This is a genomic window from Aliivibrio sp. S2TY2 (assembly GCF_028765525.1).
In the GTDB taxonomy this organism is placed as follows: domain Bacteria; phylum Pseudomonadota; class Gammaproteobacteria; order Enterobacterales; family Vibrionaceae; genus Aliivibrio; species Aliivibrio finisterrensis_A.
This window is the reverse complement of sequence record NZ_JARACS010000007.1, coordinates 1-115,343: the sequence shown is the minus strand read 5'-3', so window position 1 is coordinate 115,343 and position 115,343 is coordinate 1. Positions and strand designations below refer to the sequence as shown.

At 40.2% G+C, this 115,343-nt stretch carries 98 protein-coding genes and 1 tRNA gene (1 of these 99 running past the window's edge); 37 read left to right on the top strand and 62 right to left on the bottom strand.

Annotated elements, in window-relative coordinates; all coding sequences use genetic code 11:
• From hldE to PVK63_RS12510, 3 genes are all read right to left on the bottom strand, one after another.
• Positions 1 to 312, bottom strand: the start of a protein-coding gene (hldE, locus tag PVK63_RS12520; protein WP_130043941.1) for a bifunctional D-glycero-beta-D-manno-heptose-7-phosphate kinase/D-glycero-beta-D-manno-heptose 1-phosphate adenylyltransferase HldE. Its footprint begins 1,119 nt before the window's first position; 312 of the gene's 1,431 nt are visible here — the first part of the coding sequence; it begins with the start codon at positions 310 to 312; its stop codon lies off the left edge, out of view.
• 139 nt (positions 313 to 451) lie between these two features.
• Entirely contained in the window at positions 452 to 3,316 is a 2,865-nt protein-coding gene (glnE, locus tag PVK63_RS12515) for a bifunctional [glutamate--ammonia ligase]-adenylyl-L-tyrosine phosphorylase/[glutamate--ammonia-ligase] adenylyltransferase (RefSeq protein WP_274440522.1), read from the bottom strand.
• 136 nt (positions 3,317 to 3,452) lie between these two features.
• On the bottom strand, positions 3,453 to 5,054 hold the full coding sequence (locus tag PVK63_RS12510) for a methyl-accepting chemotaxis protein (protein ID WP_274440523.1): 1,602 nt from the start codon (positions 5,052 to 5,054) through the stop codon (positions 3,453 to 3,455).
• 113 nt (positions 5,055 to 5,167) lie between these two features.
• Here PVK63_RS12510 and PVK63_RS12505 point away from each other — a divergent pair, with 113 nt between their 5' ends.
• A complete protein-coding gene (locus PVK63_RS12505; protein ID WP_130087783.1) occupies positions 5,168 to 5,929 on the top strand; it encodes an ion transporter in 762 nt (253 codons plus the stop codon).
• 72 nt (positions 5,930 to 6,001) lie between these two features.
• Here the strand turns inward: PVK63_RS12505 and PVK63_RS12500 are convergent, their stop codons facing one another.
• Positions 6,002 to 7,519 carry a CYTH and CHAD domain-containing protein gene (locus PVK63_RS12500; RefSeq protein WP_130043937.1) on the bottom strand — a complete coding sequence of 506 codons (1,518 nt, stop codon included), beginning with the start codon at positions 7,517 to 7,519 and terminating at the stop codon, positions 6,002 to 6,004.
• 188 nt (positions 7,520 to 7,707) lie between these two features.
• On the opposite strand from PVK63_RS12500, the gene PVK63_RS12495 reads away from it, so the two are divergent.
• The 3 genes from PVK63_RS12495 to PVK63_RS12485 all read left to right on the top strand — a co-directional run bounded on the left by PVK63_RS12495 (position 7,708) and on the right by PVK63_RS12485 (position 10,482).
• Positions 7,708 to 8,388, top strand: a complete 681-nt coding sequence (locus tag PVK63_RS12495) for a TIGR00153 family protein (protein WP_130043936.1) — start codon at positions 7,708 to 7,710, stop codon at positions 8,386 to 8,388.
• Positions 8,389 to 8,415: 27 nt separating this feature from the next.
• The gene (locus tag PVK63_RS12490) at positions 8,416 to 9,696 is read left to right on the top strand and encodes an inorganic phosphate transporter (RefSeq protein ID WP_130043935.1); all 1,281 of its coding nucleotides are present in this window, start codon (positions 8,416 to 8,418) and stop codon (positions 9,694 to 9,696) included.
• Positions 9,697 to 9,870: 174 nt separating this feature from the next.
• Positions 9,871 to 10,482, top strand: coding sequence for a TIGR04211 family SH3 domain-containing protein (locus PVK63_RS12485; protein ID WP_130047152.1), 612 nt, complete (start codon positions 9,871 to 9,873; stop codon positions 10,480 to 10,482).
• Between the two features lie 92 nt (positions 10,483 to 10,574).
• Here PVK63_RS12485 and PVK63_RS12480 read toward each other — a convergent pair whose 3' ends face one another.
• Complete coding sequence (locus tag PVK63_RS12480) at positions 10,575 to 11,279, bottom strand: general secretion pathway protein GspB (RefSeq protein ID WP_130047153.1); 705 nt, start codon at positions 11,277 to 11,279, stop codon at positions 10,575 to 10,577.
• Between the two features lies 1 nt (position 11,280).
• Positions 11,281 to 12,831 (bottom strand): ExeA family protein, encoded by a 1,551-nt coding sequence (locus tag PVK63_RS12475; RefSeq protein ID WP_274440524.1) that lies wholly within the window; start codon positions 12,829 to 12,831, stop codon positions 11,281 to 11,283.
• 138 nt (positions 12,832 to 12,969) lie between these two features.
• Here PVK63_RS12475 and PVK63_RS12470 point away from each other — a divergent pair, with 138 nt between their 5' ends.
• Positions 12,970 to 14,193: a multifunctional CCA addition/repair protein gene (locus tag PVK63_RS12470; RefSeq protein WP_130087785.1), complete on the top strand. Its 1,224-nt coding sequence runs from the start codon at positions 12,970 to 12,972 to the stop codon at positions 14,191 to 14,193.
• A 123-nt stretch (positions 14,194 to 14,316) separates the two neighbouring features.
• Here the strand turns inward: PVK63_RS12470 and PVK63_RS12465 are convergent, their stop codons facing one another.
• Genes PVK63_RS12465 through folB form a run of 3 tightly spaced genes read right to left on the bottom strand, consistent with a single transcriptional unit; the run spans position 14,317 to position 15,968 of the window.
• Positions 14,317 to 15,120, bottom strand: coding sequence for an undecaprenyl-diphosphate phosphatase (locus PVK63_RS12465; protein ID WP_274440525.1), 804 nt, complete (start codon positions 15,118 to 15,120; stop codon positions 14,317 to 14,319).
• Between the two features lie 9 nt (positions 15,121 to 15,129).
• Positions 15,130 to 15,618 (bottom strand): 2-amino-4-hydroxy-6-hydroxymethyldihydropteridine diphosphokinase, encoded by a 489-nt coding sequence (gene folK / locus PVK63_RS12460; RefSeq protein ID WP_274440526.1) that lies wholly within the window; start codon positions 15,616 to 15,618, stop codon positions 15,130 to 15,132.
• Complete coding sequence (gene folB, locus PVK63_RS12455) at positions 15,615 to 15,968, bottom strand: bifunctional dihydroneopterin aldolase/7,8-dihydroneopterin epimerase (RefSeq protein ID WP_122033710.1); 354 nt, start codon at positions 15,966 to 15,968, stop codon at positions 15,615 to 15,617. The genes folK and folB overlap by 4 nt, the downstream gene beginning before the upstream one ends.
• A 145-nt stretch (positions 15,969 to 16,113) precedes the next feature.
• On the opposite strand from folB, the gene plsY reads away from it, so the two are divergent.
• On the top strand, positions 16,114 to 16,710 hold the full coding sequence (gene plsY / locus PVK63_RS12450) for a glycerol-3-phosphate 1-O-acyltransferase PlsY (RefSeq protein WP_130043927.1): 597 nt from the start codon (positions 16,114 to 16,116) through the stop codon (positions 16,708 to 16,710).
• A gap of 49 nt (positions 16,711 to 16,759) precedes the next feature.
• On the opposite strand, the gene tsaD is transcribed toward plsY, so the two are convergent.
• A complete protein-coding gene (tsaD, locus tag PVK63_RS12445; RefSeq protein ID WP_130047157.1) occupies positions 16,760 to 17,779 on the bottom strand; it encodes a tRNA (adenosine(37)-N6)-threonylcarbamoyltransferase complex transferase subunit TsaD in 1,020 nt (339 codons plus the stop codon).
• A 227-nt stretch (positions 17,780 to 18,006) separates the two neighbouring features.
• Between tsaD and rpsU the strand changes: the two genes are divergently transcribed.
• From rpsU to PVK63_RS12420, 5 genes are all read left to right on the top strand, one after another.
• Entirely contained in the window at positions 18,007 to 18,222 is a 216-nt protein-coding gene (gene rpsU / locus PVK63_RS12440; protein WP_274449260.1) for a 30S ribosomal protein S21, read from the top strand.
• Between the two features lie 31 nt (positions 18,223 to 18,253).
• The gene (locus PVK63_RS12435) at positions 18,254 to 18,697 is read left to right on the top strand and encodes a GatB/YqeY domain-containing protein (protein ID WP_130047158.1); all 444 of its coding nucleotides are present in this window, start codon (positions 18,254 to 18,256) and stop codon (positions 18,695 to 18,697) included.
• Between the two features lie 75 nt (positions 18,698 to 18,772).
• Positions 18,773 to 20,533 carry a DNA primase gene (gene dnaG / locus PVK63_RS12430; protein ID WP_151655363.1) on the top strand — a complete coding sequence of 587 codons (1,761 nt, stop codon included), beginning with the start codon at positions 18,773 to 18,775 and terminating at the stop codon, positions 20,531 to 20,533.
• A 148-nt stretch (positions 20,534 to 20,681) separates the two neighbouring features.
• Positions 20,682 to 22,523, top strand: a complete 1,842-nt coding sequence (gene rpoD / locus PVK63_RS12425; RefSeq protein WP_242504742.1) for an RNA polymerase sigma factor RpoD — start codon at positions 20,682 to 20,684, stop codon at positions 22,521 to 22,523.
• Between the two features lie 152 nt (positions 22,524 to 22,675).
• A tRNA-Ile gene (locus tag PVK63_RS12420) sits at positions 22,676 to 22,751 on the top strand.
• Between the two features lie 49 nt (positions 22,752 to 22,800).
• Here the strand turns inward: PVK63_RS12420 and PVK63_RS12415 are convergent.
• Positions 22,801 to 22,950 carry a hypothetical protein gene (locus PVK63_RS12415; RefSeq protein WP_130047160.1) on the bottom strand — a complete coding sequence of 50 codons (150 nt, stop codon included), beginning with the start codon at positions 22,948 to 22,950 and terminating at the stop codon, positions 22,801 to 22,803.
• Between the two features lie 184 nt (positions 22,951 to 23,134).
• On the opposite strand from PVK63_RS12415, the gene PVK63_RS12410 reads away from it, so the two are divergent.
• The 5 genes from PVK63_RS12410 to PVK63_RS12390 all read left to right on the top strand — a co-directional run bounded on the left by PVK63_RS12410 (position 23,135) and on the right by PVK63_RS12390 (position 28,550).
• Positions 23,135 to 23,734: an outer membrane beta-barrel protein gene (locus PVK63_RS12410; RefSeq protein ID WP_274440527.1), complete on the top strand. Its 600-nt coding sequence runs from the start codon at positions 23,135 to 23,137 to the stop codon at positions 23,732 to 23,734.
• Positions 23,735 to 23,877: 143 nt separating this feature from the next.
• On the top strand, positions 23,878 to 25,422 hold the full coding sequence (locus PVK63_RS12405) for a long-chain-fatty-acid--CoA ligase (RefSeq protein ID WP_130087803.1): 1,545 nt from the start codon (positions 23,878 to 23,880) through the stop codon (positions 25,420 to 25,422).
• Positions 25,423 to 25,505: 83 nt separating this feature from the next.
• Entirely contained in the window at positions 25,506 to 25,907 is a 402-nt protein-coding gene (locus PVK63_RS12400; protein ID WP_130047163.1) for a hypothetical protein, read from the top strand.
• A 385-nt stretch (positions 25,908 to 26,292) separates the two neighbouring features.
• A complete protein-coding gene (gene pykF / locus PVK63_RS12395) occupies positions 26,293 to 27,705 on the top strand; it encodes a pyruvate kinase PykF (protein ID WP_130043919.1) in 1,413 nt (470 codons plus the stop codon).
• Between the two features lie 182 nt (positions 27,706 to 27,887).
• Positions 27,888 to 28,550, top strand: a complete 663-nt coding sequence (locus tag PVK63_RS12390) for a GntR family transcriptional regulator (protein ID WP_130087804.1) — start codon at positions 27,888 to 27,890, stop codon at positions 28,548 to 28,550.
• A 328-nt stretch (positions 28,551 to 28,878) separates the two neighbouring features.
• Here the strand turns inward: PVK63_RS12390 and PVK63_RS12385 are convergent, their stop codons facing one another.
• From PVK63_RS12385 to PVK63_RS12355, 7 genes are all read right to left on the bottom strand, one after another.
• Positions 28,879 to 30,774, bottom strand: a complete 1,896-nt coding sequence (locus PVK63_RS12385) for a sensor domain-containing diguanylate cyclase (RefSeq protein WP_130043916.1) — start codon at positions 30,772 to 30,774, stop codon at positions 28,879 to 28,881.
• A 133-nt stretch (positions 30,775 to 30,907) separates the two neighbouring features.
• Entirely contained in the window at positions 30,908 to 31,402 is a 495-nt protein-coding gene (gene ilvN, locus PVK63_RS12380; protein WP_130087805.1) for an acetolactate synthase small subunit, read from the bottom strand.
• On the bottom strand, positions 31,402 to 33,123 hold the full coding sequence (locus tag PVK63_RS12375) for an acetolactate synthase 3 large subunit (RefSeq protein WP_130047166.1): 1,722 nt from the start codon (positions 33,121 to 33,123) through the stop codon (positions 31,402 to 31,404). Before PVK63_RS12375 ends, ilvN begins: the two co-directional genes overlap by 1 nt.
• Positions 33,124 to 33,471: 348 nt before the next feature.
• A complete protein-coding gene (locus tag PVK63_RS12370) occupies positions 33,472 to 35,322 on the bottom strand; it encodes an AMP-dependent synthetase/ligase (protein ID WP_130087806.1) in 1,851 nt (616 codons plus the stop codon).
• Positions 35,323 to 35,569: 247 nt separating this feature from the next.
• Positions 35,570 to 36,559, bottom strand: a complete 990-nt coding sequence (gene leuO / locus PVK63_RS12365) for a transcriptional regulator LeuO (protein WP_130043912.1) — start codon at positions 36,557 to 36,559, stop codon at positions 35,570 to 35,572.
• A 348-nt stretch (positions 36,560 to 36,907) separates the two neighbouring features.
• The gene (locus PVK63_RS12360) at positions 36,908 to 39,325 is read right to left on the bottom strand and encodes a bifunctional aspartate kinase/homoserine dehydrogenase II (RefSeq protein WP_274440529.1); all 2,418 of its coding nucleotides are present in this window, start codon (positions 39,323 to 39,325) and stop codon (positions 36,908 to 36,910) included.
• Complete coding sequence (locus PVK63_RS12355) at positions 39,325 to 40,491, bottom strand: O-succinylhomoserine (thiol)-lyase (RefSeq protein WP_130088146.1); 1,167 nt, start codon at positions 40,489 to 40,491, stop codon at positions 39,325 to 39,327. The genes PVK63_RS12360 and PVK63_RS12355 overlap by 1 nt, the downstream gene beginning before the upstream one ends.
• A 184-nt stretch (positions 40,492 to 40,675) precedes the next feature.
• Here PVK63_RS12355 and metJ point away from each other — a divergent pair, with 184 nt between their 5' ends.
• From metJ to pulA, 5 genes are all read left to right on the top strand, one after another.
• Positions 40,676 to 40,996, top strand: coding sequence for a met regulon transcriptional regulator MetJ (gene metJ, locus PVK63_RS12350; RefSeq protein WP_045101132.1), 321 nt, complete (start codon positions 40,676 to 40,678; stop codon positions 40,994 to 40,996).
• 116 nt (positions 40,997 to 41,112) lie between these two features.
• Positions 41,113 to 43,134: an alpha-amylase family glycosyl hydrolase gene (locus PVK63_RS12345; protein WP_274440530.1), complete on the top strand. Its 2,022-nt coding sequence runs from the start codon at positions 41,113 to 41,115 to the stop codon at positions 43,132 to 43,134.
• Positions 43,135 to 43,540: 406 nt separating this feature from the next.
• Positions 43,541 to 44,917 (top strand): carbohydrate porin, encoded by a 1,377-nt coding sequence (locus PVK63_RS12340; protein ID WP_443111691.1) that lies wholly within the window; start codon positions 43,541 to 43,543, stop codon positions 44,915 to 44,917.
• Positions 44,918 to 44,988: 71 nt separating this feature from the next.
• Entirely contained in the window at positions 44,989 to 45,813 is an 825-nt protein-coding gene (locus PVK63_RS12335) for a MalM family protein (RefSeq protein ID WP_274440531.1), read from the top strand.
• Positions 45,814 to 46,013: 200 nt separating this feature from the next.
• Positions 46,014 to 49,610, top strand: coding sequence for a pullulanase-type alpha-1,6-glucosidase (gene pulA, locus PVK63_RS12330; protein ID WP_274440532.1), 3,597 nt, complete (start codon positions 46,014 to 46,016; stop codon positions 49,608 to 49,610).
• 85 nt (positions 49,611 to 49,695) lie between these two features.
• Here the strand turns inward: pulA and PVK63_RS12325 are convergent, their stop codons facing one another.
• A complete protein-coding gene (locus PVK63_RS12325) occupies positions 49,696 to 50,943 on the bottom strand; it encodes a malic enzyme-like NAD(P)-binding protein (protein ID WP_130047172.1) in 1,248 nt (415 codons plus the stop codon).
• 194 nt (positions 50,944 to 51,137) lie between these two features.
• Positions 51,138 to 51,356, bottom strand: a complete 219-nt coding sequence (gene rpmE / locus PVK63_RS12320; protein ID WP_130047173.1) for a 50S ribosomal protein L31 — start codon at positions 51,354 to 51,356, stop codon at positions 51,138 to 51,140.
• 239 nt (positions 51,357 to 51,595) lie between these two features.
• On the opposite strand from rpmE, the gene priA reads away from it, so the two are divergent.
• The 5 genes from priA to hslU all read left to right on the top strand — a co-directional run bounded on the left by priA (position 51,596) and on the right by hslU (position 57,820).
• A complete protein-coding gene (gene priA, locus PVK63_RS12315) occupies positions 51,596 to 53,797 on the top strand; it encodes a primosomal protein N' (protein WP_274440535.1) in 2,202 nt (733 codons plus the stop codon).
• Positions 53,798 to 53,991: 194 nt separating this feature from the next.
• A complete protein-coding gene (gene cytR, locus PVK63_RS12310) occupies positions 53,992 to 54,999 on the top strand; it encodes a DNA-binding transcriptional regulator CytR (protein ID WP_130043905.1) in 1,008 nt (335 codons plus the stop codon).
• A gap of 176 nt (positions 55,000 to 55,175) precedes the next feature.
• The gene (locus tag PVK63_RS12305; protein ID WP_130043904.1) at positions 55,176 to 55,751 is read left to right on the top strand and encodes an SPOR domain-containing protein; all 576 of its coding nucleotides are present in this window, start codon (positions 55,176 to 55,178) and stop codon (positions 55,749 to 55,751) included.
• A 191-nt stretch (positions 55,752 to 55,942) separates the two neighbouring features.
• Positions 55,943 to 56,467: an ATP-dependent protease subunit HslV gene (gene hslV / locus PVK63_RS12300; protein WP_005421069.1), complete on the top strand. Its 525-nt coding sequence runs from the start codon at positions 55,943 to 55,945 to the stop codon at positions 56,465 to 56,467.
• An 18-nt stretch (positions 56,468 to 56,485) separates the two neighbouring features.
• Complete coding sequence (gene hslU, locus PVK63_RS12295) at positions 56,486 to 57,820, top strand: HslU--HslV peptidase ATPase subunit (RefSeq protein ID WP_130047175.1); 1,335 nt, start codon at positions 56,486 to 56,488, stop codon at positions 57,818 to 57,820.
• A gap of 74 nt (positions 57,821 to 57,894) precedes the next feature.
• On the opposite strand, the gene PVK63_RS12290 is transcribed toward hslU, so the two are convergent.
• Positions 57,895 to 58,296: an OsmC family protein gene (locus PVK63_RS12290; RefSeq protein ID WP_130047176.1), complete on the bottom strand. Its 402-nt coding sequence runs from the start codon at positions 58,294 to 58,296 to the stop codon at positions 57,895 to 57,897.
• Between the two features lie 245 nt (positions 58,297 to 58,541).
• Between PVK63_RS12290 and crp the strand changes: the two genes are divergently transcribed.
• Positions 58,542 to 59,174 carry a cAMP-activated global transcriptional regulator CRP gene (crp, locus tag PVK63_RS12285; RefSeq protein WP_005421074.1) on the top strand — a complete coding sequence of 211 codons (633 nt, stop codon included), beginning with the start codon at positions 58,542 to 58,544 and terminating at the stop codon, positions 59,172 to 59,174.
• Positions 59,175 to 59,244: 70 nt separating this feature from the next.
• Here the strand turns inward: crp and PVK63_RS12280 are convergent, their stop codons facing one another.
• The 17 genes from PVK63_RS12280 to pilM form a co-directional block, all read right to left on the bottom strand.
• Positions 59,245 to 60,039, bottom strand: coding sequence for a DUF1338 domain-containing protein (locus PVK63_RS12280; RefSeq protein WP_130088142.1), 795 nt, complete (start codon positions 60,037 to 60,039; stop codon positions 59,245 to 59,247).
• A 12-nt stretch (positions 60,040 to 60,051) separates the two neighbouring features.
• A complete protein-coding gene (gene astD, locus PVK63_RS12275; RefSeq protein ID WP_130088141.1) occupies positions 60,052 to 61,509 on the bottom strand; it encodes a succinylglutamate-semialdehyde dehydrogenase in 1,458 nt (485 codons plus the stop codon).
• A gap of 12 nt (positions 61,510 to 61,521) precedes the next feature.
• Entirely contained in the window at positions 61,522 to 62,538 is a 1,017-nt protein-coding gene (astA, locus tag PVK63_RS12270) for an arginine N-succinyltransferase (RefSeq protein WP_130047179.1), read from the bottom strand.
• A gap of 152 nt (positions 62,539 to 62,690) precedes the next feature.
• Positions 62,691 to 63,905, bottom strand: coding sequence for an aspartate aminotransferase family protein (locus PVK63_RS12265; protein ID WP_274440536.1), 1,215 nt, complete (start codon positions 63,903 to 63,905; stop codon positions 62,691 to 62,693).
• A 308-nt stretch (positions 63,906 to 64,213) separates the two neighbouring features.
• Complete coding sequence (locus PVK63_RS12260) at positions 64,214 to 64,792, bottom strand: aminodeoxychorismate/anthranilate synthase component II (protein ID WP_130047181.1); 579 nt, start codon at positions 64,790 to 64,792, stop codon at positions 64,214 to 64,216.
• A gap of 85 nt (positions 64,793 to 64,877) precedes the next feature.
• Positions 64,878 to 65,894, bottom strand: coding sequence for a tryptophan--tRNA ligase (gene trpS, locus PVK63_RS12255; RefSeq protein ID WP_274440538.1), 1,017 nt, complete (start codon positions 65,892 to 65,894; stop codon positions 64,878 to 64,880).
• A gap of 106 nt (positions 65,895 to 66,000) precedes the next feature.
• Complete coding sequence (locus PVK63_RS12250) at positions 66,001 to 66,684, bottom strand: phosphoglycolate phosphatase (RefSeq protein WP_274440539.1); 684 nt, start codon at positions 66,682 to 66,684, stop codon at positions 66,001 to 66,003.
• A 5-nt stretch (positions 66,685 to 66,689) separates the two neighbouring features.
• Positions 66,690 to 67,367, bottom strand: a complete 678-nt coding sequence (gene rpe, locus PVK63_RS12245) for a ribulose-phosphate 3-epimerase (protein WP_130043895.1) — start codon at positions 67,365 to 67,367, stop codon at positions 66,690 to 66,692.
• A gap of 149 nt (positions 67,368 to 67,516) precedes the next feature.
• The gene (gene dam, locus PVK63_RS12240; protein WP_130088139.1) at positions 67,517 to 68,347 is read right to left on the bottom strand and encodes an adenine-specific DNA-methyltransferase; all 831 of its coding nucleotides are present in this window, start codon (positions 68,345 to 68,347) and stop codon (positions 67,517 to 67,519) included.
• An 83-nt stretch (positions 68,348 to 68,430) separates the two neighbouring features.
• Complete coding sequence (locus tag PVK63_RS12235) at positions 68,431 to 69,930, bottom strand: SPOR domain-containing protein (protein ID WP_274440540.1); 1,500 nt, start codon at positions 69,928 to 69,930, stop codon at positions 68,431 to 68,433.
• A 3-nt stretch (positions 69,931 to 69,933) separates the two neighbouring features.
• Complete coding sequence (gene aroB, locus PVK63_RS12230; protein WP_130043892.1) at positions 69,934 to 71,022, bottom strand: 3-dehydroquinate synthase; 1,089 nt, start codon at positions 71,020 to 71,022, stop codon at positions 69,934 to 69,936.
• A gap of 38 nt (positions 71,023 to 71,060) precedes the next feature.
• The gene (gene aroK, locus PVK63_RS12225) at positions 71,061 to 71,579 is read right to left on the bottom strand and encodes a shikimate kinase AroK (RefSeq protein WP_012551169.1); all 519 of its coding nucleotides are present in this window, start codon (positions 71,577 to 71,579) and stop codon (positions 71,061 to 71,063) included.
• A gap of 224 nt (positions 71,580 to 71,803) precedes the next feature.
• Positions 71,804 to 73,525: a type IV pilus secretin PilQ gene (locus PVK63_RS12220; RefSeq protein WP_130047185.1), complete on the bottom strand. Its 1,722-nt coding sequence runs from the start codon at positions 73,523 to 73,525 to the stop codon at positions 71,804 to 71,806.
• 20 nt (positions 73,526 to 73,545) lie between these two features.
• Positions 73,546 to 74,061 (bottom strand): pilus assembly protein PilP, encoded by a 516-nt coding sequence (locus PVK63_RS12215; protein ID WP_130088137.1) that lies wholly within the window; start codon positions 74,059 to 74,061, stop codon positions 73,546 to 73,548.
• Positions 74,058 to 74,636, bottom strand: coding sequence for a type 4a pilus biogenesis protein PilO (locus PVK63_RS12210; protein WP_130043889.1), 579 nt, complete (start codon positions 74,634 to 74,636; stop codon positions 74,058 to 74,060). The genes PVK63_RS12215 and PVK63_RS12210 overlap by 4 nt, the downstream gene beginning before the upstream one ends.
• The gene (locus tag PVK63_RS12205) at positions 74,629 to 75,198 is read right to left on the bottom strand and encodes a PilN domain-containing protein (protein ID WP_130047187.1); all 570 of its coding nucleotides are present in this window, start codon (positions 75,196 to 75,198) and stop codon (positions 74,629 to 74,631) included. Before PVK63_RS12205 ends, PVK63_RS12210 begins: the two co-directional genes overlap by 8 nt.
• On the bottom strand, positions 75,183 to 76,181 hold the full coding sequence (gene pilM / locus PVK63_RS12200) for a type IV pilus biogenesis protein PilM (RefSeq protein ID WP_130047188.1): 999 nt from the start codon (positions 76,179 to 76,181) through the stop codon (positions 75,183 to 75,185). Before pilM ends, PVK63_RS12205 begins: the two co-directional genes overlap by 16 nt.
• Before the next feature lie 138 nt (positions 76,182 to 76,319).
• Here pilM and PVK63_RS12195 point away from each other — a divergent pair, with 138 nt between their 5' ends.
• Complete coding sequence (locus PVK63_RS12195) at positions 76,320 to 78,818, top strand: penicillin-binding protein 1A (RefSeq protein ID WP_274440541.1); 2,499 nt, start codon at positions 76,320 to 76,322, stop codon at positions 78,816 to 78,818.
• 109 nt (positions 78,819 to 78,927) lie between these two features.
• Here the strand turns inward: PVK63_RS12195 and oxyR are convergent, their stop codons facing one another.
• Entirely contained in the window at positions 78,928 to 79,824 is an 897-nt protein-coding gene (gene oxyR, locus PVK63_RS12190; RefSeq protein ID WP_130043885.1) for a DNA-binding transcriptional regulator OxyR, read from the bottom strand.
• 180 nt (positions 79,825 to 80,004) lie between these two features.
• Between oxyR and PVK63_RS12185 the strand changes: the two genes are divergently transcribed.
• The 3 genes from PVK63_RS12185 to PVK63_RS12175 all read left to right on the top strand — a co-directional run bounded on the left by PVK63_RS12185 (position 80,005) and on the right by PVK63_RS12175 (position 82,720).
• Positions 80,005 to 80,733 carry a glutathione peroxidase gene (locus PVK63_RS12185; RefSeq protein WP_130043884.1) on the top strand — a complete coding sequence of 243 codons (729 nt, stop codon included), beginning with the start codon at positions 80,005 to 80,007 and terminating at the stop codon, positions 80,731 to 80,733.
• Between the two features lie 177 nt (positions 80,734 to 80,910).
• Positions 80,911 to 82,377: a dihydrolipoyl dehydrogenase gene (locus tag PVK63_RS12180; protein ID WP_130088135.1), complete on the top strand. Its 1,467-nt coding sequence runs from the start codon at positions 80,911 to 80,913 to the stop codon at positions 82,375 to 82,377.
• Positions 82,378 to 82,480: 103 nt separating this feature from the next.
• Positions 82,481 to 82,720, top strand: coding sequence for a DUF3624 domain-containing protein (locus PVK63_RS12175; protein WP_130043882.1), 240 nt, complete (start codon positions 82,481 to 82,483; stop codon positions 82,718 to 82,720).
• 173 nt (positions 82,721 to 82,893) lie between these two features.
• Here the strand turns inward: PVK63_RS12175 and argH are convergent, their stop codons facing one another.
• The 4 genes from argH to argC all read right to left on the bottom strand — a co-directional run bounded on the left by argH (position 82,894) and on the right by argC (position 88,117).
• Entirely contained in the window at positions 82,894 to 84,768 is a 1,875-nt protein-coding gene (argH, locus tag PVK63_RS12170; RefSeq protein WP_130088134.1) for an argininosuccinate lyase, read from the bottom strand.
• Between the two features lie 267 nt (positions 84,769 to 85,035).
• On the bottom strand, positions 85,036 to 86,247 hold the full coding sequence (locus tag PVK63_RS12165; protein WP_130047191.1) for an argininosuccinate synthase: 1,212 nt from the start codon (positions 86,245 to 86,247) through the stop codon (positions 85,036 to 85,038).
• 67 nt (positions 86,248 to 86,314) lie between these two features.
• On the bottom strand, positions 86,315 to 87,097 hold the full coding sequence (argB, locus tag PVK63_RS12160; protein WP_130088133.1) for an acetylglutamate kinase: 783 nt from the start codon (positions 87,095 to 87,097) through the stop codon (positions 86,315 to 86,317).
• 15 nt (positions 87,098 to 87,112) lie between these two features.
• A complete protein-coding gene (argC, locus tag PVK63_RS12155; protein WP_130088132.1) occupies positions 87,113 to 88,117 on the bottom strand; it encodes an N-acetyl-gamma-glutamyl-phosphate reductase in 1,005 nt (334 codons plus the stop codon).
• Between the two features lie 206 nt (positions 88,118 to 88,323).
• Between argC and argE the strand changes: the two genes are divergently transcribed.
• The 4 genes from argE (at position 88,324) to PVK63_RS12135 (ending at position 93,473) form a co-directional block, all read left to right on the top strand.
• A complete protein-coding gene (gene argE, locus PVK63_RS12150) occupies positions 88,324 to 89,460 on the top strand; it encodes an acetylornithine deacetylase (RefSeq protein WP_130088131.1) in 1,137 nt (378 codons plus the stop codon).
• A 179-nt stretch (positions 89,461 to 89,639) separates the two neighbouring features.
• Positions 89,640 to 92,270, top strand: coding sequence for a phosphoenolpyruvate carboxylase (gene ppc, locus PVK63_RS12145; RefSeq protein WP_130043876.1), 2,631 nt, complete (start codon positions 89,640 to 89,642; stop codon positions 92,268 to 92,270).
• Positions 92,271 to 92,475: 205 nt separating this feature from the next.
• Positions 92,476 to 92,724 (top strand): hypothetical protein, encoded by a 249-nt coding sequence (locus tag PVK63_RS12140; RefSeq protein WP_274440544.1) that lies wholly within the window; start codon positions 92,476 to 92,478, stop codon positions 92,722 to 92,724.
• Between the two features lie 8 nt (positions 92,725 to 92,732).
• The gene (locus tag PVK63_RS12135) at positions 92,733 to 93,473 is read left to right on the top strand and encodes a hypothetical protein (RefSeq protein WP_274440545.1); all 741 of its coding nucleotides are present in this window, start codon (positions 92,733 to 92,735) and stop codon (positions 93,471 to 93,473) included.
• A 169-nt stretch (positions 93,474 to 93,642) separates the two neighbouring features.
• On the opposite strand, the gene metF is transcribed toward PVK63_RS12135, so the two are convergent.
• From metF to nsrR, 8 genes are all read right to left on the bottom strand, one after another.
• Positions 93,643 to 94,533, bottom strand: a complete 891-nt coding sequence (gene metF, locus PVK63_RS12130) for a methylenetetrahydrofolate reductase (protein WP_130088130.1) — start codon at positions 94,531 to 94,533, stop codon at positions 93,643 to 93,645.
• Positions 94,534 to 94,804: 271 nt separating this feature from the next.
• Positions 94,805 to 95,254 (bottom strand): 50S ribosomal protein L9, encoded by a 450-nt coding sequence (rplI, locus tag PVK63_RS12125; RefSeq protein ID WP_130043874.1) that lies wholly within the window; start codon positions 95,252 to 95,254, stop codon positions 94,805 to 94,807.
• A gap of 40 nt (positions 95,255 to 95,294) precedes the next feature.
• Positions 95,295 to 95,522: a 30S ribosomal protein S18 gene (gene rpsR / locus PVK63_RS12120; protein WP_005421136.1), complete on the bottom strand. Its 228-nt coding sequence runs from the start codon at positions 95,520 to 95,522 to the stop codon at positions 95,295 to 95,297.
• A gap of 15 nt (positions 95,523 to 95,537) precedes the next feature.
• On the bottom strand, positions 95,538 to 95,840 hold the full coding sequence (gene priB / locus PVK63_RS12115) for a primosomal replication protein N (protein ID WP_130049239.1): 303 nt from the start codon (positions 95,838 to 95,840) through the stop codon (positions 95,538 to 95,540).
• A gap of 8 nt (positions 95,841 to 95,848) precedes the next feature.
• Positions 95,849 to 96,229 carry a 30S ribosomal protein S6 gene (gene rpsF, locus PVK63_RS12110; RefSeq protein ID WP_005421140.1) on the bottom strand — a complete coding sequence of 127 codons (381 nt, stop codon included), beginning with the start codon at positions 96,227 to 96,229 and terminating at the stop codon, positions 95,849 to 95,851.
• 238 nt (positions 96,230 to 96,467) lie between these two features.
• On the bottom strand, positions 96,468 to 97,205 hold the full coding sequence (gene rlmB / locus PVK63_RS12105) for a 23S rRNA (guanosine(2251)-2'-O)-methyltransferase RlmB (protein WP_130049238.1): 738 nt from the start codon (positions 97,203 to 97,205) through the stop codon (positions 96,468 to 96,470).
• Between the two features lie 70 nt (positions 97,206 to 97,275).
• Positions 97,276 to 99,792, bottom strand: coding sequence for a ribonuclease R (gene rnr / locus PVK63_RS12100; RefSeq protein WP_130088129.1), 2,517 nt, complete (start codon positions 99,790 to 99,792; stop codon positions 97,276 to 97,278).
• An 87-nt stretch (positions 99,793 to 99,879) separates the two neighbouring features.
• On the bottom strand, positions 99,880 to 100,305 hold the full coding sequence (gene nsrR / locus PVK63_RS12095) for a nitric oxide-sensing transcriptional repressor NsrR (RefSeq protein WP_130043869.1): 426 nt from the start codon (positions 100,303 to 100,305) through the stop codon (positions 99,880 to 99,882).
• Positions 100,306 to 100,411: 106 nt separating this feature from the next.
• Here nsrR and hmpA point away from each other — a divergent pair, with 106 nt between their 5' ends.
• Complete coding sequence (gene hmpA / locus PVK63_RS12090; protein WP_130088128.1) at positions 100,412 to 101,596, top strand: NO-inducible flavohemoprotein; 1,185 nt, start codon at positions 100,412 to 100,414, stop codon at positions 101,594 to 101,596.
• 79 nt (positions 101,597 to 101,675) lie between these two features.
• Here the strand turns inward: hmpA and motX are convergent, their stop codons facing one another.
• The 11 genes from motX to tsaE form a co-directional block, all read right to left on the bottom strand.
• Positions 101,676 to 102,308, bottom strand: a complete 633-nt coding sequence (gene motX / locus PVK63_RS12085) for a flagellar protein MotX (RefSeq protein WP_130043867.1) — start codon at positions 102,306 to 102,308, stop codon at positions 101,676 to 101,678.
• 393 nt (positions 102,309 to 102,701) lie between these two features.
• On the bottom strand, positions 102,702 to 104,018 hold the full coding sequence (locus tag PVK63_RS12080) for an adenylosuccinate synthase (RefSeq protein WP_130043866.1): 1,317 nt from the start codon (positions 104,016 to 104,018) through the stop codon (positions 102,702 to 102,704).
• Between the two features lie 177 nt (positions 104,019 to 104,195).
• Positions 104,196 to 104,381 (bottom strand): DUF2065 domain-containing protein, encoded by a 186-nt coding sequence (locus PVK63_RS12075; protein WP_060992657.1) that lies wholly within the window; start codon positions 104,379 to 104,381, stop codon positions 104,196 to 104,198.
• A gap of 93 nt (positions 104,382 to 104,474) precedes the next feature.
• Positions 104,475 to 105,359, bottom strand: coding sequence for a protease modulator HflC (gene hflC / locus PVK63_RS12070; RefSeq protein ID WP_130043865.1), 885 nt, complete (start codon positions 105,357 to 105,359; stop codon positions 104,475 to 104,477).
• A gap of 2 nt (positions 105,360 to 105,361) precedes the next feature.
• Positions 105,362 to 106,570, bottom strand: a complete 1,209-nt coding sequence (gene hflK / locus PVK63_RS12065) for an FtsH protease activity modulator HflK (RefSeq protein ID WP_130049235.1) — start codon at positions 106,568 to 106,570, stop codon at positions 105,362 to 105,364.
• 18 nt (positions 106,571 to 106,588) lie between these two features.
• Positions 106,589 to 107,908 carry a ribosome rescue GTPase HflX gene (hflX, locus tag PVK63_RS12060; RefSeq protein ID WP_130043863.1) on the bottom strand — a complete coding sequence of 440 codons (1,320 nt, stop codon included), beginning with the start codon at positions 107,906 to 107,908 and terminating at the stop codon, positions 106,589 to 106,591.
• Between the two features lie 43 nt (positions 107,909 to 107,951).
• The gene (hfq, locus tag PVK63_RS12055; protein WP_130049234.1) at positions 107,952 to 108,218 is read right to left on the bottom strand and encodes an RNA chaperone Hfq; all 267 of its coding nucleotides are present in this window, start codon (positions 108,216 to 108,218) and stop codon (positions 107,952 to 107,954) included.
• A 103-nt stretch (positions 108,219 to 108,321) separates the two neighbouring features.
• Entirely contained in the window at positions 108,322 to 109,254 is a 933-nt protein-coding gene (miaA, locus tag PVK63_RS12050; protein ID WP_130088127.1) for a tRNA (adenosine(37)-N6)-dimethylallyltransferase MiaA, read from the bottom strand.
• A complete protein-coding gene (gene mutL, locus PVK63_RS12045; protein ID WP_130049232.1) occupies positions 109,247 to 111,232 on the bottom strand; it encodes a DNA mismatch repair endonuclease MutL in 1,986 nt (661 codons plus the stop codon). Before mutL ends, miaA begins: the two co-directional genes overlap by 8 nt.
• A 13-nt stretch (positions 111,233 to 111,245) precedes the next feature.
• Complete coding sequence (locus PVK63_RS12040; RefSeq protein ID WP_130088126.1) at positions 111,246 to 112,988, bottom strand: LysM peptidoglycan-binding domain-containing protein; 1,743 nt, start codon at positions 112,986 to 112,988, stop codon at positions 111,246 to 111,248.
• A complete protein-coding gene (gene tsaE, locus PVK63_RS12035; RefSeq protein WP_130043858.1) occupies positions 112,982 to 113,446 on the bottom strand; it encodes a tRNA (adenosine(37)-N6)-threonylcarbamoyltransferase complex ATPase subunit type 1 TsaE in 465 nt (154 codons plus the stop codon). Before tsaE ends, PVK63_RS12040 begins: the two co-directional genes overlap by 7 nt.
• A 206-nt stretch (positions 113,447 to 113,652) precedes the next feature.
• Between tsaE and queG the strand changes: the two genes are divergently transcribed.
• A complete protein-coding gene (gene queG, locus PVK63_RS12030; protein ID WP_165366826.1) occupies positions 113,653 to 114,765 on the top strand; it encodes a tRNA epoxyqueuosine(34) reductase QueG in 1,113 nt (370 codons plus the stop codon).
• Positions 114,766 to 115,343 lie beyond the last annotated feature (578 nt).

The window sequence follows — 115,343 nt, the reverse complement described above, 5'->3', positions numbered from 1 at the left end:
AATCGTTGGAAACTCAGGAAGAGAAACAAAATCACAATGCACTTTTAATGACGCTAATGTCGCTGTTAATGCTTTTGCTGGTTCATCATCCCCAACAAGACCAACAAGATGAGCATTACCGCCTAACGCAGCAATATTCATGGCAACGTTTGCTGCACCACCAGGACGCTCTTCAATATTATTTACTTTAACCACAGGCACTGGTGCTTCTGGTGAAATACGATTCGTTGGACCACCCCAATAGCGGTCAAGCATTACATCACCAACAATCAATACACCGGATTGTTCGTAATTAGGAAGTGTCGGTTTCATTCTTTTCTCCGGGTAATAAACAGCAAATCATCTACCATTATTGGTTTGTGCTATCTATCAAAATTATCTGCTATAAATGGTAGCATTTACGCAAGTTCTGCGCCAACTTAGAAAGAGTAAACTCTAGGTTTAGTAAAACTTACTCACCAAACCATTGATTCCAAGCAGTTACTACTGTTTTTCTCTCTTCATTAAAACCTGTATCGGCAACATCGGCATCAAAACCTAATAAATTGCGATGATGGATTTCATTTCTCATTACGCAATAAGCATGAATTAAGGATTGAGATAGCTCCTCACTCATGACGTCCTGCTCCGCAAAGCTTTCAAATATACGAACATTGTCAGACCATCGGGTGAGTTTTGGCGCTTGGTTAGCGTGATTTAACACTAAGTATTGGGCTAAAAACTCAATATCAGTAATACCACCTGCATCTTGCTTCAACATAAAGCGTCCTGCTTTCTTTCCGCCTAAATGATCTCGCATTTTCTCGCGCATCTCGACAACGTCTTGTTGTAATTTTTGTTCATCTCTCTCTAAGCAGAGAATATCATGACGCGTTGCATTAAATGCAGACTGCAACGTCATATCTCCATAAATCATACGAGCACGAACCAGAGCTTGGTGTTCCCATGTCCATGCCTCTTCTCTTTGGTATTCATCAAATGCTTCACTGGTGCTCACCAATAAACCCGATGCGCCTGATGGGCGTAAACGTGTATCGACTTCATATAAAATTCCAGAAGGGGTTCGCACAGAGAAAATATGAATAATTCGTTGTGCTAATCGCAAATAAAACTGACGACCATCAATCTCTTTTTTGCCATTAGTATAGGTATTCACATCACAATCATGCATGAAGACGATATCAAGATCAGAATTATAACCAAGCTCCCAGCCGCCAACTTTACCGTAACCAATGACCGCAAAGCCTTTACTGTCTCGCCCTTCAAGGTGCGTTGGCTCACCAAATTTTTCAGTGACTTGTAACCAGGCTTGATTAACCACCGCTTCAACTATCGCTTCTGATAAGTAGGTTAAGTGATCACTTACTTTCATTAATGACAAACCACCCGCGATATCGGAGGCTGCAATTCTAAGTAAACACACCTGCTTAAACTGACGTAGCGCCTCCATCTGCTGTTCCATGTCATCTTCAGGAATGCGGGCAAGAAATTCATTCAATTCAATTTTATATTGGCTCAACTCAATTGGGTTATAGAGTTGATTAATATCCAATAGTTCATCCAACAATATCGGATAACGAGTCAGTTGCTCAGCAACCATTGGACTTGCTGCACACAAACGAACTAAATGTTGTAATGCGCCATTGTGCTCATCAAGCAATTCTAGGTACGTGGTTCTCGTGGCAATTGCTTGGATCAATTTCGTTAATCGAGGCAAAGTGTCACTTGCGTCTTCTCGGCTAATCACAATGCTGAACAATTTGGGCATTAAATGTATGATCGCTTCACGCCCTCTTGGGCCTAGCGTTTTCTTTTTAAGTTCACCTTTAAACTCAATAATATGACGAGTGAGCGACTCTGCTTGTTCAGCATTCAACTCTTGTAAGATACTCTCAAGTACTTCAGGGTTATGTGCCATATCCCATAATTCGACATACGACTTATCAATGCTATTTTCTTGCTCTTCTTCATCATGACCAATCAAATTTTCAAACACAGAATGTATACTACTCATGTGCTTTTCTATCGCGCTATATAGCTCATCCCAATTAGCCATTCCCATCGCAAAAGCCAAGCGGGATTGATCTCTTTCATCCATGGGCAATGTCTGAGTTTGCTTGTCTCCAATTGCTTGTAATAAGTTTTCTAAACGACGTAAGAAACAATAACCCACGGTTAAATTATCGACTTCTTGGATTGATAATTGGCCTAGTTCTTTAATTGCTTCTAACGTTTCTAATAACCCGCGACCACGTAAAGAAGGCTCTCTACCACCACGGATTAATTGAAATACTTGAGCTATAAATTCAACTTCTCGAATACCACCAGGACCAAGTTTAATATTATCATTCAAGCCACGGCGACGAACTTCGGTGGTAATCATTGATTTCATTCGACGTAAGGCTTGGATTGCACCAAAATCAATGTAACGACGAAAAACAAATGGGCGTAACATTTGGCGAAGTTCTTGATAATGGCTGTAAGTTTCTTTGCCCATCACTCGCGCTTTTATCATCGCGTAGCGTTCCCAATCGCGACCTTGTTCTTGATAGTAATCTTCTAACGCCGCATAGCTCATGACTAATGGGCCACTTTCCCCAAATGGGCGCAAACGCAAATCAACACGATAACAGAAGCCATCAAATGTGGTTTGGTCTAATGCTTTAATGATCTTCTGACCTAAGCGAGTAAAGAATTGTGCATTCGCTATACTTCGACGAGCGCCTTCGGTTTCTCCATTTTCAGGATAGGTGAAAATCAAATCAATATCTGATGAGAAGTTTAATTCTCCACCACCTAGCTTCCCCATCCCTATGATCAACATAGGTTGCGCCTCACCTTGTGCGTTTCTTGGTGTTCCCCAATCAATGCACGCCTGCTTGTAAAGCCATTGATATGACTCGACAATCAAAGCTTCAGCTAATAAAGAAAGATGAGATAAACTGATTTCTAAAGACCAATGATGGCCCTCCTTCTCATGGGCTAACGTGAAGTCACGCCACGCGATATAGGCCATTTCACGTCGTCTAAAATAGCGAAGCTCCCGCATCAACGCATTTTCGTCATTACATTGAGATAAACACTCTTGTAATCGAGAACGATAATCTTCACTACGATCAATCACTTCAAACATTGATGGGAAGCGTTGGCATAATACTTCGTCTTGCTGAAATGCCTCATGCAGGAAATCACTGCACCCTAAAGCTATCGAGAGCTGCCCCTGTAATGTATTAGGCCACTGCTGTATATGGGAAAGGTGAGTTAACTCTTGTTGACGACGTTCTGCTAATGACGCTAATGAGGATGGCAAAGACATGATATTCCTTATCGAAAATTCCTTATGACCGCCAAGTACGATCAGACTTTTGATACTGTGCCAAATTTTGTTTTTCGCCGCAAATAAAAACGCCTACAACTGAGTGTAGGCGTTAATTAAATTAAGTTAGTTTGTCTTAAAGTTTAAAGACTTTCATTTTTGCTTCTAACTCTTCTGCGTTTTTCTGCATTTCTTCGGATGTTTCGGTTAGCTCTGTCATCACAACAACAGACGCATCTACCAATTCACGAACATTGGTTAAGTTTTGATCCATCTCTTCTGCTACTGAACTTTGCTGATCTGCTGCACTTGCGATTTGGAAGTTCATTTCATTAATATGGTTTACTTGATTAACAATGCTGTCTAACTCTGTGCCTGCATTGGTTACAAGCTCTACACCTTCCGCAGCTTCAACCACACTTTTTTCCATCAACTCAACCGCTTGGTTTGCACTGTTTTGTAATTGAGTGATCATCTCTTGAATTTCAACCGTAGCACCTTGCGTGCTTTGTGCTAGGTTTCTTACTTCATCGGCAACGACAGCAAAACCACGTCCTGCATCACCTGCTCGAGCCGCTTCAATCGCTGCATTTAATGCAAGTAAATTGGTTTGCTCAGAGATACCACGAATCGTTTCTACCACCGAGCTGATTGACATCACTCTTTCTTCTACTTGATTAACCACCTCAGCAGAAGCAGCAATATCACCTGATAATGCTTGGATCTTAACTATCGTACCTTCAACAAATTCTTGACCTACTTTTGCTTGAGTTTGTGCCTGCTCGGTACCAATAGAAGCATTACGCGCATTCTCAGCCACATTCTGAACCGTTGAATTCATTTCACTCATGGCTGTTGCTAGCTGATCAATTTCAGCAAACTCTTCTTGAGCCGCTTCTTTTGTTCCTTCCATACTGATGGTCATGATTTCCGTCAACCCAGCGAGCTCTTGAGATGCTGATAACTGAGTTTCAACCACAGATTTAAGTTGTAATCGTGTTTTATTTAGTTCTCTTGCCAAATCACCAAACTCATCTTTGCAGTTCATCTCAACAGGCTCTGAAAGATTTTGAGCGGCAATCTGTTTCATTGAAGCATTTAAATACTTCATTTGACGCAGCATAATGCTTGAAGCGCTCAATAAAATAACCATGAAAGAAACGATCATCGCTAATGTTTGCCAGATCACTTGCGTTAAATACTCTTGATAATATTGTTCAGCAACATTTGAAGATTGTGAAGCCACAACGACCCAATCATGGTTTGGAACTTTTACTGCCGATTCAAAACGAGAATGATCATTTAATGAATATGCTTTTTGAGAAGATAACCCACGGAATAACTGCTGCAAAGAGGCCCCATCATCCAGTGTATTATTAAAAGAAGAAAGTGAACGGATAGATTGATGCCCAAAAACCTCACCACTTTTACGATCAATCACATAAATATAATTACCGTCTTTCCAGCCTTTTGATTGACTGGTGATTGCTTCAGCGACTAAATCGTTTCCTTCTGAGTTATAATTTAAAAGACGATTTACTAATTCAGCATTAGCAATGGCTGACTCTTGTGCTCGTTCTTTCTGAATAGTAATAACAGATTGGTAAAAGTTATTCGCATCCCACAATTGTTTTGTTACTAACAGAACCGTACTAAACACCATTAACATGACCAACTTTGGCACCAATTTAATATCAGTGACCAATCTTTCCCATGGCTTAAAGGTTATTGTTGACATCCTCACTCCCTGCTCGCTTTCAGAATCAATTTTTTTAGTGCATGATAAATAGATATCTGCACAAAAACTACGCGTATCAATATTGTATCGACGGATAGGTATAAATAATTAACATGAATCATAACAAAATTGACCTAAGACCCTTGAGCTTAATGTCACTGATACTTTCCTTTTTATCACTAATTGTGATCTCAAGCCTGCTGTTCGTACCACTAGATCACGCGAGCCGCACCATGCTAATCGCACTCGACACTATTATATGTGGTCTCTTTCTCTTTCAGCTTAGTCTTGATTTATTTCGCAGTAAGCACCGTCGCCAGTATTTAAAAGATCACTGGATAGATTTTATTGCGAGCATCCCCATTATCGAACCTATTCGTTACGCTAGGATTTTCCATATTTTACGTATATGCCGTTTACTTCGCTCTAGCCAATCTTTGTTAAAACAAATTCAGTCAAATCGAAAAGAAGCCACTATTGCTTCAATTTTAGTATTAATGGTGACACTTATTTCTTTGGGTTCTGTCTTTATGTTGATGTTTGAAGGATCAAACCCTGACGCAAACATACATACTGCAGGAGATGCGATATGGTGGGCCTTTGTTACAATATCAACCGTCGGTTATGGTGACCATTATCCAGTGACTGTTGCAGGAAAAGTGCTAGCGGTGTTGATTATTTTATCTGGGGTTGGCATCTTCGGTATGATCTCGGGGTTGATAACCTCAATTATTACAGAGCCTGCAAAAGTAGAACAAAGACGACACGAGCAGAAAGAAAAACACGATCGAGATGAAAAGCTTCACTTATTATTACAACAACAAAGTGAAATACTAAAAAAACTAGAACAAATAGAAAATAAAAAAGAGAAGTAATCAAACAGGGTTGTTTGCTAACTTCTCTTCTTGTTACCGCTTAATCTAAATCAATTAAGAGTAATATAAATACTATTGCCAGTATGGAGGGTATTCAAGCCCAGCTCTGCGAGTTTGTTCCATTGCATGTAAGATCGATCGTTCTTGGCGAAGTAACCAGCGCTGTAGTTGCTCTCGCTCTTCTTCATCTTCAAGCGACTGCACTCGTGAACGAAGTGGCTCCAAACTCATTAGATCACCAATACCTTGTAATAGATCTAACCAAGGTAAGCGAAAGCCTTTTCTTCGCTCATCATCATAAATTAATGCAAAACAGGTTCCTGTCATTAGATTTCGACGTAAACGCATTTTTTGCTTAAAATAATCAGTAGGTAATAACTGATTTGATGTTGAAAACGCTGAATCTAATGCTTCCCATGTTCTATCTAATAACGTACCTGAATGGCCATCAATAGATTCTTGTAATATTTGACGCTTCTTATCATCTAAAAATGGCTGCCAATCTCGCGTTAAGATCCAACGACTCAAATCAAGCAACAAACCACAGTAGCGAGCTGACATTAATAAAGAAAGCATTTCATCTTGGCTTGGTAGACTCGCTGCACTCTCTTTTAAACTTGCAACAAGAAATTTACGAGCATCCAGTTTTCTCAGCACATTCCCTTTTTCTTCAATTAAGTAAGCAAGGTGCTCTGATTCATCTAACCAATGTAACTCATCTTCTAGCCATTTCAGTTCTTGGCGTAATAATTCACTCGCACGTTTTGGTACCATTTCACCAAAGACTAAAAAGATTTGTCGTAAAAAGGCAATCGCAATACGAATTTCTTGTAATGCTAATTTATCTTGAGTGTCGATATAAATCTGCTCATGATAATGCCAGTGCGATAATGCGTGTTCTAATGAATTAACAAAACACGTTTCAACGCTGTCTGTTGATTCTGTTCTTACTAATGTTAGCGGTTTTACATTATCCGCTGGTGTATCCATGGCTAAACGGTAGCCTTTTGCCGCTTTACTTTGGTTACCTAAACGCATTCCACCAGAGCTGCATAAATCTCTAGCAAGTGTAAATAATGCATCGGTTTGACCCGATTTAAGTTCAAGCTCCACTTCACAAATTGGCGTAGTTTTATCGCCAGCAATAACCTCTCCTTGATCAAAAGCCAATTCAATTTCACTGCCATCAGGCATGGCAACCAGCCACTGTTGACGAACAAAATTGGTGGAGAATAAAGGATACAGTTGTGCTTGGAGATCATCTAAAGCGATGTCATTTGGCCATGCGTCTTCAGGGTGTAAATGCACATTTGGAGTGTCTGAATCATGCTCAGCATTGTATTCTGGTCGCTGATGTAATCCTGCTACAACACGCCCTGCTGTCTTTAATGTTTGCACTCGCTCATCATTAAAGCGTCGGATTCTAAGCCCGGTATCATGCTTACGAAGATGCTGCTCAGGAGTATCAAAATAGATGTTTCCTAAGTGAAGACAACTCTGCTCTATGACTCTTGCACCTGAAATTTTGTCTATAATGGTGTCTACAAACTCAGGAAAAACAAAAAATTTTAGTTCTATTTCAGTTTCCATAATGACCTCATAACCGTTGTCTTTCCAAGGATATGGCTTAAACTGTCCGGTATCAAGCTAGAAATAATGCCAAAACCATGATCTAAAGTAGTTTTATTGATAGTGGGATTGGGTTAACATTCGCGCCTTTATGGCCATCGTCTAACAATTCACCATTAGGTGCTACTTGTTTTATAGGTTAAGAAACCATGCCAGTAAATACTATTATGGGGTTATTCGCAAAGTCCCCAATGAAACCTTTGCAGCGACACGTTGTTTGTGTCAATGAATGCTGCTCACTGCTTGTTCCGTTTTTCGAAACGTGTGCAAAAGGTGATTGGGAAAAAGCGAACGAACTTCGTGCACAAATTTCTCATTTAGAGAAAGAAGCGGACGTACTAAAACGAGAAATTCGTTTAAAACTTCCTCGTGGTTTATTCATGCCTGTTGATCGTACCGATATGCTCGGTCTATTAACTCAGCAAGATAAACTTGCAAACCTGGCTAAAGACATCGCAGGTCGCGTTGTTGGTCGCCAACTTGAAATTCCAAGCTCTATGCAGGATGCATTTTTAGCTTATGTTCAACGTTGTTTAGATGCGGCTAATCAAGCGCAAGAAGTGATCAGCGAATTGGACGAGCTATTAGAAACCGGCTTTAAGGGACGTGAAGTCACTTTGGTTGCTGAGATGATCAATAAATTAGATATCATTGAAGATGATACTGATGAATTGCAAATTCAACTGCGCCAGCAACTCATGAGCATCGAACACAAGTACAATCCGATCGATGTTATGTTCCTTTATAAAATTCTTGAGTGGGTTGGCGGCATTGCCGACCAAGCACAGCGTGTTGGTTCTCGTTTAGAACTAATGCTATCTCGCTCATAAGTTTGTGATTCAGTAACAGGTAATACAATGGATATTCTTGCTAACTACGGCACGACCCTAATTTTAGTTGCGGCCTTCTTCGGCTTCCTTATGGCGATTGGTATTGGTGCAAATGATGTTGCCAATGCAATGGGCACCTCTGTAGGGTCTAAAGCTCTAACAGTAAAACAAGCAATCATCATTGCTATGATCTTCGAATTTGCAGGGGCATACCTTGCAGGTGGCGAGGTTACAGATACAATTCGTAAAGGGGTAATTGATACCTCTCTTTTCGCTCATCAGCCTGAAGTATTAGTTTACGGCATGATGTCAGCCCTTCTTGCTGCTGGTACTTGGCTATTACTTGCCTCTTACATGGGGTGGCCTGTATCAACAACTCACTCTATCATCGGTGCAATCATCGGTTTTGCGTGTGTTGCTGTGGGTACCGAAGCGGTTGATTGGAGCTCAGTACAAGGTATTGTTGGTAGCTGGCTAGTTACCCCACTGATCTCTGGTATCTTTGCTTATATGATCTTTATCAGTGCTCAACGACTGATATTTGATACTGACAAACCACTCATGAATGCAAAGCGTTTTGTTCCTGTTTACATGTTCATTACGACAATGGTTATCGCTCTAGTTACTATCAAAAAAGGCCTAAAACACGTTGGTCTTCATTTAAGTAACGGTGAAGCATGGGTTGCCTCTGCTGGTGTGTCTGCTTTAGTTATGGTTGGTGGTTACATCTATATCTCTCGTAAATTTGCAAACACAGTAAATGATGAAAAAGACAGCCGTGGTTTTACTGGCGTTGAAAGCATCTTCAGTACATTAATGGTTATCACTGCGTGTGCAATGGCATTTGCTCATGGCTCTAACGATGTTGCTAACGCGATTGGTCCACTGTCTGCTGTTGTTTCAACCGTTGAACATATGGGTGAAATCACAACGAAAAGTACAATTGCTTGGTGGATCCTTCCTCTAGGTGGTATTGGTATCGTTGTTGGTCTTGCAACATTAGGCCATAAAGTAATGGCAACCGTAGGTACAGGTATCACTGAACTAACACCAAGTCGTGGTTTTGCTGCTCAACTAGCAACAGCATCAACGGTAGTATTAGCTTCAGGCACTGGTCTTCCTATCTCAACAACGCAAACTCTTGTAGGTGCGGTATTGGGTGTGGGCTTTGCTCGTGGTATTGGCGCATTAAACTTAGGTGTGGTACGTAACATCGTAGCATCTTGGGTTGTTACTCTGCCTGCTGGTGCTCTATTAGCTGTTGTTTTCTATTACCTAATGCAAGCTGTCTTTGGTATAGGCGCTTAAGTAAGCCTAATCAATTTTGAAACAAATGCACAAAGAGGAGAGTAAAATCTCCTCTTTTCTTGCATCTGGGCCCAAATATTTTTAGTATCTATACCTTCGTTTGAATCGCGATTAATACATAGATAAATTTTTTACGTAAGCGATTCAGGATCCACTTTTCAAAGGAATATTATTGTGAAGCATTTTATTAGCCTGATTCTACTTGCTTGGGCTATTGCTGCGCCAGCGCAAGCTCAAACTCGTTATATTTCTGATAACCTGTTTACCTACATGCACTCAGGTCCAAGTAATCAATTTAAAATCATTGGTAGTGTGAATGCAGGTGATCGTATCACTCAACTAGCAGCAAATAAGAACACTGGCTTTACTCAAATTGTCGATACTAAAGGCCGTAAGGGTTGGATTGAGTCTAAATTTGTTTCTCGCCAAGCAGGTCTAGGCGAACGCTTACCAAAAGTTGAAGCTGAACTTGCCTCAGTTAAAGCACAATTAGCTAACGCTCGTAAAGCGGCAAATGATGAAAAAGCAGGACTTGCTGATAGTTTGACTCAACGTAATCAACAAATTCAAAATCTAGAAAAAACCTATAATGATGTGAACAATCAGCTAGTGAGTTCTCAAACTGAAGTTCGTGAACTACGCGCTAAGCTAGATACTCAAAAAGAAGACTTATTACTTAAGTACTTCATGTATGGCGGTGGCGTTGCTGGTATTGGTCTGTTATTTGGCCTTCTACTTCCTCACATGATCCCAAGCCGTAAGAAAAAACAAAACGGCTGGGCTTAATCGACGATAAGTCCATTAAGAAATAATCAATTCAAAAAAGCTCAGGATTTCCTGAGCTTTTTTATATCTGTTCGAATAACCACTGAGTTTGATTACCCTTTCCATTCATACAGAGCAGGAACTTCGATTTTCTGTCCTTTAAACTCAATCACAACATCCCTCGGGTTAATCTCTAGTAACGTGATTGAAGGAGTAATACTGCCACCAATATTAACCTCTTGACCATTAACCTTTACCCACCGACGACTCGGCTTAGAGGTGTAATTATGAGTTTGGAAATTAAGAGGAGGCAAACGCCCTGAGAGTTGTGAACCATTTTTATCTAACTCAAGATAACCGTTACTTTCTAATGGCTCATCCTCAATAGCCTCATGATCGTCATACTCAGAGGGATCATTCAAAACTGATTCAAACCGTGCAGCCAACTCTGGTGATAACCCTGATAAATCGAGCTTATTGATATCTAGTGATGAAGCAGTGTCTTCAATTTGTTTTTTCACTTCAGCCCTATTGCTTTGGGGTTGAGTAACCGAAGTATTGCTTGGTATTACTGTGATAGCATCAGCGTCAGTTTTATCACTCTGTGATGATCGCTGTAACGCTAACTCTTGAGCACGTATGGGTAACTTATTGGTCGTAATGCTTGGGAAATCCAATTGCGTATATGACAACTCAGGTAAAGGGGTTTCCTGCTGGCTGGCTTGATAATAAGGAAAGGCAATATATGCTGATACCGCTAATGGAGGTAATACCACAATCGCCGACAATGATTTCCATGATAAACGAGATAGTGTCATATTATTCACCTCCTTGTAATAAAGGAGCATCAACATTCACAATGGTATCAAGCCACATTTGTGTACTCGAACCAACGATGCCATCCATCTTAAGATCAAAAATTTCTTGGAATTCTTTCACTTGTTGTTCAGTCTCTTTGCTAAATAAATCAGAGCTATTGATTGGCTGCTCTAGCGCAAAAGAAAGTAAGCGATTTAATGCTAAAATAGCGTCTCCTTGATCACCTAGTTTCATTGCTCTCTCAGTAATAATCGGTTTTTTCCAAAGCTGTGTATACGCGCCATTCCAATGTTGCTCAAACCATTGATGTGATACTTTTATCCTCTTAGAAGGTAATAATAATTCAGCTCCCTTTGAGTTTACGCGGTAAAGGATAGCCAACAACCCCTCTCCAGAAGTTTGTTGTAACCAAACCAGTGCAGGGCGATTTAGTGCCAATAAATCAGTCAACGTACCATTGCTCTCCACACAATATAATTGCGCTCTTTTGGCATTAGTGCAATTCGCTTGAAACTCAGTTACCGAATATCCCCAAACCGATAGTAAGGTTTGAAAAGCACTGGATTGCGAAGAAAAACCGTCTAATGGTTTCTCAATAATCGGTTTAACTATTGGATAATTAGCTTCTAAATATTGAGGTAGGAAGCGATAGCTGCCAATACTCAATAATAAAGATACACCTATGGCAATGAGCGAAGGGAACCATAACTGTGGTGTCGTAGGCGCTACACTTTGCGTCTCTACTTGCCAATCAAGTACCAGTTTACACGCTTCCTCAACGGCTTGATGATCAACCCTCTGTGTTCCTTTTTGGTAGCTAATCCATAGCGCTTTATCACACAATAAGTTAACGATACGAGGTATGCCATTTGAACGACGAACAATCGTCTTTATCGCCGAGGCAGAGAATAAGGATAACTCCCCTTCAGCAATGCTCAGACGATGCTTTATATAAGACTCAATCTCTTTCTGTGTTAAAGGCAATAAATGGTATCGTGCCGTAATACGTTGAGCGAGTTGACGTAAGTTTGCTTGCTGCAATTTTTGTTGTAACTCTGGCTGGCCAATCAATAATACTTTTAATAACTTATCACTGTCGGTTTCAAAGTTGGTTAATAAGCGCAGCTGTTCTAAAACATCAGGACCCAAATGCTGCGCTTCATCAATAGCAACAATAGTTTGAAAACCATTCTCACGCTCTGTTTTAAGAAAGTGAACAATACGGTCTGTTAATTGCTTTAACGGTGCATTTTCAGAATAGCTAATCTTAAATTCATCACAAATTGCCTCTAATAACTCTTGGGCACTGAACATCGGATTTAAAATTAAGGCAAGATGTACATTGCTATCTAATTGAGAAAATAATGCACGCGATACGGTTGTTTTACCCGTACCTACCTCTCCTGTTAATAATGCAAACCCACCACCTTGCCCTAACCCAGACAATAAATAATTCAGCGCTTCTTTATGGCGTTCACTCAAATAGAGAAAACGCGCATTAGGCGTCATTGAAAATGGAAGCTCATTAAAGCCAAAAAAATCTTGGTACATAAAAATGCAATGTGTCCTATCAGGATAATTCTAAGAATAAATAGAGAATAAAAGTCGAAAAGCTATGATTGCACGGTATCATTGGAACTAAGAAAGTAAAGAAAGTTCTCTTTATCTTGGTAGCGAGTAGGGCAAAACGTGGAAATTTATTTAGTTGGTGGCGCAGTTCGAGATTCACTTCTCAATATTGAGGTAAAAGATAAAGACTGGGTTGTTGTTGGCTCTACACCAAACGAAATGGGTTCACTTGGCTATCAAGCGGTTGGCCAAGACTTTCCTGTCTTTCTTCATCCCAAAACCAAAGAAGAATATGCCCTAGCAAGAACAGAACGTAAAAGTGGTCAAGGGTATAAAGGATTTACTTGTTACGCGGAACCCGATGTTACGTTAGAAGAAGATTTACTGCGCCGCGACCTTACTATTAATGCGATTGCTAAAGCCGATAATGGTGAGCTCATCGATCCTTACAATGGACAAGATGATTTAAATAATCGTTTATTACGCCACGTATCTGACGCGTTTGTCGAAGACCCACTGCGGGTATTACGTGTCGCTCGATTTGCTGCTCGCTTTCATTCTCTCGGTTTTACTGTCGCACCAGAAACTATGACCTTAATGAAAACCTTGGTAGAGAGTGGAGAGTTATCTCACCTGACTCCAGAACGTGTATGGCAAGAGTGGGAGAAGTCACTATCGAGCCAACACCCTGAGGTCTTTCTTTCCGTACTAAAAGAATGTGGTGCTCTAGCGGTTGTATTACCTGAGTTGAATGCATTGTTCGGTGTGCCTCAACCTGAAAAATGGCATCCAGAAATTGATACGGGTGTTCATACATTAATGGTGGCTCAACAAGCCACATTACTAAGCCAAGACTTACCGACTCGTTTTGCAGCTCAAGTCCACGACTTAGGTAAAGGCATTACGCCAGAGTCAGAATGGCCAAGCCATAAAATGCATTGCCATACTGGTATTAAAATCATTAAGCAACTATGCAATCGTGTTCGGGTTCCCAATGAATATCGAGATTTAGCGTTACTGGTTTGTGAGCATCACACCAATATCCATCGAGCTTCTGAGCTTCGTGCTCAAACCTTTATTAAAATACTCGATAAAATGGATGTATGGCGTAAGCCTGAGCGCTTAGAACCTATTTTACTTTGTTGCCAAGCTGATCATGCGGGACGGTTAGGACTAGAGTCAGAACCTTACCCACAAAAAGCGCGTTTTGAAATGGCGTTTGAAGCAGCAAAAAATGTGGAAGTAAAAGAAGTGGTTGCGGCAGGATTTAAAGGACCAGAGATTAGGGATGAGTTGAGTAAAAGACGAATTGAAGCGGTGAAGTCAGCATTAAGAATTAATTAAAGACCAAGTAGAGTTCAGATCGCTTCGCTAGCAGAATTCAGAGTCAATCGCGGTAATTTATTCTATCACCGCGATCACCTCTGAACCCTTTAAGGGAGCTTGCGACCGATCTGAATCCTGCTTTTAAGCGAAACTTAACCAAGCAAACAAGCCGACACCTAACAACAAACGGTAGATAACAAACGGCGTCATTCCCATGCTTGAAATCAGCTTCAAGAAAAAGTGAATACAAATGTAAGCACTGATAAAAGAAACCACCACACCGGTACTTAATAGACCAAAATTAATAGAGATATCACTCATCGCCAATTTAAGACCAAGATAAGATCCGGCAAGAGTAATGATTGGGATCGACATTAAGAATGAAAAACGCGCAGCCGCTTCACGAGTAAAGCCTAAATAAAGAGCAGCAGTAATAGTAATGCCTGAACGAGAGGTTCCTGGGATCATCGCCATCGCTTGAGCAATACCTAAAAATAACGCTTTTTTCCACGTCATTTCATACTCGTCTTTAACTAACTCTGAGTTTTTATCAACCCACCAAAGTAAAAGGCCAAATACAATCGTTGTAGTTGCAATCACCCACGCACTACGTAAATACACTTCGATAAAATCTTTGAACAACAGGCCACAAAGTGCAGCAGGAATAGTCGATAAAATGATTAACCAAGCTAATTTAGATTCTTTGTTGTGCTCTTTTTTAACCATAGAACCAACCCAAGCACTTAATAAGCTCACTACCTCTTTTCTAAAATAAATAATCACCGCCGCTAAAGTACCCACATGAACAGCAACATCAAAGGCTAACCCTTGATCTGGCCACCCAAGAACAGCGGAAGGAAGAATAAGATGAGCGGAGCTCGAGATAGGTAAAAACTCAGTAAATCCTTGCAGCAACGCAAGAAAAAATGCTTCAAGATATGTCATGATAGTCCATTAGAATGTTAAGTTTAATAAAGCTGGTTTTAGTGATTGAGAATAAGGGAATTCAGCCCAAATTTCACTGATGGTACGTTGTGTACTTGGGATAATCAGATCTGGATTCAGTTCTACCATTGGTAAAATAGTAAAGGCAAACTTAAACAGATCCTCTCGAGGTAATTTGGGATCCGACTCTGAAACCAAATCACCGTACAAAAGAATATCTAGATCTAATGTTCGATCTTGGTTCTTCTTCGCATTGACTTCTCTGCCCCATTTAATTTCAATCGCACGCAATAGAGTACCAAGTTCACCCAGTGAGTGATTCACCTTTAGCTCAACGACTAAATTGAAAAAATTATGACCAGAAAAACCCACAGGCTCAGCTTCATATACCGTTGACACTTTTGTTACTTCACCAAGTTGATGTAATTCATCAATGGCTATTTTTACATTTTTTTCAGGAGAAATATTGGAGCCAATACCAATATAAGTTGTGATCATTTGCTTCCTCGCTCAATCACAACCCCAACACTGTGTGCATTTACCACTGCACCTGGTTTAGATAAATGAATGCGGATCCAAGGCACTGAAAAACGCGTCATAATAAGATCTGCGATCTCCTCTGCAACACGCTCAACTAATAAGAAGCGACCGTTTTGAATATGAGCCGTCACCGCCTCACTCACTTCTGCGTAGTTTAAACAATGTTGAACATCATCAGATGCTGCTGCAGGTTTATTGTCATGAGCCATATCAATATCTAATACAAGCTTTTGTTTAATGCCTTGTTCCCATTCATAAACACCAATGGTTGTAATAACTTCAAGCTGTTTTATAAATACTAAATCCATCTTTGATCACACTTTTTATTAAGAGGTCGGATACCCATCAAAAGAAAAACAACGTAATATTGATATTACCTTGCTCGATATGTTCAGCAATATACTATAAAAATGATTTTTGTTCGCTCCTGATCACTTAAATAAAGGCTCATTCATGACCCCTCTTGCACTAATTATGATCATCATCGCCTATCTGCTAGGATCGATCTCTAGTGCGGTTTTAATTTGTCGATTGAAAGGGTTACCTGACCCTAGAAAATACGGTTCTCATAACCCTGGCGCGACCAATGTCTATCGTCTCGGTGGTAAAGGTGCCGCTGGTTTGGTTCTTCTCTGTGATATATTAAAAGGTATGCTACCGGTTTGGGGAGGCTACTTTCTTGAGATTAACCCTCTTCTATTAGGCATCATTGCTATTTCGGCCTGCTTAGGTCACATGTATCCGTTATTTTTTCATTTTAAAGGGGGAAAGGGAGTCGCAACGGCCCTTGGCGCACTTGCTCCAATTGGGTTGGATTTAACAGGAATGTTATTTGGTAGTTGGGTTATTACGATATTAGTCACTGGCTACTCTTCTTTAGCCTCGATGCTTACCGCGTTACTTGCCCCTTTATTCACTTGGTTTGTAAAACCTCAATACACGCTACCTGTTGCTATGCTTTCTTGCTTAATCGTTCTCAAGCATCATGAAAATATACGCCGCTTCTTTGCCGGTGAAGAAAAGAAAATTTGGCAAAGAAAAAGGGACTAACTAGCCCCTTTATATAGATAACGATCTTTTATGATCTAAATGGATCATCTTATTTTTTAATTGGCTCTAACTGATCTATTGGCCAACGAGGTTTAGCTTGAACCGCCAAATCCGTTGTTTCACCATTCTTCAGACGTTGCATACCCGCATAAGCGATCATCGCACCATTATCGGTACAAAATTCAGTTCTAGGGTAGAACACCTCTCCACCAATTTTTTTCATCATCACTTCAAGCTCTTGACGTAAGTATTTATTCGCACTGACACCACCAGCCATTACTAAACGTTTCATGCCCGTTTGTTTTAATGCACGACGACATTTAATTGCTAATGTATCAACAACCGCTTCTTGGAAAGCAAACGCAATATCAGCACGAGTTTGTAAATCATCATCATTCGCACGAATCGTATTCGCAGCAAATGTTTTCAAACCAGAGAAGCTAAAATCCAAACCTGGACGATCTGTCATAGGACGAGGAAACTTAAAGCGTCCTTTTGTACCGCTCTCAGCCAGTTTTGATAATAACGGTCCGCCTGGGTAATCTAGCCCCATTAATTTAGCTGTTTTATCAAACGCTTCACCAGCAGCATCATCCACAGATTCACCTAAAATTTGATATTCACCAATGCCCTTTACTTCAACCATCATGGTGTGACCACCAGACACAAGCAAAGCAACAAATGGGAATTCCGGTGGTACATCTTCAAGCATTGGTGCAAGTAAATGACCTTCCATGTGGTGAACTGGAATCGCTGGAACATCCCACGCATATGCAATGCTTCGACCAATCGTAGAGCCAACTAATAATGCACCAACAAGCCCAGGACCTGCAGTATATGCAATACCATCGATGTCATCTTTAGTCAGACCTGCATCATTTAATGCCGCTTGAATCAAAGGGATCGTCTTTTTAACATGGTCACGAGAGGCCAATTCAGGTACGACACCACCATAATCTGCGTGCAGTTTTACTTGGCTATACAGTTGATGAGCTAATAGCCCTTTTTCATCATCATAAATCGCAATACCCGTTTCATCACACGAGGTTTCAATGCCTAAAATTCGCATATTTTTCTCAGTTACCTGTTAATTTATCGCCATACTACCTTCATCATTACACGACCTCAAGCGACCTGATCGCTAGAGAAGACAAAATAAACAAAGAAATTACTCAATTCTTAATCAAGAGTACTTTACAAAACGTCTTGATCGGATTAAAATTCGGCACCAATTTGAATAATAGCTGGTTAATTATAACTACCAGCGAATTGACTAACACCTGAGGTGAAAGGCATATGCCAGTAGTTAAAGTACGTGAAAACGAACCGTTCGACGTTGCACTACGTCGTTTCAAACGCTCTTGCGAAAAAGCAAGGGTTCTTTCTGAAGTTCGCCGTCGTGAGCATTACGAAAAACCTACTACAGTACGTAAACGCGCTAAAGCAGCAGCTCAAAAGCGTCACGCTAAGAAGCTGTCTCGCGAAAACGCACGTCGCGTTCGCCTGTACTAATAACTTACCTAAATTTAATTAGGATTAAGTTATGGCTCTAATTGAACAACTCAAAGACGAGCAAAAGTTAGCGATGAAAGCCAAGGATAAATTACGCCTTGGCACTATTCGTTTAGCTTTATCTGAAATAAAACAACGTGAAATCGATGGTCATACAACTTTGTCTGACGATGATATTATCGCTGTTTTAACTAAGATGGTTAAACAACGTCGTGATTCAGTATCGCAGTTCTCTGCCGCTGGTCGTGATGATCTTGCTGAAAAAGAAAGTGCTGAAATTACAGTGCTTGAAGATTTCATGCCACAAGCACTTACCGATGAAGAAGTTGCCGAGTTATTAGACAAAGCAATTGCAGAATCAGGTGCTGAAGGAATGCAAGATATGGGCAAGGTGATGGGCGTGTTAAAACCTCAAATCCAAGGCCGCGCTGACATGGGTAAAGTAAGCCAATTAGTTCGTTCTAAACTGGCTTAATAATACTCTATTTATAAAGCAAGCCGTGCTATCTTTAGATATGCACGGCTTGTTTGTATCTACAGGAAAAGAAAAATGGCTGGACATATCCCTCGCAGTTTTATTGATGAGCTTTTAAATCGACACGACATTGTCGATATTATTGACGCAAGAGTAAAACTGAAAAAACAAGGGAAAAACTACGGTGCATGCTGTCCATTCCATAATGAAAAATCCCCTTCTTTCTCTGTTAGCCAAGAAAAACAATTCTATCACTGCTTCGGTTGTGGTGTTCATGGCAACGCAATTGACTTCCTTATGGAGTTTGACCGCTTAGAGTTTGTTGAAGCCATCGAAGAACTTGCTTCTATGCTGGGTCTTGATGTTCCTCGCGAACAACGCAGTGGATTTAATGCCCCTTCAGGCCCAACAGCCAGTACTGAACAAAAACGTAGCCTCTACGATTTAATGGGCGGTATCAGTCAGTTTTATTGCTCCCAATTAAAATCCGCCGCTAATATTCATGCCATTAATTATCTAAAAGATCGTGGACTTTCTGGTGAAATAGTACAGAAGTTTGGTATCGGCTATATTGCTGATGAATGGGAATTAGTGAAGAAAAACTTCGGCCGAGATAAAGCGTCACAAGATGCTTTAGTCAGTGGTGGGATGTTAATTGAAAGCGATAATGGCCGCCGTTATGACCGCTTCCGTGGTCGAGTTATGTTTCCAATTCGAGATCGTCGAGGTCGCGTAATTGGCTTTGGTGGACGAGTAATTGGTGAAGGCACTCCCAAATATTTAAATTCACCTGAAACACCTATTTTCCATAAAGGCAAAGAGCTTTATGGTTTATACGAAGCACTGCAAGCTTATAAAGATTTACCACAAGCCCTTGTTGTCGAAGGCTATATGGATGTGGTTGCATTGGCCCAATTTGGGGTGGATTATGCGGTCGCCTCTCTAGGTACTGCAACTACTGGCGATCACATGCAACTTCTTTTCCGTCAAACAAGCACCGTTGTTTGTTGTTATGATGGAGATAGAGCGGGCCGAGAAGCAGCATGGCGAGCGATGGAACAAGCACTGCCATACTTAAATGATGGTCGTCAGCTTAAATTTATGTTCCTACCGGATGGTGAAGATCCTGATACTTATATTCGCCAACACGGTAAAGCTGCTTTTGAACAAGAAATAGCCAGCGCTGAATCCTTAATTGAATTCATGTTTAGAACCTTAGTCGACCAAGTTGATACTGGCAGCCGAGAAGGGAAAGCCAAGCTGACGACACTTGCGGTTCCTCTTATTGATAAAGTACCAGGCGGCACCTTACGCCTCTATTTACGTGAGCAACTTGGCAAAACGCTTGGAATTATGGATGAAAGTCAATTACAGCAACTAATATCTAAACAAGGTGCTCCAGAAACAAAACGACTCGCACAACCTGAGATAAAACGCACACCAATGCGTGAAGTAATAACTCTCTTGCTACAAAATCCAAATTTGACTCAGTTGGTGCCAGATTTAGACAGTGTAAAAGAAATACCACTTCCAGGATTAAGTTTATTTCTTCAATTACTTGAAAACTGTCGACATAATCCCCATATAACTACAGGCCAATTATTAGAATATTGGCGTGGTGATAATAATGAGAAATTATTATCACGCTTGGCTGCTTGGGAACTCCCAATAGACCAAGATAACATACAAGATTTATTTATAGATTCATTGGACAAAGTATTGGCCCAGTGCATCGAAAAGCAAGTGGAAGCTTTACAGACTAAAGAAAGAAGCGTCGGCTTATCAGTCGAAGAAAAACGAGAGTTAGCTGAGTTAGTTATTAACCGTCTCGTCTAAATACCTCTAGTCCTGTTTAAGCCATACACCAAGATTATGGTGTGATAAATGATTACTCAGTAGTCATAAATAGATACATTTGCTATTATTAATGGTTTGCATTTCGCATACTAATTCCTTCACACAGACCAGAAGTAGGATACCGTCTATGGATCAAAATCCGCAGTCACAGCTAAAATTACTTGTAATCAAAGGCAAGGAACAAGGCTATCTGACCTACGCAGAAGTTAACGATCACCTACCAGAAGAAATTGTAGATTCTGAGCAGGTTGAAGATATTATTCAAATGATCAATGACATGGGTATCAAAGTGGTAGAAACCGCACCTGATGCTGATGATATGTCATTAAATGATGATGATGCCGTAACTGATGAAGATGCAGCAGAAGCCGCTGCAGCCGCACTATCAAGTGTAGAAAGTGAAATTGGCCGTACAACGGATCCGGTTCGTATGTACATGCGTGAAATGGGTACCGTTGAACTTCTTACTCGTGAAGGCGAAATCGACATCGCCAAGCGTATTGAAGAAGGCATCAATGAAGTTCAGTGCTCTGTTGCTGAATTCCCAGGCGCTATTTCATACCTATTAGAACAATTTGATAAAGTTCAAGCTGAAGAGATTCGTCTTACTGATATCATTTCTGGTTTTGTTGATCCAAATGATGATGGTTCTGCAGCACCAACAGCAACACACATCGGCTCAGAACTGAGTGAATCTGATCTAGACGATGAAGATGATGATGGTGAAGAAACTGAAGACGAAGAAGAAGAAGATGTAGGTATTGACCCAGAGCTTGCTTTGGAGAAATTTACAGAGCTTCGTACTTCTTATCACAATATGCAGCTTGCTTTTGAAGAGCATGGCCGTGATAACGCAAAAGCACGCGAAGCGATTGGCGAGCTTACTGACGTATTCCGTGAATTCAAGCTGATCCCTAAACAGTTTGATTACCTAGTAAAAGAAATGCGTGGCAGCATGGATCGTGTTCGTACACAAGAGCGCTTAGTTATGCGTATGTGTGTGGAATACGGCAAAATGCCTAAAAAATCATTCATTTCACTTTTCTCTGGTAACGAATCATCGATTGAATGGTTTGATGAGATCATGGCTTCAGACAAGCCATACGTTGAGCGTTTAAAGCGTTACGAAGAAGACATTCGTCGTTCAATCTCTAAACTAGACAGCATCGAAAAAGAAACAGGTTTACCTGTAGAGAACATCAAAGACATCAGCCGTCGTATGTCTATCGGTGAAGCTAAAGCTCGCCGTGCGAAAAAAGAAATGGTTGAAGCAAACTTACGTCTTGTTATCTCTATTGCTAAGAAATACACGAACCGTGGTCTTCAGTTCCTAGATCTTATCCAAGAGGGTAATATTGGTCTAATGAAGGCAGTAGATAAATTTGAATACCGTCGTGGTTACAAGTTCTCTACTTATGCAACATGGTGGATCCGTCAAGCGATCACTCGTTCAATCGCTGACCAAGCACGTACGATCCGTATTCCAGTTCATATGATCGAAACGATCAATAAACTGAACCGTATCTCGCGTCAAATGCTACAAGAAATGGGCCGTGAACCATTACCAGAAGAACTTGCAGAGCGCATGCAAATGCCTGAAGACAAGATCCGTAAGGTTCTGAAGATCGCTAAAGAACCAATTTCAATGGAAACACCAATCGGTGACGATGAAGATTCACACCTAGGTGATTTCATCGAGGATAACACCCTTGAACTTCCAGTTGATTCTGCAACTTCAACAAGCTTGAAATTTGCAACTAACGACGTTCTTGCAGGCCTAACTCCTCGTGAAGCAAAAGTACTTCGTATGCGTTTTGGTATCGATATGAATACCGATCATACTCTTGAAGAAGTAGGTAAGCAGTTTGATGTAACGCGTGAGCGTATTCGTCAAATCGAAGCGAAAGCACTTCGTAAATTGCGTCACCCAAGTCGTTCAGAAGTATTACGTAGCTTCTTAGACGAATAATTAAACATAATTATTTGTTAATAGAATCAAAAAGGTGGGCTTAGGCTCACCTTTTTTCGATCTGGATGCATATTTTCAATCAAGTGATTAAAAAGCAGACGCCTTATGTCTAGACACTGTTTTCATCTTCCCCTATAATCACCACCTACAACGGCCCCTTAGCTCAGTGGTTAGAGCGCACGACTCATAATCGTTCGGTCCCCAGTTCAAATCTGGGAGGGGCCACCAAATTAGAAAAGGCTGATAAGTATTTTTACTTATCAGCCTTTTTGCTTTTTTAATTTATCTTCTTTTTCTTGATGATTAATAAATAGCCCACCAAGAGTAAAAATATAGATAATTCTATTGCTGCTCTCATCAACCCTGAAGTACATACGGCTGCAATAATCAATGCAATAACAATCGCTAATAATCCTTTTTTATTCATATACTCCATCCTAGAAATTATTCGAATACTATTATTCAAGATCTCTCGTTCAATGAAAAATAGCAAATAGCACTATCAAAGAACCAATTGCACTATCAATGGCTCACAAAAAAGCATTAATAATTTGGATATTCAATAAAGCTACCTATACTGATTGATAATTACTTTGATCATGGAGCTATCAATGAAACGACTACTTTTATCCCTTCTTATCTCCAGTACCTCTTTTTATGCTCTTGCTAACGATCAACCTAAAGTTAATGGCTTTTATGTTGGAGCAGGTTTCGGCTCATTTGGTTATTCAGAGGAAGACGCTTGGAATGACAATAATAATAACCTTCTCTCTGCAGAAGCTGATGGCAACTCAACAAAAATTTATCTAGGCTATCAATTCAATAAAATAGTAGGTATTGAAGGAACGTATACTGACTATGGTACAGCCAAAGCGAAAATTGGTAGTTATTCAATGAAGCCAACGTCTATTTCCTTAGCAGCAAACTTAGGATACACCTTTGATAATGGTCTTAGGCCTTTTGGTTTAGTTGGTATGTCGAGTTTAGATTTAAATCAAACTGAAGATCAATTAACCGACGATAACGGAGCGGCCTTTAAGTTTGGATTTGGTGTTGAATACACACCAAAAGCATTAGGCGGCGTTCAAATTCGAGCAGCTTATGAAATGGATATGTATGCGGTTGAATATGAGTCAACGAATGGGTATGACTCAGAGACCAATCTCTATGCATTAGACTCTTTATATCTTGGTGCTTCTTATAAGTTCTAGTCACAAAATGGAGCATTGGTCTCTCAACCTTTGCTCTTATTCTTAATAAACGAATAAAATGTTTTTTTCCTCTCTGCTTTTATTTCTTTCTTGATATACACTTCCAGATATTCAATATTTACTAATAACAATAAAGGTTAACTATGTACAATTTAGCCAATAATCTTGAGCGCAACGCCACTTTTCGTCCAAACAATATCGCTTTAATCCTTCAAGATCAGAAAATTACTTATCAAGAATTAAATCAAAAAGTGAACGCCATTGCGGATCATCTAAGTCAGTTAAATATTAAACCAAATGAAAAAATCGCCCTCTCTTGCCCTAATACGCCAGAATTCGTTATTGCCTATTATGCGATTCAAAAAATAGGCGCTGTTGTCGTTCCTTTAAATGTCATGCTAAAAGGTGATGAAGTTGCTTACCATTTAAAAGACTCCGATGCCGTAGCTCTGATTTCATATCAAGGTTCTGACGCAATGCCTATCGGCCAATTTGGTTATGAAGGCTACACAAAAGCCGATTTTTGTGAACACTTTATCCTTATCGAAACCACACCAGACTCTCAAAAACCGACAGCTGCGCACTCTTTTAATCAATGGTTAGAAACAGGCAGAAAGACCTTTGAAACGGTGTATCGTTCTGCAGAAGACAGTTGTGTAATTCTATACACATCAGGAACAACCGGGGCTGCAAAAGGGGCGGAATTAAGCCAAAGTAATATGTTATGTAATGCACAGGCTTGCCAAGCATTAACCAACCAAAAGGGCACTGATGTTAGTATTGCTATACTTCCTCTTTTTCATACTTTTGGTCAATCACTGATAATGAACACCTCCATCCTTGCTGGTAGCGCTTTAGTTCTTATTCCTCGCTTTGTACCAAAGACAGTTATTCAACAGATACATGAACATAAGGTGACACACTTAGCAGGTGTTCCAACCATGTTTATCGGTCTATTAGCTTATGCAGAAAAACACCCAGGTGCTTATCTTAAAGAAATAGCACAAACTCTGAAGGTGGCAATCTCAGGTGGCGCCTCTATGCCTGTAGAAATATTGAAACAATTTGAAGAGAAGCTACAAGTGCCTGTTATTGAAGGTTACGGTTTATCAGAATCCTCACCTGTTGCTGCATTTAATCATCTAGAGTTTGAACGTAAGCCGGGAAGTATTGGGCAACCATTACCTGGTGTAACCATGAAAGTAGTCGATAAAAATGGCCATGAAGTTCCAACAGGCCAAGAAGGTGAATTAGTTATCCGTGGCCATAATGTAATGAAAGGTTATTACAAAAAACCACAAGAAACAGCGAAAACAATAGTAGATGGCTGGCTTCATACCGGTGATATTGTTCGCTTCGATGATGAAGGCTATATCTATGTCGTTGACCGTTTAAAAGAATTAATTATTAGCGGTGGCTACAATATTTACCCAAGAGAAGTAGAAGAAGTGTATATGAAGCACCCTTCAGTTCACCTTGTTGCTGTGATTGGTGTTGAGCATCCTCGTTTTGGCGAAGAGGTTAAAGCATTTGTGATTTTAAAAGAGGGTCACTCTATTTCAGAAAAAGAGTTAATCAAGTGGAGTAAAGAACAGCTAGCTGATTATAAATGTCCTAAACATCTTGATATTGTTGAAGCTCTGCCAATGACAGCGACAGGAAAAATCTTAAAAAGAATGCTGAAATAAACATCACAACTTCGCAAGTATATTCCCATAATAAAAATAAGGTATATACTTGCAAGTATTCATTTCATTACTGGACAAATATTATGTCAAAGAAAACAGATAATGGTATTTGGTTTGCTTATATCGCAAGCCTACTAACTCCAATTACTCTTATGGCTTCAGGTATTGTTGCGATTATTTATGCAGGCTACCAAATGAATAAGGGCACAAATGATGAAGTCATTGATAGCCATTACTACGCGATCATTAAAAGTTTTTTTCTTTTCCTAACATTTTTCGTTGTTCTAGCAGTAACAGCTGCAACAATGAGTGGTATGGCTGCGGGTCTTGATTATTGGGTAGACAGCTCTGTCCTTGATAAAGTTTATGCTGCAATTCCAATTGTTGGTGCAGTAATCTCTGTCCTTGCTATTGGTACTTGGTTCGTTAAGTTAGCTAAAGGTATGCAAAAACTTAAAGCATATCAACCAATTGAAAATCAATAATATAAAGGCGCTTAATGCGCCTTTTTTATTTCGAGTAATAAAATAAATATTTGCCAAAGATCATACTAACTAGAAAGTGATCTTCACGACTTTTGCTGTTAGAATTTGCGTCAAAATAGATAGAAACTTACGAAAAAGACATGTTCGAAATTATGTCGAGTAATGTAAATTTGTTTTTAATATTGTGATTAAAGTACAAATTGTTTACCTGAATCAATAATCCATTACTCTTTTCGAGCTAAAATACAGGTAATTATTGAATTTCAATGCTTAGCTATCGTGTTTTATGAAGAACAAACTGTTGTAATTTTTCAACACTTCAAACATTGGCTGAGCATTACTGCGTTTATCATTTTAAATATACTCATCTGGAGAGATTTCTCACATGAAAAAGACCAAAATCGTTTGTACGATCGGCCCAAAAACTGAATCTGTTGAAAAACTAACTGAACTAGCAAATGCTGGCATGAACGTTATGCGCCTAAACTTCTCACACGGCGACTTCGCAGAACACGGCCAACGTATTGATAACGTACGTCAAGTAATGAAAAACACTGGCAAGCAACTTGCTATTCTTCTTGATACTAAAGGTCCTGAGATCCGTACAATCAAACTAGAAAACGGCGACGATGTTGCTCTAGTTGCAGGTCAAGACTTCACATTCACAACAGATACTTCTGTTGTTGGTAACAAAGACGTTGTTGCTGTTACTTACCCAGGCTTTGCTAAAGATCTTGAAGTTGGTAACACTATCCTTGTTGATGACGGTCTAATCGAAATGGAAGTTGTTGCGACAACTGAAACTGAAGTTAAATGTAAAGTTCTTAACAACGGTGACCTAGGCGAAAACAAAGGTGTTAACCTTCCTGGTGTTTCTGTTCAACTTCCTGCTCTTTCTGAAAAAGATAAAGCTGACCTTAAATTTGGTTGTGAGCAAGGTGTTGATTTCGTTGCTGCTTCTTTCATCCGTAAAGAAGAAGACGTTAAAGAAATCCGTGAACTTCTTGTTGCTAATGGCGGCGAGAACATTCAAATCATCTCTAAGATCGAAAACCAAGAAGGTGTTGATAACTTCGATTCAATCCTAGAAGCTTCTGACGGTATCATGGTTGCTCGTGGCGATCTTGGTGTTGAAATCCCAGTTGAAGAAGTAATCTTCGCTCAGAAGATGATGATCGAAAAATGTAACCGTGCACGTAAAGTTGTAATCACTGCAACTCAAATGCTTGATTCTATGATCAAAAACCCACGTCCAACACGCGCAGAAGCGGGTGATGTTGCTAACGCAATCATGGATGGTACAGATGCAGTAATGCTTTCTGGTGAATCAGCTAAAGGTAAATACCCTGTTGAAGCGGTAACTATCATGGCTCAAATCTGTGCTCGTACAGATTCAGCACTAAAAGCAGAGCTAGGCTCTCGTCTAGACAGCCCACGTCTACGTATTACTGAAGCTGTGTGTAAAGGTGCAGTAGATACAGCAGAGAAACTAAACGCTCCTGTTATCGTTGTTGCTACTGAAGCTGGTAAATCAGCTCGCTCAATCCGTAAATACTTCCCAACAGCTAAAATCATCGCTGTAACAACTAATACTAAGACTGCTGCACAGCTTTGTCTTTCTAAAGGTATTACACCAATGGTTGTTGATTCTATCGACAGTACTGATGCATTCTACCTACGCGGTAAAGAACTAGCTCTTGAGTCTGGTATCGGCGCGAAAGGCGACATCGTTGTTATGGTTTCTGGTGCTCTAGTTCCATCAGGCACAACAAACACAGCATCTGTACACGTACTATAATTCGACTATTTAGATCGCTTTAACAATACGTTCAATAAAAGAGGGCCTTGGCCCTCTTTTTTTATGAAATTTATTGCGCCATAGATACAACACGATATACTACAAATAAATAACAGTATTTGTGACGGTATGTTGTTTTACATGTCTTTCATAAATAATACGAATTTATAAGAGAGCCTATTGTGTCTAGTCCAACCCTTACAGATAAAGTATCAAAAATGATCTATCAAGATATCCTTAATGGCGATCTTATACCTGGTCAAAAATTAGTTGTTGCCGAATTAAAAGAACGTTACCACGTTGGAGCATCCCCTATTCGTGAAGCTCTTGTGCAGTTATCTTGGAATAAATACGTAACATTAGAACCTCAAAAAGGCTGTTGGGTAGCCTCTATATCCGAAGAAGAGTTAAAAGATCTATTTGAAGGTTTACGAGTTGTTGGCAAGGTTTTACTTGAAAAATCTATTTTAAATGGTGATGAAGCTTGGGAATTAAACATTCTTACTAGCTTTCATAAATTAAGCAAAGTAAGTCTAGAAGAGTCATCAGTTAATGTATTGAAAGAATGGGAAGATCGCCATTCAGCATTCCACAGTGCGCTCATTGAAGGTGCTAATGCGCCTATTATGTATAAATTTCATCAAGAATTAACAAATCAAATTAAGCGCTATCATCACCTACAATCTGATAACCAAAGCATTTATCAATCACAAATCAACTACCTAGAAGATCATGAAGCTCTAATGAAGCTCGCTTTATCTCGTAATTCAAATAGATCCATAGAACTTCTAGATAATTACTATTTAAAAACAATGGATATGTTATCAGCTTCTTTTTCGGCTTAAATACAAAAATAGAAAGAAAAAACCAGACAATGTCTGGTTTTTATTACCATCCGAAAAATTCTTTATTATGAGTGCTAATTAATAGCACCATTAATAGGAAGTAAATCGCACTCAACTTAAAACCTAAAACAGCCAAACTTCCTACAGTAAGCCTTACTAAAAAGTCAGTAAACATAGAAACCTCACATCATACTTAGCCTGTTGAGCTCTCCTTTTTATGCTTTCATACCAATGATGAGTTGATATTAGTATCCTACTACAGACTTATTTATTGATGAAAGTAAGTATAGACAAACTTAGACTTTAGTCTAATGAGTAAATCGTAAACTTAGGCTAAATCAGCCACGCTTGTACACACTGAAACCTTATTTCTTCCATTCGCTTTTGACTCGTACAAAGCAAGATCTGCGCACTTGTAAGCGTTTTCTCTAGAGAGATTAATGTCCGTTAAACCTCCGCTAATGGTTACTTGGTACTCATCTAAACGAGAAACGGCAATACGAAGTCGGTTAATGACCATGTCTGCATCTTTTAATTCCGTATGCGGCATGATAATCGCAAATTCTTCACCACCTATTCGAGCCACAAAGTCAGTTTCTCGGCTGCCATCTTTCAATACTCTGGCAACCAACCTAATGACTTCATCACCAATTTCATGTCCAAGAGTATCATTAATACGTTTAAACCAATCAATATCTAAAATGGCTAAACAGCATTGGTGTACAGGGTTATAACGATTGGTTAATAGCATCTGATTTTCTAATTCAAATTCAAATTTACGTCGATTCCAGCAATCAGAAAGTGAATCTTTTTCACTTAGATAACGTAGCTCTTTTTCTAATATTTTTCGCTGTGTAATATCAATATAAGAAATAATATAATACTGAACTTCGTTTCTTTTGTTCATAACTGATTGTATTCTAACTAATAAACTTAGTTCTTCTTGGTTCTTTCCTAATACATCAATTTCACCTTGCCACGCTCCAAGTTCTTCCACTTGTTTCCAATTATTCAGTCTTTTCTGAGATTGTTCACAGTGTGACACCAATACATCAAAAGTACTTTTCCCTATAGAATCATCTGATGTAAAACCAGAAATTGAAGTGAATGCCGTATTTACTTTAATAATACGCTGATGTTTATCGGTGATAACAACTGCTGACATCCCCTCCAATGCCGATTTTGCTAACTGGCTATCTAGGTTTGACCTATCCCATGACGTTAATAAGATCCCTAAAGGAATAACAATTAAACCGAGCAATAGAAAAACAATGGCAGCCTCTTCTACCACCTCTACTTTTAGGTAATAAAAAGACTTTTCAAGCGCCTTCTCAGGATAACTAAGTAAAAAATAAGCGCCTTTATTAGGGTACCTTTTATCAATAGAAAAACGATAAAAAGAATAAATGCTACCGTTTAAATAAGTGCTGCCAACTTGCACCTCTGACATGATATTCCACAGTTCTGGTTTTTCTTCTTTTAGTGTTTTGTCTTCTCTACCATTAACTAAATGGCCAAATATCTCTTCAGGTTTATCACTTAAAAGATAATAACCATCTTGATTAACAATAGAAGGTGAGATACTAAGTGTTGGTGAAAACCTTACTACATTAACGATACTAGAATCACTTAACTCTGCTAATACATACCCCTTTCTTACACCGGAGATATCAATAGGGATAGATATCTGCATCATTGGTTTATATATTCCTGAGCTTGCTAATTTATGATTAAGAATAACCCCTTCAGAAAAAATACGCCCTTCAGGTAGCTGGGTAAGTGTCTTTAAGTGTAAATCGTTAACTGCTTGCTCACCGGTTATCTGTTTTATGGTTTTTCCAGTATCCACATCATAAGTAAATGAAAATAAACTGTCTCCATTCTCATTGACTAACTCCAACGTTGAAAAGAACTTTTCAACTTGCATAAGACGAAGCCAAGAGGATTCAACCGCTTGCTGAACACGTGAGGAAGGGTATAAAAAATAATCATATAAAGGACGACTTTTAGAAACGAGATCTAATGTGTTAGCTATACGATTAGTAAGTTCATTGAATTCATGATGGCTATAAGCCAATTGTCGAGTCGATTCTTTTTTGATTTGCTCAATAGCAACTGTTTTTTTCTTCAGGAAATCATTATAAAAAAACAGTGCTGTTATTATAGAGAAACACAAATATACACATGCGGAATACACTGTTATTTTTACTTTCTTGTTAGGCATATATTATTCCATACAATCACTTTACAACTTTCCATTTTATGTAGCTTTATAGCATTAACAATAAAGCCTTCTTGTATGATAAAAGAAGGCTCTATTAAACAATGGTAACTAAATAAGGGAAACGACTACAGGGTTACACTCTTAGTGATTTTTCTCCACGAGCAATGCCAACGACGCCACTTCTTGCTACCTCAACGACTTCAGTTACCTCTGCGACGGCTGTAATAAATGCATCAAGCTTCTCTGACGTTCCAGCAAGCTGAATGGTATATAGAGAACTGGTTACATCAACAATCTGTCCACGAAAAATATCTGCTGTACGTTTCACTTCTGCTCTTGCAAAACCACTGGCTTTCACTTTAACCAATAATAACTCTCGCTCAACATGTTCAGTTTCCGTCACTTCTTGAACTTTAATTACATCAATTAATTTATGTAATTGTTTCTGGATCTGCTCAAGTTCCATCGCATCACTTGCTGTCGTAATATTTAAGCGAGAAAGCGTTGGATCTTCTGTTGGTGATACGGTTAACGATTCAATGTTATAACCACGCTGAGAAAATAAGCCTACTACGCGTGATAAAGAACCTGATTCATTCTCTAATAATAGTGAAATAATATGTCTCATTAGGTTCTCTCCGTTTTGCTTAACCACATTTTATCCATTGCCTCACCTTTGATCTGCATAGGATAAACGTGCTCTGTTTCATCTACATTTATATCAACAAACACCAGGCGTTCTGTTAATGACAGCGCCTTCTCTAATCCAGATTCAAGCTCATCAGGATGGTTGATTCGAATACCAACATGACCATAAGCTTCTGCAATCGCAGCAAAATCAGGTACTGATGTCATGTAAGAATTAGAGTGACGACCTTGATAGATAATATCTTGCCATTGCTTAACCATACCTAAGAAACGGTTATTTAAGTTGATAATTTTAACTGGAATATCGTATTGCAATGCTGTTGATAGCTCTTGAATGTTCATCTGAATACTGCCATCACCAGTGACACACACAACCACTTCATCAGGATGAGTAAACTTCACACCTAATGCGGCTGGTAAGCCAAATCCCATGGTGCCAAGGCCACCAGAGTTAATCCAACGACGTGGTTTATTAAATGGGTAATATAACGCAGCAAACATTTGGTGCTGACCAACATCAGACGCGACATAAGCATCACCATTCGTTAGTCGATGTAAGGTTTCAATCACTTGTTGAGGCTTAATACGGTCAGGTGAGGTTTCGTAAGATAAGCATTTTTTATCTTGCCATACTGAAATTTCTTTCCACCATTGTTCTAAAGCTGCCTCATCATTACTTCCACCTTGCTCAACAAGTAATTTAAGCATCGACTCTAAAACGACCTCTGCCGAGCCAACAATAGGTACATCAACTCGAACATTTTTAGAAATAGATGAAGGATCGATATCAATATGCATGATAGTGGCATCAGGACAATATTTTTCTAAATTATTGGTTGTTCTATCATCAAAGCGCACCCCGACACCAAAGATTAAATCAGCGTTATGCATCGCCATATTCGCTTCATAGGTACCGTGCATACCTAGCATACCTAATGCATTTTTATGTGTGCCAGGAAAAGCACCCAAGCCCATAAGCGTACTGACTACAGGTAAATTAAGTGATTCTGCTAATTTAATAACGTGTTGTTCTGCTGATGAGATAACAGCACCACCACCAATATACAGCACTGGTTTTTTTGCAGCTAAAAGGGTTTTAAGGCCTTTTTTAACCTGACCTTTATGCCCTGTTGTCGTTGGATTATAAGATCGCAATGACATCGACGTCGGATATTGATAAGGGAATTTAAACGCAGGGCTCATGACATCTTTTGGGATATCAATAACAACAGGTCCAGGACGGCCTGTTGAAGCAATATAAAATGCTTTTTTTATAATTTCAGGAATGTCTTCGGCTTTTCTAACTAAAAAGCTATGTTTAACTATCGGACGAGAAACACCTACCATGTCACACTCTTGAAAAGCATCAGTTCCAATCATGCTGTTTGGTACGTTTCCAGAAAGCACAATCATCGGAATAGAATCCATATAGGCGGTTGCGATTCCTGTAATCGTATTGGTTGCTCCAGGGCCTGAACAAACAAGAACCACACCCGGTTTACCAGTTGCTCGAGCAAATCCATCAGCCATGTGCGTAGCGGCTTGCTCATGTCTTACCAACACATGCTGAATATCCTCAGATTTCATGTGTAGTGCATCATAAATGTCTAGCACTGAACCACCAGGGTACCCAAAAATGTGCTCAACACCTTCATCAATCAGAGACTGTACGATCATCTCTGCGCCAGATAACATTTCCATATTTATCTCCAGACATTTAAACCCTAAACTTATACGAAATGAATTATCGATAAGTTCATGGTTTACATAGTTAGGGCTTATTTTTAGCCTAAACCGATATTAATTAAATTAAAATCCTATGTAGATAACAGTTATTGATAACAAAAACCACCATCACGAAACAACTTTAACCTTTTATTAGCACGTTGGTCTAGAGGTGTTTTATTAAAATCATCGATATATTTAAGGTTGAAAACTAAGGCTCTGATTTTATATAAAATAAAATTGATGAAATGGTATTTTTTTTATATAAAAAAACCAGCCTATATAAGACTGGTTTCTTTTATTATTCAGAAGGATAACGATTAGTTATGATTTATCTTTCTTTCCTTTTTGATCTTTTTTCTCATCGTACATTTCTTCAATCTCGTCTTGATAACGCTCATTGATCACTTTACGACGTAGTTTTTGAGTTGGCGTCAGTTCGCCTTTATCCATCGAAAATTCTTTAGACAACAAAGTAAACTTTTTCACTTGTTCAAAACGAGCTAATTCTTTTTGTAAATTTGCTACGCGTTTTTCAAGCATCTCTACGATTTCACTGTGTTTTATTAGTTCCATGCGGTCATGGTAAGCAATATTTAGTTCTTTCGCGTACTCTTCTAGAGCGTCATAGCAAGGAACAATAAGTGCAGATACAAATTTACGAGTGTCGGCAATAACGGCAATTTGTTCAATGAAGTGATCTTTGCCTATCGCACCTTCAATCACTTGTGGTGCAATATATTTACCACCAGACGTTTTCATTAACTCTTTAATTCTGTCAGTGATATATAAGTTACCTTCTGCGTCAAACTCACCTGCATCACCGGTTTTTAAGAAGCCATCTTCAGTAAAGTTACTTTCTGTCTCTTCAGGTTTATTGTAATACCCCTTCATGACCATTGGGCCACGAACAAGAATTTCACTGCTCTCACCAATTTTAACTTCGGCACCAGGCATTAATGTTCCGATAGAATCCGGATGAAATTTACCATCTTCCCAGCATGAGATCGTTGCTGTGGTTTCTGTCATGCCGTAACCTAATTTTACATTTACGCCAAGTGCATGGAAGAAACGCCCAATTGTCGCATCTAATTTTGCACCACCACATGGCATAAAGTTGATCTTACCGCCTAAAATCATGCGTAGCTTTGACAATACTAGTTTATCTGCAATCTTATGTGATTGTTTAAGTAGCCATGATGGTTCACGCTGTTCTTGCTGGCACGCTGACATTTTCGCGCCCATGTTTACAGCCCAAGTGAACATCACTTTGCGATGAGCGGGGGCACGAGATACTTTTTCATGAACCGTTGAGAAAATCTTTTCATAAAAACGAGGAACAGCACACATGACTGTTGGTTTGACTTCTATCAACGCTTCTTTGATTAAGTTTGTATTTGGTAGGTAGCAATTTGTTGCGCCTTTATAAAGCACATAGAACGTCCATGCACGCTCAAACACATGAGATAAAGGTAAAAAACACAGTGACACATCTTTTTCTGTTAATGCTAAATTTGTGTTATGCGCCTCTAGCTGTGAACCGACATTAATATAATCTAACATCACGCCTTTTGGCTCACCGGTTGTACCTGAGGTATAAATCAATGTCAGTAAGTCATCCATTTCAGCGCTATCTAGACGAGCTTGAAGCTCCTCTTTATGTATATCATCAGCTTTAGAAACAAAATCATTCCACGAGATACCCGCTTGATGATCATTTAAATCAATATCATCACTCAATGCTACAATATGAGTCAATTGAGGGCATTGCTCAAAAATAACCACGGCGGCATTATATTGAGCTTGTTCACCAACAAATAAAATACGAATATCAGCGTCATTTATAATGTAAGCCGCTTGAGTTGGTGTATTTGTTGGGTAAATAGGTACAGGTACAGAACGCAATTGCATCGTTGCAAAGTCGGCAACCGTCCAACGAGGCATATTATTTGAAAATATCCCTACCTTTTCTTGTACTTTCAATCCATGAGCTAATAGGGCTAATGATAATGTATCCATTTGCTCACCAAATTGCCCCCAAGTAATATCACTCCACGCTTCGCACTCAGTATCAATTAAAATACTGCACTTACGTTCACGCAATGCGGTAGTATTTGGCTTATTAGCAATATGTTGGCGGATCTCTTTTACAATATGTGGGTTTTGGATAGTCATCTCGAATTCACCTTTAGGCTTACACTTGTAAGCTATAATCTGCACAAAGTGTACAATTGGTGGCAAAAAAGGCAACTGTTTCTCTGTATAAAATGTAAGTATTGTTGTGTGAAACCCATTTCACGAGTGTGCTATTAACAATTTAATTATTTAAAAGCTACATTTTATTTATATCGTATGAGCACCGACAAAAAAGGCAGTGTAAATACACTGCCTAAAACACTTATACTATTTCTAATACCGTAAACTAAAACATCATTCCTTTACTTGATGCTACGACTTCTTCACCACAAATAAGCATTAGTTGGTCACGCATCCAAATATGCCCTTTGTCCTTTTGGTATGAATCGTGCCAGCTTAAGTAACCACTGATACTTTTTGATTCTAATGGTAAGTCAAGAATCGATAACTGAGCACGATTTGGCATTGAGTTTACTAGCCATCGTGGTGCTACGGTAATCAACTCTGATTGAGAAACTACATAAAGAATATTGCTGATACTGGCCCCTTTATAAGCTTGCTCATAAATTGGGTCCATGTAAATATGATCGGCAAAACCTTTGGTATTCTCAAGACGAGCTGGCACGGCATGTTTCTCACTCGCCAACTGATCTTTTGTTATGCTTCCTTGAATTCGAGGATGATTTACAGAGGTTACAACCACAAGTTCATCAGTAAATAACTCGGTACTCATGTATCCCGGCTGATCAAAGCGCACATAATCAATAACGAAATCGACTTCTTGGTAACGTAATTTTTGAGCGATATCAGATTCATGCTCACCAGATAGCTTAAGGTTTATATAGGGCGCTTTTTGTTGAATATCTCGCATAAGGCGCGGAGCAAAACGAATGTCCGATGGACTGCAAATAGAGAGTTTAAATTGTCTTGCTGATGTTTCAGGAGAGAATGTAGAGCTTGGCAATTCATTTTTGACTAATTGTAATGCCTGGCGCATTGGAGCAAATAGTTGGCGAGCTCGTTGTGTCGGTTGTATGCCTCTTCCATGACGAATAAATAATTCATCATTAAACATAACTTTTAATCGAGAAACCGCATTGCTTACTGCTGGTTGTGACATTCCTAAATTGTGAGCCGCACGTGTAATATTTTGCTCTTGCATCACAGCATCAAATACAGTTAATAGATTTAAATCGACACTTCTCAGCACCTGTTCTGAACTGACACTATTTCCTGCTATATCTCCAAGCATTGGGGTAATTTTGGGCGTATTCATTATGGTTCTCTCAATCGGCAGTGAATCAATTAATTCAAAAAAATTAATAGCTAAAGAATGAGTGGCTACGCTTATTATTGTTATGTTTCGAACTATTTATCGTATATATGTTAGCCAACTCAGGGCCATCATCACTGAATAGATTTACAAAATCCATAGCATGCAAAATATTTTAATTTTAATTTATGCTTAATTTAACTTAATTGCAGCTAAGCCCCTATAAAACAAGGACCTGATAAAAAATATAAAATAACCTAAAAACGTGTTAAATCCGTTTGTTCTTACAATGAGTACAAAAAAGCCATGTTATATAACATGGCTCAAATAATAAGACGGTTATTTAAGGTATTAAAAAAGCGCAGAGATACGATTTAAATCTGACTGAATAGCTCCGGCTGTTACCTCTCTTCCTGCCCCAGGACCTCGGATAACTAATGGGTTATCTTTATACCATTTACTTTCAATAGCAAAAATATTATCGCAAGGTAATAAATTTGCTAAAGCATGATATTCAGACAAGGCTTCAATGCCTACTGTCGCACTGCCATCTTTATTTAAACGAGCAACATAACGTAATACTTTCTGTTCTTTTTTGGCTTTCTCTAAGCGTTCGAGCAACTCTATATTAATGAGTTCTCCTTTTGATAAGAAATCGTCTAAGCTGACATCTTTTAATTCAGTAGGCACTAAAGATTCGACTTTAACTTGAGTCGGTTCAATTTTTAACCCTGCCTCTCGAGCTAAGATAACTAGCTTTCTCATGACATCAGAACCATCTAAATCGTTTCTTGGATCTGGTTCAGTCAATCCTTGTTGCCATGCGAGATCAACTAACTCTGTAAACGGTACATCACCATTATACTGCTGAAATAACCAAGATAAGGTGCCTGAAAAAATACCGGATAACGCAAGGATCTCATCACCACTTTCTCGTAAATCTCTTACTGTGTGATTAATCGGAAGGCCTGCACCAACGGTTGCATTATATAGCCAATGACGACCTGTTTTAGCAAATGCATCAATCACAGCTTGATATTCATCGCTTGGTGCTGAGCCTGCAACTTTATTAGCAGAAATAAGATGAATACCTTGCTCTGCAATTTTTGTATATTGCTGTGATAGCTCGGCACTTGCTGTGACATCTAATACCAGCACATCATCGTAACCCTGTATTGCACCAAGCTGTTCTATCCAAGAAAATTCTTGATAAGCAATTGCTTCATCATCAAAGCATTTCGTTATCGCAGCGCTCTCTAATCCATCAAAATCCAGCCAATGGCGGTGACGGTCAATTACGCCAACAAGAGAAAACTGCATCCCATGACGCTTTTCAAGATTACGTTTTTGTTGAGTAAACAGAGATAACCATTGAGATCCAATGTTGCCATGCCCACATAAAACCAGTGCAACCCGCTTCTGAGCCTGAAATAAATGCGTATGAATGCCATTGATCACAGGCGTAGTATCTAGCGTGCGTAATATCGCCACCAAACTTAACCCAGATTCAGATTCGCACACAAACTCAAGTGGACAGTTTTTTAGCTGATGATAGAAACCATGGCTATGAATAGCATTGCTTGTCACGCCAGCCCCAACGGCAGCGATCATCGAATAGCCTTCTTTGAGTTTAATCTCAGCATGAACAGCAGAGCTCTGTAATACGTCTAATGCTTCATTGACGACTTCAGAGGTATAAGCAAGTAATAATGTAAATTGATCCGCTTGTGCTTCTAAAGCCAAAGGCTGAAGCTGAGAGCGAGTAAGAAGGGAAAGGACCTCTTGTTTTGCACGTTCAAAATCTTGCCCTCGACCAAAGCCTAATTGAATTAAGTACACTTCTTCAAGTGACGTAACAATTTTCGCTCCACGCCCAGAAGCTAATACTCGTTCAATTCGAGTGGAACCTGATTCTGGTTGATAACTGCAGCGTAAACTTAAATCAAGCGCACTCTGGGCAACAGGTTGCAATGTTCGACTGTGCAATACAGGAGCAGCTAACCGAGCTAACTCACTCGCTTCATCTAAACGAAGTAATGGCAATAAACACGCATCGTCGACTTTACGAGGATCGGCACTAAATACCCCAGCGACATCGCTCCAAATGGTAACGCGAGAAACTTCAGCTAATGCGCCTATGACTGTTGCTGAATAGTCTGAACCATTACGCCCAAGCAGAACGGTTTCTCCTTTTTGATCGCAAGCCATAAACCCGGTTATCACAATACGCCCATGAGGATGCTGAGCAATTTGCTCTTTGAATAATGGCCAAGAATGTGTGCGATCAACCTCTGGCTGAGCAGCTCGCTCTGCGCGTAAAAAAGTACGAGAATCGAGCGGAGTAGCTTGTAGATCAATTTGATTTAAATAAGCAGCAAGTAATCTTGAAGACCATACTTCACCATGACCAAGTACATCCGCTTGCTGAACTTCTGTCAAAGGTGCATGTAATTGACCAATAGCGACCAACTCCTTATGCAGATCCTCAAGCAATGGCTCTGCATTTTCAACGGTCAATAATTCAGAGACTAAACCTTGTTGGTATTGTCGTAAGGATCCCAATACTTCATGCGCAAGGCGACCATCTTTTGATAGTGCCTCAAACCATTCTAAAATTCGGTTCGTTGTATTACCCGCAGCAGAGACAACCACTAAATCATGATCATGAGAATATTCTTTTAATATGGTAGCTACACGACGGTAACACTCCGGATCAGCAAGGCTACTACCACCAAATTTATGTAACTGGCGCGTGACGACTCCTATCATTATTTCACTCCTGCTGCTACAAGGAAGGCTTGTTTAAGATCGGCAATCAGATCTCGGCTGTCTTCTAATCCAACGGAAATACGTAATAGTGTTGGAGCCAATCCGGCTTCTGCTTGCGCTTCATCAGACATCGCTCTATGGGTCATGGTACCCGGATGGGCTATGAGACTTTCTACTCCACCAAGTGATTCAGCTAAAGAGAAATATTTAAGCTCTTTTACAAACACTTTTAATTGCTCTAATGACCCATTTAGCTCAAAGCTTAACATTGCACCAAATCCTGATTGTTGGCGTTTAGCAATATCATGGCCCGGATGTTCAGGTAAACTTGGGTGATAAATTGTGCCTACTAATGCTTCCTCTTGAAGGCACTTCAGCACCTCCATTGCATTCTCTTCATGCACTCGCATACGCGCACCTAAGGTACGAATACCACGTAAGGTTAAGTAGCTATCAAATGCAGTGCCTGTTGCACCAATGCAATTCCCCCACCATGCGAGATCATCTGCGTGCGCTTGTGTTTTTGCGATTAATACGCCACCAACAACATCAGAATGACCATTAATGTATTTAGTTGTCGAGTGAAGGACAAAGTCAGCACCAAGCGTTAAAGGTTGCTGTAAGACAGGAGAAAGGAAAGTGTTATCAACAGCAACTAAAGCACCTACTTTTGCGGCTTTTTGACAAATTTCAGCAATATCTACCACTCGAACTAATGGGTTAGAAGGGGTCTCTAATAAAATAAGTTTAGGCTTTTTAGCAATGGCGGCATCTAAAGCCTTAGTATCCGATTGATCAACAAATAAGGTTTGGAAGTCACCTTTATTAGCGCGAGTGTTAAATAAGCGATACGTTCCGCCATAACAGTCATGAGGGGCAACAATAAGATCATCAGGACCAAGCAGAGCTGAAACCATTAGATTAAGAGCTGAAGTACCGCAGTTTGTCACAACCGCACCAGCACCGCACTCTAAATCAGATAAGGTGGTCTCTAGTTGTGTTCGAGTTGGGTTTCCTGAGCGAGCATAATCGTACTTTGGTACATCACCAAATTCAGGGAAGCTATAGTTAGTTGATAAGTAGATAGGAGGCACAACCGCATTATGTTGTGAATCGCTTTCAATGCCAGTACGAACTGCAATAGTTGCCGGTTTTCTCTCGCTCATAATTTCCCTTCCAAACTGCTAAGCAGTGGTATAATCTAATCCATAAGTTATATTCTTCTACTTTACCACCACAAAATGAGACGTCAATACTTCTAGACGTCTATATATCTTTGCTTATAGCCGTAAATATCGCTAGAATTAGAGACTCTAACTCAACATCAATAATTCTGAACGAAGGTGAACAATGGCTGATTGGAATGGTGACTATTTAAGTCCTTATGCCGAACATGGTAAAAAAAGCGAACAAGTAAAAAAAATTACTGTTTCTATTCCAACAAAGGTACTGCAAATCCTTACTGATGAACGTACGCGTCGCCAAGTAAGTAACCTACGTCACGCAACGAATAGTGAACTATTATGTGAGGCTTTCCTTCATGCTTATACAGGCCAACCTTTACCTACAGACGAAGATCTACGTAAAGACCGCCCTGATGATATTCCTGCAGAAGCAAAAGCATTAATGACCGCAATGGGCATTGAATTCGAAGCGTTTGACGACGAGTAAATAACTTTCATCTCCGCCTCCTGTCTCCTCCTCATTTTTTATAAATCAGGAGGATTACATTTCTACTTGCTTAATAAACAATCACAGTGCCCTACTATAAATATAAAGGATTAACTGTGAAAAATAACATAGCAAAAACAGCGATAGCACTCGCTATTACTTCCCTACTGAGCGCTTGTAGTTCAACCTCAGAAACAACACAAACAACCTCAGCCTATCAATGTAATCCACAGATGATGGAAAAAAGTAATCATTTACGCATCTATCAAATTATGGTGGAAAGCTTTGTTGATGGTGATCCAAACATTGGTCACGGTACTGGCTATGGTCCGAGTCATCATAATGGCGACCTGCAAGGGATCATTGATTCATTAGACTATATTCAATCACTTGGCATGAATACCATTTGGATGACGCCTATTTTTGAATCTGCTCCAATTGAGGGGCAAGATCATTGGGCAGATAAGCTCGATGCTACCGGTTATTTTGCTACTGACTTTTTTAAAATAGATCCACGATTTGGAACACTCGAAAAAGCAAAAGAATTAGTAGAAGAAGCGCATAAACGTGGAATGTATGTCTTATTTGATGGTGTATTTGGTCACCATAAAGAAGGCCTCATTAAACCATCACCATCAGGCTTACTACCGAGTGGCAGCAATAATCCAGTTGACTATCCTGAGAGCGAAGACTTTTACTCTGAAGTCGCAGCTTATTGGATATCCGAATTAAAGATTGATGGTTGGCGATTAGATCAAGCTTACCAAGTCCCTACTGAATCTTGGATAAACATTAGAAAAGCCGTTGATAACGCATCACAAAACACGACGTATATTAATAATAAAGGCGAACAAGTTAACCCACTCGGTTACATGGTGGCTGAGATCTGGAATAACGAAAGCTATATTACAGAAACAGGTTATGGTACTGAGCAAAACCCAGCGCTTTGCTCTGCTTTTGATTTTCCTTTACGCTTTCGTGTCGCTGAAACCTTTGCCGTCAATGAGAGTGGTGTAGGAAATAAAGGAGGTGATTGGCTTAATGAAGGAATGCAAATGCATGAACTCTATCCTTCACACGCAACGTCAAACCTAATGCTAGGCAATCATGATGTCGTTCGCTTTGGTGATTTATTACAACGTGGTGATATTGCAGAACCAAGTGACAGGAATTATTGGTTACGTCATAAAGCAGCCCTTTCATTCCAAGCAGCTTATACCGGCCCTATCACTCTTTATTACGGAGATGAAATTGGCGATCAAGTTGATGGTTTCTCTAACAAAGAAAATAAAGACATTTGTGCTATTAAAGGAGTATGTGATGACCACATCGCTCGCTCATCCGCCAAAATTCATGGCCTTACTGCAACACTAACACCTGACCAACTTAACTTAAAAACCTACGTCTCAGAGTTAATGACTTTACGTATTGAAAACCCCGCGTTATCGGAAGGTGTCAGAACCAATATTATCGCTAATAAGGCGGTATATGTAGATCATAAGCAAGCAGAAAATAATACGATTTTATTCATGGTTAGCACTCAAAAGCAGAACCAAACGCTTTCTCTTAAAGCTGAACAGATAGGTTCACAAGGTAATTTAGTCGACTTATTAACTAACCAAGTATTCACTCCCATTGAAGGAATATATACCATTTCGTTATCTAACTTCGAAAGCCGATTTTTAAAGATAGAAAAACCAAACCCTACAGGCCCGAAAGTAGAAGCAAAAGAAATTACTCTATATGGCACCGGTTTTATGGCCCAATGTGATAATCCGACAATGCCTATTACTAATGCGCCCATTAAAGACACTCTATACCTTGTAGGTGATTTCTCAGATTCTCGCTGGGGCCACAAAGAACCTAGATCCTATCAATATAAAGGAAACGGTATCTATCAAGTAGTGATAAACGAAAAACGAGGTCCTTATAAAATGCAATACGCAACAAAAGACTGGGGAGCTCAATACACTGTTGATGGATTATCACCAAAACTAGGCCAATCGAATGCATTGATTAACGGTGGCTACGGCCAAGATACCGCGATCTATCTTCCTGAAGATGGTAATTATGTATGGAGTTTAGAATTTAATCCTCAAGGAAAACCAAAATCAATGATGGTTTCTAAATGTAAATAATCGAATATAAAGTGAACTATTTCTAGCTAATGAGGTCAATTATTAGCTAGATCACATTTCTGATTATTTCCTATTTTCTTTATTTTCTCTATTTTTACATTAATTCCTATTTTTAAATATCTTCTCACGTGAGCACTATCTCATTTATATTCTGAATACACCCTACCAAGTGTGATTATTATCAACAGAAGACCTATCGCTATTTTTTCTCATCCCTAGCTCTACGCCCTCCCTTTTATAAAAAGAGGAGGAGTTAAACATTGTGATTTATTTTTAATCTGCTTCCCGTTCAATAACGAGAATAAATGTTTACTTCTCTTTCCTACACTGCCTTGTTTCGGAATTAAATTTGGGAGTAAACATTTTCAAATCAAAATATCCTCTAAAAAGGAAATAGGATTTTAAGATGAAAATGAATAAATACACATTGCTTGCCGCTGCTGTTTCTACCGCATTGCTTTCTAGTACTGCATTCGCTGACAACAGCTTAGCGTTAGACGTTACCTCTGGAGATGATGCCGCGGCACCTAAAATTGAAAAAGTGAACGGGACTGATGTAATTTCAGATGGCTGGGAAGTACACGGTTACGCGTCAATGAATTTTCGTATGGTAGATGGCGAAACAGTAGATACCGAATTTGGTAAGCCAGATTACAAAACAGCAGGTACGCACGGAAAAAGTACTAACCAAGTTGAATTCGTAATCAAAAAACACACTGAACATGCTAATGGTGTTTGGTCTGACTTTGTTGTTCGTTCTGAATACGGTAATGGTAACTCTTACGCTTACTCATCTCCTGGCAGCCAAAAAGCCAACACAACAGCACAATTTGAAGTAAAAGAAACTTATGTTGAAATTGGTGGCTTATCTTATTTAGGTGAAAATACGTCTATCTGGGGTGGCCAACGTTACCTAAACCGTTCTGCAAGTGCATTATCTGGTGAATTCTGGAAACAATCATCAGGTGTTGGTGCTGGTATCCAAACTAAACTTGCAGGAAATACTGCTGGCTTTGCAATTGTTGCTGCTGATACGGATGGCGATATCAACAATGGCCCAAGTGCAGATGGTCGAAATACATTAACGTCACATGATTTATACTACTACGGCGTTGATGTTGGCTTTGGTAGCTTAGACTTTGATTTGAAATACATCACTCAAGCTAACGTAACGCATGATGATGGTATCGGTGCAGCTATTACCTTAAATTCCAGTTATTATGGCTTAGATGGATGGTCACAAACAGCAATTTCTTATGGTAAAGGCGCAGCGCAAAACCGTGGTGTTAACTTTGGTAGTTGGTCTGGAAATGCTATGAATCCTGCAGGCACAGATACAAAAAATGACAACGCTGAATCAATTTTCTTCACTTCTGGTGGTGTGGTAAATATTTCTGAAAACTGGCAAATGGGTTCTGAAATAACATACTTTGCTGCATTAGATGAGCTATTTGGCGCTAAAGACCTTAAGCGCTACATTGTTGCCGCACGACCATCATACAAAGTAAATGAGAATCTTCGTCTTGAAGCAACTGGCTCTTACGCTCACGAAGAGGGCGCTGAAGGTTACTGGGGACGTACAGGTGATGATCTGAAGAGTGACATTATCAACGTTGAATTGGCTGCAGCATTTACCGTTAACGCTGATTACTTTGGTCGCCCACAAATCAAACCATACGTGAGCTACATTACAGCTGACGATGAAGCAAGTGCTAAACAAATTGGCATTAAAGATGGTAAGTCAGAAACAATTATCGGTGTTCACACTGAAATCTGGTTCTAATTACTTTAAAATTAAAGGCAGCCACATCGGCTGCCTTTTTGCGTTTATTTGTCGAATCATGGAGAGTCTTGATGAACACCAAAAAATTATTACTTAGCTTATTTATCGGTCTTTCTTTAACCGCCTGCTCTTCGACTCAAGTTATTCAAGAGCCAATGGTTCCAATTACCTCGTCAGAAGTGTGTTGCTCTGATTTTTCACAATACCCTTGGATACAACTGGCGACAACGGAAGATATCGATTTTCAATTAGATAAAGATTCACCTATTGGTCATTTTTCTGATGGAAACAGCTATTTTAATGCCTTTAAATTATCCGACCGTTCAGGAAAAGTACAATTACGTCTTTCAAGTTTAATGATTAATGACTCGGTTGTTGCTCCTAAACTCATTGCTCTCGATCATGAGTTTAACGTTGTAAATACAACAAGTTTAGACCAATTTAATATTAAACCATCCGATGCGTTTACTCGTACTCAGTTTCAATTAAATTTCCAACTTGATGCAACTAAAACCCCTTATTTTATTATCTATTCTTCTAATGAATATTTAGGTCAATCTATTAAGGTGAAGCACCCAGCGAGGATCAGAGCAGAAGAATTAGGTGAACCGATGCCAATGGTGACGGATCCGACTTATGCTTATGAACGTTTTGGTAAACTAAAGCTATCGATAAAAACGCTTTCATTACAAGCGCATAAACAAGCACCTCAACAACCTAAAGTAGCAATAAAATCAGCACAACCAGAAACGCATACTTTCTATAAAGAAGCCATTGCTGAAGCAGTAAAAACAAACGACATACCTAAAGCACTAGCACTACTAGAAGAAGCTAAAGCATTAGGAATTAAAGATGCTGAAACTATTTTTGTTAACGCATTAGAAAATAAAAAATAATATTCAACGATAATATTAAATTATCAAGAGCCTTTAAGGATCACCTTAAGGGCTTTTAATGATACACCAAATAAACAGAATGATATTTCTTATAATTAAATAACTTCTAGTTAAGTCGATCACAATATGTACCAATTAAATAATATTATCCTTATATTAATTTACCACACCCGCTAATAAATATATGGACATAATTAACCATGAATAATATTAATAATGTATTTAAACGTTCACATTTAACAAAATCGATATTAACAATAATGGCCTCTTCTCTGCTTTTTGGCTGCAATTCTTCTTCTGATGACACCGGAAACCCAACACCTCCAAATACAAATGTAAAAGTCTATTTTAAATCGGCGACCAATACTTACGATAATGCAAGTTTATACGTTTGGAACAATGAGGATTGTGGTGCTTATGCCAGCGATACTTCTGATGCTAGTGATTGGAATAAGGGGTTAATTCCTGATGGTGAAGACCCAGAACTTGGCGTGTACTGGTCATTAAAGACAGATAAAGAAAATGCATCTCAATGTATTAATTTTATTCCACGAGTTGGCGAAAATAATGATAAACCACTAGCTGACTTTAACGGTAAGGTCGACTTATCTCAAACCAATGCTAATGGTGAAGTATTTACTCAAGAAGGGGTTGCTGCAGTTTACCCTGAACTGATACCTACTGGTGATATTCCAGCAAACCATGCTCGTGTATATATGAATACACCAGATGGTGACTCGAACGCGTTTCGCCTTCATGTATGGAATGAAGGAAGCTGTACCAACCTTGATGGTGATAATTCTGCATGGCCCGGCATTGAATCTTCAGGTATCAGTAATACTTATGGGGTGTACTGGGATATTCCTGTAAATGGAACAGACAACTGCTTAAATATCATTCCAAATAACAAAAGTGATGGTGATTACCAAACCGCTAATCTAAAAATTAAATTTGATAAAACAACGGCAATTGGTCACGCTGCGTTTATCTTTAAAGGAACCGATAAAATCTATTATGAACCTTTAGCGAATAAACCAAAAAATGGCATTGAGCTTTCTGGCGCAAGTGCTATTTTCGCAAGTGATGATATTCTCTTAATTAACAATAAAGACGCCACTAAAATCGAATTATATTATGCAAAAAATGCAGGGATGACCTTCGATAGCAAAATGAAAAAAGTCGTTGGTTCAGATGCGGTGATAACAAGCGAGGCATTAAGCAATTCAGAATATTGGAAAGGATCAGAGCAAAAACCTCACCTGGCGTCTGACTTTATTGCGTTTGATATCGATTTTTCTGACGCAGACATCAGTTTAAAAGAGGCTTTAAAAGGCCAATTGCTCCTAGTAGCATCAGATGCTACTGATGTAATTAAAGCGACCGAAGTTCAAACAGCAAGTGCACTAGATTCACTGTACGCTAGCCAAGCTGTGAATGAAAAATTTGGGGCTCTTATTAATTCTGATGGTACAACAACCTTCCGTTTATGGGCACCAACGTCTCAATCTGTTGCATTAGTCACTTACGATACGAATAAGAAAGAAAGTAAAAAGATCCCAATGATCTTTAATCAAGAAACAGGCAGTTGGGTTGCTGAAAATACAACGCTAGCACACGGTAATTTCTATAAATACGAAGTGACGGTTTACCACCCTGCGACAGATAAAATTGAAACTTATCAGGTAACCGATCCTTATTCATTAAGTCTTTCAACCAACTCTGAATTAAGCCAAGTTATTGATTTAAATAATGCTGAAGTGGTACCTGTTGGTTGGAATGATCTCACTCCACCACATTCTCAAGATAATCCTGTTGAATTTATTTTATATGAAGCTCATATCCGCGATTTTTCAGCACTAGATCAATCAACACCAGAAAATAGCAGAGGGAAATATTCAGCCTTCAACCAAGCCGATTCAGCCCCTGTTAAACACTTAAAATCACTGTCTGATTCTGGGGTTTCACACTTACATCTGTTGCCAACATTCGATATTGCTACGATTAACGAAGATCCGACTCAAGTCGCCAATATAGATGAACCCTTCACAAAATTATGCAGTTTGAAACCAACAATAAAAGACGATAAAGATTTTGGTAGTTACTGTAACAGTAGCGATAGTGTTGCTTCAGTATTTAATAAGAACTTAGCAAAAGACTCTCCAGAAAATGCTGTAGTACAACGCTTAAATAGCTATGTAAGAGATGTTGATGCCTTTAACTGGGGTTATGACCCATTCCACTACACCGTGCCTGAAGGTTCTTACTCAAGTAACCCCGATGGAATGACTCGAATTAAAGAGTTCCGTGAAATGGTTATGACTGTAAAAAACGACATTGGCATGAACGTCGTGATGGATATTGTGTACAACCATACCAACGAAGCAGGCGTTAGTGATAAATCAGTTTTAGATCGTATCGTCCCATGGTATTACCAACGCTTAAATGAAATAACAGGCAGTGTTGAAAACTCAACATGTTGTTCAAATACGGCGCCTGAAAATGCCATGATGGGCAAATTAATCGCCGACTCCCTAGTCGTGTGGGCAAAAGACTATAAAATCGATGCATTCCGTTGGGATTTAATGGGGCATCACCCTAAAGCACAAATTTTAGATACGTTAACAGCAGTAAAGCGTGTCGATCCAAATACGTACTTCTATGGTGAAGGCTGGAATTTTGGTGAGGTTGGTAACGATCGCCAATTTACTCAAGCAACGCAACCTAACCTGTACGGTGCTGGCATAGGAACCTTCTCTGATCGTTTACGTGATTCTGTTCGTGGCGGTGGTCCATTTGATTCAGAGATGGGATTACGCGAAAACCAAGGCTTTGGTAATGGCGCGTTTGTATTACCAAACGAACAAAATAAAACAAGCAAAGAAACAGCACTACACCTAGCTGATTTAACTCGTCTAGGTATGGCTGGTAACTTATCTGATTACCCTTTTGTTGATAGTAAAAATAACAGCATTAAAGGATCGGAGTTAGATTACAACGGCCAACCTGCAGGTTACGCAAAAGATGCTTGGGAAATTCAAAACTACGTATCAAAACACGATAACCAAACCTTATGGGATAACAACCAATATAAGATCGGTTATGACGTATCAGCAGAAATCCGAACTCGTATGCAAGCTGTTTCATTAGCAACCGCAATGCTAGGTCAAGGGGTTCCATTTACACATATGGGTAGCGAGTTACTGCGTTCTAAATCCATGCAACGTGACTCTTATGACTCTGGTGATTGGTACAACCGTGTTGATTTTACCGCACAAGACAATAACTGGGATGTAGGCTTACCTCGTGAAGACAAAGATGGAAGCAATTGGACTGTGATTCAAGATGTTGTAGATAACTCAGCTGAAAATGCTATGCCTACGACAGATAACATTCAAGCAATGAAAGCTTTCTATGAAGAGTTTGCTTCATTACGTGCATCTTCTGGCCTACTAACTCTAGGTCATGGTGAAGAGATCATTAAACGCGTAAAATTCCATAACACGGGCAGTAATCAAACCGTTGGTATCATAGTGATGAGTATGGATAACAGCGGAAGCAACTACGATGCTTCAATTGACCAAGATCGTGATGGTCTAGTGGTTGTAATAAATGCAACGCCAACAGCCCTGAATGAATTCGCTCTCTTTGACGCCACGGGTTATACGCTTCACTCAATCCAAGCAGCAAATAGCGTTAAATCAATCGCATATAACGGTTCAAAAAGCTCAAGTGTGACAAACAATAAGTTAAACACACCAGCATGGTCTGTGGCGGTTTTTGAAAAACGCCGTAACTAATATCATAAACTAACCCATAACAAAAAAGGCTTCTTCATCAAGCGATGTTAGAAGCCTTTTTGCTAAACTGAAAAACAAAAGCGAACTACGCTTCCATATATCCTTCAGGCATTTCAATACGAGCTACACCTGAATCAACCGCAGCCTGTGCTACCGCTTTAGCAACACGAGGAAGCAAACGAGGATCCATTGGCTTAGGAATAATGTAACCTTTGCCAAATTCTAGCGTATCAACCCCTGCGGCTTTTAATACTTCGGCAGGTACAGGCTCTTTTGTTAACTGACGAATCGCATCTACTGCCGCTAATTTCATCTCATCATTAATCACGCTTGCACGCACATCTAGCGCACCACGGAAAATGAATGGGAAACAAAGTACATTGTTAACTTGGTTCGGGTAATCTGAACGCCCCGTCCCCATGATTAGATCATCACGAACTTCGTGAGCCAATTCAGGTTTAATTTCAGGATCTGGGTTTGAACAGGCAAATACAACTGGCTTGTCCGCCATTAGTTTTAAATCTTCTGCATCTAATAGGTTCGGACCCGATACTCCTAAAAATAAATCAGCACCTTCAATCACATCTTGAAGTGTGCGCTTATCGGTATTGTTTGCAAAACGTTGTTTGTACTCATTAATGTCATCACGACGAGTGTGGATCACGCCTTTACGATCTAACATGTAGATCTTTTCACGCATTGCACCGCACTTAATTAATAGCTCCATACAAGCTACTGCTGCAGCACCAGCACCAAGACAAACGATGATCGCATCTTCCAATTTCTTACCTTGAAGCTCAATTGCATTCAGCATGCCTGCTGCTGTTACAATCGCTGTGCCATGTTGATCGTCATGAAACACTGGTACATCACAACGCTCAATTAAACGACGCTCAATTTCAAAACAATCAGGGGCTTTGATGTCTTCTAAGTTAATGCCACCAAAGGTATCTGCAATATTAGCCACTGTATCTACAAATTCATCAATCGTACGGTGTTTTACTTCAATATCGATAGAATCTAAACCTGCGAAACGCTTGAAAAGCAGTGATTTACCTTCCATAACAGGCTTTGATGCTAAAGGACCTAAGTTACCTAAACCAAGAATAGCGGTACCGTTAGAAATCACCGCAACCATATTACCTTTTGATGTGTATTTATAAACATCATCTGGATTCTTCGCGATTTCACGCACCGGCTCAGCAACACCAGGGCTGTACGCCAGCGCAAGATCTTCTACTGTGTCTGCAGGTTTAGTCAATGCAACTTCAATTTTACCCGGTGTTGGGTAGGCGTGATAATGGAGAGCTTGTTCGCGAAAGTCTTCTGACATGGTGATTTCCTGAATGCTAATAATTATAAGAGAATTGTTTCAAAACAGTAAATTGTATAATAGTTGATCTAGCTCAAACTTCATAGTCTTGGCTTACACATCGTACCAACCAGAATGTGGTATGTGATCACCCTCATTTTTCAGGCATAAAAAAAGGAGCCCTATAGGACTCCTCTTTTATCGGAAACTGGTAATTATTTCTTAGAACCAATTGCACCGAAACGTTTGTTGAAGCGATCAACACGGCCGCCAGTATCAACGATACGTTGCTTACCAGTGTAGAACGGGTGACATTCGCCACATACGTCTAGGTGGATTGTGTCTTTGCCTAGTGCAGAGTTGAATTCGAACTCGTTGCCGCAAGAACAAGTAGCTTTAACAGCTTTGTACTCAGGATGGATACCTGCTTTCATGGGAAAACCTCAATAATTTAGGCCGTGTCGCCATCCGATTCTAATGCCGGACACCACACGTAGTTTAACAAAAATAATAAGCATAATTAGATTACACTTACTTAAGGTCGCGTATAGTAATGAATCTGGAGCGATCAATCAACTAATCTGTTACTTTTTTCGCCGTTTTTTTTACTAGTTTGCGATATTTTTATCTAAGGGTAGACTATTCTCATTCTGATCTCTTATTAATGTTAGCCATGTCATACTCAATTGCCCACATTGCACTCCCCGTTCCTCTTGATCGCTCGTTTGATTATCTTATCAAACCGGGACAAGCTCCTGTGATTGGTGGCCGTGTAAAAGTGCCTTTTGGGCGTCAACGCTTAATCGGTGTGGTGGTTAAACTAAGCAATGAATCAGAATTCTCACGAGAAAAGCTCAAAGGGATTGATGCGGTGCTTGATAATGCATCGCTATGGCCTCCTCATCTCTACAAATTGCTTAACTGGGGCAGTACTTACTATCAATATCCCCTAGGTGAAACCCTCGCGAATGCAATGCCAGCCTGGTTACGCAAAGGTCGAGAGGCAGGTTTTGCAGCCTTAAAGGCATGGCAAATAACCGAATTAGGAAAAAACCAAGATCTTAATAAACTGACTCGAGCACCAAAACAAGCTAAAGCACTGAACTTAGTTCGTCATCAGTCATGCAGCCATGAACAAATGCTAGAAGAAGAGATCACCGCGGCAACATTAAAAGCGGTTATAGATAAAGGTTGGATTGAAGAAATCTCCCTTGCCCCAAAGCCAAGCTATTGGCAGCGCAATGTTGAGGTAACCCAAGAGAAACCACAGCTCAATGAAGAACAAGCTATTGCAATTGCAACCGTCAATGCAAGTCCTGAGTTCGGCTGTTATTTACTGGATGGTGTAACAGGTTCTGGTAAAACAGAAGTGTACTTACAATTATTAGAGCCCATTCTAAAAGCAGGCCGCCAAGCTCTGGTTTTGGTTCCTGAGATTGGCTTAACGCCACAAACCATCAATCGCTTTAAACGTCGCTTTAATGTTCCTGTCGATGTCATTCATTCAGGTCTTAATGACACTGAACGTTTAAATTCATGGCTAGCCGCACGAGACAATCACGCAGGCATAATTATAGGCACCCGCTCAGCTCTATTTACGCCTTTTCATGATCTTGGGATCATCATTGTCGATGAAGAACATGATGCCTCTTATAAACAACAAGATAGCATGAGATATCACGCTCGCGATCTTGCAGTGATGCGTGCCAACTTAGATAACATCCCTATTATTTTAGGCTCGGCAACTCCAGCACTCGAAACGCTGCACAATGCGAAAGTCGGTAAATACCACCACCTAACGTTATCCAAACGTGCAGGTACGGCAATTCCAGCTCGCCATGGCGTATTAGACGTAAAAGGCCTGTATTTAAATAGTGGTTTATCTGCCCCTTTAATTGCTCAAATGAGAAAACACTTATCTGAGGGCAATCAAGTCATGTTGTTTTTAAACCGCCGAGGGTTTTCTCCTGCACTCATGTGTCACGAGTGCGGTTGGATGGCAGAATGTAAACGTTGCGATGCTTATTATACTTTTCATCAACATAGCAATGAAATTCGTTGCCACCACTGTGGTTCACAGCAACCCATTATTCATCAATGTCAGGGTTGTGGTTCGACTCAATTGATCTCTGTTGGCGTTGGAACAGAACAGCTTGAAACACAACTCATGAATTTATTTCCTGAGTATAAAACCGTTCGTATTGACCGAGACAGCACCCGCAAAAAAGGCAGCTTAGAGAATTACTTAGACGCGATTAAAAATAACGAATACCAAATTTTAATTGGTACTCAAATGCTAGCAAAAGGCCACCATTTCCCCAACGTCACCCTAGTCGGCTTAATTGATGTAGACAGCTCATTATTTAGCAGTGACTTTCGTGCCCCTGAGCGTTTAGCTCAGCTCTTTATTCAAGTGGCAGGTCGTGCTGGACGAGCCAGTAAACCAGGTGAAGTAATTTTACAAACTCACCATCCAGAGCACTCGCTACTACAAAGCTTATTGCATCAAGGTTATGGACACTTTGCTGAGTATGCTTTACAAGAGCGAAAATTTGCTCAGCTTCCTCCTTATACCCATTTATCTCTATTCAGAGCAGAAGCAAATAATAGTGATAACGTAGAGCAATTTTTACGGCAAGTGCGCGACATACTAGAGAGCCATCCACAATTTCATGACGCCACGCCGGTATTAGGGCCCATCCCTGCACCATTAGCAAAACGAGCAGGTAAGTATCGTTGGCAACTGCTTTTTCAAGCGCCAAACAGAACCGTAATGCAGAGTATGTTACGAGGAGCTAAGGCAGCGATTGAACTGCTCCCATTAGCGAAAAAAGTTCGCTGGACGCTTGATATAGAGCCTCAAGACCTTAGTTAGTGTAAGGATTTTAATTCTATTTATTTTTCATTAAGGAGGAAGATAATCAGCCCCCATGTGAGGCAAGTCACAACGTAGATGTAATTTTTGTTAGATCGCCCGTATTTAATTCTTTATTTTACACATAAAATATCTTCTAAAATAAACAGAGCAATCGTTTACTTAATATTAGATTTTAGTTGGAGAGAATTATTATGGCGACAATGAAGGACGTTGCTCTATCGGCAGGGGTATCAACAGCTACGGTATCACGAGCACTAATGACACCAGAAAAAGTATCGTTAACCACTCGTAAACGTGTAGAGAATGCCATCATTGAAACGGGGTACTCTCCAACGACACTCACTCGTACTTTACGCCGTAATGAATCTAAAACAATAGTGACCATTGTGCCTGATATTTGCGACCCATACTTTAGCGATATTCTACGAGGCATTGAAGATACCGCCGTCGAGAATGGATATATCGTTTTGGTTGGCGACAGTAGCCAGCAACAAAAGCGCGAGCATTCTTTTGTAAATCTTGTTTATACCAAGCAGGTTGATGGCATGGTACTGCTAGGCTCGGATCTTCCTTTCAATGCCAGTCGCCAAGAACAAAAAAACTTACCCCCTCTTGTTATGGCTTGTGAATACGCGCCTGAATTAGAATTACCAACCGTTCATATTGATAATTTAACCGCTGCATTTGAAGCCGTGAATTACTTAACTAAACTAGGCCATAAACGTATTGCCGAGTTATCTGGCCCTGAAGATTCTGCCCTATGTCAATTCAGACACCAAGGCTACCAACAAGCATTGCGCCGAGCAGGAATCACTATGAACAGCGCCTACATTCATTATGGTGATTTCTCTTTTGAAGCAGGCGCGAAGGCAATTAGCCAACTACTCTCTCTCTCCTCACCACCAAGCGCCGTATTTTGTCACAACGACATAATGGCCATTGGTGCAATTCAAAAAGCAAAGCAAATGGGTTTTCGTGTACCTCAAGACATCTCCATTATGGGGTTTGATGACATTGAATTTTCCCAGTATTGTGAGCCGTCATTAACCACTATTTCACAGCCTCGCTATGAGATCGGACGTCAATCTATGCTTATGCTTCTAGAGCTACTTAAAGGTCATGATGTTCGTTCAGGATCCCGATTGTTAGAATCATCATTAGTAATAAGAGAAAGCACTGCACCACCAAAAAACCATTAATAATAAGAACTCTAAACATCAGCAAGAAGAATCCACAAAGCAAAGTCATTGATTGGGTCAATATTTTTCTCCAATTAGTGACTTTTTGCGTACTTTTTCACACAAATACTGGTATGAGTAGCGACAACTGATTACCATAAAGAACCTTCTTTGAATTCTGTATAAAGTAACGCACTGTGGCTAATAAAGATTACGTAAAACGTGGACGCACCCCCAAGAAACCGGCAAAAAAAACAGCCAAGAAAAAAGGCGTTAAGCAGCCGATATCACCGGGCTCTACTCCTTGGAAAGCCGTTGCCGTTGCAGGCCTATTGGTTGCAGTATTTGGCTATGCCCTTTACTTTTTAAATGACTCTCCAGCGCCAGAGCAAAAAGAAACCATAACGGAAGTCGCTCCAGCTAAACCCAAGAAAACAAGTTCTAACCAAGAAATTCCACCATTGCCAGAAGAGCAATGGAGTTATATGGATGAACTTCCAAATAAAGAAATTGAAGTAGAACAAAAAGAGCTAAAAGTATCTGAAGTTCCTTACATCATGCAATGCGGCGCTTATAAATCACGCTCACAAGCTGAAGAGCGCAAGATGAATATTGCTTTCCAAGGCATAACATCTACCGTTCGTCATGCTGACGGCAGTAGTTGGTATAAAGTGGTTCTTGGACCGTATAAATTTAAACGTGATGCAGAAAAAGATCGCCATAAGTTACAACGAGCTAAAATCGAACCTTGCGCTATCTGGAAAGATCAGTAATCACTCATCAATAAGTTCAGCGACTAAAATCGCTAATAGCATCACACATTTAAAAAGGAGCGCATTGAGTGCTCCTTTTTTCTATCTATTCAACTTGAAAAGCCTACTCCTTCCCCCCATTACAATAGTAATAATCATGAAGATGATGTCATGCTTTAATTAATGGCGTCGTCGAATAAGAGGTTTTACTCGTGACTACAATTGTTTCTGTACGCCGTGAAGGCAAAGTCGTGGTTGCTGGCGATGGCCAAGCATCTCAAGGTGATATGATCGCAAAAGGCAACGTAAAAAAAGTACGTCGTCTATACAATGATTCTGTTCTTGTTGGTTTTGCTGGTAGCACAGCAGATGCCTTTATTCTGTTCGACCTGTGTGAACGAAAATTAGAAATGCACCAAGGTAACTTAACCAAAGCTGCGGTTGAGTTAGCTAAAGAATGGCGTAGTGACCGAGCATTGCGTCGCCTTGAAGCAATGTTAATTGTGGCAGACAAAACCACTTCTCTTATCATCAGTGGTACGGGCGATTTAATCAACGCGGACAATGATTTACTGACTATCGGTTCTGGTGGCTATTTTGCTCGCTCTGCAGCGACCGCATTACTGGAGAATACCGATTTAGATGCTCGTGAAATTGCCACAAAAGCGTTAACTATTGCTGGTGATATCGACGTATACACCAACCACAATCACACCGTTGAAGAACTGAACGCTTAACCAAAATAAGGAATTCCCATGTCTGAAATGACTCCTCGTGAAATTGTACACGAACTAGATAGCCATATTATTGGTCAAGATAAAGCAAAACGTTCAGTCGCGATTGCACTTCGTAACCGCTGGCGTCGTATGCAATTGGAACCAAATTTACGTGCCGAAGTTACGCCTAAAAACATCCTAATGATTGGTCCTACTGGTGTAGGTAAAACAGAGATTGCACGTCGTTTGGCGAAGTTAGCAAATGCGCCTTTCATTAAAGTTGAAGCGACTAAGTTCACTGAAGTAGGTTACGTTGGTAAAGAAGTTGAGAGTATCATTCGTGATTTAACCGATGTTGCTATCAAAATGACACACCAACAGGCCGTTGAAAAAGTAAAATTCCGAGCTGAAGAGCAAGCAGAAGACCGAATTCTAGACATTTTATTACCACCAGCGCGTGATGCATGGGGTAATAACGAAGAAGGCGATAATGATTCTGGTACCCGTCAATCTTTCCGTAAAAAACTGCGTGAAGGCAAACTAGACGACAAAGAAATTGAAGTGGATGTTGCTGCACCTCAGGTTGGTGTAGAGATCATGGCTCCTCCTGGTATGGAAGAGATGACAAACCAACTTCAAGGTATGTTCCAAAACCTATCAGGCGGTAATACAACCAAAAAGCGTAAGATGAAAATTGTTGATGCCCTTAAAGCACTAACAGAAGAAGAAGGCGTGAAACTGGTTAATCCTGAAGAACTAAAAGAACAAGCCATCTTTAACGTAGAAAACCACGGTATCGTATTTATCGATGAAATAGACAAGATCTGTAAAGGCTCAAACTCTCATTCAGGTGATGTTTCTCGTGAAGGTGTGCAACGTGATTTACTGCCATTAGTTGAGGGCAGCACAGTAAGCACTAAACACGGTATGGTGAAAACCGATCATATGTTATTCATCACATCGGGTGCATTCCAGATGGCAAAACCGTCTGATCTAATCCCTGAGTTACAAGGCCGTTTACCTATCCGTGTTGAGCTTGAAGCATTAACAGCAAATGACTTCAAACGTATCTTAACGGAACCAAACGCGTCATTAACTGAACAATACATAGCTCTATTGGCAACCGAAAATGTAAGCGTTGAATTTACTGAAGATGGCATCACTCGTATTGCTGAGTCCGCTTTCCAAGTAAACGAAAGTACAGAAAACATTGGTGCTCGTCGCTTACATACGGTGATGGAACGCCTAATGGAAGAGATCTCTTACGATGCTTCTGAAAAACACGGCGAGAGCTTAGTTGTTGATGCTGAATACGTAAGTTCGCGTTTAGGCAAGCTAGTCGCAGATGAAGATTTAAGTCGCTTCATTCTGTAATTTTTAGCCTTTATGCTAAATAAAGCCTCGTTAATGAAAATTAGCGAGGCTTTCTCTTTAGGAAACGCATTATTTTAAGCCACTATTTCCCAAGAGTGTGTCATATCAATGCCTTCACCTAGCATTAAACATACTGAACAATACTTCTGTAATGAATCAGCAGTAACTTGCTCAACAATGCTAGGATCCAGATTATCACCACTCACTTCAAAATGAATATTCACATGAGTAAACAGCTTTGGCGCAGTTTCACGACGCGCGCTTGATAACTTAGCAATACAGCCTGTTACTTTTTGATTTGCAGATTTAAGTCCATCTACAACATCAACAGAACTGCATCCACCAGCGGCCATTAACACCATTTCCATCGGGCTTGGGGCTTTTTCACCACCATTTCCATCCATTACCACAGAGTGACCAGATTGAGATTGACCTAGGAAAGTAAATCCCTCAATCCATTTAACTTCAGCGTTCATAAAAGCCTCTTTACTACATAAAAAGAAAACTCGTGATCCATTTCACGAAATTGTGCCCTTGGTCGCACATTTCATACGATCAAAGTCAAGAAATCAACGGCGAAACAAGGTATGATTTTATCAATTATCTCAACGAACATGCAGCCTTGTTCCGATAACCATATTCTATAGGCCAAACTGATATTTGGCTCAGTTATTTTAAAATGGACATCGCCTACTTGGCAAACGCAGAGGAAGTATAAAGTATGGTTCTAGGTAAACCTCAGACAGACCCAACATTAGAGTGGTTCTTATCTCATTGTCACATTCATAAGTACCCTTCAAAAAGTACTTTAATCCACGCTGGTGAAAAAGCTGAGACACTTTACTACATCGTAAAAGGTTCTGTTGCTGTACTAATCAAAGATGAAGAAGGTAAAGAAATGATCCTTTCTTACCTTAACCAAGGTGACTTCATCGGTGAGCTTGGCTTGTTTGAAGAAGGTCAAGAACGTTCAGCATGGGTTCGTGCTAAAAGCCCTTGTGAAGTGGCTGAAATTTCATTTAAGAAATTCCGTCAGCTTATTCAAGTAAACCCAGATATTCTGATGCGTCTTTCTGCTCAAATGGCAACTCGTCTACAAATCACTAGCCAAAAAGTAGGTGATTTAGCATTCCTAGACGTTACAGGCCGTATCGCTCAGACTCTATTGAATCTAGCTAAACAACCAGATGCAATGACTCACCCAGATGGCATGCAAATTAAGATCACTCGTCAAGAGATCGGTCAAATTGTAGGTTGTTCACGTGAAACTGTTGGCCGTATCTTGAAGATGCTTGAAGAGCAAAACTTGATCTCTGCACACGGTAAAACAATCGTAGTTTACGGTACTCGTTAATTTAACGCTTATCTTAAACGAATAAAAACGCAGCCCTTGAGCTGCGTTTTTTTATGCCTAAATTTTAGAATTAACTGTCTGTGCTTTCAAAAATTTTATCAGCAGATGCCGCGACAAATCCTGTATATATCTTGCCATTAGGTAGCGAATAACGCTTAGCAAACTCATAAAATCCACCTGGGATGTCAAACTCACCCTCAGTAAAGCTCACTTTCACTTTATCGGCCATGGTTGATGACTGTTCTAAGTAAACCTCAGGAGAGCCTTTCACTTCACCACCCACTTCGTTCATTGCAAAACCAGCATCACGTAAGTGTTGGTTCACATCAACCACTTCAGCAAACGCTTCAAGCTGATTAATATAAACCGTAAAGTGATTAGCACCATAACCATGAGCTGCCAGCCAAGAAGCGTACTCACTCTCTTTTGCTAAGATTTGATATTCCTCAAAACTTAACGCCCAAGGGCGGCCCGCTGAAAGAAAATCGCTGGTCGCAAAATAATGCGCAGGCACTTGTTCAACCAAAGCATGAATAATGTTCTGGGACTCAGGTGATAACTCTTCGACTAAAATCTCACTAATAAAAACAAGTGGCGCATTAGGATCTGGATGCTCAAAATGCTGTGCTTTGAGTTTTTTCGCTTCAAAATCATACGTCTCACACGCTTTATACCCTATTGCTAAAAATGGGGCGGCTAACGTTTGCAAGCCAACCTTAGGCAAATTAAACGTACGTAATGCAATGTGATCGTTAATCAATTCATCGCCATTAGATAATAACTGATGAACCCTTCCTGCCGATGGGGATAAACGAGTAATATAATCTTGCCATAATGACGAAAATAAAGACGTTACGTTATTCATGCCTATTACCTCTTATAAAGTTAAACCCGGAGACAGTTGAGCGGGAATTTCACAGGCATCGCCTTCCATTGAGGCCATTGGGTAGGCACAATAATCTGCTGCATAGTAGGCACTTGGTTTCATATTGCCTGATGCCCCCGGACCACCAAATGGCGCGTCACCACTTGCTCCAGTTAATTGACGGTTACGATTTACAATACCTGCGCGAATATGCTCTACAAAATATTCCCACTCATTGTCATCCGTTGAAACAAGGCCTGCCGATAAACCATAACGAGTGTCATTAGCAAGCTCTACCGCTTCTTCTAACGTTTCATAGCGTACTATTTGCAATAATGGGCCAAAGTATTCTTCATCCGGTAATTCAGCTACATTAGTCGCATCGATAATGCCCGGAGAAACAAAAGCGTGGCCTAAGCTTTTCGCCTCAAGCAGTGATTCACCACCTAAAGCTTGTAAATTCTTCTGGGCATTTAAAATAAACTCTGCCGCAGCGACTGATATTTGCGGTCCCATGAATGGCACGTTATCAGCAAAAGGTTGGTCAACCACAATGCTTTTTGCGACTTCAACAAGACGCACAACTAACTCATCTCCAGCTTGGCCTTTTGGCACATACAGACGACGAGCACAAGTACAACGCTGACCAGCACTGATAAAAGCTGACTGAATAATGGTATAAACCGTCGCTTCTCGATCTCCAAAATTATGAGAGATCACCATTGGGTTATTCCCCCCCATTTCTAGGGCCAGCATTTTCCCTGTATCTCCTGCAAATTGGCGATGTAAAATATGCCCTGTATTCGCACTGCCGGTAAACAACAACCCATCAATCCCTTTAGCGCTAGCCAGTGCTTCACCCGTTTCACGAGCACCTTGTACTAAGTTAATCACTCCATTAGGTAAACCGGCTTGCTGCCACAGCTGCATAATTACTTCACTGGTCCATGGTGTTTGCTCTGAAGGTTTTAATACCACGGTATTACCCGCAAGTAACGCAGGAACGATATGACCATTTGGTAGGTGTCCTGGGAAGTTATACGGTCCAAAGACAGCCATTACTCCTAGTGGGCGATGTCTTAGTACAATTTTATTCCCTGCTGCTTCACGCTCTTTATGTGGCGTTCTTTCATGGTAAGCACGAACGGAAATCGCGATTTTCCCCACCATAGCTCCCGCTTCGGTTTTTGTTTCCCAGAAAGGTTTACCCGTCTCTTTTGCAATAACTTCAGCAACTTTATCAGCATTCTCTTTTACCAATTCAGCAAAGCGCTCGATAACCGCTTGGCGCGCTTCAAAAGGCTGTTTTTTCCACTCAATAAAGGCATGACGTGCCGCACTAACAGCTGACTCAACCTGTTCTTTGGTTGCGCTGTCTCCTTCCCACACCACTTCACTGTTGTATGGGCTTACTGATTGTATGGTTTCACCTTGTCCTGAAACCCAATCCCCTGCAATCCAATGTGTCATATCCTTTGTCCTCTATTGAGCTAATAAACGTACGTAATCATCCACTTCTACTTGCAATGCCGTTGCCGCTTCTTGCGTTAAATGAACGGTATCAGTCGCTTTATCATAAGCGGCGGTGGTTGCTGTTGCTCTGAAATTCTCAAACGATGTGTTTGCAATTAAATACTGCTGTGAGCTGTTATGCTCTGTGATGATAACTTTAGCTTTAAATGAATTTCGCACCGATTCAATGCTGCGTAAATCACATTCAACCGTTGGCCCTGCATCAAAAATATCGACATAACCTCGACAGCGGAAACCTTCATTTTCTAATAGTCTTAGAGCAGGTTTAGTGTTGTCATGCACCTTACCGATAACCGCCTGAGCCTCTTTACTTAATAAGCTAACGTAGATTGGTAGCTTAGGCATAAGATCAGCAATGAATCCTTTATATCCAATACCCGTTAGATAATCCGCTTCAGTAAAATCAATTGAGAAGAAGTGTTTTTGCAGCCATTTCCAAAATGGTGACTCCCCTTCTGCATCAGAAACACCACGCATTTCTGCAAAAATAGTGTCTGAAAAACGATGCGGATGTTCCGCCATCATTAAAAAACGCGCTTTAGACATTAAACGACCATTCAGGCCTTCACGAAACTCTGGGCGTAAGAAAAGCGTACAGATCTCAGTACTGCCAGTGTAATTGCTGCCAAAAGTCAGTACCTTCACAACATTATTAACATTGAGCTTACGTGAGAAATGAACCACTTTACTGATGTGATAATTATAGAAGGGAGAATCCAAACCAACCGCAGCTTCTATTCCTGTAGTTCCTGTAACCTCCCCCGTTACTGAATCTTGGCCAACCATTAGGTAACCTTCTGTTCCAGGCTCTTGAACTTCTTTTTCAAAACTATCTATGGAGTGATCAATTCGATTTCGTAATTGCTCTTCGTTAACGGGTAGCGAGGTGAAACCATGACCTGATTCCACAGCACACTGATGAAGTGCAGGATAATCTTCCTGAGTGATAGGACGAATAACAAGCATCAATATTCCCTCCGATGCGATGTTGCGTAGACTATGCTAAGTCCAATAGATAAAACTTCAAGACTATCTATTGGAGTGAGCACTAGATGATTACTTTAGATATAAAGAAAGGCAACCCTATCTACTGGTGTTGCCCAACTCCTTATGTGAATCTATTTATTTAATGACGCAAGTGCTTTATCTAGACGCTCAAAACCAAGCTCTACGTCTTCTTTAGTAATAACTAGCGACGGAGTAAATCGAACAACATTGACTCCAGCAACAAGAACCATTAGCCCTTGTTCGCCTGCTGCTACAAGAACATCGCGAGCACGGCCTTGCCATGCGTCATTTAATGCGGCGCCAAGTAGCAAGCCTTTGCCGCGGATCTCTGCGAACATATCGTATTTTGCATTTAACGCTTCTAGCCCATCGCGGAACCATTGCTCACGCTCTTTTACGCCAGCCAATGTTTCTGGCTTTGCTACTTCTTCCACAACGGCTTCAGCAACAGCACATGCTAATGGGTTACCACCATAAGTTGATCCATGTGTACCCACTTTTAAGTGTTGAGCCAGATCTGTCGTTGTTAGCATGGCACCAATTGGAAAACCACCACCCAGTGATTTTGCAGTACTTAAAATATCAGGCGTAACGCCTAAGCCTTGGTACGCGTAAAAGTCACCAGTACGACCATTACCCGTTTGTACTTCATCAAAAATAAGCAGTGCGTTGTATTTATCACACAGTGATCTAACACCTTCTACAAATTCTGATGTAGGAGAAATTAATCCACCTTCACCTTGCAATGGCTCCATCATAATTGCACAGGTTTTTTCTGACATGTGCGCTTCAAGCTCTGCAAGATTATTGTATTCAAGATGAGAGATATCACCGGGCTTAGGACCAAAACCATCAGAATAAGCCGCTTGGCCACCGACGGTTACGGTAAAGAAAGTTCGACCATGGAAGCCTTGTTTAAATGCGATGATTTCACTTTTTTCTTCTCCATGAACATCGACAGCCCATCGTCTCGCTAATTTAAGAGCGGCTTCATTTGCTTCTGCACCTGAGTTAGCAAAGAAAACTTTTTCAGCAAATGACACCTCTGTGAGTTTTTTGGCCAAACGAATCGCAGGCTCATTGGTCATCACATTGCTAAGGTGCCACAACTTTTGTGATTGCTCTTGTAAGGCATTAACCATGATAGGATGACAATGCCCTAAGCAACTCACTGCAATACCACCAGCAAAATCAACGTACTCTTTGCCCGCTTGGTCCCACACTCGAGCACCTTTCCCTTTGACGGGAATCACTTCCATTGGGTTATAACAAGGTATCATTACATCATTAAAATCTTTACGTTCGACTTGTGAATTGGTCGTCATCACACTTTCCTTCTGCGTATGCCGTTTTTCAGCATAATATTTACAAACCATTAACCTTTTCAATAGCACAAAATTCTTTTTTTGAACTAAAAAAGTTCCATTCCCTATATCATATTGACTGATAAGTCAGTTTATTAGAATAGTTATAGAATAACGCTATAGCAGGTGAGTAGATAAGTAAACGAATTTATAAGAATAGAAGACACAAGGCTTATGCATAAATCTTCATATGAATAAGCAGAAAAAAAGACAAAAGAAAAAGTAAGAAGAGTGAACTAGATCGCTCTAGTTAACAGGGAAAATATTAATTATTTATTAATAAAATTAGAGAGGATATCGTGACCTTGCTCTGTCATTATCGATTCAGGATGAAATTGTACTGCTTCAATCGGCAGCGTTTTATGGCAAAAACCCATGATCTCATCCATTTCTCCCACTTCATTTTCTGTCCATGCAGTGACTTCAAAGCATGAAGGTAATGTCTCAGCTTTAACCACTAATGAATGATAACGAGTCACGGTAAGAGGATTATTCAGCCCTTTAAATACGCTTTGGTTAGTATGGATAATTGGCGAGGTTTTACCATGCATGACTTTTTTCGCACGTATCACGTCACCACCAAATACTTGAGCAATAGCTTGATGGCCTAAACACACGCCTAAGATTGGCAGTTTCCCCGCAAAATATTCGATTGCTTGTAGTGAAATACCCGCTTCATTTGGCGTACAAGGTCCAGGGGAGATAACTAAATGAGATGGATTAAGTGCCTCAATACCTGCAATGTCAATGTCATCATTACGAACCACTTTTACCTCTGCACCTAATTCACAGAAGTACTGATATAGGTTATAGGTAAATGAATCATAATTGTCGATCATTAACAGCATAAAGAACTACTTAAAAAGATGAATAAGAAATAAAAATTGCCCGCAGAGAAACCCTACGAGCAATCTATTTTATCAGAGCTAAAGACTATGGGCGAGTAACAAAACCAACCGCTTCAAACGCTTTTTTCAATGTTACAGCAGCACGCTCAGAGGCTTTCTCAGCACCCGCTTTCATTACTGAATCCATGTAGGCACGGTCTTCACGAATACGCTTGTATTCAGATTGGATAGGCTCAAGCATAGTAACAATCGCTTCACCAACGTCTTTCTTGAATGGACCGTACATTTCAACACCTTGGTATTGCACTTCGATCTCTTCAAACGTTTTACCTGACGCCGCAGAGTACAGACCCATCAGGTTTGAAATACCCGCTTTATTTTCCCAATCATGGGCAATACGCGGTGGCATTTCTGCATCTGTTTGTGCTTTATTAATCTTCTTAAGAATCGACTTAGGATCTTCTAGCAGCGTAATAACGTTCTTACGGTTATCGTCTGATTTAGACATTTTCTTCGTCGCATCTTGCAGGCTCATTACACGCGCATTCACTTGTGGAATGTACGGTTCTGGTACGGTAAATAATGGCGCTTCAGGGCTGTAGATATTGTTAAAACGATTAGCAATATCACGCGCTAGTTCTAAATGTTGCTTTTGATCGCTACCAACAGGGACTTGATGTGCGCCATAAAGCAGAATATCTGCCGCCATTAATACTGGGTAATCAAATAAACCTACGTTAATGTCATTTGCATAACGCTTTGATTTATCTTTGAATTGAGTCATACGATTCAATTCACCCATTTGAGTGTAACAGTTAAGAAGCCAACCAAGTTGAGCATGCTCTGGTACGTGCGACTGAACAAATAGCGTGCTCTTCTTTGGATCAACACCAACCGCTAGACAAATTGCCAGTGCATCGAGTGTCGCTTCATGCAGCGCTTTAGGATCTTGACGAACCGTAATTGCGTGAAGGTCTACTACACAATACTGACAATCATAATCGTCTTGCATCTGTTGCCATTGACGTAGAGCACCCAAGTAGTTACCGATACTTAGTTCACCTGATGGTTGAACACCACTTAATACGATGGGCTTGCTCATGGTTATGATTCCTTGTTTAACTGTAAAAATTAAATGATCCACGATGGGATCATTTAATGGTTATTCTATTGTATTGATAGTCTTTATTTGTACTTATCAATGAATACTATCTTGCCACACTCATCACGGCTAATAAATGATTAAATTCATCACTCACCACATCAGGCTGACTATCTGCGATAGGCTCGCCATGGTTATAGCCATAAGTTAAACCAAAGCTATGGCAACCGGCTGCTTGAGCTGCTTGAATATCATTTCTTGAGTCGCCTACCATCAGCATCTCAGAAGGCGTTAATTGGTGCTTATCAAGCAACCAATTAAGTGCAAATGGATTCGGCTTTTTCTCAACAAAGGTGTCACCACCGATCACATCGACAAAAAGATGAGCAAGCTGATGTTGTTCAAGTAATTCAGGAACAAATTGTGCGGGCTTGTTAGTAACAAGTGCTAATGCGTAACCTTGTTGATAAAGCGCTTCTAGCGTCTCTTTCACATTTGGATATAAGTGACTTAACTCATGACCACCATCATGGTAGTGATGATCTAAACGAGTGCGAGCTTGCTTAACCAATTCAGAGTCTAACCCTTCTCGAACTGTGACACTTTGGCTTAGTGCACGAGAAACAAGCACATCTGCACCATTACCAATCCAATGAGACGCTTGTTCTAGCGTTACTCTTGGGTAACCTACATCTTGCATAGCAAGGTCAACCGCACGAGCTAAGTCTGGAACGCTATCAAGCAGCGTCCCATCCAAATCAAAGGCGATCAGTTTGATGTTTTCAAACATGATTCTTAATTACCTTTTACTTTTGCTAGCTCTGCACGCATTTCATCAATCACTTCTTTGTAGTTTGGTTGATTAAAAATTGCAGAGCCCGCAACGAACATATCCGCACCCGCTTCAGCGATTTCACGAATGTTATCAACCTTCACACCCCCATCGATTTCAAGACGAATATCACGGCCTGACTCATCGATCAACTTACGTACTGCACGTAATTTATCTAGGGTACTTGGAATGAATGATTGACCACCAAATCCTGGGTTAACTGACATAAGTAGGATCATGTCTACTTTATCTAGAATGTAATCAAGGCAAGATAATGGCGTTGCTGGGTTTAATACTACCCCCGCCTGACAACCGTGCTCTTTAATTAATTGAAGCGTGCGATCAATATGCTCTGACGCTTCTACATGGAAGGTGATCATCGTTGCGCCTGCTTTAGCAAACTCAGGAACAATGCTATCTACTGGCTTTACCATAAGGTGGACATCGATTGGAGCCGTAATACCGTAATCACGCAGTGCTTTACAGATTGGTGCACCAAACGTTAAATTTGGAACATAATGATTATCCATTACATCGAAATGAACAACATCAGCACCTGACGCTAATACTTTTTCAACGTCTTCACCAAGACGAGCAAAATCAGCAGAGAGAATAGATGGTGCGATCAAAAAGTCTTTCATGTTGAGCCTCAGGTTAATAATTATTTAAGTATCGCCACAACGATATGGCGCAATCGATTAAATCGACGGCGCAATTCTACCTGATAATTATAAACCTGTCTTAAGCTCAATGAGTCTTTCGATGGGATTTTTGAAGGGTAACGATTAATTTACTCGCGGCACTCAGGCGCGTGGAATAACGCCATTAGCTCATCAACCTTATTACGGCCGGCGCCATTTCGACTGATCGTACGCTTCACCTTAATAGTATTAAGTGTGGCACCGTGGTAAAGACGACGAGTCAATGTGGTGTCGTGATTAGAGATCAATACTGGGATATCACGCTCAAACGCGGCTTTTTCCGCAATATCCGCCAATGCTGCTTGGTCATCAAGAGAGAAGCCATTACCTGCATAAGAGGTAAAATTCGCAGTGGTTGAAAGCGGAGCGTAAGGAGGATCACAATAAACAACGGCACCTTTGCGTGCTCGTTTAAAGGTATCGACATAGCCTTCACAGACAAACGTTGCTTTCTTTGCTTTTTCGGCAAAAAAGTACATCTCTTTCTCTGGAAAGTACGGTTTTTTATACGAACCAAAAGGCACATTAAAACCGCCTTTTTTGTTATAACGGCATAAACCATTAAAGCCATGGCGATTCATGTATAAAAACAATAAAGAACGACGATAAGTATCTGTGCATTGGTTAAATTCAATACGCAAATCAAGATACACTTCTTTTTGATTATATTCTGGTTGAAATAGCACTCGAGCGTCTTCAACAAAACGCTCAGGATCATCTTTAAGGTGATTGTAAAGATTGATTAAATCAGGGTTTATATCCGCAAGAAGATAATGATCATAATTTGTATTTAAAAATACAGAACCAGCACCAACAAAGGGTTCAATCAATTTTCTTGCATCAGGAAGATGACGTTGAATTTCTTCTACTAGGCTATATTTACCGCCAGCCCACTTTAGAAATGCGCGATGCTTTTTCATACGTCTTTTACGCCTTTTTACCTTAATTCAGAAAGCGGGGGATTGTACCCTATTTTTTCGCTAGGATCTGTTTATCTTAGCGCTTATTTTACAGAATCAATTTCACGATGCACTTGCACTAACGATTTAGCCCAAGGACCCAAAGATTGAACCGAACTTGGAAGGTTTTGTACCGCACCACGAGCAGCAGAAATAGACGCATAATCACCAAACGTAACGATATACCAAATAGACCCATTACGAAGTGTTTGGTAGATACGAGCCGAGCCTTCAATTTGATGCTCATTCAAAAACTCTTGTACTGCAGTTTCATTGGTTAACGCTGCCAGTTGAAGAATATAGCGCTTATCTGAGATCGCTTTAAGCTCTTTATCTGCGATAACAAAAGTCGCCTTCGCTTCTTCTGGTTTAGGCACATCCGATTGAGATATCTGACTCTTATCTTCTTCTACAATGGCAACCGTTGATTTCGTCGCTTCACCTACCTCTACTTGAGCTGAATTCGATAAGTCAGTGCTCATTTCAACTTCAGGCTCAATGGTCTCATTATCATCAATTAATGAGTCAACCAATTCAGATGGTACAACAACACGCTTTCCTTCTTCAACTTTAGAATCAACAACAATAGGCGTGTCGATTACTTCAGGCGGAATGGAACCCGTATCGTCTTCAGGCAAGTTGTTACTTTGTAATTCTTCATCATTAACCTGAACTAATTCAGCATTAAGTTTATCATCAAGAGTAACGACTAACGGGTCATCACCATCAACTAAAGTTTCAATAACAGGCAATTCTGATGATTGACTATTCAGCCACCAATAAGTCCCTGCTGCGCCTAGCAATAAAAGAGAAGCCAGGCCTAAAATACCAACAGGTGAATGCGTCACTGAGCGAATAATAATTCGGCGCTCTGCTTTTTTGTCTCCCAAAGCAATAAGCTCGGCAGGCAAATAATTACTTTTATCAACTAAATTACGGATGCGAAGTTTATCTTCTCTACTTGGAGCAAAACGAACAACCAGTATTTCAGTAAATGTCGCTGCCTCTTCTGCTGTCAGTGGTTCTATATCAATATCAACAGGTTTATTATCTTGGCCATAAGACATGCGTGCCAATCCAGGTGTTAATTTACCTGATTCTGAAAATAACAAGACATTGATTTGCCAATTTGGCGTTGATTGGGCTTTTTGAACTAATAGCCATAACTCACTAAGAAGCTCAGAAGAAAGTAAATGAGCATCATCAATCACTAATACGAGATTGCATTTTTCTCCCGCCAACATGCGATCGATACTATCAACAACCGTATCAGATTCATTAAATAACGGATCTCGAACGACTTGCTTTAAAATAATGCCACGTTGCTGCTGAATCGATTGATTAGAATGACACATCAATAGTGCTTGATTTGCATCATCACACCACTTTTCAAGATATCGTTGAGCCAGCCATGATTTACCAGAGCCTTTAACCCCTTCTACATGCACTAAATTAGAACCAAACCGAGAAACAAATTGAATGCGTGATAGCACATCCAACTGACTTTCTAATTCCAATACAGTTAAATCATGACCAATACTCATATCTTACGCCTTACATTGCTCAATTACTTCGGCAAGCAGATCTTCAGAAACACCAGTAACCACCTCAGAACTGCCAATCGATGTTGGTAGAACTAAGCGTAACTTACCTGACAAGACTTTCTTGTCACGCATCATGTGCTTCATAAATGCATCCACTGTCATTTCTTTTGGGGCTTTTAATGGTAATTTCGCTTTTTCTAAAATAGAACAAATACGTTCAACATCAGATTGTGAAATTAACCCTTCTTTTTGCGCAGTTACCGCTGCCATGACCGTACCAGCAGACACAGCTTCACCATGCAACCAATTACCGTAACCCATTTCTGCTTCAATCGCATGACCAAAAGTATGGCCTAAATTCAAGAGCGCGCGCATTCCTGATTCTTTTTCATCTTTTGCCACGACATCAGCTTTGATTTGACAACAACGGGAAATGGCATAAACCAACGCATCATGATCTAATGCATAAAGCTTATCCATGTTCTCATCAAGCCAATCAAAAAACTCGCGATCGACAATAATGCCGTACTTAATCACCTCTGCCATTCCCGCCGCGAATTCACGCTCAGGTAAGGTTTTAAGGCAATTAATATCAATAATAACAGCTTTAGGTTGATAAAAAGCACCAACCATATTCTTACCAAGCGGGTGATTTATCGCGGTTTTACCACCAACTGACGAATCCACTTGAGAAAGAAGGGTTGTCGGTACTTGGATAAAATCAACACCTCGTTGGTAACATGCAGAGGCAAAGCCAACCACATCACCAACAACACCACCGCCTAAAGCCACAATCGTTACATCACGGCTGTGGTTCTCTTCTAATAGAAAAGTAAGGATATTATTGAAAGTATCTAAATTTTTATATTGCTCACCATCGTCTAATTCAAGCAGTGATACTTGGCATTCAAACGTTTGTAAGGTGTCGATGATTTGTTGAGCATATAACGGCGCAACCGTCACATTACTGATAACGACAACACGTTTTTTGGCAGGTATTACAGATGAAAAATGCGCCGGGTTGCAAAACAACTCGGCGCCGATAGAGATGGGATAGCTACGTTCTGCTAAATCTACATGAATCGTTTCCATGATTCGTTCCCAGTATCTGTCTTAGTAAATAACTTGAATTAACGCTCTTCAAGCATTTGGATGATTTGATTTGCAACTACTTTTGCACTTTGATCATCGGTGCGAACAACGTAATCAGACACTTCTTCATAAAGTGCATTACGCTCTTTCGCTAGTGCTTCTAACACTTCACGAGGTTCATCAGTTTGAAGCAACGGACGTTTTTTGTCGCGTTGTGTGCGAGCTAGTTGCTTCTCAATTGTAGTTTCAAGATATACAACAACACCACGAGCAGATAAACGATTACGACTCTCTTTACTAATTACAGAGCCACCACCCGTTGCAAGTACAATACCTTGCTCTTGGGTTAAATCGTTAATTACACCTTCTTCACGTATGCGGAAACCTTCCTCACCCTCAACGTCGAATACCCAAGCGATATCTGCGCCTGTACGTTCTTCGATTACCGTATCAGAATCAAGAAACTCCATATGAAGTTGCTGTGCTAAGTGTCTACCAATTGTACTTTTGCCGGCGCCCATTGGGCCAACAAGGAAAATATTTCGTTTTTCAGCCATTTTTTAGAAATTATGCAAAGTTCATTAACGACATTGCCAACAGTTGTCTCTTTCATAGACGCTTGTCTGTGGCACCATATTCCTCACAGATATTTCGTGATCAGACCGAAAATTATCTCAGTTTATAGCTAGTGATTGCAATAGCTAGATGAAAAGTTCAGCATAATAAATTGTTTGACACTCAATTTTACTTACAATTATGTACATTAAGTTACGCTATCTTATTACTGTATAACAACTTTTGGCGTCACAAAGATCAATAATTCTTTTTTACCTATATTTTCAGAGCTACGACGAAATAAGGCACCAAGCAGAGGTAAGTCCCCAAGTAATGGTACTTTCTCTACACTATTGGATAAAGAATGCTGATAAATCCCACCCAAAACAACGGTTTCACCATTATCGACCAGTACTTGAGTTCCAATTCGCTGAGTGTCAATCGCTACTGCTTCACCCGTGCCTGTTTTAACCACTTGCCCAGGTCTATCTTGAGTGACCGTTAAATCTAAAACCAAGCGATTATCTGGCGTGATTTGCGGAGTAACCATTAGGCTCAATACTGCTTTTTTAAATGATACTGAGGTTGCTCCACTGGATGAGGCTTCTAAATAAGGAATTTCAGTACCTTGCTCAATATAAGCAGGTTTTTTATTGGTGGTAATTAACCTCGGGCTTGAAATGATCTCAGCTTTAGATTCAGCCTGTAAAGCAGAAAGTTCTAAATCTAATAATAAGTTAGACCCTAATTTTGCTACCTGAAAAGCAATACTTGATGCCGCAGGATTAGCCAATCCTAAATTTACATTTAAAAAATCATCAACGGGTAATCCGCCACCGCTACCGCCATCATAAAGACCTACGGCCGCTAAATTACTTTCAATTGAACCGCCAACCGTGGTGCTACCATTAGTATTGGTTATGCCCCAACGAACCCCTAACTCATCGAGGTTACCTTCATTTACCGTTACAATTCTTGCTTCTATTTGAACTTGTTTAATAGGGATATCCAAGGTTTCGATGATCTCTTTAATAACATCAATATTTTCAGGCAAATCTCGTAACAATAAAGAGTTAGTTCGCTCATCAACCGTAATACTGCCTCGGCTTGAAAGCATAGTTATCTCTCCTTCACCAACCAACAGTTCGGCAATATCAGAAGCTTTAGCATAACTCACAGAAATGATTTCAGAAGAGAGTGACCCCAACTCTGAAGCCATTTGAGCTTGCTCTAATACTTTTTGCTCTTGTGCATCCAACTCTGATTTAGGCGCAACTAAAACAACATTACCTTCCACTCGCTTATCTAGGTTTTTAACTTGTAAAATAATATCCAATACTTGTTGCCAAGGTACCCCGTCTAATCGCAACGTTAAGTTACCTTTCACAGAATCAGCGACGACCAAGTTAAAGTCATTATAATCTGCGATTAATTGTAAGACATGCCTAACAGGGATGTCCTGAAAGTTAATCGATATGGGCTTGCTCTCTTGAGCATCAGAGGTGTTAGTTGTCTTTGCGCTAACCTGTGGCTTTGAAATCACAACCTGTAAAGAACGATCTTTTAAAAAATAGTCATATTGAAAATCACCTTTGATATCTACTGACAGCAACGTACTTTTAGACTCTCGAAAGGTTTCAATTCGAGACACCAATGTCGAAAAATCTTCAACATCTAAAATAACTAACTTATCATTACTGACTTTCGTATCATGCAGCTCTATCAATAATTTCCCTTTTTCTTTTCGTAAATCAACCGTGGCTGCTGCCGAGGCAAGATCAACCGAAATCACTCCTTCTTTTTTCTTTGTCGACTGAAAGTTCACATTAACGAGTTGGTTAAGTTCTATATCTTCTGCAAACGAAGAGTGGCTGAAAAAACTAAATATAAACAGCAAACATAGCTGAATAGAAAGTAATTTACTGCTTGTTTTGCATCCTAGCAACATACGTATTCCTTGGTATCCCGTTAATGTTTTAGAGCTAATTTAACGTATCTTTTTTGCCAACATCCCATGCCATCAGGCAAGGTTTCCCTTAATGTCATGTACTGTGGTTTAATATCAACCACTTGACCATTATTGCTTCCCATGTATTGCCCTTTATGAACTTTCACTACGCTTCCCTTTGGCGTTTGTATTAATGCAGTAATATTATCGTTTGAGCCCATCACGCCTTTTAATCGTAATTTTCTCAACGCATATCGTTCAAGTGACCCATTTTTTTTCCTATATTTTGGTTGCCAACATGATTTTTTCTTTATTGGCTGTGTTGCAATTTCAGGTTGTTTTGGCAAGACAAATGGCGATCGCCCAGTGAGTTGAGCATAAGGAGTCACCGCAAATAATGTCACCTCCTCAAGCTGCTTAACATCGGCATCCCCTTGCTTTTTAGCCTCTACATAAAAGACATCAAGTGGATCGGTATTGGCTTTACATCCCACCAATAGAAAGACCATCACTGCTATAAAGCATCGATTTCTCATTCCTTCCCCTTAAATTGATAGGTATAAGCCATTACGCGAAAATGCAATGTACTACTCTCTGTACTGACTCGTTGCATATCAATATTTTCCAAACTCACGATCCTTGGAAGATCGGCCATTGCTTCAGAAAATGAACCTATATCGTGATACTGACCGGTTAACTCAATATTCAGTGGCAACTTATAAAGGAAAGCTTTATTTTGTCTCTCACCCCAATCAATTCGTGTAAATGTTAATTTATTTTGAATCCCAACTTGGTTAATACCTGAAAGCATGCTCGCTAGCTCTTTTTGAGCAGGAAGTTGTTGTGCTAAAAACTCATAACGCAAGTTCAATTCATTCAGTTGGTTTTCCATTTTTGGCATTGCTGCCACTTGGTTATATTTATATTTCACCGTGCTTTTTAGGCTAAGCTCTTTTTGCTTTAGCTGTTCAATATCTTGAATCATTGGTTTTATCCAAAACCAATAGCCCATTCCTTGAACTACAAAACATAAAATAACAATAACTAATAACTGAGGAAGCAATGGCCACTCAGTAATTTCATCTAACTCAAGATCTCTCCAATCACTCATGCGAGTCACCCTTAGCCATTGGAAGTAATTTAAATGAGAGTTCAAAGCTACTTACATCATGACCAAATATCTGTTTACCAGAGACAATTGAATGCATTTCTACTGACTCAATTTCAAGCGAACGTTCTAATTTATCCAATATGGTGGCTAAACGGGCATTACTATCGCTAAAGCCTTTTATTTCAATCGATCTTTCGTGCATTCGCACCTTATTCAAATAAATTCCTTCCGTAATAATCCCTGGAAGAAGATTTAATAATTGCGTCGTTTTGTTTCTATTTTGCTGTAACTCTTCAACAACCGCCAATCGAGTTAGTATTGCTTCGTGTTGTTTTCCAATCTCATTCAGCTCTTTTAATTCGCTATTTAACCAATTGATATGAGTATCTAATGATTGATTACGGCTTACTTGAGTTGAATGCTGTAAGCTTAAGTATTGAGCCCATCCCCATTGAAAAGATACTGATAAAAGTACCCCAAAAGATAAGATCAATAAAAAACGGCGCTTGTACTTCTCTCTTTCTTTCTCACGCCAAGCTAATAAGTTTATTTGGTAAGCCACTCAACACCTCTTAATGCAAGCCCCGCAGCTAATGCATATTGATTTTCTAATGTATTAAGTTGAGCCTCTCGCCTTTTCGTACCATGAAATAAAGACATAATATTGAGCTGCTCTGTCGGCAGAGATAGCTCATAACTCAATAAATCTGATAATTCAGGGAGCATTGAACCTCCTCCTGTTAACCAAACCCCATCAACTTTATGATTATGAATAGAGGAATATAACGTGAGTTGGCGGTGAATATGCTCAGCCAATAACGCAATAAATTGAGTGTATTTTTCTTCATTTAAGGGTGTTAACGGGGATAATTCAATATCACTCTTTTGATGTGAAGCCCCAAACAAAACCTGTTTACTATAAGCGTGCTGATTAGGCGAAGTAATACAGAAGGTGGTTTGGCAATGGCCAATATCAATCAACATCCAATTTTTTTTACTCGGAGATTGAGTGATACTTTGTCGCCACAGCGTTAATAATGCATGGGAATGAACCTCAGCAAGCACAGGTAAAAAACCCGTTCTCTTTAAACACCCTTCACGACTCTCAACCAAATCTTTTTTTGCTGCAAAAACTTGATACATTGATATTTGCTCGCTATTAACCCCTTTCTGCTCCATTGCAACAAAATCAATGTTCAATTCCTCGGCCAAAAAAGGCGTTTGCTGCTCAAATGTATGTATCACTGTGAATTCAGTTTCTTTTTCATCAAGCTGACTATCTACTTGGATAACCTTACTCATAATGCTGTTATCAGGAATTGAAAAAGCGACCTTTTTTTGGTTTCGTTTTATTCCCTTTTTTAAATGGCCTAGGTAAGGGATTACCTCTTCGATATGTAAAGTATTAACATCTAAAAAAGCAGATTCAGGCAGTAATACCTCATGGCTATCAATTAGTTCTAATTGACCTTTTTTTAACCTCGCTGACACAGCTTTAATGCTATGATGCCCGATATCCAAGCCTGTGATCGTGGGATAAATCATCCTGATTTAACTCCAAGTAATAAATAAATATCTCAAAATTAAGCGTTAATTTACGTTATTTTTTGTTGTGTTATATTTATACTACTCAGTTATGGGTTAGAAACGACAATACAGATTAAAGTAAACGGGAATTATCAGGTGAAGTTCATAAAGGCACTGCTTATAGCGACATTGGTTTGCATTATTCTTGGAGTCACAACAATTTTTGGTTTTTACCAATATGTGAAACCAGAATTACCAGACGTGGCAACATTGAAAGATGTACAACTACAAACACCAATGCAGGTATATAGCCGCGATGGTAAATTAATTGCTCAATTTGGCGAGAAGCGTCGTATTCCTCTAACATTAGAAGAGATGCCTCCTCATTTGCTTGAAGCAATTATCGCGACTGAAGACAGTCGTTTTTATAGCCATTATGGGTTTGACCCTATCGGTATTACTCGTGCTGCTTTTGCTGTTCTGGCTTCAGGCTCGGCAAAACAAGGGGCGAGTACCATTACTCAGCAGCTAGCTCGAAACTTCTTTTTATCTAATGAAAAGAAAATAATGCGAAAGATTAAAGAAATCTTTATTGCTGTCCATATTGAACAACTGCTCACCAAACAAGAAATTCTTGAGCTGTATTTAAACAAAATCTATTTAGGCTACCGTTCTTATGGCGTCGGCGCCGCAGCGCACGTGTACTTTGGTAAAGAAGTAAGCCAACTGACATTAGGTGAAGTTGCGATTATCGCAGGTTTACCAAAAGCCCCATCAACAATGAACCCTATTTACTCAGTTGATCGCGCAACTACGCGTCGAAATGTTGTTCTTTCTCGTATGCTTGATGAAGGTTATATAACTAAGCAAGAATTTGATGACGCAAGAGCAGAAATTGTTATTTCTAAATATCACGGTGCCGAAATAGAGCTTCAAGCGCCTTATATTGCAGAAATTGCCCGTGCATGGATGGTAAATAAATACGGTGAAGAAGCGGCTTATACTTCTGGCATGAATATCTACACGACTATCGATTCAAAAATGCAAGCGGCAGCAAACAAAGCATCAATTGATAATCTGCTGGCTTATGACGAACGTCATGGCTTCCGTGGTGCAGTTAAAACAGTGTGGGAACCAAAAGCCACACCGCTGGATGAAAAATCAATAGCTAAACACCTTAGAAGTGAACCTTCTTATGGTGAGCTAATGCCTGCTGTTGTTTTATCTGTTAAAGGAAAAACAGCAACGGTTGATATTAAAAACAACGGTATCGCTACCATTCCATGGGATGGCTTAAAGTGGGCTCGTCGCTTTAAAACAGACAAACGTCAAGGTCCTGCACCTCATCGTGCGGCAGATATTTTAGCGGCAGGAGAGCAAGTGTATGTTCGTCCATTAAGCCAAGAAACTACCGATGACGTAACAACGACGGTTTGGAAACTAAGCCAAGTGCCTGCTGCCAACACCGCTTTTGTTGCCATGGATCCAACAGATGGCGCAATAACGTCATTAGTGGGTGGTTTCAACTTTGTTCATAATAAGTTTAACCGTGCAACGCAATCTGTGCGTCAGGTAGGTTCTAGTATTAAGCCATTCATTTACTCTGCTGCGCTTTACCATGGTAAAACACTAGCAAGCTTGGTAAATGATGCTCCAATCAATACTTGGGATCAAAGCCAAGGTACGGCATGGCGACCAAAAAATTCGCCACCTACTTATGTTGGTCCTGCACGCTTACGTATTGGTTTAGCTCAATCTAAAAACGTAATGGCGGTTCGTGTATTACGTGAAGTTGGCTTAGATGAAACCATTGATTATCTCACTCGCTTTGGCTTTAAAAAAGAAGAGATCCCTCGCTCTGAAACCATCGCTCTGGGTGCTGGTAGCTTAACACCAGTTCAAATGGCACAAGGTTTTGCTGTATTTGCCAATAATGGCTATTACGTAGAACCTTATTATATTGACCATATCATGGGACCTTTTGGTGATGAGGTGTATAAAGCGACACCAAAAACCATTTGCCAAACAAATTGTTCGAATCAAAATGATGAAGACTCGCCTTATGCGAAGAAAGTGATTTCTGCACAAAATGCATTCTTAACTAAGGAAATGATGTACAGCAATATTTGGGGCGGTGGTAGCTGGCGTAAAGGTACAGGCTGGAACGGCACTGGCTGGCGAGCACAAGTATTAAAACGTCGTGATATTGGTGGTAAAACAGGAACAACCAATGACTCTGTTGATGCTTGGTATAACGGCTATGGACCAAATGTAGTAGCAACAGCATGGGTTGGTTTTGATAACCCATCACACCGATTAGGTTACACCACAAAAAATGACAACATGACCAAAGAAGAAATGTCCTTTGGTGGTGAAGCGGGTGGCAAAACAGCTATCTATGCGTGGATAAACTTTATGAAAGTGGCGCTTGAAGGTGTACCAGAAGAGCAACAACGCCTTCCAGCAAACATCATTAAAGTCAAAATAGACCGTGAAACAGGCCTATTGACCAATAAAAATGATGAAACTAGCATGTGGGAATACTTTGCTGGCGGCACTGAGCCGAAAGAGTACGTGAAACAAGATTTCCAAGACACAATCTACTCATCCAATGATGCGGATGGCGACGGAATGGAAGACGAAAGTCTCTTCTAATCTAGCTATCAGTAAGCAATAAAAAAGGACGCTAATTTAGCGTCCTTTTTGTTTCTTATAGATTAATACCAATATAATTAATTAGATGATCTATTTATTGGAATTGGTATTAGCAAATAACCTCTGCCATTTTCTTTTCGATCTCTTTAGCTAAATCTTCATAACGAGATCGCAGTGGTGAACCTGGGCGATAAGCCAATACGATTTGTCGATGCGGTACAGGATCTTTCGCTGGTAAATAGCACACTCCATCACGTACTTTTTCTTTAGGTACTGAAAGGTACGGCATTAATGTAATTCCACTGCCCGCGGCAACCATATTGCGCAATGTTTCTAAACTGGTTGCTTTGAAATGGTCATCATCCTTAGCTCCAGCAGCAAAACAAAACCCTAATGCTTGATCTCGTAAACAATGCCCATCCCCTAACATTAAAACTGACTCGCCACTTAATCGAGACATATCTATTGTCCCTTCATCCGCCCATTTATGATCTGTTGGCACCGCAAGCACCATTGGCTCGTCATAAACTGGTATTTCAATAAATGCGCTTGTCTCATCAACAGAGGCCAATATCATGCAGTCAATCTTGCCCTCTTCTAACATTTTAACTAATTGATGCGTTTGAGCCTCATGCAGGTACAGATTTAAGTCTGGAAATCTTTCTTTTAATGTTGGTACGATCCAAGGCAGTACATAAGGGCCAACCGTAGGAATAAAGCCAAGATGCAATGGCCCAGACATATCTTTACCTTGTTGGTTAGCTAATTCAGAAAACAGCTTAACTTCAGTTAAGATCCGCTTAGCCTGCTCTACTAATTGTAAGCCTGCATCGGTAAATAACACCTTACGACTGGTTCTTTCTAATAAGGTTAATCCAACTTCTTCTTCTAGCTTCTTTATCTGTCCACTTAACGTAGGCTGACTAACAAAGCAAGACTCAGCCGCTTTACGAAAGTGTTTATGCTCAGCAAGTGCGACCAAGTACTCAAAATCACGGATATTCATGTATTACACTCCTGATAGCTTTGATTCATAATATGACATTACCATTCGATAGATTTTAACGATTGAAACGATAACACCAAACGATTAGAACTATCAAGCAAGGTTTTGCATAATAGCTACATCAACCGGGAAGACCCCGAATAAGAAATTAAAATTAATTAAAATTTAAAGGACATCATTATGTTTACATCTAAAGAAGGTCAATCAGTTCCTCAAGTTACTTTTCCTACACGTAAAGGCGACGCTTGGGTTAACGTAACAACAGAAGAACTATTTAAAGACAAAACCGTTATCGTATTTAGCCTTCCAGGTGCATTTACTCCAACGTGTTCTTCAAGCCACCTACCTCGTTACAACGAGCTACACTCTGTATTTAAAGAGAATGGTGTAGATGACATCTTATGTGTTTCTGTAAACGATACGTTTGTAATGAACGCATGGAAAGCAGACCAAGAAGCTGAAAACATCACCTTCATTCCAGATGGTAACGGCGAATTCACAGATGGCATGGGTATGCTAGTTGAGAAAAATGACCTTGGTTTTGGTAAGCGTTCATGGCGTTACAGCATGCTAGTGAAAAACGGCGTGGTAGAAAAAATGTTCATCGAAGAAGACGTAGCAGGCGACCCGTTCAACGTTTCTGATGCAGATACAATGCTGAACTACCTAGCTCCTGAACACAAAGAGCAAGAGTCAATCACAGTATTCACTAAACCAGGCTGCCCTTTCTGTATGAAAGCGAAACAGAACCTAATCGATAAAGGTCTGAACTATGAAGAAGTGGTACTAGGCAAAGACGCGACAACAGTTAGTCTACGTGCAATCTCTGGTCGCACTACCGTTCCTCAAGTATTCATTGGTGGTAAACACATCGGTGGCAGCGAAGAACTAGAAGCTTTCCTAGGCTAATCGATTAAGACAAAGCCATAACTAGCCCACCACCTTGTGGGCTAGTTAACCACCTCAATAATTAGAAAACTCAGCAAAACCAAATAACTAAACTAACAATTCAGACTGACTTTAAAAAATAATAAAAAGTCGGAGGGGTTAGTGCATCCAAAATAAAGCGATTACGAGAGAATTATTATGAAACAAGTCAATGTAGATGTAGCTGTTATCGGTGGCGGTACAGCAGGTTTAGGCTCTTACCGTGCAGCAAAAGCACATACTGACAGTGTTGTCATGATCGAAGGCGGCCCTTACGGTACCACTTGTGCTCGCGTTGGTTGCATGCCGTCAAAGTTATTAATTGCAGCAGCAGAAAGCGTTCATCAAATTGAAAAAGCCCCGAAATTTGGTATCCACCCTCAAGGTGAAACCATCATTAATGGCCGTGAAGTAATGGAACGTGTTAAGTTTGAACGTGACCGTTTTGTTGGTTTTGTTTTAGAAGGCGTTGATGAAATTCCAGCAGAAGACAAAATCTCTGGCTACGCTAAATTTTTAGATGACAATACATTACAAGTTGACGACCACACTATCGTCACTGCAAAACGCATTGTTATCGCAACAGGCTCTCGCCCTGCTTACCCTGCAGTTTGGAATGAACTGGGTGATCGTTTAATCATCAATGATGATGTATTTAACTGGGATGATTTACCAAAATCAGTCGCGGTATTTGGTCCTGGCGTGATTGGTCTTGAACTTGGTCAATCACTTCACCGCTTAGGTGTTGAAACCAAGCTATTTGGTCTAGGTGGTCAAGTTGGTCCTGTAACAGACCCAGAAGTAATGGCTTATGCAAACAAAGCCTTCAATGAAGAGTTTTATCTTGATGCTGATGTAAAAGTAGAAAGCATGAAGCGTATTACGACTGAGTCAGGTGAAGATCGCGTTGAAATTAAATTCATCAACAAACAAGGTGATCTGGAAACTAATATTGTTGAATATGTATTAGCGGCAACGGGACGTCGTCCAAATACCGACAAACTCGGCTTAGAAAATACATCCATTGAACTAGATGAGCGCGGCGTACCAACGGCAGACCATTACACACTGCAAACGTCACTATCAACCGTATTTATTGCAGGTGATGCAAGTAACCAACTGCCGTTATTGCACGAAGCCGCAGACCAAGCACGTATTGCGGGTGATAATGCAGGCCGCTTCCCTGAGATCCGAGCAGGCCTTCGTCGCTCAAAAATCTCAGCAGTATTCTCTGACCCGCAAATTGCTATGGTTGGCGAAACGTATAAAGAAATTACAACACGCTTAGGTACTTGTGGCTGTTTCGCAACGGGTGAAGTGTCTTTTGAAAACCAAGGTCGCTCACGAGTAATGCTGCGCAATAAAGGTATTCTTCATGTATATGGTGAGCAAGGAACTGGTCGTTTCCTAGGTGCAGAAATGATGGGGCCAAATGCCGAGCATTTAGCGCATTTATTAGCTTGGGCACACCAAAATAAGATGACGGTATCAGAGATGCTAGATATGCCTTTCTACCACCCTGTAATCGAAGAGGGTGTTCGTACTGCACTTCGTGATTTAAATGCCAAATTACATTTAGGTCCTGAAATGATCAAACACTGCATGGATTGTGGCCCTGGCTGTTAATCAAAAAAATAACCTTTAAAAAAATAGAAGACCAATGTTTGCGCATTGGTCTTTTTGCATTTAAAGTTCAGAGCATTGCGTATTAGTCTAAGAATCTATCATCATGTCATGTAAAACTTGTCGTTCAGACATCTTTAAACAAAAGCTTGGTCGTTGCCCCCGTTGCATGAAACAACTTACTTTTCTCTCTATTGGCGGTTGGCTCACATGGCTAGAATTCTTCCAGGCAACGCCTTACCAAATCGAAGCGATTGCCACTTTTATGATAAGCAGTGCTTTTACTGGCTTGCTGGCTTTGCATTTACTGCTAATGGGATATTATCGTTTAGCATCAAAAAAATAATATATCGCACAAAAAATAAAGCCCCGACATCAATATAGATGTCAGGGCCTCTTAGAATCTTTCTAAGAAAAAGCAGTATTAATAAGACTAGTATCAAATGAAAAAGTTCACCACTTTTTCTTTTTTATTTTGACTAAATAGCTAAGCGTATCGCATAACTATTGTAATACTCATTAAGCAACACAGGTTTTTATGATCACTTGCTCTTGCAGATTAACCTCAAGTGCAACTTCATCACATGCGTGTTGACGAGGGCATTGGTCACAATCTTTTAAAACCTTCTCAGGCAGCAGTGAGCGAGAGGTTGGAATAAAGTCTTGCTTCATAAAGAACTCAGGAACACGAGTCAGTACAAATACTTTCTTAATCGCCATTTCACGAGCTTTCTCAACTAAGTGTTGAACAATCGCTTTACCTTGACCTTGGCTTTGCCAACCCGCTTCAACACCTAACGAACGAATCTCCGCTAAACCAGAATCGTATACATATAAAGACGCACAGCCGGTCACTTCTCCGTGATGCTCTGATACAGCAAACGAGCCGATGTCACGTACCAATTCATTACGATTACGAGGTAAGTTCTCACCAAGGCCAGCCCAATACGCAACCATTCCTTCTAATGCATCTAAATCAGTTAAACGAGCAGGACGTACTTTCACTCCCGTTGAATCACGCTCTTCTAAACGTTTACCTGCTTGCTCTACAGCATAAGCGACCTGCTCTGGTGCAACACCACCAAGAGCGCAACGTTTAGCAAGACAAGATTCAATGGTTAAGATCTGATATACATCTTCCTCTATTACATCAGAGAAGGCTTTTAACTCTGCAATAGAAAGTTCTTCTAGTGCGCACCCTTTCTCTATCGCTCCGACTACAGCCACACCAACAATATGGTGCGCTTCACGGAATGGGATGCCTTTGGCTACTAAATAATCCGCTAACTCTGTTGAGTTTGCATAACCCTGTTTTGCCGCTTCAAGGGTACGTTCACCATTAATTTTAATACCTTCAAAACACAGTGCAGCCATTTCAATGCAATCAGACCAGCTGTCTAACGCATCAAATAAGCCTTCTTTATCTTCTTGCATATCCTTGTTATAGGCCAGAGGCAGTGCTTTTACTGTCATCATCATGCCTGCCAATGCTCCGTATACACGGCCACATTTACCACGAATAAGCTCTAACGCATCTGGGTTTTTCTTTTGTGGCATTAATGATGAACCCGAGGTTACCGTATCTGCCAACTCTATGAAGTTTGATTCACCAGAGTTATAAAAAATCATATCTTCTGCAAGACGAGATAAGTGAACCATTGAGATTGAAGCAATCGACATTAACTCCATCACATGGTCACGATCCGACACTGAATCTAGACTGTTACGAGTCGCACGTTGAAAGCCAAGGTTACGAGCCAGTTTCTCACGATCCATTGGATAAGCCGTACCTGCTAAGGCACCAGAGCCTAATGGACAAGTATCTAAACGGTTAACCGCATCTTCAAGACGAGAGTAATCACGTTCAATCATCTCAATATAAGCTAAACACCAATGAGCAAATGTTACAGGTTGCGCACGTTGTAAGTGCGTATAACCAGGCAATACCGTTGCTTGATGTTCGCTTGCGACAGTAACGAGTTGATTGAGAAGTAAATCAAGAGTACGAAGCAGTTGATGGCCTTGTTGGCGACACCATAATTTTAAATCCGTCGCCACCTGATCATTACGCGAACGACCTGTGTGTAATTTTTTACCTAAATCACCCACTTTACCAATCAGCTGAGTTTCAACCCAGCTATGAATATCTTCCGCATCAGATAATAAAATCTGCTCTGGATCTTCCATTACTTCAAGCTTAAGTTCATTTAAAGCTAATTCAAGTTTTTGCTGTTCAAGTTCATTAATCACATTGACAGAAAGTAATGCTTTAGACCATGCAATAGAGCCGACAATGTCTTGTTCTGCAAGGCGATAATCGATACGAAGTGAATCGTTAAATTGTTTAAATCTTGTGTCTGCTGCTTGACTAAAACGTCCGCCCCATAATGCCATGGTGTCTCTCCTAAATGCACAGTGCTCACTGCTTTTTGCAAATATTAATTCTGATTCAATTCAGTATTTTTCTTGATAGTTCAAACTTACGGTAATTCTTGGTAAAAATAAAGGTTTAATTCACTTTATTTACATATTTATTCACCAGTGCGCACATTACCCTAAGTACTAATGTTTAGATAAAAAAAATCGAAGCGCATTTAGTTATTAAATGCACTTCGATTAGTGTAAATCAATTTGTTTAAGTATTGTTACTGAACGTGAAAATTATTTGCTATTCAATGCACGAATACGGCTTGATAGTGAGTAAAGACGAATAAAGCCTTCAGCATGACTTTGGTCATACACTTCATCAGCGCCAAACGTTGCAAACTCTTCTGAGTATAAGCTGTTATCTGAACGCTTTTGAGTGACTGTTGCTTGACCTTTGTAAAGCTTAATCACAACGTCACCATTTACGTCTTGTGCCAACTCTTCTGTTGCAGCTAGGATAGACTTACACAACGGCGTAAACCAACGACCGTCATATACAAGATGAGAAGCTTTAATTCCCAACTCTTCACGAAACTCAAATGAAGCTTTATCTAAAACCAGTTGCTCTACAGCACGCAATGCTTCATTGATGATGGTTCCACCTGGAGTTTCGTAACAACCACGAGACTTCATACCTACCAAACGGTTTTCAACGATATCAATACGACCAACACCGTGCTTAATGCCTTTCTCATTTAGATAAACAACGACTTCATAAGGCGTCATTGTTTTACCATCAACCGCAACAACGGCGCCTTTTTCTACTTTTAAAGAAACCATCTCTGATTCATTTGGTGCTTGCTCTGGATCAACCGTCCACGCCCAACAATCGTCATTTGGTGCATTCCATGTATCTTCAAGAACACCGCCTTCTGTTGAGATGTGCCATGCATTTGCATCGCGAGAATAAATTTTAGTTAATGATGCTGAACAAGGGATATTACGCTCAGCAAGGTAATCTAAACACTCTTCACGGCTAACCAGATCCCACTCACGCCATGGTGCAATCACATGCAGATCAGGGGCAAGTGCAGCAAAAGCGCCTTCAAAACGAATTTGGTCATTACCTTTACCTGTACAGCCATGGCACAATGCATCGGCTCCTACATTACGTGCAACTTCAACTTGTGCTTTAGCAATAATAGGACGTGCCATTGATGTGCCAAGTAGATATTTCCCTTCATACAAAGCGCCTGTTTTAAGCGTTGGGTAAATGTATTCAGCAACCATTTCTTCTTTTAGATCAGCGATATAACATTCGGTAGCACCTGATGCGATGGCTTTTGCTTCAATGCCTTCTAGCTCTTCAGCACCTTGACCAACATCAGCGACAAATGCGATAACTTCACAGTGGTAGTTTTCTTTTAACCACGGGATGATCACAGAGGTATCTAGGCCACCTGAGTATGCAACAACAACCTTGTTTACTTTTATTTTCTTGCTCATTCTATTCTCCTTGCTCCGCATACTCGCGGCGACTGTATTCTAAAAACTAAAAATTGAAACTCATTGCCTACTTAGGCTGAAACTGTGTGCCGATACTGTTACCAATAAACAACTCAGCTAATTTTTCTGGCGAGCGCCATGATGCCACCTCTATCGCTCGACCTAACTCTTGTGCCGCTTCTAATGCCGCTTTTACCTTGACGATCATGCCATCCGTAATCACTTCTTGCTGAATCAATGCCTCTGCTTGCTCTGAATCTAAACTGGTGATCAATTGCTTCTTGCTATCCAATACACCAGCGACATCTGACAATAAAACGAGATCAGCATCTAATGCCGTTGCCACAGCTACTGCTGCTTGGTCTGCATTAACGTTCATTAATTCGCCTTGTTCGGTAATGCCAATAGAGCTAATTATTGGGGTAACTTTTGTCGCTAAAATGGCATTTAACACACTTGCATCACCTGCTGTTGCTAAGCCAACATTACCTAGCTCAGGATTCAGTTGAGTAATATGACATAAACCGCCATCAGCCAAACTCAAACCAATTGCCTTCACTCCACTTTTCATTGCTTGGCCTTGTAGCATTTTATTTGCCGTTCCAGCCAGAGCACCTGCGATATAGCCAATTTGGTCTTTTGGTGTCACACGCAAACCTTCTTTTTTAATGGTTTCAAGCTGAAGTTTATCCATCAACTCATCCACTAAATAACCACCACCATGGACAACGACTAAAGCTCTGTTTGCTTGCTGTTGATAATTTGAAACGGTTTTAAATAATTGTGTTAACGTTTCGGTTGATGATAATACTGCGCCACCTAACTTAATCACTAAAGGACGTTGCTTCATACTAAATACCATACCTTATATTAAAGACGTTAACATTGGAAAGCCAAAACGAATATTAATGCATTGCATTGCTTGGCTTGATGCCCCTTTTAATAAATTGTCAATCGCCGAGACCACAATTAGGTGTTCGCCTTGCACTTTCCAACCGATATCACAGAAAGGGGTTTTCTCTACCGATTGAATTTTTGGCATTTCATTACCCAATAAACGTACCGCTGCAGCTTGGCCATAACTCTTATCAAAAGCGTGTTGAATTTCTTTTTCAGTAACGCCTTTTGTTAATTTAGTGGTTATCGTCGCTAAAATTCCACGCTTAAAATTACCAAGATGAGGCGTAAAGATAACATCACAGCCTAAATGCGCTGCAATTTCAGGTTGGTGACGATGAGTAAATACGCCATAGGGTTGTAGGCTCACTTCACAAAAACTGCTGGCTAAATTCGCTTTACGCCCTGCACCAGTAACACCACTCGTCGAGTTAATTACCGGCCATTGATTCTTATCTAATAAATCAAATTCAACTAATGGTTTTAATGCTAATTGTGATGCAGTTGGATAACATCCTGGTACAGCAACCAATTGAGCTTGAGTGATCGCTTCTGCATTCCACTCTGCTAATCCATAAACCGCTTTATCTAGCCATGCTTCATGCTTATGTTCAAAGCCATAGTATTCAGAATAGAAACCTTCTTGTTGAACGCGAAACGCACCTGACAAATCAAAAACAACACAATCATTCTCTAAAAATGTCGCGGCTAAATCGTGGCTCACCTCATGTGCTGTCGCTAACAACACCACATCAGACTCTTTAGCAACTTGAGTAGCATCCGATAATGGCTGCAACACATCATCAACGATACCTTTTAATGAACCATACAATTCACTAATCGCTTTGCCTTTATCTAAGCTGTTTTCTGATACATACAAACCAGCTAAAGAAAGGTGTGGGTGCTTAAATATCATCAGTGCTAATTCTGCACCTGTATATCCGCTTGCTCCGATGATGGTTGTTTTCAACATAATACGTCCGTTTATCTCTTCATCTATTGAAGGAAAATGCCATTCAAGGTAACTTTAACGTTACACATATTTGATACTGACTTTCCTTTTTATAATTTAGTTTATTCATAAAAATTAAACTAAACTGTATTTCTATTCATTTTATGTGATTTAATATGTGTTTTACAGGGTTCTATCTTTTGTGTCAACAGTGGATGTATGAATAAATGAAATTTCCAGAATTTAAAGACTATTATCAGCAACTCATTTCTACCTCATCGATCAGCTCAACCGATTCAAGTTGGGACGAAGGCAATGCCGAAGTGATCCACAAATTAGCGCAATGGTGTGAAGACTTGGGCTGTGAAGTTGAGATTGAAGAGATCGAAAAAGGCAAACTAAACTTATTGGCTAAACTTGGCTCAGGAGAAGGTGGTCTATTGTTAGCTGGCCACACAGATACCGTGCCTTATGACCAAGGTCGTTGGAACTATGAACCTCATGCATTAACCGAAGCTAACGATCGGTTTTATGGTCTTGGTACCGCTGATATGAAGGGATTTTTTGCTTTCATCTTAGAGGCAATTAAAAATATCAATTGGAAAGACCAATCAAAACCACTTTATATCCTGGCAACCTGTGATGAAGAAACCACCATGCTTGGTGCTCGCCACTTTGCATCAAATACCCAAATACAACCGGATTATTGCATTATCGGTGAGCCTACGAGCCTAAAACCGATACGAGGCCATAAAGGTCACGTTGCGAATGCGATTCGAGTAACAGGTAAGTCAGGGCATTCTTCTGATCCTGCTCATGGAGTAAACGCCTTAGAGATCATGAATGAGATCATGTTTGCATTAATGGGTTTAAAAAATAAACTGGTGAAGGAATATCATAACCCTGGTTTTTCTATCCCATACCCAACACTCAATCTTGGTCATATCCATGGCGGAGACAGCCCTAACCGAATTTGCGGTTGTTGTGAGTTGCATTATGATGTCCGTCCATTGCCGGGGATCAGCCTTGATGGACTCGACAATATGCTGCGTGATGCGCTAAAAGAAGTTGAAGCTAAATGGCCGGGACGAATCGATATCACGCCTCTTCATGATCTTATTCCTGGTTATGAATGCAGCCCAGACAGCCCAATTGTTACAAGTACCGCAGAACTTTGCGGCCAAGAGGTGGAAACCGTGAACTATTGTACCGAGGCTCCTTTCTTACAAGATCTGTGTCCAACGTTAGTTTTAGGTCCTGGGTCAATTGAACAAGCACACCAACCTGATGAATTTTTAGCATTTTCTTTTATTGATCCAACGATCAATGTATTAAGTAAATTGATGTATAAACACTGTTTCTAAGCTGAAATAAATTTACAAAAACCGTCAATATCAAAATGAATATTCGATGATCTACGGCAATAATTTGTTTAAAAAGTCATCGTTTATTCTTCAATATTTGACGAAGCGCCGTAAATTCGGATAGATTGGAGTCAGGAAAAAATTTGGATGTAACAAAATTACACGTATAGGAAGTATGTATGAATGAAAAGTATTCTGCTTTAAAAAGTAATGTCAGCATGTTGGGTCATTTGCTTGGTAATACGATTCGAGACGCACATGGTGAAGAGTTATTAGCAAAAGTTGAAACCATTCGTAAGCTGTCTAAAACAGCACGCGCAGGAAGCGATGAAGACCGTAATGCACTGATTGAAGAAATCAAAAGCCTCCCAGATGATCAATTAACGCCAGTAGCTCGTGCATTCAGTCAATTCCTTAATCTTACCAATATGGCAGAGCAGTACCATACGATTTCACGCCATTGTGAATCACATGTATGCGAACCTGATGCGATTAGCACCCTTTTCTCTAAATTAAATCAAAGTGATGTTAGTAAATTAGATACTGCACAAGCGGTTCGTGAACTGAATATTGAACTGGTATTAACAGCACACCCAACAGAAATTGCCCGTCGTACCATGATCAATAAGTTGGTGAAAATCAACGAATGTTTATCAAAACTTGAGCTTGGTGATATCTCGTTCTCTGAGCGTGACAAAACAGAACGTCGCCTTGAACAACTGATTGCACAAGCGTGGCACTCTGATGTTATTCGTCAAGAACGTCCTACACCATTAGATGAAGCTAAATGGGGTTTTGCCGTTGTTGAAAACTCTTTATGGCAAGGTATTCCTGATTTCTTACGTGAATTCGACCAGCGTTTAGAAGGCCATTTAGGCGAAGGGCTTCCTATTGATGCTCGTCCTGTCCATATGTCTTCTTGGATGGGAGGGGACCGTGATGGTAACCCATTTGTAACGCACAAAATTACGCGAGAAGTCATGCTTCTTTCTCGCTGGAAAGCGGCTGATCTTTACCTAAAAGACATTAACGAATTAGTCAGCGAACTTTCAATGGTAAAATGCTCTGATGAGGTGCGTGAACTGGCTGGCGATGAGCACGAACCTTACCGTGCGATCCTAAAACAACTGCGTGTACTTTTAAGCAATACGTTAGAAAACTTAGACGCACAAATGAAGGGTGAGCTTGCACCAAATAAAGCCATCTTGACTGATGCAGATCAGCTATGGAACCCGCTATACGCGTGTTACCAATCTTTACATGCTTGTGGTATGGGGATCATTGCAGATGGCTCTCTACTGGATACATTGCGTCGTGTGAAAGCGTTTGGTGCCCACCTTGTTCGCCTTGATATTCGCCAAGAAAGTACACGTCACTCAGATGTTTTATCAGAACTTACTCGCTATTTAGGCATCGGTGATTACGACCAGTGGAGCGAACAAGATAAGATTTCTTTCCTTGTTAATGAACTTAGCTCTAAGCGTCCTCTTCTTCCTCGTAATTGGGAGCCATCTCCTGACGTTCAAGAAGTAATTGATACCTGTAAAGTCGTGGCTGAGCAATCAAAAGAAGCGTTAGGCTCTTATGTTATTTCAATGGCTCGTACTGCATCGGATGTATTAGCGGTTCACTTATTACTTCAAGAAGCAGGTTGTCCATTCCGTATGGATGTGTGTCCGCTGTTTGAAACTCTGGACGATTTAAACCGCTCTAAAGAAGTAATGGAACAACTGTTCTCTATTGACTGGTATCGTGGATTTATCCAAAACCATCAAATGGTGATGATCGGTTATTCTGATTCTGCAAAAGATGCTGGTGTAATGTCAGCTGGTTGGGCGCAATACAGTGCGATGGAAGCTCTCGTTGAAGTGTGTGAGAAAGAGAGCATTGAGCTTACTTTATTCCATGGCCGTGGCGGTACTATTGGTCGTGGCGGCGCTCCAGCGCATGCTGCTCTTCTGTCTCAACCACCAAAAAGCTTAAAAGGCGGTTTACGCGTAACTGAACAAGGTGAAATGATCCGCTTTAAATTGGGTCTACCTGAAGTAGCAGTAAACAGCTTTAACCTATACGCAAGTGCGATCCTTGAAGCTAATCTTCTGCCACCACCAGAGCCAAAACAAGATTGGCGTGATCTGATGGAAGTGCTGTCTGAAGTGTCATGTGAAGCCTACCGTAATGTAGTTCGTGGCGAAAAAGACTTTGTACCTTACTTCCGAGCGGCAACGCCAGAGCTAGAACTGGGTAAACTTCCACTAGGATCTCGCCCTGCTAAGCGTAACCCAAATGGTGGTGTTGAAAGCTTACGAGCAATCCCATGGATCTTCTCATGGAGTCAAAACCGTTTGGTTCTTCCTGCGTGGCTAGGTGCTGGTGAAGCAATTCAATATTCAATTGATAAGGGTCACCAAGAGCTATTAGAAGAGATGTGTCGTGAATGGCCATTCTTCTCTACACGTCTTGGTATGCTTGAAATGGTTTACACCAAATGTAATCCACAGATGTCTGAATACTATGACCAACGTTTAACTGATAAGTCTCTATGGCCTCTAGGTGAGCGTCTACGCAATCAATTACAAGCCGATATTAAAGCAGTATTGAACGTAGAGAACAGCGATCACTTAATGGAACGTGACCCATGGGGTTCTGAGTCTATTCGTCTACGTAATATTTATGTCGATCCACTAAATATGCTACAAGCTGAGCTTCTGTTCCGTACTCGTCAAAAAGAAGAGACGTCACCAGAGCTTGAAGAAGCACTAATGGTTACTATTGCTGGTATTGCTGCAGGTATGCGTAATACTGGCTAATCATTAGGATTTAAACCTCCTTCCTATATTCAAAGGTCACTTCGGTGGCCTTTTTATTTCTCATAACATTTCATAAAAAACCTAACACTCATCGCAAATTTATCGTTAATGATGAAATAACAATCAAATACTGCTCCACATCAATATTACAGTATACTATCCTAAATAAGGTCAATTCAGTTTTATAACATATAGCGTGGTTAAAGTGAAACTATCAAAGCTCTCATTACTTATCACTACTCTTGCTTTATCTGCATGTGGTAGCGACGATTCAAATTCAACCTCTGACCCAGTTAAAGTCATAGAGGTTTCAACTCCCGAGGCCATAGAAAAAGAGTTAGTAGATGGCGAAATAAAAGAAGACGAATCTGTCACTTTTAATCTTCCTAATGAAAAATTAACCTTAGCTGACGGTGACGATCTCGTTATTTCAGGCTCTTTAACATTAAAATAGGTATACACATGAAAAAAATACTACTGCTTACTCTATTAAGCATAGCCCCAACAATATCTGCTGCAGTTCTAAATGTAACTGGTAATGGTGAAGTTCAAATAGATGGAAAAACTATTATTAATACTAATACTACTATTGATAGTCGTGGTGTATTAATTGACAAGTCAAAGTTGGTAAATTTACATACATATAATCCAACAGGAACAAAAACTGTTGTTCTACAAGATGATAATGGTAATCAATATAAGTTCTTTTATGAAAATGGAGAATATGTAAGGGAAGAAAGCTGGAGCCTTTATAATAATGTTCTTGTAATGGATTGGTCACAAGAAATTATTAATGGCATCAATACACGTAAAGTAGTTGATGATTGGAGTCAGTTCGACGGTTCACAAGCATTATGCAGCGTTACTTTTTCTGATGAATACATAACTGAAAAAGTAGAACCTCAATATGTGGGGTATGGTGATATTGCTGTTTCTGCATATCGTATGGAAAGAACAGTAGGCTCAACAAACTGCACAAACGCTTATACTATTAACGATAAAGAAATCATCACTGATAATGTACTACGCACACCAATAACAACTTTTGCTTACGATGCTAATAATGCTGAATGTTTATTAACAGATTTCAGGGCCCCTTGGTTAAACAAAGGTAGTAGCCAAGCTAGAATTTACTGTAAAGGCTTAGGTTTAGTTGAATTTGGCTATACTGGTCAAGAATATCGCTTACTCCGAGTTGAGTAAAAATTCTTACCGTATTCTAATTCTCAAAGGTCACTTCGGTGGCCTTTTTTATCTTTTATCTTTTATCTTTTATCTTTTATCTTTTATCTTTTATCTTTTAGATAGATACAGACACAAAAAAACCGCTATAGTAGCGGCTCTTTATAATGAGTTCGAAAGATAATCTAACTTAACCTTTAGGACGTACACCTAGTGTATGGCACAGTGCGTAAGTATGCTCTGCACGGTTTAGAGTGTAGAAGTGAAAGTCTTTCACTCCTTCACGGCTTAGAACTCGTGTCATATCGATAGCGTGACTTGCTCCTACCATTTGACGAGTCACAGGATCATCATCCAAGCCTTCAAACTGCTGTGCCATCCAGCCTGGGATCTTCACATTATTCATCTTGGCGAAACGAGAAGCTTGTTTAAAATTCGATACAGGTAAAATACCAGGGATGATCTCAACATCAATGCCAGCTGACACACAACGGTCACGAAAACGCAGGTAACTTTCTACATCAAAGAAGAATTGAGTAATCGCACGGTTCGCACCCGCATCCACTTTACGTTTTAGATTCAATAAATCGGCCTGCGCACTTTTTGCTTCAGGGTGAACTTCAGGAAAAGCAGCCACTGAAATATCAAAGTCATGTTGAGACTTCAGTAATTCAACAAGATCAGAAGCGTACATTTCTGGAGCACCGCCACCAGCTGGGATATCACCACGTAATGCAACGATATCTTTAATGCCATTTGCCCAATAGTCATTAGCAATATCAATCAACTCTGAGCGACTTGCATCAATACAAGTTAAATGCGGGGCAGCAATAAGACCCGTTTGCTCTTTAATTTCTTTAATAATGGAGTGAGTACGATCACGCTCGCCTGAGTTTGCGCCATAAGTTACCGACACAAATTTCGGTTGTAAGGTTTTTAATCGGTGAATAGAGTTCCACAACGTTTCTTCCATCTTCTCTGAACTTGGTGGAAAAAACTCAAAAGAGACATTGATATTACCATCAAGCTCAGCAATATTTTGATTCAGTGACTCTAAGTGGCTTGCGTGTGAATAGGCCATATCTTGCTCTCCCTGCTGTAATGCTAAAGATAGTGCATTACAAAAAATATATCATCCATGGCGACATCATTTAGACGTCTATATGTCTACAGAATGTATGTTATGGAGTTCAATGTCAAGGGGCTGATTATGAATTTTTCTCAAGTTGTTATTGAGTTATTTTCAAGATAGAAAAGCAGACGAGAATAATGGATCGAAATAAGAATATAACGGAGAGATAAAAAAAACGCCAGCACTAAGGCTGGCGTTTAAATTATTAGTTGGCTATTGATTACTCAGCAGCAACAACTTCTAATTTCAATGTAGCAAATACTTCAGAGTGAAGTTGGATGCTAACTTCGAAAGAACCAGTTGTACGTAGAGCGCCTTCAGGAAGACGAACTTCGCTTTTCGCAACTTTAACGCCTGCAGCTGTAATAGCGTCAGCGATGTCACGAGTACCGATTGAACCGAATAGTTTACCTTCGTCACCAGATTTTGATGCGATAGTAACTTCTAGAGCGTTAACAGACTCAGCACGAGCTTCTGCAGCAGCTAGTTGCTTAGCAACGTTAGCTTCTAATTCAGCGCGACGAGTTTCAAACATCTCTACGTTAGCTTTAGTTGCCATAACAGCCTTACCTTGTGGGATAAGGAAGTTACGTGCGTAACCAGCTTTAACGTTAACTTGGTCGCCAAGGCTACCTAGGTTACCGATTTTATCAAGTAGAATAACTTGCATTATCTTAGTCCTCTATATACTTAATTAAACAACTAACGACTTACAGATGCTTATCTGTGTACGGTAGAAGTGCAAGGTAACGAGAACGCTTGATAGCGCGAGCTAGCTGACGTTGGTATTTAGCACGAGTACCAGTGATACGGCTAGGTACGATTTTACCAGCTTCAGTGATGTAGTTTTTTAGAGTTGCTACGTCTTTGTAGTCAATCTCTTGTACGCCTTCTGCTGTAAAACGGCAGAATTTACGACGACGGAAGAAACGAGCCATGGGCTATCTCCAGATCTAAATTAATTTAATATGCTCAGCATGTAACACTACTCTCGCCACGCCATTTCGGCCTGTCTGATAAGTGATAAAACCACCTACCGTAACGTTACTGCTTTGAGCTAAGTTTGCAGTTAAAGCTTGAGACCCTTGTCCACTCACTACCACGTTCATTCTGCAATAGACTTCACGTGATAAGCCAGCTTCCTGTTTAATCGAACGATGCTCAATGACAAAATGACAATGAGGTATGCCCGCAGGACTAAGACTTCGAACCGGAGCCTTGGTTATTACACCGCTTAACTCCAATCGATTGGTCATCAATTCAATTACTCAGCAGCAGCTTCTTCAGCGCGTGGTGCAGCGTCTTCACGCTTAGCAGAACGCTCTTCTTTAGCTTTCATCATTACTGATGGCTCAGTGATCGCAGCTTTAGTACGCATGATCATGTTACGTAGAACAGCATCGTTGTAACGGAATGCAGTTTCTAGTTCATCAATAACAGCTTGCTCAGACTCAACGTTCATAAGAACGTAGTGTGCTTTGTGCAGTTTGTTGATTGGGTAAGCCATTTGACGACGACCCCAATCTTCTAGACGGTGGATAGTACCACCAGCTTCTGTGATTGAACCTGTGTAACGCTCGATCATGCCAGCAACTTGCTCGCTTTGATCAGGATGCACCATGAATACGATTTCATAATGACGCATTGGTTGCTCCTTACGGATTATTCAGCTTCCACGATTGGCTCAGTCATCCAAGGGAAGCAAGGAACTAAAAAAAAGACTGAGAATTAAGAACGGCGGATAGTATAGAAAAACAGCGTTATTGGCAAGAAAAAGATAACTAAATCACAAAAATATTTTCTCTGATTTCAAAGAAAAAAAGAAGGTAATGAAACACTCATCACCTTCTCACTTAGCTTGCTGTTTTATCTGTTATTTCGCCTTATAACGAACGCTGGCGTACCGCTTCAAATAAACACACACCAGAAGCTACAGATACATTTAAACTGGTTACAGAGCCTGCCATTGGGATTTTAATCAGGTCATCGCAAGTCTCACGAGTTAGGCGACGCATACCATCACCTTCTGCGCCCATAACGATTGCTAATGGGCCGGTCAGTTTCGCTTGATAAACATCATGCGTCGCTTCACCAGCAGTACCAACAAACCATACGCCTTTCTCTTGCAGAGCACGCATCGTACGAGCCAGGTTAGTCACGCGAACCAAAGGAACCACTTCTGCTGCACCACAAGCAACTTTACTTACCGTTGCTGTCATTGATGCTGACTTATCTTTAGGTACGATTACCGCAGCAACACCAGCACCGTCAGCATTACGTAGACAAGCACCTAAGTTGTGTGGATCGGTAACGCCATCCAGCACTAAGAATAATGGATTCTCAGATTGTGCCATGATGTCGTCTAGATCGTTTTCATTAAGCTGCTTAGCAGGAGTAACACGAGCAATAATACCTTGGTGATTCGCACCATTTGCTTTGTCATCCAACGTTTTACGTGGAAGCTCTTGGATTTTAAACCCAAGATCAGTCAGTTCCTTGATAATAGGTAACAAACGATCGTCTTCACGACCTTTTAATACAAATATTTCAATAAAACGGGCCGGATCACGCTCTAATACTGCTTTGGCTGCGTGGATGCCAAAAATAAATTCATTACTCATGCTGTCGCTTCTTTCTATTACAAATTAGTGGTTCTAATGGAGCATAGTCGCTCCATTATCGAATCGTTACTTATTCCGCTTTTGGCTTAGGTTTTCTTGCGCGCACTTTTTTCTTGTGCTTTGGTTTCGGCTTTCTTTTTGCCTTTACCTCATCAGCTGATCCATCAGGACGCTTTGTTGGCTCTACCATGGCTTGAGCTTTTGATTTCACTTTGCCCTTACCTTTGGATTTACGCTCACCTAATTGACCACGGCCTTTTGGCTCCGCTTTCTCGCCTTTTTTCTTCGCTTTGAAGTTTGGATCACGGCGAGGTTCTTTTTTGCCATCGCGTTTCTTCGCATTGTCTTTAGCCGTTTTACCGTGACCACGCGCTTTACGCATTGAACTTGTGCATTCAAAGTCAATATTGCGATCATCAAGATTTACCGCAACCACTTTAACCGTAACTTGATCACCAAGACGGAAAACTTGACCCGAGCTTTCACCCGTTAAACGTTGGCCAGCAGGATCAAACTGATAGTAATCATTTGCTAACGATGAAATATGAACCAAGCCATCGATATGCAAATCATTTAATCGAACAAAGAAACCGAAGCCGGTGACATTGGCAATCACACCTTCTAGCTCTTCACCAATATGATCTTGCATGTATTCACATTTAAGCCAATCAGCAACATCACGTGTAGCATCATCAGCACGACGCTCAGTCATTGAACATTGCTCACCAAATACATCCATATCATCGAATGAATAATGGTAACCACCTGTTGGTGTCCAACGATCGTTATTTTGGCCTTTCTCTTTGGCAATTAGATACTTAATTGCGCGGTGTAGCAGTAGATCAGGATAACGACGAATTGGCGATGTAAAGTGCGCATAACGCTTCAATGCTAGACCGAAGTGGCCTTGGTTATCTGCATTGTATACCGCTTGCTTCATTGAACGCAGCAGCATCGTTTGGATCAGTTCTTTGTCAGGACGATCGGCAATCACATGCACCAATTGACCGTAATCTGTTGGTAATGGTGTTAGCCCGCCAGATAAACTTAAACCCAGCTCGCCTAAGAAATCACGGAAACCTTGTAGGCGCTCTTCACCTGGTGATTCATGCACACGATACAACGCAGGCTCTTTGGCTTTTTCAACAAAAGAAGCCGACGCGATGTTCGCTAAAATCATACACTCTTCGATGATCTTATGAGCGTCATTACGAATCACTGGTTCAATGCGGTCAATCTTACGATCGGCATTAAAGATAAACTTAGTTTCAATGGTTTCAAACTCAATCGCACCACGAGCTTCACGTGCTGTTTTTAGCACCTGATACATATTATGAAGCTCTTTAAGATGCGGAACTAATGGCTCATAACGTTGAGTTAGTTCTTCATCACCATCAAGAATATCACTTACTTTGTTGTAAGTAAGACGAGCGTGTGAGTTCATTACCGCTTCGTAATGCTTAAAACCTGACAGCTTGCCTGATGCAGAGATAGTCATCTCACACACCATACATAGACGGTCAACTTGTGGGTTCAATGAACATAAGCCATTCGATAATACTTCTGGTAGCATTGGTACTACTTGCGCAGGGAAGTAAACCGAGTTACCACGCTGAATCGCTTCTTTGTCTAATGCGTTATCAGGGCGAACATAATAACTTACATCAGCAATCGCAACCCATAAACGCCAACCACCAGAGGCTTTCGCTTGACAGAACACCGCATCATCGAAGTCACGAGCATCTTCACCATCAATCGTTACTAATGGTAATTCACGAAGATCGACACGACCTTCTTTTGCTTCTTCAGGTACTTCTTCTGCTAAGCCTTCAACTTGTTTTTCAACGGCTGTAGGCCATACATGAGGAATATTGTGAGTGCGTAGTGCAATATCGATCTCCATGCCTGGTGCCATATTCTCACCAAGAACTTCAATCACTTCACCTGACATGCCACGAGCGCGGCCACCACGGTCCGTGATATTAATCACAACAACATTCCCCATGCGAGCACCCATTTTATGCTCTTTAGGGATAAAGATATCTTGGTTGATCCGTGAATCATCAGGAACAACAAAGCCAAGGCCATCTTCAATAAAGAATCGACCAACAATACCTTCGTTATGAGGTTCTAATACACGTACAACTCGGCCTTCTTTGCGGCCTCGTTTATCGGTACCTGTTGGCTGAACTAATACCACATCACCATGAATGACTTTTTTCATTTGGTGGAAAGGCAAAAGCACATCGTTGTCTTTACCAACACTGCCTTCAGGACGGATCCAACCGAACCCATCACGGTGTCCAAGTACCACACCTTTTAATACTTCAATGCGTTCTGGTAATGCATAGCACTGACGACGAGTGAACACTAACTGTCCATCTCGTTCCATCGCTCTTAAACGACGACGTAAGCCTTCATAGTTATCTTCACCAGATAAACCTAGGGCTTCGAATAAGTCATTACGATTTAAAGGAGCGTCTGCTTTTTGAAAGAATTCAAGAATACATTCACGACTTGGAATTGGATTCTCATACTTTTCTGCTTCTCGATCTTTGAAAGGATCGTTTTGAATAATCTTAGACATAGGCGACCTGCTTAGTCAGAGGAGATAATAAGGTAATTGTACCTGAGTATGCATATAACAGATAGAAAAGGATTTGGAATTACGGTCTTAAACGCGATTTAGCAAAATCAGTAATTCACTATTATCTGTCAACATATCCTGAATCGTATAATTGTCTAATTCATCCAAGAATGCTTGTTTCGCTTTAGCAAGAGCACCTTTAAGTCGACAGGCAGAAGTAATATGACAAAATTCAGGTGCGCAATTTACAACCTGTAGTGGTTCAATCGAACGGATCACATCACCTATAATAATTTGATTTGCTGGCTTACCTAAACAAATACCACCATTCTTACCTCGAACCGTTTTTACATAGCCTTCTTGACCTAATTTATTGATGATCTTCACCATATGGTTACGCGATACACCAAATGCTTCAGTTACAACTGTAATACTGGTTAGTTCATCTTCAGGCAATGACGCTAGGAATATCAAGGCTCTTAGGCCAAAGTCGGTAAAATTTGTTAGTTGCATATCCTCTCCTTATCTTTATTTATTGTAAATCTTCTCTTGACCAAAAGATATATTTTAGATACAACTTATAACATACATAATAAATACACCTTTAAAGGTACACATCATGCTCAACAAAAATACTATTGATATCATTAAATCAACGATTCCATTACTTGCACAAACAGGCCCGGCATTAACTGCTCATTTTTATGATCGTATGTTTACTCATAACCCTGAGTTAAAAGATGTTTTTAACATGAGTAACCAACGCAATGGCGACCAACGTGAAGCCTTATTTAATGCTATCTGTGCTTATGCGGGTAATATTGAAAACCTAGAAGTGCTATTACCCGCCGTAGAGAAAATAGCCCACAAACATACGAGTTTTATGATCACCGCTGAGCAATACAACATTGTTGGTGGTCACTTACTTGCAACGCTTGATGAGATGTTTTCTCCAGGCCAAGAAGTTCTTGATGCTTGGGGTGAAGCTTATGGTGTACTTGCTAACGTCTTCATTCAACGTGAAGAGCAAATCTATCAAGATAATAATGCTCTTGATGGGGGTTGGCGCGGACTGCGTGAGTTTGAGTTAATCGCAAAAGAAAAAGAGAGTGAGCACATCACTAGCTTTACGTTTATGCCTACAGATGATCAGCCCGTTTCCCACTTCAAGCCAGGTCAATACATTGGTATTTACTTAAACCCTGAAGAATTTGAAAACCAAGAAATTCGTCAATACAGCTTATCTTCAGCGCCTCAAGAAAAAACATATCGTATCTCAGTAAAACGAGAAGATAGCGGTAAAGCCTCAAATTACCTACATGCATCTCTGAATATTGGCGATAAGGTAAACCTTACTGCACCTGCGGGCGATTTCTTCTTAGAAGTTGGAGCATCAACACCTGTTACGCTTATTTCTGCAGGTGTTGGCTTAACTCCGACTCTTTCTATGTTAGAAACACTGACCCAACATAAAGAAAAAGTAACATGGTTACACGCAACGGAAAATAGCTCTCAACATGCATTTAAACAACACATTTCTACTTTAGCTGAAAAGCATGAGCATATCTCTGCGTATACTTGGTATAACCAACCACAGGAAACAGATACAGTAAATCAAGACTTCCAATTTAACGGTTTAATTAATTTAACTGAGGTTAAAGAAGAGATCGTCTCTGATAATGGTCACTACTACTTCTGTGGTCCTGTTGGCTTTATGCAGCATGTCGCGAAGCAATTGATTGAACTGGGTATTACTGAGGATCGCATTCATTACGAGTGCTTTGGTCCTCATAAAGTCCTATAAATAATAGAGTCTTAAATGCAAAAACGCCCAGTGATAAATTATCACTGGGCGTTTTTTTAGAGCTGATGAAATTACATATCTACCAGAAGGTATCTCGTCTTTTGGCTCTAGCAATCACATTGCCAGGCATACGCATCTCTAATCCATTTCTTAAATTAGCAATTCGTTTATGTTTACGTCCATCTGAAGTCACCGTGTTATATAACCATCGATACGCGTCTTCATAATCAAGTGGGCTACCATAATCACTCAATAGTAGCTCAGCAAGATGAATACGAGCATTTACATTTCCCATTCCTGCGGCTTCACGCAAGTAAGGAATTGCTCGCTCTCTATCTTGTTGAACCAAGGTACCTTTGGCGTAATATCGACCAATCTGCTCAAGTGCTGCGGGTAAACCTTGTCTTGCTGCATTTTCCATGTAGTAAAGCCCTAGCTCTACATCACGATCCACACATACTCCCCACGCCAACATGTCTCCGTAAAGAAACTCGTAAGCAGGTGAATCAATCTTAGTAGCACGAGCTACAATGTCTTCAACTAATTGACAATTATCTACATTTTTCACACGGGTTAGGTGTGAATTTGTATCAAATAATCGAAACAGTTGGTTTTCGGTATAGATTGGGATCGGTTCTCCGATCTCTTCGCTAGAAGCATGCATAGGCACTAGTGCTACCATGCAGGCTGCTACGAGATGTCGTAGTTTCATAATTCATCAACTCTTTATAACTGTATTTATTATATCGACGTAAGCGGCAAGTTCTTTAGGCAAAATTTGCCCTTAGTGGCAACTTTTTGCCCATACTTTATAAGTTGTTGATTAAATGAAATTTAGAAGCTTGGATGGGATGAGCTTGGGAGCTAATACCATTCTGGATAAGTAGTTGTTCAGATAATTGCGTAGGAAAAATCGATTAGAGCAAGGCATAAATTATAGTAACTAGTGGATCTAATTACACCTAATTTTTGCAATAGAAAAGTATAACGCAGATATAATCAATTTTAACAAGCAAGAATGATCAAATACTTATGTAGATTGGTATAAACAACAGATATAAAAAAACCAGCTACATGAGCTGGTTTTTCTTCATTCTCTAAGCAATTAAGCTTGGAATGGGTGTACTTTGATGATTGTCTCGTTACGGTCAGGACCAGTAGAGATAATATCAATAGGCACGCCTGTTAATTCTTCGATACGCTTAATGTAATTTAGAGCAGCTTGTGGAAGCGCTTCAATTGTTTTCGCACCAAATGTATTTTCAGACCAACCAGGCATAGTTTCGTATACTGGTGTCGCTTCTTCAAATGCTTCTGCAGCCATTGGAGAAACTTCTAGTAAAGAACCATCTTTCATCTGGTAACCAGTACAGATTTTTAGTTCTTCTAGGCCATCTAATACGTCTAGTTTAGTTAGACACATACCAGACAGTGAGTTGATTTGGATTGCACGACGCATCGCTACAGCATCAAACCAACCAGTACGACGTAAACGACCAGTCGTTGCACCAAACTCGTGACCAACTGTACCTAGGTGTTTACCAATTGGATCTTGCTTCTCTAAACCATCATATAGCTCAGTAGGGAATGGACCAGAACCTACACGAGTACAGTATGCTTTAGTAATACCTAGGATGTAACCTAAGTGACGAGGACCAAAACCAGAACCTGCAGCAACGCCACCAGCGGTAGTATTAGAAGATGTTACGTAAGGGTAAGTACCGTGGTCGATGTCTAGAAGTGTACCTTGAGCACCTTCAAACATGATCTTGTCGCCGCGCTTGCGTGCTGCATCAAGAGTATCAGTTACATCGATAACCATTGAAGTTAGTAGATCAGCATAGCTCATTGCTTGCTCAAGTACTTCTTCATAGCTTACTGGCTCTACTTTGTAGTAGTTAACTAATGCAAAGTTATGGTATTCCATTACTTCTTTTAGTTTCTCAGCGAAAGCAACTTTATCAAATAGATCGCCAACACGTAGACCACGACGAGATACTTTATCTTCGTACGCTGGACCGATACCACGACCTGTTGTACCAATTGCTTTGTTACCACGTGCGATTTCACGCGCTTGGTCTAGCGCTACGTGATAAGGAAGAATTAGAGGACAAGCTTCAGAAATGAATAGGCGTTCACGAACTGGAATACCACGCGCTTCAAGTGGCGCCATTTCTTTTAGTAAAGCATCAGGTGAAAGCACTACGCCATTACCGATAATGCATTCAACATTATCACGTAAAATACCTGATGGAATTAAGTGTAGAACGGTTTTTTCACCGTCGATAACTAGAGTGTGGCCTGCATTGTGACCGCCTTGATAGCGAACTACATACTTTGCATCTTCAGTTAAAAGGTCTACGATTTTACCTTTACCTTCGTCACCCCATTGGGTGCCCAGAACGACAACGTTATTTCCCATCTTTCCAAGTCTGCTTGTTAGTTAAAAATGGATTCTAGCATTGATAGAAAAATCTTTCAGGTATTTTTAGTTAAAATCTCATTTTCATAATAAAGCGCTATCAATATAAACAAGGTTATGATTTATTTTTCTAATAAAATCAAAAATAAAGACACAATCCTACATTTTCAGCGAATATTAGAGCATCACACTGCAAATAACGACACCTGCAACCACTAAGCACCCACCGATACGACGCAAAGTATTGTCAGGCTGCTCACTTAATTGCGCCACCATATTACGCCACCCATTAGGCGCGATTAATGGACCTAGCCCTTCCACAATGAGTACACCACCAATGGCTAACCAAATCGCATTGCTCATACAAACCTCTTAATAAACTTAATTACGTGCAGAAACAAAACAAGGCCCCGTAGGACCTTGTTAATTAAAGCGAATCAAAATCTAGAGTTAGATTTATTTTCCACCCTTTGGATCATTCATGTATTTGAAGAAGTCAGTCTTAGGATCAAGTACTAAGATGTCGTTCTTGCTATTGAATGATCTCTCATAGGCTTTCAATGAACGGATAAAGCTAAAGAACTCAGGCTCTTTATTAAACGTGTCTGCATACAGTTTTGCAACTTTCGCATCGGCATCACCACGAGTAATTTGTGCTGTTTTATCCGCTTCAGCGATAATCGTTGCTACTTCAAGCTCTGATTGAGCACGAATAACTTCGGCTTTCTCACGACCTTGAGAACGTAATTTACGAGCAACCGCTTCACGCTCTGCACGCATACGACGGTAAATCGATTCAGAGATCTCTTCAGGTAAGTTGATTTTCTTGATTCGTAAATCAATCACTTCAATACCTAAATCACCCGTTCCATCTTGAGAGTCAAGAAGTACTGTTGCCATTACCTCTTCACGCTTTTCAGAAACCAATTCTTTTACCGTAGTACTACCGATTTCAGCACGTAGACCATCAGAAACACGACGTTGTAGTAACGCTTCCGCTGTCAGAATATTACCACCACCAGTTGCTAAGTAGAATTGACCAAAATCTTTGATTCTCCACTTAACGTATGAGTCGATAATAACGTCTTTTTTCTCTGACGTTACGAAACGGTCTGATTGATCATCCATAGTTTGGATACGAGCATCTAATGTATTAACTCGATCAAACATTGGCATTTTAAAATGCAAACCCGGTTCGTAGATACGAGTGATTTCATTATTGTCTTTAATCAAACGACCAAAACGAGTCACAATACCACGCTCACCTTCTGGGATCACAAACAGTGACATCAAGAAAATAGCGACTACAACAATCAGTGTTGGGATCATTAACTTACGCATGATTAGTATCTCCCTTCACGTGTTGAGTTACGGCCAGTAGTATTCGTATTAGTTGGTTGTTGCTTTTGTTCTACTTCGATATTGTAATTTTTAGACTGTGACGTTGAAGTTCTAGGAGTCGACGTCGCACCTTGCTGATTACCAGTGATCTTATCTAATGGTAGATATAACAAGTTACCATTAGATTCTGAATCAATCAGAACCTTACTTGTATTACCGTATACGCGTTCCATCGTATCCAAGTACAAACGAGTACGAGTGACTTCTGGTGCTTTGTTATATTCAGGTAGTAGCTTTTCAAACTGTGCAATTTGACCAATCGCTTCGTTAACAGTTCGTTCTGTATAACCTTGAGCTTCTTTTTTCAGACGCTCAGCACGACCCGTCGCTTTTGGAAGGATATCATTACTGTACGCTTCCGCTTCACGAATGAAACGCTCTTCATCTTCTCGAGCTGCAATCGCATCATCAAATGACGCTTTTACTTGCTCTGGCGGACGAGCTGATTGGAAGTTAACATCAACAACTAGTAAACCCATGTCGTATTTATCAATAATGCGATTTAGCGTTTCTTGAGTTCGTTGACGGATTTCTTGACGACCACTGGTCAAGATATCATCCATTTTTGCGTCACCAATAACGGCACGTAACGCAGAGTCTGTCGCTTGACGCAAACTGTCATCCGCATTCGTTACTGTGTACAAATATTTATGCGCATCAGCAACACGATATTGAACACCCATCTCAACTGTTACTACGTTTTCATCTTTAGTAAGCATTAAACCTTTTGAGTTTAATGAACGAATTGATTGAACGTTTACTGGTGTCACTTGATCAATAAAAGTTGGTTTCCAGTTTAGACCTGGGTCAACCATACGATCATATTGACCAAAACGTAATACTACGCCTCGCTCACTTTCACCAATGGTATAGAAACCAGAGAATATCCAAATACCAATAGCGACAACTGCAATTAAACCTAAGCCAATTGCACCGCCATTGCCAAATGAAGGTAGCCCGTTGCCACCATTATTATTTCCGCCTTTATTGCCACCACCAAACTTACCACTCAATTTTTGGCTTAGTTTATTAAAGACTTCATCAAGATCCGGTGGACCTTGATCACGGCCGCCACGATTTTTATTACCCCAAGGGTCTTTATTATCGCCACCGCCATTGTTGTTGTTATTTCCAGGCTCATTCCACGCCATTAGAAAACTCCAAGGTAATTATGAAGACAAAGAATTCTGTGTACTCTCATCAGCAATTAAAAAATTACTTAATGGAGTCTCTTCACGTTTTTCTAACTTAGACCAATCAACTTGCTGCATACGTACATCGAGAAGCAAGCTGCCATCATCCTGATATTCTTCTTTTATAATGCTTTGCATTTGAAAGAATTTACTTCGAAGACGTCCAACCAAATCTGGCGGTAATAGCAATGTATGCGCCACCATCTGCCCAGCTAATCGTTCCGTTAATGCTTGGAAAAGTAATTCAATGCCTTGGCCTTCCATTGCTGAAACCCAAACACATCGAGGAACTCCCTCCTCATCACGTTCAATTCTTGGTTGTTGATCTTCTAAGTTATCAATCTTATTCATCACAAGAAGAAAAGGCACCTCATTGGCATCTATCTCTTCTAGAACAATATCTACTGCCTCAATATTCTCACGAAAACGGTCATCACTGGCATCAACAACATGTAACAAGATATTTGCTTCTTGCGTTTCTTGTAATGTCGCTTTAAAAGCAGCAACAAGATCATGTGGCAAATGACGGATAAAACCTACCGTATCAGCAAGTATCGATGTCCCAACATCAGCAACTTCAATCTTACGTAATGTAGGATCAAGTGTTGCAAACAATTGGTCAGCCGCATAAACCCCCGCTTCAGTAATTCGATTAAATAACGTAGATTTCCCTGCGTTGGTATAACCGACTAATGAAATGGTTGGAATTTCAGCCCGATATCTTGCTCGACGCCCTTGCTCACGCTGCTTAGCGACTTTAGCTAATCGGCGCAAGATTGCTTTGATACGATCTCGCAATAGTCGTCTATCGGTTTCTAATTGAGTTTCACCAGGACCTCGTAAACCTATCCCGCCTTTTTGACGTTCAAGGTGCGTCCACCCTCGGATTAATCTAGTAGATATATGACGTAATTGTGCTAACTCAACTTGCAACTTACCTTCATAGGTTCGTGCTCGCTGAGCGAAAATATCCAGTATTAGCCCCGTACGGTCTATTACTCGACATTGACATAATTGTTCTAAATTTCGTTCTTGAGCAGGAGAAAGCGCGTGATTAAAAATCACAATATCTGCATTCTTAGCTCGAACTGCATCGGCAATTTCTTGCGCTTTACCTTCACCGACATAGTATTTAGGGAGTGGAGACTGACGGGTCCCCGTCACAACATCTAATGTGTTTACTCCTGCAGAAGACACCAACATCTTACATTCGTCGAGATCTTCTACGTCTCCCTCATAGGTGAAACTGATGTGCACAAGAATCGCCTGTTCACCGGATTCATAACGGTCAAACAAGCGCTAACTCCTTAAAGATCGACTATTCAAAAATAGAATAGTATTAATCTTCTGTTGTTTCTTGTGGACGCTCGCTTTGTGGGCGATCACTTGCAGTGTGATGGCTTACAGCACGAGCTGGAACAACAGTAGAGATCGCATGCTTATATACCATCTGATTTACTGTGTTCTTCAATAGGATAACAAATTGATCAAATGATTCGATTTGTCCCTGTAATTTAATCCCATTAACTAAGTAGATAGACACTGGAATCCTTTCACGACGCAGCGCATTCAAAAATGGGTCTTGCAAAGATTGCCCTTTAGCCATTTTTTTTTCCTTTTTGGTTTGTAATTGTAATTTTATTTAGCTATTAGCCTTTAGCTTATGACTAAACGCTCTGAAGTTAAACAACATTGATACATTATTGTGCTTATTTTTTCTCTAAACGATCAGAGATCGTCTGTAGGGCACCATCAATGTCATCACTATCCAGCCAAGTGAGTTCTTTCCAGCTACGTAGCCAGGTAATTTGTCGCTTGGCCAATTGACGAGTCGCGCACACACCACGGAAAACCGCGTCATCTAATGTACCCTCCCCATCAAAATAGTCCCACATTTGTCGGTAACCTACGCATCGAATAGACGGTAAATCAGCATGAAGATCATCACGTTCATATAATGCTCGTGCTTCCGCTTCAAAGCCGGCTTCCATCATATTCTCAAAACGCAGTTCAATCCGACGGTGTATCTCTGCTCTTTCTTTCGGTGCAATCGCAAATTGATGCACTTCATAAGGCAAGGCGTCACCTTTAATCTGGGTTAATTCTGTTAAAGTTTTACCCGAAATTCGAAATACTTCCAACGCTCGGGAAAGTCGTTGTGGATCATTTGGATGAATTCTCTCTGCTGATACAGGATCAATCGTTTTTAATTGATCATGCATCGCTTCCCATCCAAATTGCACCGCTTCTTGCTCAATTTGAGCTCTAATGTCAGCATCCGCTGCTGGTAATGGTGAAAGACCTTCAAGTAATGCTTTGTAGTACAACATCGTACCACCAACCAATAAAGGTATCTTTCCTTGAGCAACAATGTCATCCATTTCTTTCAGGGCATCACGACGAAACTCAGCCACTGAATAGCTCTCTGTTGGATCAATAATATCAATAAGACGATGAGGTGCTTGTAAAAGTTCCTCTTCATTTGGTTTTGCCGTACCAATATCCATTCCCTTATAGATAAGGGCTGAGTCTACGCTAATCAACTCTACAGGAAAACGTTTTCGCAATTCAATCGCTAAGTTTGTTTTTCCTGATGCTGTTGGTCCCATCAAGAAGATGGCTTGTGGTAATGCTTTATTCATGACTAAATGCTTGTATCACTTGAGTAATATCGATGTTTTTTAACAGTTTCTGATTGAATTGGGATAACCCATCTCCCCATAACTGCTCTAATTCCATCACTAATTGTATCGCTTGAGCATTACTATAACTGACTTCTTCATGTTGAACTTGATGAGAAAGCCAAATAATAACCTGTTCAAGTGACGGATTTATGCTGTCTAGATACCTTAACAGATTCGGAATTAATTGTTGTAAATTCTGCTGCCGAATTGGCTGACAAACCGCCATCACAATCACACTCGTTCTATTTTTAACTTTAAGATCAATACCCAAAGGTTTCAAGAATAAAGCGTAATCTAATACTTTACGACAAATCGTTTCTTCTACACCGATAGAAAGTGGTATTAGTAAAGGTTGAGCTCGTAACGCTTCGTTATGCACACTGTTTAACTGCCCATAACTTTTTACAAACTCAGCATAATGTAAATTTAAAAGTTGCAGTTGCTCTCCTTTTTGTAAGAGGGCAAACCCTTTTTCGACAACGGTTAAGACCTTACCTAACGAAACCACTTTATCGTCGACTATTGAGAGTATTGGCACATAACTTTCGACGGTCGGTATGTCGCTTAAATGGCGTAAGTGGCCCTCATTTACCTGATGATTGGTAGAGCGCTTATCTTCAACTGGCGTGTTTAGTAACGCACTGTAATTCGTCAGCTCTTTTTGAGAGGGTCTATCATTTTGGTAAGTAATACTGCGACCATTTGATGATGAGGACTTTGATATTGAAGGGGAGTTCGATACCCAAGAATCAGATGGGGCTTTATTTGGGTAATTTGGTGTTGAATCCACCGCATTTTTTAGCTGCTCCGTTCTATCAATGCTCGCTTGTTGAGGCTGACGAACGTATTCCTTCATTGGTGGGAAATGGATCTCTTTCTCATGGAAAGTACTGCACTCTTCATTTTCTTCTTCATTGTATGAGAGTTCTGGAGAGCTAATACTTTGCTGTAATGCGCCATAAATAGCTTGATAGATAAAGTCATGCACCAAACGCGCTTGATGAAAACGCACCTCATGTTTAGCCGGATGGACATTCACATCGACATCGTGCGGATTAATCTCAATGAATAAGATATAGGCAGCATATTGATTTGCTAATAATGAAGACTCATAACCTTGTCGTATAGCATGATTGATGAGTTTATCTTTCATCATTCTGCCATTCACATAACAGTATTGGATATCGCCTTGTGCTCTTGCCCCTTCAGGTGAGGAGATCCAACCATGAAATTTTAGCTCTCCATGCTCCAGCTCAACTTCTAATGCGTGTTGTAGAAAATGAGAACCACAGATGGCTGCTAACCGTTTTTCGACTTGAGCTTTTGTTTGCGCCGCTCGATATTGACGGACTTGCTTTCCGTTGTGACGTAGGTTGATCGTAATATCCAATCGACTCAGAGCAATTCGCTTTAAGAGTTCATCAATATGAGTGAATTCTGTTTTATCAGTACGAAGAAACTTACGACGAGCAGGCGTATTAAAGAAAAGATCGACCACATCAATGGTGGTTCCAATAGGGTGAGCGGCAGGTTTTAGTTTAACCTCCATATCTCGTCCTTCAGCATATGCTGACCACGCTTCTTCTTGGGCAACAGTACGAGAGGTTAAGGTTAAACGAGAAACTGAACTGATTGAGGCAAGCGCTTCACCACGAAAGCCAAGACTCACAATGGCTTCAAGATCATCAAGAGTGGTAATCTTTGATGTCGCATGGCGACTTAAGGCAAGAGTCAGTTCATCTTTCGCGATACCAAAACCATTATCACGAATTCGAATTAACTTACTGCCTCCTTTTTCAATGTCAATATCGATGCGAGTTGCCCCCGCATCGATACTGTTTTCAACAAGCTCTTTTACTACAGAAGCAGGGCGTTCAACAACCTCACCCGCCGCAATCTGGTTGGCTAATCGAGCTGGTAAGATTTGAATTGGCATAACCCTGTCCTTTCTAACTGGTTGGTATAATGAGCACCTGTCCTATCGCCAACTCATCAGAACGTAACTTATTGGCTTTTCTTAGGCTGGACACAGAGACTCCATATTTCGTTGCAATTTTACCTAAGAACTCACCACGTTTCACCGTATGTTTCTTCACAGGGGCAACAATGCTTACTTTCAATTTCTGTCCAACAAATAAGGTATCTGATTTCAATCGATTTAACGAACGAATGCTGCTTGTAGACACCTTATACTTAGACGCAATTTTTCCTAAATATTCACCAGATCGTACTTTATGAGTAATGATCGTACGTGCTTGTTTAGTGTTTGATGATGCTGCCTTTGACGTCGTCGTTTTCGGAGCAACATACACAGGTTTATTTGTTGGAATAATTAGTACTTGGCCAACAGCTAAACTCGTACTCTTCAAGTTATTCACACTTTTTAACTTGGTTGCAGTAGTACCGTATTTCTTAGCAATAACAGAGAGTGATTCACCAGAGCGCACTTTATGCTTCTTTTGCTGGCCTTGTGCAGCCAGTAATGTTCCTTGCGGAGGGTTAGCATTAAGGTAGCTTACAATCGCTTTAGAAATCGCGCGAGCTATCTTATCTTGATGGCCACGCTGGAACAGTTGCTTCTCTTCTGTCGGATTCGAAATAAAGCCAGTTTCAATCAAAATAGAAGGAATATCTGGTGACTTTAGTACCGCAAGACTGGCATTAACAGGATCTTTCTTATGAAGTTTGATCACTTTTCCCATTTCAGAAAGAACGTTCGTTGCGAGTTTATAGCCCTCTTTTTGAGAGTGACTAAATTGTAAGTCTAATAGTGTTTGACTTACGTTTCGGTCATTGCTGTTCTTTGCTAGCACATCACCTGCGCCACCTAATAATTCAGACTGTTTCTCATGCTTCTCTACCCAACGACCAATCTCAGTGTTTGCACGACGTGTGTTTAACACAAAAACAGAGCCACCTCTTGGTTGTGGAGAGCGGAAGCTATCTGCGTGAATAGAAACCAATAGATGAGATTTGTTTTTACGAGCAATGTCAGTACGTTTGTTTAAGTTAACAAAGTAATCACCACTGCGCGTCATGATAGCTCGCATACCTGGCTGAGCATTTATCTGGGCAACGACTTTTTTAGAGATCGCAAGAGTCGCGTGTTTCTCGTACTTTCTCGTCGGTCCAATAGAGCCAGGGTCTTCGCCACCATGACCAGCATCAATGGCAATAATAATCTCGCCATTACCAATAATATGATTGGAATTAGAGTTAATGATTGGCTGCGATGGTTTTACTGGTTTACTTTGAGTTGGCTTAGAGACACTGCTTGAAGAATGAGGTAAGTCCATTACCAAACGATGACCGTACTGCCCACCGGGTGTTGGAGCTAACTTAAACACTTCAGCTTTCACTGAATGCTTTAATTCAAAAACCAGACGCGTCGTGCCCTTGGATGGCGATGAGCTCTTTCGTATTTTTGATAATACTTTACTGTCACTGACCGTTAATGGCAGCTTGGCTTTTAAATTGGTATTTTTAAGATCAACAACCAAACGATAAGGGCTACTCAGTGTGAAGTAGCTGTAATTCGCCTCTGAATTTAAATCAATAACAATACGAGTTTCATCTGGCGACGGCCACACTCGTATTCCCTCTAAGGTATTCGCAGATACATAAAAACTACTCACTGACATCACAGCAAGTATCGCATACCAAATTACTTGAAAATATTTACCGATTAACACAAATCCAACCGCTGAATTAAACTACATCCATACTCATTATTACCCGTAATCACAACATGACGAGCTTCGCCATCATAGCGAATATCAATATCAATATCTGGATTTGGTAATAACCCTTCCCCTCTCTCAGGCCATTCAACTAAACAAATTGCATCATCAGTAAAATAGTCACGGATCCCCATAAATTCTAACTCTTCAGGATCGGCTAAACGGTAAAGGTCAAAATGATATACTTGCCACTTATCCAGTTCATAAGGTTCGACTAACGTATATGTTGGACTTTTCACATTACCAATATGCCCTAGCGAACGAATAAAACCTCGACTAAAGGTGGTTTTACCTGCACCAAGGTCACCATGCAAAAAGATCGTTGTTTGCTGAGTACAAGCTTGAGAGAGCTGTCTACCAAATTCAACGGTGTCGTCTTCAGTAGCTAAATTAAATTCAAAGCGTTCCATTATTCACTAATTTCACTATTTTAATTGTCTAAATTGATGGACTTGGTATCAGATTCACAATTTATCTGCGGAATATTTACACACAAGTTCTTATGGGTTGCGTTGATTCAATGCCTTTTAGTTGCATTGAAGTACGTCTTATCAATCCTATATGATAAACTTTTACTCATAATACTGTAATAAAAAAATGTAATCTCTCTGTGAATATCGACTATCAAGCACTCGCAAATAACATCAAAGTATGGGCACAAGAACTTGGCTTTCAAAAAGTTGGGATCTGTGACGTTGACTTATCTCAGCACGAAGCGGCTTTAGAGCAATGGCTTGATGCTGGCTATCATGGTTCAATGGACTGGATGGCTCGTCATGGCATGATGCGAGCAAGACCTAATGAGTTACACCCAGGAACGATTAGAGTCATCAGTGCACGCATGGATTATTTGCCTCCTCAAGCCGGCTTCGCAAGTAATTTAAGCGATCCTACACAAGCTTATATCAGTCGATACGCTCTCGGCCGCGATTATCATAAGCTGATCCGCAACCAATTAAAAAAACTAGGGCAAAAGATTGAAGCTGAAGTTGAACAGCTTGGTTATCGTCCTTTTGTCGATTCAGCCCCAATCTTAGAAAGACCGTTAGCAGAAAAAGCAGGATTAGGCTGGACAGGAAAGCACTCATTACTCCTTGATAAAGACGCAGGTTCTTGGTTTTTCTTAGGTGAACTATTAATTGATATCCCCTTGCCTGTTGATTCTCCTGTTGAGAACCAATGCGGAAAATGCACGGCCTGTGTTACATCATGCCCGACAAATGCGATATTAGAAAATGGAGTGATTGACGCCCGTCGTTGTATTTCTTACTTAACCATAGAAAACAGCGAGGTTATTCCTGAGGAGTTTCGTTCATTGATGGGCAATCGAATTTATGGTTGTGATGACTGCCAGCTAGTATGCCCTTGGAATCGTGAAGCCGAAATAACACAGCAAAATGACTTCCATCGTAGAGAGTCTCTAGATAATGCTAATTTACTCTCTCTTTTTGCATGGGATGAAGTCACCTTTTTAAAAAATACGGAAGGCTCTGCAATTCGTCGTATTGGCCATAAGCAGTGGTTACGCAATTTAGCCATTGCAATGGGTAACGCACCACATTCAACTGACATCATTTCAGCACTACAGGCTCGCATAGGGTTAGATGATAACTTGGATATTCATCTTCTTTGGGCAATAGAGCAACAACAATCCCAACAAGTAAATGCAAATAGAAAAGAACAACGCCTTATTCGAATTATAGAAAAAGGCTTACCAAGAGACGCCTAATTTCACGCTATATATAGGGTTGAGTATTTACTTATGATGAAAATTTGATGTTAGTCGTAATTAATGTGGAAAACATTTTGAAGTGAAGCAAACTATTTGGTTTACAGAAAAGTTAAGCACAAGGCAGGAATATGATTAGGATCAAAGAAGTCAAGCAAAAAGATCTTTTCAATTGCTAAAAAAAATGCATATGAAAAATAAATTATATATAAATCAATCAGATAAATAAAAACAAGAAATATATTGATCTAAAACCAACCATAAGATCTTTATTTTAGTTATTTAAAAAAATGCTTTTAAAAAATAACTAACAGAGTTATCCACAACACTCTTTTTGTGGATAAGTTTGTTGATTATATGGTAACTACTACATATAACTGACCCTCTGCCCTTTATGTTTTATAAAAACATATTGATATGCAGATAGATAATTTGATTCTTTGGCTTTGTATGAATCAGAATGTTCTAAAGAGCAGAATTTTATGTGGGGTTAATACTTCACAGCATTAATTTTAAAGAAAATAAAAGCGCTGAATAGTATTCAGCGCTTTTATTTTGTTTGGAGCGACACACGAGGC

Bases quoted from the DNA above. Each gene is read 5' to 3' on its own strand.
- glnE (WP_274440522.1), bottom strand. From the start codon at position 3,316: ATGTCTTTGCCATCCTCATTAGCGTCATTAGCAGAACGTCGTCAACAA.
- PVK63_RS12510 (WP_274440523.1), bottom strand. From the start codon at position 5,054: ATGTCAACAATAACCTTTAAGCCATGGGAAAGATTGGTCACTGATATT.
- PVK63_RS12505 (WP_130087783.1), top strand. From the start codon at position 5,168: ATGAATCATAACAAAATTGACCTAAGACCCTTGAGCTTAATGTCACTG.
- PVK63_RS12500 (WP_130043937.1), bottom strand. From the start codon at position 7,519: ATGGAAACTGAAATAGAACTAAAATTTTTTGTTTTTCCTGAGTTTGTA.
- PVK63_RS12495 (WP_130043936.1), top strand. From the start codon at position 7,708: ATGCCAGTAAATACTATTATGGGGTTATTCGCAAAGTCCCCAATGAAA.
- PVK63_RS12490 (WP_130043935.1), top strand. From the start codon at position 8,416: ATGGATATTCTTGCTAACTACGGCACGACCCTAATTTTAGTTGCGGCC.
- PVK63_RS12480 (WP_130047153.1), bottom strand. From the start codon at position 11,279: ATGACACTATCTCGTTTATCATGGAAATCATTGTCGGCGATTGTGGTA.
- PVK63_RS12475 (WP_274440524.1), bottom strand. From the start codon at position 12,831: ATGTACCAAGATTTTTTTGGCTTTAATGAGCTTCCATTTTCAATGACG.
- PVK63_RS12465 (WP_274440525.1), bottom strand. From the start codon at position 15,120: ATGACATATCTTGAAGCATTTTTTCTTGCGTTGCTGCAAGGATTTACT.
- folK (WP_274440526.1), bottom strand. From the start codon at position 15,618: ATGATCACAACTTATATTGGTATTGGCTCCAATATTTCTCCTGAAAAA.
- folB (WP_122033710.1), bottom strand. From the start codon at position 15,968: ATGGATTTAGTATTTATAAAACAGCTTGAAGTTATTACAACCATTGGT.
- plsY (WP_130043927.1), top strand. From the start codon at position 16,114: ATGACCCCTCTTGCACTAATTATGATCATCATCGCCTATCTGCTAGGA.
- tsaD (WP_130047157.1), bottom strand. From the start codon at position 17,779: ATGCGAATTTTAGGCATTGAAACCTCGTGTGATGAAACGGGTATTGCG.
- rpsU (WP_274449260.1), top strand. From the start codon at position 18,007: ATGCCAGTAGTTAAAGTACGTGAAAACGAACCGTTCGACGTTGCACTA.
- PVK63_RS12435 (WP_130047158.1), top strand. From the start codon at position 18,254: ATGGCTCTAATTGAACAACTCAAAGACGAGCAAAAGTTAGCGATGAAA.
- dnaG (WP_151655363.1), top strand. From the start codon at position 18,773: ATGGCTGGACATATCCCTCGCAGTTTTATTGATGAGCTTTTAAATCGA.
- rpoD (WP_242504742.1), top strand. From the start codon at position 20,682: ATGGATCAAAATCCGCAGTCACAGCTAAAATTACTTGTAATCAAAGGC.
- PVK63_RS12415 (WP_130047160.1), bottom strand. From the start codon at position 22,950: ATGAATAAAAAAGGATTATTAGCGATTGTTATTGCATTGATTATTGCA.
- PVK63_RS12410 (WP_274440527.1), top strand. From the start codon at position 23,135: ATGAAACGACTACTTTTATCCCTTCTTATCTCCAGTACCTCTTTTTAT.
- PVK63_RS12405 (WP_130087803.1), top strand. From the start codon at position 23,878: ATGTACAATTTAGCCAATAATCTTGAGCGCAACGCCACTTTTCGTCCA.
- PVK63_RS12400 (WP_130047163.1), top strand. From the start codon at position 25,506: ATGTCAAAGAAAACAGATAATGGTATTTGGTTTGCTTATATCGCAAGC.
- pykF (WP_130043919.1), top strand. From the start codon at position 26,293: ATGAAAAAGACCAAAATCGTTTGTACGATCGGCCCAAAAACTGAATCT.
- PVK63_RS12385 (WP_130043916.1), bottom strand. From the start codon at position 30,774: ATGCCTAACAAGAAAGTAAAAATAACAGTGTATTCCGCATGTGTATAT.
- ilvN (WP_130087805.1), bottom strand. From the start codon at position 31,402: ATGAGACATATTATTTCACTATTATTAGAGAATGAATCAGGTTCTTTA.
- PVK63_RS12375 (WP_130047166.1), bottom strand. From the start codon at position 33,123: ATGGAAATGTTATCTGGCGCAGAGATGATCGTACAGTCTCTGATTGAT.
- PVK63_RS12370 (WP_130087806.1), bottom strand. From the start codon at position 35,322: ATGACTATCCAAAACCCACATATTGTAAAAGAGATCCGCCAACATATT.
- leuO (WP_130043912.1), bottom strand. From the start codon at position 36,559: ATGAATACGCCCAAAATTACCCCAATGCTTGGAGATATAGCAGGAAAT.
- PVK63_RS12360 (WP_274440529.1), bottom strand. From the start codon at position 39,325: ATGATAGGAGTCGTCACGCGCCAGTTACATAAATTTGGTGGTAGTAGC.
- PVK63_RS12355 (WP_130088146.1), bottom strand. From the start codon at position 40,491: ATGAGCGAGAGAAAACCGGCAACTATTGCAGTTCGTACTGGCATTGAA.
- metJ (WP_045101132.1), top strand. From the start codon at position 40,676: ATGGCTGATTGGAATGGTGACTATTTAAGTCCTTATGCCGAACATGGT.
- PVK63_RS12340 (WP_443111691.1), top strand. From the start codon at position 43,541: ATGAAAATGAATAAATACACATTGCTTGCCGCTGCTGTTTCTACCGCA.
- PVK63_RS12335 (WP_274440531.1), top strand. From the start codon at position 44,989: ATGAACACCAAAAAATTATTACTTAGCTTATTTATCGGTCTTTCTTTA.
- pulA (WP_274440532.1), top strand. From the start codon at position 46,014: ATGAATAATATTAATAATGTATTTAAACGTTCACATTTAACAAAATCG.
- PVK63_RS12325 (WP_130047172.1), bottom strand. From the start codon at position 50,943: ATGTCAGAAGACTTTCGCGAACAAGCTCTCCATTATCACGCCTACCCA.
- rpmE (WP_130047173.1), bottom strand. From the start codon at position 51,356: ATGAAAGCAGGTATCCATCCTGAGTACAAAGCTGTTAAAGCTACTTGT.
- priA (WP_274440535.1), top strand. From the start codon at position 51,596: ATGTCATACTCAATTGCCCACATTGCACTCCCCGTTCCTCTTGATCGC.
- cytR (WP_130043905.1), top strand. From the start codon at position 53,992: ATGGCGACAATGAAGGACGTTGCTCTATCGGCAGGGGTATCAACAGCT.
- hslU (WP_130047175.1), top strand. From the start codon at position 56,486: ATGTCTGAAATGACTCCTCGTGAAATTGTACACGAACTAGATAGCCAT.
- PVK63_RS12290 (WP_130047176.1), bottom strand. From the start codon at position 58,296: ATGAACGCTGAAGTTAAATGGATTGAGGGATTTACTTTCCTAGGTCAA.
- crp (WP_005421074.1), top strand. From the start codon at position 58,542: ATGGTTCTAGGTAAACCTCAGACAGACCCAACATTAGAGTGGTTCTTA.
- PVK63_RS12280 (WP_130088142.1), bottom strand. From the start codon at position 60,039: ATGAATAACGTAACGTCTTTATTTTCGTCATTATGGCAAGATTATATT.
- astD (WP_130088141.1), bottom strand. From the start codon at position 61,509: ATGACACATTGGATTGCAGGGGATTGGGTTTCAGGACAAGGTGAAACC.
- astA (WP_130047179.1), bottom strand. From the start codon at position 62,538: ATGCTTGTTATTCGTCCTATCACTCAGGAAGATTATCCTGCACTTCAT.
- PVK63_RS12265 (WP_274440536.1), bottom strand. From the start codon at position 63,905: ATGACGACCAATTCACAAGTCGAACGTAAAGATTTTAATGATGTAATG.
- PVK63_RS12260 (WP_130047181.1), bottom strand. From the start codon at position 64,792: ATGCTGTTAATGATCGACAATTATGATTCATTTACCTATAACCTATAT.
- trpS (WP_274440538.1), bottom strand. From the start codon at position 65,894: ATGAGCAAGCCCATCGTATTAAGTGGTGTTCAACCATCAGGTGAACTA.
- PVK63_RS12250 (WP_274440539.1), bottom strand. From the start codon at position 66,684: ATGTTTGAAAACATCAAACTGATCGCCTTTGATTTGGATGGGACGCTG.
- rpe (WP_130043895.1), bottom strand. From the start codon at position 67,367: ATGAAAGACTTTTTGATCGCACCATCTATTCTCTCTGCTGATTTTGCT.
- dam (WP_130088139.1), bottom strand. From the start codon at position 68,347: ATGAAAAAGCATCGCGCATTTCTAAAGTGGGCTGGCGGTAAATATAGC.
- PVK63_RS12235 (WP_274440540.1), bottom strand. From the start codon at position 69,930: ATGAGTATTGGTCATGATTTAACTGTATTGGAATTAGAAAGTCAGTTG.
- aroB (WP_130043892.1), bottom strand. From the start codon at position 71,022: ATGGAAACGATTCATGTAGATTTAGCAGAACGTAGCTATCCCATCTCT.
- aroK (WP_012551169.1), bottom strand. From the start codon at position 71,579: ATGGCTGAAAAACGAAATATTTTCCTTGTTGGCCCAATGGGCGCCGGC.
- PVK63_RS12220 (WP_130047185.1), bottom strand. From the start codon at position 73,525: ATGTTGCTAGGATGCAAAACAAGCAGTAAATTACTTTCTATTCAGCTA.
- PVK63_RS12215 (WP_130088137.1), bottom strand. From the start codon at position 74,061: ATGAGAAATCGATGCTTTATAGCAGTGATGGTCTTTCTATTGGTGGGA.
- PVK63_RS12210 (WP_130043889.1), bottom strand. From the start codon at position 74,636: ATGAGTGATTGGAGAGATCTTGAGTTAGATGAAATTACTGAGTGGCCA.
- pilM (WP_130047188.1), bottom strand. From the start codon at position 76,181: ATGATTTATCCCACGATCACAGGCTTGGATATCGGGCATCATAGCATT.
- oxyR (WP_130043885.1), bottom strand. From the start codon at position 79,824: ATGAATATCCGTGATTTTGAGTACTTGGTCGCACTTGCTGAGCATAAA.
- PVK63_RS12185 (WP_130043884.1), top strand. From the start codon at position 80,005: ATGTTTACATCTAAAGAAGGTCAATCAGTTCCTCAAGTTACTTTTCCT.
- PVK63_RS12180 (WP_130088135.1), top strand. From the start codon at position 80,911: ATGAAACAAGTCAATGTAGATGTAGCTGTTATCGGTGGCGGTACAGCA.
- PVK63_RS12175 (WP_130043882.1), top strand. From the start codon at position 82,481: ATGTCATGTAAAACTTGTCGTTCAGACATCTTTAAACAAAAGCTTGGT.
- argH (WP_130088134.1), bottom strand. From the start codon at position 84,768: ATGGCATTATGGGGCGGACGTTTTAGTCAAGCAGCAGACACAAGATTT.
- PVK63_RS12165 (WP_130047191.1), bottom strand. From the start codon at position 86,247: ATGAGCAAGAAAATAAAAGTAAACAAGGTTGTTGTTGCATACTCAGGT.
- argB (WP_130088133.1), bottom strand. From the start codon at position 87,097: ATGAAGCAACGTCCTTTAGTGATTAAGTTAGGTGGCGCAGTATTATCA.
- argC (WP_130088132.1), bottom strand. From the start codon at position 88,117: ATGTTGAAAACAACCATCATCGGAGCAAGCGGATATACAGGTGCAGAA.
- argE (WP_130088131.1), top strand. From the start codon at position 88,324: ATGAAATTTCCAGAATTTAAAGACTATTATCAGCAACTCATTTCTACC.
- ppc (WP_130043876.1), top strand. From the start codon at position 89,640: ATGAATGAAAAGTATTCTGCTTTAAAAAGTAATGTCAGCATGTTGGGT.
- PVK63_RS12135 (WP_274440545.1), top strand. From the start codon at position 92,733: ATGAAAAAAATACTACTGCTTACTCTATTAAGCATAGCCCCAACAATA.
- metF (WP_130088130.1), bottom strand. From the start codon at position 94,533: ATGGCCTATTCACACGCAAGCCACTTAGAGTCACTGAATCAAAATATT.
- rplI (WP_130043874.1), bottom strand. From the start codon at position 95,254: ATGCAAGTTATTCTACTTGATAAAATCGGTAACCTAGGTAGCCTTGGC.
- rpsR (WP_005421136.1), bottom strand. From the start codon at position 95,522: ATGGCTCGTTTCTTCCGTCGTCGTAAATTCTGCCGTTTTACAGCAGAA.
- priB (WP_130049239.1), bottom strand. From the start codon at position 95,840: ATGACCAATCGATTGGAGTTAAGCGGTGTAATAACCAAGGCTCCGGTT.
- rpsF (WP_005421140.1), bottom strand. From the start codon at position 96,229: ATGCGTCATTATGAAATCGTATTCATGGTGCATCCTGATCAAAGCGAG.
- rlmB (WP_130049238.1), bottom strand. From the start codon at position 97,205: ATGAGTAATGAATTTATTTTTGGCATCCACGCAGCCAAAGCAGTATTA.
- rnr (WP_130088129.1), bottom strand. From the start codon at position 99,792: ATGTCTAAGATTATTCAAAACGATCCTTTCAAAGATCGAGAAGCAGAA.
- nsrR (WP_130043869.1), bottom strand. From the start codon at position 100,305: ATGCAACTAACAAATTTTACCGACTTTGGCCTAAGAGCCTTGATATTC.
- hmpA (WP_130088128.1), top strand. From the start codon at position 100,412: ATGCTCAACAAAAATACTATTGATATCATTAAATCAACGATTCCATTA.
- motX (WP_130043867.1), bottom strand. From the start codon at position 102,308: ATGAAACTACGACATCTCGTAGCAGCCTGCATGGTAGCACTAGTGCCT.
- PVK63_RS12080 (WP_130043866.1), bottom strand. From the start codon at position 104,018: ATGGGAAATAACGTTGTCGTTCTGGGCACCCAATGGGGTGACGAAGGT.
- PVK63_RS12075 (WP_060992657.1), bottom strand. From the start codon at position 104,381: ATGAGCAATGCGATTTGGTTAGCCATTGGTGGTGTACTCATTGTGGAA.
- hflC (WP_130043865.1), bottom strand. From the start codon at position 105,359: ATGCGTAAGTTAATGATCCCAACACTGATTGTTGTAGTCGCTATTTTC.
- hflK (WP_130049235.1), bottom strand. From the start codon at position 106,570: ATGGCGTGGAATGAGCCTGGAAATAACAACAACAATGGCGGTGGCGAT.
- hfq (WP_130049234.1), bottom strand. From the start codon at position 108,218: ATGGCTAAAGGGCAATCTTTGCAAGACCCATTTTTGAATGCGCTGCGT.
- miaA (WP_130088127.1), bottom strand. From the start codon at position 109,254: ATGAATAAAGCATTACCACAAGCCATCTTCTTGATGGGACCAACAGCA.
- mutL (WP_130049232.1), bottom strand. From the start codon at position 111,232: ATGCCAATTCAAATCTTACCAGCTCGATTAGCCAACCAGATTGCGGCG.
- tsaE (WP_130043858.1), bottom strand. From the start codon at position 113,446: ATGGAACGCTTTGAATTTAATTTAGCTACTGAAGACGACACCGTTGAA.